The sequence below is a fragment of the Gluconacetobacter johannae genome, from assembly GCF_014174305.1.
Classification (GTDB): domain Bacteria; phylum Pseudomonadota; class Alphaproteobacteria; order Acetobacterales; family Acetobacteraceae; genus Gluconacetobacter; species Gluconacetobacter johannae.
On sequence record NZ_JABEQH010000012.1, the window covers coordinates 1 to 112,230 of the forward strand.

The 112,230-nt window shown below is 68.7% G+C and carries 105 protein-coding genes, 1 tRNA gene and 1 other RNA gene (1 of these 107 only partly in view); 46 read left to right on the forward strand and 61 right to left on the reverse strand.

Annotated features, from left to right (window positions below; translation table 11 throughout):
- A partial coding sequence (locus HLH21_RS09765; protein WP_182943577.1) for an AAA family ATPase occupies window positions 1–1,691 on the reverse strand: 1,691 nt, incomplete at its 3' end.
- Between the two features lie 664 nt (window positions 1,692–2,355).
- Window positions 2,356–4,407: an NAD(+) synthase gene (locus HLH21_RS09770; protein ID WP_182943578.1), complete on the reverse strand. Its 2,052-nt coding sequence runs from the start codon at window positions 4,405–4,407 to the stop codon at window positions 2,356–2,358.
- Between the two features lie 171 nt (window positions 4,408–4,578).
- Between HLH21_RS09770 and HLH21_RS09775 the strand changes: the two genes are divergently transcribed.
- Window positions 4,579–4,755: a DUF1328 domain-containing protein gene (locus HLH21_RS09775; RefSeq protein WP_182943579.1), complete on the forward strand. Its 177-nt coding sequence runs from the start codon at window positions 4,579–4,581 to the stop codon at window positions 4,753–4,755.
- Here HLH21_RS09775 and HLH21_RS09780 read toward each other — a convergent pair.
- Genes HLH21_RS09780 through HLH21_RS09810 form a run of 7 tightly spaced genes read right to left on the reverse strand, consistent with a single transcriptional unit; the run spans window position 4,709 to window position 9,455 of the window.
- Complete coding sequence (locus HLH21_RS09780) at window positions 4,709–5,197, reverse strand: disulfide bond formation protein B (protein WP_373319715.1); 489 nt, start codon at window positions 5,195–5,197, stop codon at window positions 4,709–4,711. The two genes, HLH21_RS09775 and HLH21_RS09780, sit on opposite strands and share 47 nt — an antisense overlap.
- A 35-nt stretch (window positions 5,198–5,232) precedes the next feature.
- Window positions 5,233–6,591 (reverse strand): alpha,alpha-trehalose-phosphate synthase (UDP-forming), encoded by a 1,359-nt coding sequence (locus tag HLH21_RS09785; protein ID WP_182943580.1) that lies wholly within the window; start codon window positions 6,589–6,591, stop codon window positions 5,233–5,235.
- Window positions 6,579–7,343 (reverse strand): trehalose-phosphatase, encoded by a 765-nt coding sequence (gene otsB, locus HLH21_RS09790; protein ID WP_182943581.1) that lies wholly within the window; start codon window positions 7,341–7,343, stop codon window positions 6,579–6,581. Before otsB ends, HLH21_RS09785 begins: the two co-directional genes overlap by 13 nt.
- Window positions 7,344–7,400: 57 nt before the next feature.
- Window positions 7,401–8,276 (reverse strand): DUF2155 domain-containing protein, encoded by an 876-nt coding sequence (locus HLH21_RS09795; protein ID WP_264811996.1) that lies wholly within the window; start codon window positions 8,274–8,276, stop codon window positions 7,401–7,403.
- On the reverse strand, window positions 8,273–8,494 hold the full coding sequence (locus HLH21_RS09800; protein WP_182943582.1) for a hypothetical protein: 222 nt from the start codon (window positions 8,492–8,494) through the stop codon (window positions 8,273–8,275). Before HLH21_RS09800 ends, HLH21_RS09795 begins: the two co-directional genes overlap by 4 nt.
- The gene (mlaD, locus tag HLH21_RS09805; protein WP_182943583.1) at window positions 8,491–9,030 is read right to left on the reverse strand and encodes an outer membrane lipid asymmetry maintenance protein MlaD; all 540 of its coding nucleotides are present in this window, start codon (window positions 9,028–9,030) and stop codon (window positions 8,491–8,493) included. Before mlaD ends, HLH21_RS09800 begins: the two co-directional genes overlap by 4 nt.
- Window positions 9,031–9,086: 56 nt before the next feature.
- The gene (locus HLH21_RS09810) at window positions 9,087–9,455 is read right to left on the reverse strand and encodes an NADH-ubiquinone oxidoreductase subunit NDUFA12 family protein (RefSeq protein ID WP_182943584.1); all 369 of its coding nucleotides are present in this window, start codon (window positions 9,453–9,455) and stop codon (window positions 9,087–9,089) included.
- A gap of 231 nt (window positions 9,456–9,686) precedes the next feature.
- Here HLH21_RS09810 and HLH21_RS09815 point away from each other — a divergent pair, with 231 nt between their 5' ends.
- The 3 genes from HLH21_RS09815 to HLH21_RS09825 all read left to right on the forward strand — a co-directional run bounded on the left by HLH21_RS09815 (window position 9,687) and on the right by HLH21_RS09825 (window position 12,966).
- Window positions 9,687–11,219 (forward strand): TSCPD domain-containing protein, encoded by a 1,533-nt coding sequence (locus HLH21_RS09815; protein WP_246379548.1) that lies wholly within the window; start codon window positions 9,687–9,689, stop codon window positions 11,217–11,219.
- 45 nt (window positions 11,220–11,264) lie between these two features.
- A complete protein-coding gene (locus HLH21_RS09820) occupies window positions 11,265–11,732 on the forward strand; it encodes a RidA family protein (protein WP_182943586.1) in 468 nt (155 codons plus the stop codon).
- A gap of 70 nt (window positions 11,733–11,802) precedes the next feature.
- Entirely contained in the window at window positions 11,803–12,966 is a 1,164-nt protein-coding gene (locus HLH21_RS09825; RefSeq protein WP_182943587.1) for a GNAT family N-acetyltransferase, read from the forward strand.
- A gap of 121 nt (window positions 12,967–13,087) precedes the next feature.
- Here the strand turns inward: HLH21_RS09825 and HLH21_RS09830 are convergent, their stop codons facing one another.
- Window positions 13,088–14,311, reverse strand: coding sequence for an NADP-dependent isocitrate dehydrogenase (locus HLH21_RS09830; protein WP_182943588.1), 1,224 nt, complete (start codon window positions 14,309–14,311; stop codon window positions 13,088–13,090).
- Window positions 14,312–14,527: 216 nt separating this feature from the next.
- Between HLH21_RS09830 and HLH21_RS09835 the strand changes: the two genes are divergently transcribed.
- The 3 genes from HLH21_RS09835 to HLH21_RS09845 all read left to right on the forward strand — a co-directional run bounded on the left by HLH21_RS09835 (window position 14,528) and on the right by HLH21_RS09845 (window position 17,751).
- Window positions 14,528–14,761: a hypothetical protein gene (locus HLH21_RS09835; protein ID WP_182943589.1), complete on the forward strand. Its 234-nt coding sequence runs from the start codon at window positions 14,528–14,530 to the stop codon at window positions 14,759–14,761.
- A gap of 68 nt (window positions 14,762–14,829) precedes the next feature.
- On the forward strand, window positions 14,830–15,816 hold the full coding sequence (locus tag HLH21_RS09840) for a zinc-dependent alcohol dehydrogenase family protein (RefSeq protein ID WP_182943590.1): 987 nt from the start codon (window positions 14,830–14,832) through the stop codon (window positions 15,814–15,816).
- Between the two features lie 138 nt (window positions 15,817–15,954).
- The gene (locus HLH21_RS09845; RefSeq protein WP_182943591.1) at window positions 15,955–17,751 is read left to right on the forward strand and encodes a DEAD/DEAH box helicase; all 1,797 of its coding nucleotides are present in this window, start codon (window positions 15,955–15,957) and stop codon (window positions 17,749–17,751) included.
- Window positions 17,752–17,899: 148 nt separating this feature from the next.
- Here the strand turns inward: HLH21_RS09845 and HLH21_RS09850 are convergent, their stop codons facing one another.
- Window positions 17,900–18,304, reverse strand: a complete 405-nt coding sequence (locus tag HLH21_RS09850; protein ID WP_182943592.1) for a hypothetical protein — start codon at window positions 18,302–18,304, stop codon at window positions 17,900–17,902.
- A 259-nt stretch (window positions 18,305–18,563) separates the two neighbouring features.
- The gene (locus HLH21_RS09855) at window positions 18,564–19,295 is read right to left on the reverse strand and encodes an SDR family NAD(P)-dependent oxidoreductase (RefSeq protein WP_182943593.1); all 732 of its coding nucleotides are present in this window, start codon (window positions 19,293–19,295) and stop codon (window positions 18,564–18,566) included.
- Window positions 19,296–19,484: 189 nt separating this feature from the next.
- On the opposite strand from HLH21_RS09855, the gene HLH21_RS09860 reads away from it, so the two are divergent.
- Window positions 19,485–20,696 (forward strand): cation:proton antiporter, encoded by a 1,212-nt coding sequence (locus HLH21_RS09860; RefSeq protein ID WP_182943594.1) that lies wholly within the window; start codon window positions 19,485–19,487, stop codon window positions 20,694–20,696.
- A 130-nt stretch (window positions 20,697–20,826) separates the two neighbouring features.
- Window positions 20,827–21,309 carry a YbaK/EbsC family protein gene (locus HLH21_RS09865; protein WP_182943595.1) on the forward strand — a complete coding sequence of 161 codons (483 nt, stop codon included), beginning with the start codon at window positions 20,827–20,829 and terminating at the stop codon, window positions 21,307–21,309.
- A gap of 1 nt (window position 21,310) precedes the next feature.
- Here HLH21_RS09865 and HLH21_RS09870 read toward each other — a convergent pair whose 3' ends face one another.
- Window positions 21,311–21,586 carry a hypothetical protein gene (locus HLH21_RS09870; protein WP_246379549.1) on the reverse strand — a complete coding sequence of 92 codons (276 nt, stop codon included), beginning with the start codon at window positions 21,584–21,586 and terminating at the stop codon, window positions 21,311–21,313.
- A 109-nt stretch (window positions 21,587–21,695) separates the two neighbouring features.
- On the opposite strand from HLH21_RS09870, the gene HLH21_RS09875 reads away from it, so the two are divergent.
- Window positions 21,696–22,199 carry an Ivy family c-type lysozyme inhibitor gene (locus tag HLH21_RS09875; RefSeq protein WP_182943596.1) on the forward strand — a complete coding sequence of 168 codons (504 nt, stop codon included), beginning with the start codon at window positions 21,696–21,698 and terminating at the stop codon, window positions 22,197–22,199.
- 125 nt (window positions 22,200–22,324) lie between these two features.
- Window positions 22,325–22,828 (forward strand): hypothetical protein, encoded by a 504-nt coding sequence (locus HLH21_RS09880; RefSeq protein ID WP_182943597.1) that lies wholly within the window; start codon window positions 22,325–22,327, stop codon window positions 22,826–22,828.
- A 126-nt stretch (window positions 22,829–22,954) separates the two neighbouring features.
- On the opposite strand, the gene mdoH is transcribed toward HLH21_RS09880, so the two are convergent.
- The 3 genes from mdoH to HLH21_RS09895 all read right to left on the reverse strand — a co-directional run bounded on the left by mdoH (window position 22,955) and on the right by HLH21_RS09895 (window position 27,159).
- Window positions 22,955–25,120, reverse strand: coding sequence for a glucans biosynthesis glucosyltransferase MdoH (gene mdoH / locus HLH21_RS09885; RefSeq protein WP_182943598.1), 2,166 nt, complete (start codon window positions 25,118–25,120; stop codon window positions 22,955–22,957).
- Window positions 25,108–26,655 (reverse strand): glucan biosynthesis protein, encoded by a 1,548-nt coding sequence (locus tag HLH21_RS09890; RefSeq protein ID WP_182943599.1) that lies wholly within the window; start codon window positions 26,653–26,655, stop codon window positions 25,108–25,110. The genes mdoH and HLH21_RS09890 overlap by 13 nt, the downstream gene beginning before the upstream one ends.
- A 120-nt stretch (window positions 26,656–26,775) precedes the next feature.
- Window positions 26,776–27,159 carry a winged helix-turn-helix domain-containing protein gene (locus HLH21_RS09895; protein ID WP_182943600.1) on the reverse strand — a complete coding sequence of 128 codons (384 nt, stop codon included), beginning with the start codon at window positions 27,157–27,159 and terminating at the stop codon, window positions 26,776–26,778.
- 93 nt (window positions 27,160–27,252) lie between these two features.
- Between HLH21_RS09895 and HLH21_RS09900 the strand changes: the two genes are divergently transcribed.
- Complete coding sequence (locus HLH21_RS09900; protein ID WP_182943601.1) at window positions 27,253–27,774, forward strand: GNAT family N-acetyltransferase; 522 nt, start codon at window positions 27,253–27,255, stop codon at window positions 27,772–27,774.
- 107 nt (window positions 27,775–27,881) lie between these two features.
- On the opposite strand, the gene HLH21_RS09905 is transcribed toward HLH21_RS09900, so the two are convergent.
- The 5 genes from HLH21_RS09905 to HLH21_RS09925 all read right to left on the reverse strand — a co-directional run bounded on the left by HLH21_RS09905 (window position 27,882) and on the right by HLH21_RS09925 (window position 34,198).
- Entirely contained in the window at window positions 27,882–29,345 is a 1,464-nt protein-coding gene (locus HLH21_RS09905) for a mannitol dehydrogenase family protein (protein ID WP_182943602.1), read from the reverse strand.
- Between the two features lie 101 nt (window positions 29,346–29,446).
- Window positions 29,447–30,625, reverse strand: a complete 1,179-nt coding sequence (locus tag HLH21_RS09910; protein WP_182943603.1) for an FUSC family protein — start codon at window positions 30,623–30,625, stop codon at window positions 29,447–29,449.
- A 4-nt stretch (window positions 30,626–30,629) separates the two neighbouring features.
- On the reverse strand, window positions 30,630–32,207 hold the full coding sequence (locus HLH21_RS09915) for a DegQ family serine endoprotease (protein WP_182943604.1): 1,578 nt from the start codon (window positions 32,205–32,207) through the stop codon (window positions 30,630–30,632).
- 114 nt (window positions 32,208–32,321) lie between these two features.
- A complete protein-coding gene (locus tag HLH21_RS09920) occupies window positions 32,322–32,987 on the reverse strand; it encodes an SGNH/GDSL hydrolase family protein (protein WP_182943605.1) in 666 nt (221 codons plus the stop codon).
- Entirely contained in the window at window positions 32,984–34,198 is a 1,215-nt protein-coding gene (locus HLH21_RS09925; RefSeq protein ID WP_246379551.1) for an OpgC family protein, read from the reverse strand. The genes HLH21_RS09920 and HLH21_RS09925 overlap by 4 nt, the downstream gene beginning before the upstream one ends.
- A gap of 229 nt (window positions 34,199–34,427) precedes the next feature.
- Here HLH21_RS09925 and HLH21_RS09930 point away from each other — a divergent pair, with 229 nt between their 5' ends.
- Window positions 34,428–35,525 carry an Mrp/NBP35 family ATP-binding protein gene (locus HLH21_RS09930; protein WP_182943607.1) on the forward strand — a complete coding sequence of 366 codons (1,098 nt, stop codon included), beginning with the start codon at window positions 34,428–34,430 and terminating at the stop codon, window positions 35,523–35,525.
- A gap of 3 nt (window positions 35,526–35,528) precedes the next feature.
- Here HLH21_RS09930 and HLH21_RS09935 read toward each other — a convergent pair whose 3' ends face one another.
- From HLH21_RS09935 to HLH21_RS09955, 5 genes are all read right to left on the reverse strand, one after another.
- Window positions 35,529–36,344 carry a TIGR00282 family metallophosphoesterase gene (locus HLH21_RS09935; RefSeq protein ID WP_182943608.1) on the reverse strand — a complete coding sequence of 272 codons (816 nt, stop codon included), beginning with the start codon at window positions 36,342–36,344 and terminating at the stop codon, window positions 35,529–35,531.
- Window positions 36,345–36,382: 38 nt separating this feature from the next.
- A complete protein-coding gene (locus tag HLH21_RS09940) occupies window positions 36,383–36,982 on the reverse strand; it encodes a 5-formyltetrahydrofolate cyclo-ligase (RefSeq protein ID WP_182943609.1) in 600 nt (199 codons plus the stop codon).
- A non-coding RNA gene (gene ssrS / locus HLH21_RS09945) (6S RNA) lies at window positions 36,969–37,125 on the reverse strand. The genes HLH21_RS09940 and ssrS overlap by 14 nt, the downstream gene beginning before the upstream one ends.
- 9 nt (window positions 37,126–37,134) lie before the next feature.
- On the reverse strand, window positions 37,135–37,476 hold the full coding sequence (locus HLH21_RS09950) for a cell division protein ZapA (RefSeq protein WP_182943610.1): 342 nt from the start codon (window positions 37,474–37,476) through the stop codon (window positions 37,135–37,137).
- Window positions 37,477–37,479: 3 nt separating this feature from the next.
- A complete protein-coding gene (locus HLH21_RS09955; RefSeq protein ID WP_182943611.1) occupies window positions 37,480–37,704 on the reverse strand; it encodes a hypothetical protein in 225 nt (74 codons plus the stop codon).
- A 66-nt stretch (window positions 37,705–37,770) separates the two neighbouring features.
- On the opposite strand from HLH21_RS09955, the gene HLH21_RS09960 reads away from it, so the two are divergent.
- Window positions 37,771–38,244, forward strand: a complete 474-nt coding sequence (locus HLH21_RS09960) for a hypothetical protein (protein ID WP_246379553.1) — start codon at window positions 37,771–37,773, stop codon at window positions 38,242–38,244.
- A 10-nt stretch (window positions 38,245–38,254) separates the two neighbouring features.
- Window positions 38,255–38,881 (forward strand): thiamine phosphate synthase, encoded by a 627-nt coding sequence (gene thiE / locus HLH21_RS09965; protein WP_182943612.1) that lies wholly within the window; start codon window positions 38,255–38,257, stop codon window positions 38,879–38,881.
- A 21-nt stretch (window positions 38,882–38,902) separates the two neighbouring features.
- On the opposite strand, the gene HLH21_RS09970 is transcribed toward thiE, so the two are convergent.
- The 3 genes from HLH21_RS09970 to epmA form a co-directional block, all read right to left on the reverse strand.
- Window positions 38,903–39,535: a fasciclin domain-containing protein gene (locus HLH21_RS09970; RefSeq protein ID WP_182943613.1), complete on the reverse strand. Its 633-nt coding sequence runs from the start codon at window positions 39,533–39,535 to the stop codon at window positions 38,903–38,905.
- A gap of 141 nt (window positions 39,536–39,676) precedes the next feature.
- Window positions 39,677–40,090 carry a hypothetical protein gene (locus tag HLH21_RS09975; protein WP_182943614.1) on the reverse strand — a complete coding sequence of 138 codons (414 nt, stop codon included), beginning with the start codon at window positions 40,088–40,090 and terminating at the stop codon, window positions 39,677–39,679.
- Window positions 40,091–40,185: 95 nt separating this feature from the next.
- Window positions 40,186–41,214 (reverse strand): EF-P lysine aminoacylase EpmA, encoded by a 1,029-nt coding sequence (epmA, locus tag HLH21_RS09980; protein ID WP_182943615.1) that lies wholly within the window; start codon window positions 41,212–41,214, stop codon window positions 40,186–40,188.
- 47 nt (window positions 41,215–41,261) lie between these two features.
- Between epmA and HLH21_RS09985 the strand changes: the two genes are divergently transcribed.
- The 7 genes from HLH21_RS09985 (at window position 41,262) to HLH21_RS10015 (ending at window position 48,733) form a co-directional block, all read left to right on the forward strand.
- The gene (locus tag HLH21_RS09985) at window positions 41,262–42,368 is read left to right on the forward strand and encodes a lysine-2,3-aminomutase-like protein (RefSeq protein ID WP_182943616.1); all 1,107 of its coding nucleotides are present in this window, start codon (window positions 41,262–41,264) and stop codon (window positions 42,366–42,368) included.
- A gap of 39 nt (window positions 42,369–42,407) precedes the next feature.
- Window positions 42,408–42,974: an elongation factor P gene (efp, locus tag HLH21_RS09990; protein ID WP_182943617.1), complete on the forward strand. Its 567-nt coding sequence runs from the start codon at window positions 42,408–42,410 to the stop codon at window positions 42,972–42,974.
- Between the two features lie 150 nt (window positions 42,975–43,124).
- Entirely contained in the window at window positions 43,125–43,949 is an 825-nt protein-coding gene (locus HLH21_RS09995; protein ID WP_182943618.1) for an inositol monophosphatase family protein, read from the forward strand.
- 98 nt (window positions 43,950–44,047) lie between these two features.
- Complete coding sequence (locus HLH21_RS10000) at window positions 44,048–44,848, forward strand: OmpA family protein (RefSeq protein WP_182943619.1); 801 nt, start codon at window positions 44,048–44,050, stop codon at window positions 44,846–44,848.
- Window positions 44,845–45,930, forward strand: coding sequence for a flagellar motor protein MotA (locus HLH21_RS10005; RefSeq protein ID WP_182943620.1), 1,086 nt, complete (start codon window positions 44,845–44,847; stop codon window positions 45,928–45,930). The genes HLH21_RS10000 and HLH21_RS10005 overlap by 4 nt, the downstream gene beginning before the upstream one ends.
- 121 nt (window positions 45,931–46,051) lie before the next feature.
- Complete coding sequence (locus HLH21_RS10010; RefSeq protein WP_182943621.1) at window positions 46,052–47,032, forward strand: peptidoglycan -binding protein; 981 nt, start codon at window positions 46,052–46,054, stop codon at window positions 47,030–47,032.
- Between the two features lie 534 nt (window positions 47,033–47,566).
- Window positions 47,567–48,733: an OmpA family protein gene (locus tag HLH21_RS10015; RefSeq protein ID WP_182943622.1), complete on the forward strand. Its 1,167-nt coding sequence runs from the start codon at window positions 47,567–47,569 to the stop codon at window positions 48,731–48,733.
- 69 nt (window positions 48,734–48,802) lie between these two features.
- Here HLH21_RS10015 and HLH21_RS10020 read toward each other — a convergent pair whose 3' ends face one another.
- From HLH21_RS10020 to HLH21_RS10040, 5 genes are all read right to left on the reverse strand, one after another.
- Window positions 48,803–49,105: an addiction module antidote protein gene (locus tag HLH21_RS10020; protein ID WP_182943623.1), complete on the reverse strand. Its 303-nt coding sequence runs from the start codon at window positions 49,103–49,105 to the stop codon at window positions 48,803–48,805.
- Window positions 49,102–49,401 (reverse strand): type II toxin-antitoxin system RelE/ParE family toxin, encoded by a 300-nt coding sequence (locus HLH21_RS10025; protein WP_182943624.1) that lies wholly within the window; start codon window positions 49,399–49,401, stop codon window positions 49,102–49,104. Before HLH21_RS10025 ends, HLH21_RS10020 begins: the two co-directional genes overlap by 4 nt.
- A 150-nt stretch (window positions 49,402–49,551) precedes the next feature.
- Window positions 49,552–50,139, reverse strand: coding sequence for a tetratricopeptide repeat protein (locus tag HLH21_RS10030; protein ID WP_182943625.1), 588 nt, complete (start codon window positions 50,137–50,139; stop codon window positions 49,552–49,554).
- A 95-nt stretch (window positions 50,140–50,234) separates the two neighbouring features.
- The gene (ykgO, locus tag HLH21_RS10035; RefSeq protein ID WP_012223099.1) at window positions 50,235–50,360 is read right to left on the reverse strand and encodes a type B 50S ribosomal protein L36; all 126 of its coding nucleotides are present in this window, start codon (window positions 50,358–50,360) and stop codon (window positions 50,235–50,237) included.
- 121 nt (window positions 50,361–50,481) lie between these two features.
- Window positions 50,482–51,414 (reverse strand): hydrogen peroxide-inducible genes activator, encoded by a 933-nt coding sequence (locus tag HLH21_RS10040; protein ID WP_182943626.1) that lies wholly within the window; start codon window positions 51,412–51,414, stop codon window positions 50,482–50,484.
- Window positions 51,415–51,546: 132 nt separating this feature from the next.
- Between HLH21_RS10040 and HLH21_RS10045 the strand changes: the two genes are divergently transcribed.
- From HLH21_RS10045 to HLH21_RS10055, 3 genes are all read left to right on the forward strand, one after another.
- Window positions 51,547–52,089 carry a peroxiredoxin gene (locus HLH21_RS10045; protein WP_182943627.1) on the forward strand — a complete coding sequence of 181 codons (543 nt, stop codon included), beginning with the start codon at window positions 51,547–51,549 and terminating at the stop codon, window positions 52,087–52,089.
- Window positions 52,090–52,192: 103 nt separating this feature from the next.
- On the forward strand, window positions 52,193–52,735 hold the full coding sequence (locus tag HLH21_RS10050; RefSeq protein WP_182943628.1) for a carboxymuconolactone decarboxylase family protein: 543 nt from the start codon (window positions 52,193–52,195) through the stop codon (window positions 52,733–52,735).
- A 158-nt stretch (window positions 52,736–52,893) separates the two neighbouring features.
- Window positions 52,894–52,970: transfer RNA gene (locus tag HLH21_RS10055), tRNA-Asp, on the forward strand.
- Window positions 52,971–53,242: 272 nt separating this feature from the next.
- On the opposite strand, the gene HLH21_RS10060 is transcribed toward HLH21_RS10055, so the two are convergent.
- Together HLH21_RS10060 and HLH21_RS10065 are read right to left on the reverse strand one after the other, a co-directional pair.
- Window positions 53,243–53,998 carry an ABC transporter ATP-binding protein gene (locus tag HLH21_RS10060; protein WP_182943629.1) on the reverse strand — a complete coding sequence of 252 codons (756 nt, stop codon included), beginning with the start codon at window positions 53,996–53,998 and terminating at the stop codon, window positions 53,243–53,245.
- Window positions 53,999–54,002: 4 nt separating this feature from the next.
- A complete protein-coding gene (locus HLH21_RS10065; protein WP_182943630.1) occupies window positions 54,003–54,851 on the reverse strand; it encodes an ABC transporter permease in 849 nt (282 codons plus the stop codon).
- Between the two features lie 176 nt (window positions 54,852–55,027).
- On the opposite strand from HLH21_RS10065, the gene HLH21_RS10070 reads away from it, so the two are divergent.
- Window positions 55,028–56,125, forward strand: coding sequence for an NADH:flavin oxidoreductase/NADH oxidase (locus tag HLH21_RS10070; protein ID WP_182943631.1), 1,098 nt, complete (start codon window positions 55,028–55,030; stop codon window positions 56,123–56,125).
- 15 nt (window positions 56,126–56,140) lie between these two features.
- On the opposite strand, the gene HLH21_RS10075 is transcribed toward HLH21_RS10070, so the two are convergent.
- Complete coding sequence (locus HLH21_RS10075; protein ID WP_343065126.1) at window positions 56,141–57,262, reverse strand: PQQ-dependent sugar dehydrogenase; 1,122 nt, start codon at window positions 57,260–57,262, stop codon at window positions 56,141–56,143.
- Between the two features lie 15 nt (window positions 57,263–57,277).
- Complete coding sequence (locus HLH21_RS10080; protein WP_182943633.1) at window positions 57,278–57,763, reverse strand: low molecular weight protein-tyrosine-phosphatase; 486 nt, start codon at window positions 57,761–57,763, stop codon at window positions 57,278–57,280.
- 210 nt (window positions 57,764–57,973) lie between these two features.
- Here HLH21_RS10080 and HLH21_RS10085 point away from each other — a divergent pair, with 210 nt between their 5' ends.
- The 5 genes from HLH21_RS10085 (at window position 57,974) to purU (ending at window position 62,104) form a co-directional block, all read left to right on the forward strand.
- On the forward strand, window positions 57,974–58,639 hold the full coding sequence (locus HLH21_RS10085; RefSeq protein WP_306414191.1) for a GNAT family N-acetyltransferase: 666 nt from the start codon (window positions 57,974–57,976) through the stop codon (window positions 58,637–58,639).
- On the forward strand, window positions 58,636–59,514 hold the full coding sequence (locus tag HLH21_RS10090; protein WP_182943634.1) for a carbon-nitrogen hydrolase family protein: 879 nt from the start codon (window positions 58,636–58,638) through the stop codon (window positions 59,512–59,514). The genes HLH21_RS10085 and HLH21_RS10090 overlap by 4 nt, the downstream gene beginning before the upstream one ends.
- A gap of 32 nt (window positions 59,515–59,546) precedes the next feature.
- Window positions 59,547–59,963: a ketosteroid isomerase-related protein gene (locus HLH21_RS10095; protein ID WP_220789760.1), complete on the forward strand. Its 417-nt coding sequence runs from the start codon at window positions 59,547–59,549 to the stop codon at window positions 59,961–59,963.
- 185 nt (window positions 59,964–60,148) lie between these two features.
- The gene (locus HLH21_RS10100) at window positions 60,149–61,234 is read left to right on the forward strand and encodes a GlxA family transcriptional regulator (protein ID WP_220789761.1); all 1,086 of its coding nucleotides are present in this window, start codon (window positions 60,149–60,151) and stop codon (window positions 61,232–61,234) included.
- Between the two features lie 3 nt (window positions 61,235–61,237).
- Window positions 61,238–62,104 (forward strand): formyltetrahydrofolate deformylase, encoded by an 867-nt coding sequence (purU, locus tag HLH21_RS10105; protein WP_182943635.1) that lies wholly within the window; start codon window positions 61,238–61,240, stop codon window positions 62,102–62,104.
- A gap of 24 nt (window positions 62,105–62,128) precedes the next feature.
- Here the strand turns inward: purU and HLH21_RS10110 are convergent, their stop codons facing one another.
- From HLH21_RS10110 to HLH21_RS10120, 3 genes are all read right to left on the reverse strand, one after another.
- Window positions 62,129–62,515, reverse strand: coding sequence for a type II toxin-antitoxin system VapC family toxin (locus HLH21_RS10110; RefSeq protein WP_246379556.1), 387 nt, complete (start codon window positions 62,513–62,515; stop codon window positions 62,129–62,131).
- A 23-nt stretch (window positions 62,516–62,538) separates the two neighbouring features.
- Window positions 62,539–63,063, reverse strand: coding sequence for an antitoxin (locus HLH21_RS17270; RefSeq protein WP_246379560.1), 525 nt, complete (start codon window positions 63,061–63,063; stop codon window positions 62,539–62,541).
- Window positions 63,064–63,182: 119 nt separating this feature from the next.
- On the reverse strand, window positions 63,183–65,621 hold the full coding sequence (locus tag HLH21_RS10120) for a TonB-dependent receptor (protein WP_246379562.1): 2,439 nt from the start codon (window positions 65,619–65,621) through the stop codon (window positions 63,183–63,185).
- Window positions 65,622–66,146: 525 nt separating this feature from the next.
- On the opposite strand from HLH21_RS10120, the gene HLH21_RS10125 reads away from it, so the two are divergent.
- The 4 genes from HLH21_RS10125 (at window position 66,147) to HLH21_RS10140 (ending at window position 69,188) form a co-directional block, all read left to right on the forward strand.
- Window positions 66,147–66,929 (forward strand): ABC transporter ATP-binding protein, encoded by a 783-nt coding sequence (locus HLH21_RS10125; protein ID WP_182943638.1) that lies wholly within the window; start codon window positions 66,147–66,149, stop codon window positions 66,927–66,929.
- Window positions 66,916–67,758 (forward strand): ABC transporter permease, encoded by an 843-nt coding sequence (locus HLH21_RS10130; RefSeq protein ID WP_220789762.1) that lies wholly within the window; start codon window positions 66,916–66,918, stop codon window positions 67,756–67,758. Before HLH21_RS10125 ends, HLH21_RS10130 begins: the two co-directional genes overlap by 14 nt.
- Complete coding sequence (locus HLH21_RS10135; protein ID WP_182943639.1) at window positions 67,755–68,771, forward strand: ABC transporter substrate-binding protein; 1,017 nt, start codon at window positions 67,755–67,757, stop codon at window positions 68,769–68,771. The genes HLH21_RS10130 and HLH21_RS10135 overlap by 4 nt, the downstream gene beginning before the upstream one ends.
- A 126-nt stretch (window positions 68,772–68,897) precedes the next feature.
- Window positions 68,898–69,188, forward strand: a complete 291-nt coding sequence (locus HLH21_RS10140; RefSeq protein ID WP_182943640.1) for a hypothetical protein — start codon at window positions 68,898–68,900, stop codon at window positions 69,186–69,188.
- A 378-nt stretch (window positions 69,189–69,566) separates the two neighbouring features.
- Here HLH21_RS10140 and HLH21_RS10145 read toward each other — a convergent pair whose 3' ends face one another.
- The 14 genes from HLH21_RS10145 to betB all read right to left on the reverse strand — a co-directional run bounded on the left by HLH21_RS10145 (window position 69,567) and on the right by betB (window position 89,976).
- Window positions 69,567–70,343: an adenine nucleotide alpha hydrolase family protein gene (locus HLH21_RS10145; RefSeq protein WP_246379564.1), complete on the reverse strand. Its 777-nt coding sequence runs from the start codon at window positions 70,341–70,343 to the stop codon at window positions 69,567–69,569.
- Window positions 70,343–71,554: an FAD-binding protein gene (locus HLH21_RS10150; protein ID WP_182943641.1), complete on the reverse strand. Its 1,212-nt coding sequence runs from the start codon at window positions 71,552–71,554 to the stop codon at window positions 70,343–70,345. The genes HLH21_RS10145 and HLH21_RS10150 overlap by 1 nt, the downstream gene beginning before the upstream one ends.
- On the reverse strand, window positions 71,551–73,434 hold the full coding sequence (locus tag HLH21_RS10155) for a (Fe-S)-binding protein (protein ID WP_264811981.1): 1,884 nt from the start codon (window positions 73,432–73,434) through the stop codon (window positions 71,551–71,553). Before HLH21_RS10155 ends, HLH21_RS10150 begins: the two co-directional genes overlap by 4 nt.
- 5 nt (window positions 73,435–73,439) lie before the next feature.
- On the reverse strand, window positions 73,440–75,488 hold the full coding sequence (locus HLH21_RS10160) for an NADH:flavin oxidoreductase (protein WP_182943642.1): 2,049 nt from the start codon (window positions 75,486–75,488) through the stop codon (window positions 73,440–73,442).
- 22 nt (window positions 75,489–75,510) lie between these two features.
- Entirely contained in the window at window positions 75,511–76,509 is a 999-nt protein-coding gene (locus HLH21_RS10165) for a GlxA family transcriptional regulator (RefSeq protein WP_182943643.1), read from the reverse strand.
- A gap of 2 nt (window positions 76,510–76,511) precedes the next feature.
- The gene (locus HLH21_RS10170; protein ID WP_264811977.1) at window positions 76,512–77,618 is read right to left on the reverse strand and encodes a hybrid-cluster NAD(P)-dependent oxidoreductase; all 1,107 of its coding nucleotides are present in this window, start codon (window positions 77,616–77,618) and stop codon (window positions 76,512–76,514) included.
- The gene (locus tag HLH21_RS10175) at window positions 77,615–78,871 is read right to left on the reverse strand and encodes an aromatic ring-hydroxylating oxygenase subunit alpha (RefSeq protein ID WP_182943644.1); all 1,257 of its coding nucleotides are present in this window, start codon (window positions 78,869–78,871) and stop codon (window positions 77,615–77,617) included. The genes HLH21_RS10170 and HLH21_RS10175 overlap by 4 nt, the downstream gene beginning before the upstream one ends.
- 125 nt (window positions 78,872–78,996) lie before the next feature.
- Window positions 78,997–80,367 carry an L-serine ammonia-lyase gene (locus HLH21_RS10180; RefSeq protein ID WP_182943645.1) on the reverse strand — a complete coding sequence of 457 codons (1,371 nt, stop codon included), beginning with the start codon at window positions 80,365–80,367 and terminating at the stop codon, window positions 78,997–78,999.
- A 32-nt stretch (window positions 80,368–80,399) separates the two neighbouring features.
- The gene (locus tag HLH21_RS10185; protein ID WP_220789763.1) at window positions 80,400–80,921 is read right to left on the reverse strand and encodes a sarcosine oxidase subunit gamma; all 522 of its coding nucleotides are present in this window, start codon (window positions 80,919–80,921) and stop codon (window positions 80,400–80,402) included.
- Between the two features lie 169 nt (window positions 80,922–81,090).
- On the reverse strand, window positions 81,091–84,096 hold the full coding sequence (locus HLH21_RS10190) for a sarcosine oxidase subunit alpha family protein (RefSeq protein WP_182943646.1): 3,006 nt from the start codon (window positions 84,094–84,096) through the stop codon (window positions 81,091–81,093).
- Complete coding sequence (locus tag HLH21_RS10195) at window positions 84,093–84,398, reverse strand: sarcosine oxidase subunit delta (protein WP_182943647.1); 306 nt, start codon at window positions 84,396–84,398, stop codon at window positions 84,093–84,095. The genes HLH21_RS10190 and HLH21_RS10195 overlap by 4 nt, the downstream gene beginning before the upstream one ends.
- Window positions 84,399–84,408: 10 nt before the next feature.
- Window positions 84,409–85,662, reverse strand: coding sequence for a sarcosine oxidase subunit beta family protein (locus tag HLH21_RS10200; protein ID WP_182943648.1), 1,254 nt, complete (start codon window positions 85,660–85,662; stop codon window positions 84,409–84,411).
- A 444-nt stretch (window positions 85,663–86,106) separates the two neighbouring features.
- Complete coding sequence (gene betA / locus HLH21_RS10205; protein ID WP_220789764.1) at window positions 86,107–87,762, reverse strand: choline dehydrogenase; 1,656 nt, start codon at window positions 87,760–87,762, stop codon at window positions 86,107–86,109.
- Between the two features lie 117 nt (window positions 87,763–87,879).
- Window positions 87,880–89,976 carry a betaine-aldehyde dehydrogenase gene (betB, locus tag HLH21_RS10210; RefSeq protein WP_182943649.1) on the reverse strand — a complete coding sequence of 699 codons (2,097 nt, stop codon included), beginning with the start codon at window positions 89,974–89,976 and terminating at the stop codon, window positions 87,880–87,882.
- A 256-nt stretch (window positions 89,977–90,232) separates the two neighbouring features.
- Here betB and HLH21_RS10215 point away from each other — a divergent pair, with 256 nt between their 5' ends.
- The 5 genes from HLH21_RS10215 to eutC all read left to right on the forward strand — a co-directional run bounded on the left by HLH21_RS10215 (window position 90,233) and on the right by eutC (window position 95,516).
- On the forward strand, window positions 90,233–91,177 hold the full coding sequence (locus HLH21_RS10215) for a glycine betaine ABC transporter substrate-binding protein (protein ID WP_182943650.1): 945 nt from the start codon (window positions 90,233–90,235) through the stop codon (window positions 91,175–91,177).
- 13 nt (window positions 91,178–91,190) lie between these two features.
- The gene (gene choW, locus HLH21_RS10220; protein WP_182943651.1) at window positions 91,191–92,042 is read left to right on the forward strand and encodes a choline ABC transporter permease subunit; all 852 of its coding nucleotides are present in this window, start codon (window positions 91,191–91,193) and stop codon (window positions 92,040–92,042) included.
- The gene (choV, locus tag HLH21_RS10225; RefSeq protein ID WP_182943652.1) at window positions 92,039–93,244 is read left to right on the forward strand and encodes a choline ABC transporter ATP-binding protein; all 1,206 of its coding nucleotides are present in this window, start codon (window positions 92,039–92,041) and stop codon (window positions 93,242–93,244) included. Before choW ends, choV begins: the two co-directional genes overlap by 4 nt.
- A 72-nt stretch (window positions 93,245–93,316) precedes the next feature.
- Entirely contained in the window at window positions 93,317–94,699 is a 1,383-nt protein-coding gene (locus tag HLH21_RS10230) for an ethanolamine ammonia-lyase subunit EutB (RefSeq protein WP_182943653.1), read from the forward strand.
- A 4-nt stretch (window positions 94,700–94,703) separates the two neighbouring features.
- On the forward strand, window positions 94,704–95,516 hold the full coding sequence (eutC, locus tag HLH21_RS10235) for an ethanolamine ammonia-lyase subunit EutC (RefSeq protein WP_182943654.1): 813 nt from the start codon (window positions 94,704–94,706) through the stop codon (window positions 95,514–95,516).
- A 106-nt stretch (window positions 95,517–95,622) separates the two neighbouring features.
- On the opposite strand, the gene HLH21_RS10240 is transcribed toward eutC, so the two are convergent.
- From HLH21_RS10240 to HLH21_RS10255, 4 genes are all read right to left on the reverse strand, one after another.
- Window positions 95,623–96,201, reverse strand: coding sequence for an NnrU family protein (locus HLH21_RS10240; protein WP_182943655.1), 579 nt, complete (start codon window positions 96,199–96,201; stop codon window positions 95,623–95,625).
- Between the two features lie 166 nt (window positions 96,202–96,367).
- Entirely contained in the window at window positions 96,368–97,324 is a 957-nt protein-coding gene (locus tag HLH21_RS10245) for a helix-turn-helix domain-containing protein (RefSeq protein ID WP_182943656.1), read from the reverse strand.
- 125 nt (window positions 97,325–97,449) lie between these two features.
- On the reverse strand, window positions 97,450–98,340 hold the full coding sequence (locus HLH21_RS10250) for a transporter (RefSeq protein WP_182943657.1): 891 nt from the start codon (window positions 98,338–98,340) through the stop codon (window positions 97,450–97,452).
- Window positions 98,341–98,485: 145 nt separating this feature from the next.
- Window positions 98,486–100,942 carry a membrane-bound PQQ-dependent dehydrogenase, glucose/quinate/shikimate family gene (locus tag HLH21_RS10255; protein ID WP_182943658.1) on the reverse strand — a complete coding sequence of 819 codons (2,457 nt, stop codon included), beginning with the start codon at window positions 100,940–100,942 and terminating at the stop codon, window positions 98,486–98,488.
- 261 nt (window positions 100,943–101,203) lie between these two features.
- Between HLH21_RS10255 and HLH21_RS10260 the strand changes: the two genes are divergently transcribed.
- From HLH21_RS10260 to HLH21_RS10280, 5 genes are all read left to right on the forward strand, one after another.
- Entirely contained in the window at window positions 101,204–101,827 is a 624-nt protein-coding gene (locus HLH21_RS10260) for an FMN-binding negative transcriptional regulator (RefSeq protein WP_182943659.1), read from the forward strand.
- 84 nt (window positions 101,828–101,911) lie between these two features.
- A complete protein-coding gene (locus HLH21_RS10265; RefSeq protein WP_182943660.1) occupies window positions 101,912–102,289 on the forward strand; it encodes a PRC-barrel domain-containing protein in 378 nt (125 codons plus the stop codon).
- Between the two features lie 484 nt (window positions 102,290–102,773).
- Window positions 102,774–105,590, forward strand: coding sequence for a bifunctional diguanylate cyclase/phosphodiesterase (locus HLH21_RS10270; protein WP_182943661.1), 2,817 nt, complete (start codon window positions 102,774–102,776; stop codon window positions 105,588–105,590).
- A gap of 426 nt (window positions 105,591–106,016) precedes the next feature.
- Window positions 106,017–107,894, forward strand: a complete 1,878-nt coding sequence (locus HLH21_RS10275) for a dynamin family protein (RefSeq protein WP_182943662.1) — start codon at window positions 106,017–106,019, stop codon at window positions 107,892–107,894.
- The gene (locus HLH21_RS10280) at window positions 107,881–109,524 is read left to right on the forward strand and encodes a dynamin family protein (protein WP_182943663.1); all 1,644 of its coding nucleotides are present in this window, start codon (window positions 107,881–107,883) and stop codon (window positions 109,522–109,524) included. Before HLH21_RS10275 ends, HLH21_RS10280 begins: the two co-directional genes overlap by 14 nt.
- A gap of 276 nt (window positions 109,525–109,800) precedes the next feature.
- Here HLH21_RS10280 and HLH21_RS10285 read toward each other — a convergent pair whose 3' ends face one another.
- A complete protein-coding gene (locus HLH21_RS10285) occupies window positions 109,801–110,445 on the reverse strand; it encodes a TetR/AcrR family transcriptional regulator (RefSeq protein ID WP_246379567.1) in 645 nt (214 codons plus the stop codon).
- A gap of 146 nt (window positions 110,446–110,591) precedes the next feature.
- Between HLH21_RS10285 and HLH21_RS10290 the strand changes: the two genes are divergently transcribed.
- Window positions 110,592–111,338, forward strand: coding sequence for a glucose 1-dehydrogenase (locus HLH21_RS10290; protein WP_182943664.1), 747 nt, complete (start codon window positions 110,592–110,594; stop codon window positions 111,336–111,338).
- A gap of 166 nt (window positions 111,339–111,504) precedes the next feature.
- Here the strand turns inward: HLH21_RS10290 and HLH21_RS10295 are convergent, their stop codons facing one another.
- A protein-coding gene (locus HLH21_RS10295; protein WP_246379570.1) for a hypothetical protein crosses the window boundary here: on the reverse strand, window positions 111,505–112,230 show its 3' portion. It continues 105 nt past the right edge of the window; the window shows 726 of its 831 coding nt (coding positions 106–831); its start codon lies off the right edge, out of view — the gene reads right to left on this strand; it ends in the stop codon at window positions 111,505–111,507.

Here is a 112,230-nt window from a genome sequence, read left to right on the forward strand (position 1 = left end):
TTCTTGGTTGGCGGAACCGCCTTGATCCCCTCGCGCAGCAGGATGACGGCTTCATCGGGCTTGCCGTCACGGGCGAGGATCTCCGCCGCCGCCTGGTAAAGAGAGACCAGGTTCTTGGTTGGCGGAACCAGCGCGATTCCTTCACGAGCCACCTTCACGGCCACCTCCGCGCCGAAAAGGACTGCTTCTACTTGAATTCTTTTGACCCACGCAGCCGCCGGGGACTCTGGTCCGGTTGATCGTCGGATATGCGGCAATGCGAGGCGCTTATCGTTATCTCTTCCACGTGCAAGCAGGCAACGCGCGAGGTGGTATTCCATCCCGTGGGGGCCGCGATCTTTCAACAATGCTGAAAGAAGGGCAATTTGTTCATCAAGTTCTTCTGGAGCCTTTGGGATCCCAGACACAAAACTGAATAGGTTGCGGAGATGGCACTCGAAGCGCTCTCCGATCTCACGCAAGTCCTTTTCAGATTCGGCTTGCGTGAAGTGATATCGAGCCTCGACGAAACGAGCCCCAAGTGCTTCCGCCTTGCCGACCAACTGTTGGGCACGGAAGGCTCTTGCAAAATAGTCGCCGGCCATTTGGTGGGCGCTGTGCTTCTGACTATTTCCCAATTTAGATAATAAAGTATCGCGCACGATTGAGTGTACGTGGTAGCGGCCCTGCCGTAGTTCGATGATATACCGCGAAATTAGATCGTCGCGGGAGGCTACCATGTTGATTTCTGTTGTTGCTACTGCGTCGAGCGCCGTACGCGGGAGTGATTGACGAAAGACGGCAAGGCGGCGAAGAAACAGTTTCGTCGGCTCGTTGAGTTGCGAGATAGCCCGAGTCAGCACCCGCCTCTCGAATGCCTCCAAGAGCTGCCGCGAGACGTTGCGATCTCGCGCTTCCCATGTCTCCGGCGCAAGTCCGATTAGACAGTCGAGAGTGTCACATCGAAGGGAAGCTACAAGCAGACGGATCGCGCGTGGGTTTCCACCGAGCCATGAAGCCACGTCGGCGATCCGGTCTGTGGGAACTGCATCAGTCCGGTTCTCCTTTTCCAATAACGCCCGCAGGTATTCCTGAGCGTTTCGCGGTTTGAACGGTATTAATGTAGAGATATCTGCACGCTCTTCCCAGCGCGCATCGCCGAATGCGCGGCTCGAAAGAAGCAACAGCCGGCCCGGAGAGTCGCTCGCCTGTGAAAGATTTTCGAGAATGCGACCTATCTGAGCACTTTTCGGAGCGGCGTCGGTTTCATTCAGGAGTCTCTGGGCTTCGTCGAGCACGATCAACCGGGGGCGTTTGAGAAGTTTCCGAAACACTTCATTCGCATCGGCGCCATTATTCAGATCTTCGACGACTCCTTCATCGCCTTTAGCATGCAGTTCCTCGGCGAGTTTCAGAACTAAGTCGTCCACGAGTGTCGTAGTCACGTCCGGACAATCGAAATGAACTATCGTGATCTCGTTAGAGTATCCTGCAATCTCCGCAACGACTCGTTCCGCAATTGCCGTCTTGCCTAGCCCGGGAAACCCCTGAATGGCCGCGATCGGAGGACCATCTTTCAACCATTTCCCAGTCAACCACTCGACCAGAGCCTGGTGCTGCTCCCCGAAAAGCCTGTCCGACAAAACATACCCTCCAAGCAAAAAATACTCATTAGATTCCGGCTTGTAGCCAAGAGTGGACGAAAACATCATCCTTCTCAAGACTGAGGGTTTTATACCGCGATACGAGAGTGTTTAAGGTGAGTAAATTTTTGGGATAATCTCAATTTTCTTGTAATAATTACAAATAACGGAATTTGCACTTCTATTTATAAACACATTAAATTAAAGATAATAAACCTCTTTTTATATTTTTAATACGATTTTTATATATAATACTAAAAAATATCTATTTTTGTTAGATATTTACTTTTCCGCCAGCAACCACATTGCGTCCATCTTGTATTTTGGCTCGTGCCACAGCGAACGTTCGCCTCTTGATGATCTGCCCCGTCTGAGTGAACCACGCCAGGATTGGCGTAGACCACTGTCCTTATCTTTTGTCGGCAGGTCCGCTTTCAGGAAACCAAGCAGACGCACCGACGTCTGCAAAGAGGCGGTAGCTGCCAGCAGGCCCCTGACGCCAATGTCCGCTATTGAGCGTTTCATGCCCGATAGCGAACCGGCAGCCCCACCCCAATCAGCCGTGCAAACGGTATAATCGTCAACGCAACAACATCCCCGTCGCACAGGGAACATCACCCCTGCCCCACCAAAGGGCATATCCCCCTTGGAAACCCAGGCTTTCACAAAACAAACGGGATGCAAGGGCCAAGGCCCTTGCCGAGTTCGGGCAGCGCCCGACCTTCCCTTGCCCCTATGCCCGCGGCACGTTGCGTTCCAACTCCGTCAGCCAGATCCGCGCATTGCCGTCCGACGGCGCGCGCCAGTCGCCGCGGGGCGACAGCGCGCCGCCGGCCACCACCTTCGGCCCGTTCGGCATCGCCGAGCGCTTGAACTGGCTGAAGCCGAAGAAGCGCGCCAGGAACACCCCCAGCCAGTAACGGATGGTCGGCAGATCGTAGGCAACCCGCCGGTCTTCGGGGAAGCCCGGCGGCCAGGCGCCGACGGCCGCATCCTTCCAGGCGATTTCGGCCATGAAGGCGATGCGCGACGGGCGAAAGCCGTAACGCAGCACATAGAACAGCGTGAAATCCTGCAAGGCGTAGGGGCCGATCCGGGCCTCGGTGCTCTGCAACGCCTGCCCTTCGCCCGCCGGCACCAGCTCGGGCGAAATCTCGGTCTCCAGGATCGCGGTCAGGATATCGCAGGCCGCCTCGTCCACCCGCCGCGCGGAAATGACCCAGCGGATCAGATGCTGGATCAGTGTCTTGGGCAGGCCGGCATTGACGTTATAGTGCGACATCTGGTCGCCGACACCATAGGTGCACCAGCCCAGCGCCAGTTCCGACAGGTCGCCGGTGCCGATCACCAGCCCGCCATGCTGGTTGGCCAACCGGAACAGGAAATCGGTCCGCAACCCGGCCTGCACATTCTCGAACGTCACGTCGTACTGTGCGGCGCCGCTGGCGAAGGGGTGGCCCATTTCCTGCAACATCAGCCGCGCGGTGGGGCGGATGTCCAGTTCCGCCGCCGACACGCCCAGCGCGCGCATCAGGGCCATGGCGTTCGACTGCGTGCCGGCGCTGGTGCCGAATCCCGGCATGGTGTAGCCCAGCACGGCATCGCGCCCCAGGCCCAGCTCGTCGGCCGCGCGGACCGCCACCAGCAGCGCCTGCGTCGAATCCAGCCCGCCGGACACGCCGATCACCATCCGGCGCGCGCCCGTCTCGGCCAGCCGCTGCTTGAGCGCCGAAACCTGGATCGTCCATGCCTCGTAGCAATCCTGTTCCAGCCGCGCGGGGTCGGCGGGCACGAAGGGAAAGCGTTCGATGCGCCGCCGCAGGCCCAGGTCGCCCGGCGGCGGCGACAGCGCGAAGCCGATCCGCCGCCACCCCCCGTCCGCATCCTTCGACCGGGCGGCCCGGTTGTCGGCGAAGGTGCCCATCCGCGTGCGCTCCTGCCGCAGCAGGTCGAGGTCGATATCCGCCACCGCCCGGTGGGGCCCGTGGGGAAAGCGCACGGTCTCGGCCAGCAGCGCGCCGTTCTCGAAGATCGACACCTGCCCGTCCCACGCCAGGTCGGTCGTCGATTCGCCCTCGCCGGCGGCGGCATAGACATAGGCGCACAGGCAGCGCGCCGATTGCGACCGGCAGAGCAGGTGCCGGGTCTCGGCCTTGCCCACCGTGATGTCGCTGGCCGACAGGTTGGCGACGACCGTCGCCCCCGCCAGGGCCGCGTCGGTGCTGGGGGGGGCGGGCACCCACAGATCCTCGCAGATCTCCACCCCGATCACCAGGCCGGGCACGTCCTCGGCCTCGAACAGCAGGTCGGTGCCGAACGGGGCGGTCTGGCCGGCGACATGGATCATCCCGCCCCGCTGCCCGACGCCCGAGGTGAAATGACGCGCCTCATAGAATTCACGATAGTTGGGCAGGTAGCTCTTGGGCACCACGCCCAGCACCGCGCCGCGATGCAGCACCACGGCGCAATTGTACAGCGCATCGCCATGGCGCAGCGGCGCGCCCGCCACCACCACCGGCGTCAGCTCCGCCGTGATCTCGGCCAGGCGGGCCAGCGCGCGCCCCACCTCGTCCAGCAGCACGTCCTGCTGGCGCAGATCCTCGATGGCGTATCCGGACACGCCCAGTTCGGGAAACACCGCCAGCGCCACCCCGTCGGTATGGCAGGCATGCACCATGTCGCCCATCCGCGCGACATTGGTCTGCGGGTCGGCCAGCGCCACCGGCAGGGTGCAGCCCGCGACCCGCGCGAAGCCATGACGGTAGAGGGACCGGAAATCCGACACGATGCGCCACTCGCCTGTTGTTTCTGGGGACGGGACCCTTCGGATGACATGACCCGCCCGGACAGCGGAAGCAACCCTGCGGGCCGCCGCGCATTGAAACTGTGATCGCCGGGCGCCCCCTGTCGCGGCGACGCGGCCGCGCGCGCGGTACGCAATCGGAGGGACAATCCCATGGACCTGTTACGCTGGACGCTGATCTTCCTCGTCCTGGCGCTGGTCGCGGCCGTATTCGGCTTCGGCGGCGTCGCCGCGGACTTTGCCTATGTCGGCAAGATCCTGTTCTTCATCTTCCTGGTGCTGTTCATCGTGAGCCTGTTCTTCGGTCGCGGCCGAGGACGAACATTGTGATCGCCAGCAGCATCAGCGCGTAAATCCCGCCCAGCGCGGTCATGGACAGCGGCAGCGCGTCGAACAGATAGGCCGGCGCGTCGCAGGGCTTGGCCGGGCGGGCGGGCATGGCGGCCAGGCGCTCGGCGAAGGTGCCGCCATGGAAGACCGGGGCCTGGCATTCCGCCAGCGGGCTGGCCCACCATCCCTGCTCCACCCCCACATGCACGCCCGACAGCACGCACGCCGCCAGCAGCACCGGTACGCACAGGCGCAGCGGCCAGCGCCGCGCCGGCGGAAACGCCGCCGCCAGCAGGCCCAGCACCAGCAGCAGGCGGTAGGGCCAGCGCTCCCACAGGCACAGGCCGCAGGGCACCATCCCCAGCACATGTTCGGCCCATTCGGCCACGCCCAGCGCCAGCGCGCCGCCACTGGCCAGGACCAGCCCCGGCCCGGCCCCCATGGTCGTCCGGCCGCGCATCCCGAATCTGCGACGCCTCATGCCGCGGGCGTCGCCGGGGCCGGCTGGGCCTCGTCCAGCGCCTGGAGGAAATCGCGGGCCCAGCTTCCGGCCGTGGTCCGGCGCACCTCGGCATCCAGCTTGCGCCACCGGGCCAGGCGTTCGTCCAGCCCCATCGTCAGCGCCTGGTGCAGGGCGTCCGCGATCTCGTCCGCGTCATAGGGGTTGACCAGCACGGCCTCGTCCAGTTCGGGGGCGGCGCCCGCGAAATGCGACAGCACCAGCACCCCCGGCGATTCGGCGTCCTGCGCCGCGATATATTCCTTCGCCACCAGGTTCATGCCGTCGCGCAGGGGCGTAATCAGCGCGACATCGGCCATGCGGTAGAACCCGGCCAGGATGTCGCGGGCGATCGGCCGGGTGATGTAGCGGATGGGCGTCCAGTCGAATTCGGCATAGGCCCCGTTGATCCGCCCCGTCAGCTCGTCAAGCTGCCGGCGCAGCACGCGATATTCCTCGACATCGCCGCGCGACACCGGGGCGACCTGCAGGAAGGTGACCTTGCCGCGATGTTCGGGATAGCGCGCGATCAGCGCCTCGTACCCCCGGAACCGCTCCGGCAGCCCCTTGGAATAATCCAGGCGGTCCACCCCCAGCACCAGGGCCGCGCCCCGCAGGCTGGCGCGCAGGCGCTCGGCCTCGCCACTGCCGGCGCCGGTTTCGGCCTGGGCGCGGAATTCGTGCGGGTCGATGCCGATCGGGAAGGCCCGCGCCCGTTCCGTCAGCCCATTCACGCGAAAGGACTGGTTCAGGTTGTCCGCGTCCTCCTCGGTCTGCACGCCGATCAGGTCGTAGGCCTGCAGATCCTCCAGCAGCAGTTCCGCGCCCGGCAGCGACCGCACCAGGCTCCAGGGCGGGACGGGAATGTGCAGGAAGAAGCCGATGCGCGTCGTCACCCCCAGGTCGCGCAGCGCCTGCCCCAGCGGGAACAGATGATAATCATGGACCCACACCACGTCGTCCGGCTTCAGCAGCGGTAGCAGCGTGCGCGCGAACAGGGCGTTGACCTCCAGATAGGTCTGCCAGTCGCGGCGGGAATAGTTCATCAGCCCCACGCGGTAGTGGAACAGCGGCCAGAGGATGCCGTTGGAAAAATTCTGGTAGAATCCCTCGTGCTGGCTCTCGGTCAGGTCGATGGTGGCATAGGTCACGCCATCGACGGTGTCGAAGCTGGGCTGGGGGTCGCCGTCGCCCTCGGCCTGGTTGCCCGACCAGCCGAACCACATCGACGACCCGCCCCGCACGGCGTCCCGCAGCCCCACGGCCAGGCCGCCGGCCGGCTGCGTGCGTTCGCGCGGCGAGGGTACGCGGTTGGATACGATGACTAGACGCCCCATACGCCGTCTCCCCCTGCCGCGAGAGTCGCCAGCCACGCCCGGAAGGCGGCCGCGTCCGGAAAATCCATCGGAATGCGGAAACCCGCCCCCCCCAGCGCCACTGCGGCGCGGATCCCGTCCTCGTCCGTGGCGTCGTCGCCGACGAAGATGGGGTGCCGCCCGGCGAAAGGCGGCGACTGCATCAGGGCCGCCACCGCATGGCCCTTGTCCACCCCGTCGGGGCGGATTTCCCAGGCCATCTTCGCCGCCTGGATGTGAAAGACGCCCCCGCTGGCCTCGACCCAGCCCTGCGCCGCGTCCAGCAGCGCGTCGGCCGCCTCGGGCGCCGCACGATAATGCAGCACGAAGCCCCCCACCTTGCGTTCGATCCGCACGCCGGGATAGCCGGCCACCAGGGTCTCGGCCCGCTGCAGCCATTCGGGCGGGACCACGGGCAGGTCGGCGCGCACGATCGGCCCGTCCGGCCGGTGCCGCACGGCAATCCCGTGCTCGCCCGCCACCGCGAAGGGCACGTCGCCCAGGAAATGGTCAATCTGCTCGACTCCCCGGCCCGAAATCACGGCCAGCGCGTCGCCGCACTTGGCGCGCAGCCGCCGCAGCACCTCCAGCAGGCCGGGCGACACCACCACCGATTCCGGGGTGGGGGCGATATCCACCAGCGTCCCGTCGAAATCCAGCAGCAGCGCCGCTTCGCCCGGCGGCGGCATGAACCGTCCGGCCGGGCCGGCATATTCTGTCGGGGTCGTGGCCATTCTCACCTCCTTGAAGTCGGTTGGCGCATGGGGCCCGCGCCGGGCGAGCCCACCCCCTCAAGGGGGCAAAAGCGACTGGGGCTGTCCCGGTTGCGCCTGGTCCGGCCGGGAAGATCCGGGCGCGGCCTGTCCGGCCGGCGGCAGGGGCGCCGGCAGCAGCGACAGCGGCGCCGCCCCGCCCCCGTCCGTCATGGTCGGCACGGGCGGCGGCAGAGGCACATGCTGGCCCGCAACGCCTCCGGATGCAACCGGCGCCAGCGGCATGGGCGCCGAAGATGCGGGGACCGGGGCGGCCGGAGCCGGGGCTGCGGGGGCCGGGGACACGGGGACCGGGGACACGGGCGGCGGGGCGGATGACTCCGGCGGCAGTTGCAGGGGCGAAGACGGTACGGCCGATACCGGCGGCGGCGTCCCCGGCGCCGAGCCCGCCGGAACCACCCCCCCGGACGTCGCATCGGTCGGCGCGCCCGCCTCGGGCACGGTCAGCGGCGGCGGCACCGGGGCGACCATGTCGCCCGCACAGCCCACCATCCGCACGTCATACAGGGGGTTTTCAAATACCCCCATGAACGGTTCGCCCGACAGCATCCAGCCGTCGAATCCCGGCACCCCCGGATGGGTGTCGCGCACCGACAGCCATCCCGCCGAATCCGGGACCAGGCCGGGCGGCCGGTCGCGGCACGCGCCGACATGGATCGACAGCGCCTTGAACGTCACATCCTGCCCCACCGGAACCGTCAGGATCTGGACGCGGGAATCCAGCCGGTCCAGCACGCGCAGCGTCGCGACCGACCGCCCCTGCCAGGTCTCGGCCGGATAGACCAGCGGCGGCGTCACGATCTCGGCGGCGCGGGCCGGGGGCAGCGAAAGACCGGCGGCGGACAGAAGCGCGGGCAGGGTCAGGGCCGCGCGCCGCATCGCGCGGCGCGTCACGATTTCGGGCTTCGCAATGCGGCCGCGACCTCCAGGATGATGCGCCTCATTTCCGCCTCGTCCACGCCGATCAGCACCGCGTCCTCGAACGTATCGCGCATGACGTCGCACAATTCGGCGTAATTCTCGGCCAGGACGCGGATCTTGTCCTGGCAGGACACCGGGCTGCCGTCCGCCTGCCGCCAGACCGCGGGCGCGGCCGGAAGGGCGCCGCTCACGGCTGGTCGCCCGCAGGCGCGGCCGGGGCCTGGCCCTGGTTGGCGCGCTGCTGGTTCGCCCGGGTCATCGAATCCGTGACCGAGAAGATGAAGCGGCTGAGCAACTGTTCCAGGCTGATCGACCCCTGGGTGTCGGTAAGCGTCGCCCCCGGATGCAGCATCGCATCGTTCCCGCCCGGCGACAGGGCGACATATTTGCCCCCCAGCAGGCTGTCGCTGGTGATGATCGCGGCGCTGTCGGTCGGCAGGCGGATGTCCGGCCGCACGGTGAAGGTCACATGGGCCTTGAAGCTGGCCGGATCGACCTGCTCGTCCACCACCTGCCCCACCGTGACGCCCGCCAGGCGCACGTCCGACCCCACCGACAAGCCGTCGATATGCGCGAAGGAGGCCGCCAGCCGATATCCGCTTTCCTGCCGGTGGCCCTTGTCGATCACGGCAAAAGCCAGCAATCCGCCCAGCACCGCCAGAACCGCGCACCCCGCGGCGAGCTCGGCCGGGTTCCGGCCCCTTCTGACTGGAACCGCAGTTACCATGATATATCGCTTCCCCTGTGACGGCTGGCGCACCCTAACAGGTTACGCCCACCGTTTCACCCTTCGGGAAACCAGGCATCGTAATCGCTGGTCGAGGGCGCGCGCCGGCCGCCCCGATAGTCGCTGCCGGGGGGGCGGTAGGCCTCGGCCGTGCCGGTCCGATTCGGCTGGTAGGGCGTCTGCCACGGCTGGCGGGCGCTTTCGGGCAGCGGGGCGGCATCGACGTGATGCAGCCAGCCCCACCATTCGGGCGGCACCGCCGATGCGTCCTCGCCCTTGTGGTAGATCACCCAGCGTTCGTGCCGGGTCAGCCCGCCGCCGGTGCGGTTGGCGGTCCGCGATTCATAATAGCAACGGCCGTCGGCATCCTTGCCGACCAGACGGCCCTTGAATTTGGTGTAGATCCGGGTGCCGAGATTTGCCATGGCCCGAGACTAGCCCCGTTCTCCGCCGCCGGTCCATCCCGCGCGGGCGGGCCGCCCCCTCACATATCCGGGATCGCGCAGGCCCCGCCCGCATGGGCCAGTTATCCCCCATATCCACAATATACAGTGGTCTGTATAGACGCCGACCTACCATATCCGGCTTTCGTCCCGTAACGAAGCGCGCCTAGACTGGCGGCCATGACAGCCCGAAGCCATTGGAACGGCGTACGCATGCGTACCACGCAGGCCGCCGCGGACCCGGACGACGCCCCGCGCGCCGTCACCCTGCCCGTCGACTGGGACGACGAGGCCGCGGCCGCCCTGGCGCGCATGACGCCGGGCCACGGCCCGGTGCGCCTGGCGACCGAGGCCGCGCGCTGGGTCGACGATATCGCGACCGGCCCCCACGCGGCGCAGGCGCGGTCGCTGTCGTGCCTGCTGATGCTGCGCCAGGCCGCGCCGGCCGAGTCGCTGTGGAGCGGCCATCACGACCGCCGTCCGGGCTTCATCGTGAACCTGGCCGGCTTCGTGCAGCCGGGGGCGGGCTTCGTCGCCGACGATTTCGTGGCCGCGCTGCGGCTGGTGTGCACCATGCTGCGCGACGCGGCCGACCGGAAGGCCGCGTGGCGCAACGGCGAACTGCCCTTCCCCGAGCCCGCCCCCCGCAAGGGGCGCAAGGTCCGGCCGGTCGAGGACGACGCCCCGCTGCTGCGGCAGGTGACGGTGGCGGGCGACCTGCTGCTGACCAACCTCGACGCCTGCCTGGCGGCGATGGGGCTGGAGTACGACAGCGACACCGCCCGCGACGCCGCGTGCGACCTGGCGTCGCTGGCCACCCTGGTGGCCCATGCCGGCGGCGGGCCGGACGCACTGCTGCTGCCGCCGGCGCGCAGCGTGGTGCCCGGCCTGGCCGAGGCCGCCCGCGCCGTCTGGCGCGAGGCGGCGGTGGAAACCGACGCGCCGCTGCCACGAATCGACACCGGCTTTTCCACCCCCGGCCCCATCGACGCCCTGCTGGGGGTCGAGGCCTGCGGTCTGGCCCCGATCTTCTCGCCCCTGCGGCCCGACGGGCGGCTGGCCGCCAGCACCCTGGCCCGTCTGGCGCACCGCGGCCTGTCGCCCGAGGCCGCCTTCGCCGCCGCCCTGTCGGGCGAGACCGTGCTGTCGCTGCCCGACGCGCGGGCGCATCAGGCCATGCACCGGGCGCTGGCCGGCTTCGTCGACCGGATGCCCGCCCGCCCCGACCCGGCGGGCGTGCCGCTGCGTTCGCGCCTGGCGTGGGAACGCGGGGTGCGGCGGCACCTGCCGGCCCGCCATGGCGGCTTCACCCAGAAGGCCAGCGTCGGCGGCCACCGGCTGTTCCTGCGGACCGGCGAGTACGAGGACGGAACGCTGGGCGAGGTCGCGCTGACCCCGGCGCGCGAAAGCCCGATGACCCGCGGCCTGATGGACATGCTGGGCCAGGCCGTCAGCATCGGCCTGCAGTACGGCGCGCCGCTCGAAGCCTATGTCGATGCCTTCGCCTATACCCGTTTCGGCCCCGCCGGCACGGTCGAGGGCGATCCGGTGGCCGCCTATGCCACATCCCTGCTGGACTATGCGTTCCGGGCGTTGTCCGATGCGTACCTGGGCCGCAGGCTGCCCGACGCACCGCACCAGGACGACATGGAAGACGCCCCGTCGCCCATGCTGCCGCTCGATTTCCCCGACGCATCCGCCGGGGCGCCCCCCCGACGGGCGGGCCGGCTGCGGCTGGTCGGCTGAGACCACCCGGCTGAGACCACCCGATTTGACACAGGAGCACCCCCGATGACCGACAGCACCCCCGAAGCCCGCCTCGCCCAGCACGGCATCGTCCTGCCCACCCCGGCGGCGCCGGTCGCCAATTACGTCGCCACCGTCCTGACCGGCTCCACGCTGGTCGTCTCCGGCCAGTTGCCGCTGGTCGACGGCAAGCTGTTCGCCAGCGGCAAGCTGGGCGCGGACGTCGCCGTGGAAATCGGCGTCGAGGCCGCGCGCTACAGCATGATTAACGTCATCGCCCAGGTCCGCGCCGCGATCGGCGACCTGTCGCGGGTCAGGCGCGTGGTGCGGCTGGGCGGGTTCATCTCCTGCGTGCCCACCTTCACCCAGCATGCCACGGTCATGAACGGCGCGTCCGACTTCGCGGTCCTGGTGTTCGGCGAGGCCGGGCGGCACGCGCGCTCAACCATCGGCGTCCCGTCCCTGCCGCTGGACGCGGCGGTCGAGGTCGAAGGCCTGTTCGAGATCGCCTGACCGGGGGAGGCCCGCGCATGCACGCCCCTTCCCCCTGGCATGGGGCCGCCCACGCCCCCATGTCCGGATCATGAGCGCCCTGACACTGAGCCTGCATCGCGCCATCGCCGAGATCCCGGCGGCGGCGTGGGACGCCTGCGCGGGGCCGGACAACCCGTTCGTCGGACACGCCTTCCTGTCGGCGCTGGAAGACAGCGGCTCAGCGGGGCCGCGCACCGGCTGGCTGCCGCAGCACGCCGCCATCCGCGACGCCGAAGGGCGCGTCGTCGCGGTGGCGCCCGCCTATGCCAAGGCGCATTCCTACGGCGAATATGTCTTCGACCAGAGCTGGGCGCGCGCGCTGGAACAGGCCGGGGGCGAGTACTATCCCAAACTGCAGGTCGCGGTGCCGTTTTCCCCGGTGCCGGGGCCACGCCTGCTGGTCCACCCCGACGCCGAGGACCCCGCCGCCCTGCGCCGCACCCTGATCGGCGCGCTGCGCCAGGCGTGCGGCGAGCTGGGCCTGTCCTCGGTCCACGCCACCTTCTGCACCGAGGACGAATATGAGGCGTTCGGCGCCGCCGGGTGGCAGCAGCGCCTGGGCGTGCAGTTCCACTGGGACAATCGCGGCTATGCCGGCTTCGACGATTTCCTGGCCGCCCTGTCGTCACGCAAGCGCAAGATCATCAGGCGCGAACGCCGGGACGCCAACCAGTGCGGCCTGACCTTCCGCACCGTGCGCGGCGCCGACATCACGCCCGACCTGTGGGGCCATTTCTACCGGTTCTACAGCTCGACCGTGGACCGCAAATGGGGCAGCGCCTATCTGACGCCCGATTTCTTCCCCCTGCTGTCCGACCGGCTGGGCCGGCGGGTGGTGCTGATGCTGGCCGAACGCGACGGCACACCGGTGGCGGGCGCGCTGAACCTGATGGGCGCCGACACGCTGTACGGCCGCAACTGGGGCTGCGACGGCGAATGGCCGTTCCTGCATTTCGAACTGTGCTATTACCGCGCCATCGACTTCGCCATCGCCCACGGGCTGAAACGCGTCGAGGCCGGGGCGCAGGGCCACCACAAGATCCAGCGCGGCTATCGCCCCTGCCCCACCTATTCCGCCCACTGGATCCAGCATCCCGGCCTGCGCCGCGCGGTCGCCGATTTCGTGGCCGAGGAACGCCCCCACATGCTGGCGGAAATCGCCGAGCTGGACACGCAATCGCCCTATCGCGAGGACGATGCCACGCCCGGCTGACGGCACGCCTGAGAGCCGCCAAAGGGCTTAGCCCTTTGGAAACCCCAGACTTTATGAAGTAACGGGATGCAAGGGCCGAGGCCCTTGCCGGGTTCGGGCAGCGCCCGACCTTCCCCTTGGGTCAGGCCTGCGCCGCGATGGCCTTACGCAGGTTGGTGTCCAGCACCGCCAGGAAGTCCTGCGTCGTCAGCCATTTGGCGTCCGGGCCGATCAGCGCCGCAAGGTCCTTGGTCATCTGGCCGGATTCGACCGTCTGGACACACACCTTCTCCAGCGTCTCGGCAAAATGCGTGACGTCGGGCGTGTTGTCGAAGCGGCCGCGATAGGCCAGTCCGCGCGTCCAGGCGAAGATCGAGGCGATCGGGTTGGTGCTGGTCGCCCGGCCCTTCTGGTGCTCGCGATAATGGCGGGTCACCGTGCCATGCGCGGCCTCCGATTCCACCACGTCGCCGGTCGGGTTCAGCAGCACCGACGTCATCAGCCCCAGGCTGCCGAAGCCCTGCGCCACGATGTCGCTTTCCACGTCGCCGTCATAGTTCTTGCACGCCCAGACATAGCCGCCGCTCCACTTCAGCGCCGAGGCCACCATGTCGTCGATCAGGCGATGTTCGTAGGTCAGGCCCAGCTGGTCGAAATCGGCCTTGAACTCGGCCTCGTAGACCTCCTGGAACACGTCCTTGAACATGCCGTCATAGGCCTTGAGGATGGTGTTCTTGGTGGACAGGTAGACCGGCAGCCTGCGGTCGCGCCCATAGGTCAGCGACGCGCGGGCAAAGCCTTCGATCGACGCGCGGGTGTTGTGCATGCCCAGCGCCACGCCCGGCCCCTTGAAGTCATGCACCTCCAGTTCTAGCGGCGCGCCGCCATCGGCGGGGGTGTACAGCAGGGACACCTTGCCGGGGCCGGGGATCCTGGTTTCCGCCGCGCGGTAGATGTCGCCATAGGCATGGCGGCCGATCACGATCGGCTGGGTCCAGTGCGGCACCAGGCGCGGCACGTTGGCGCACACGATGGGCTCGCGGAAGATGGTGCCGTCGAGGATGTTGCGGATGGTGCCGTTGGGCGAGCGCCACATCTTCTTCAGGCCGAATTCCGCCACCCGGGCCTCGTCGGGGGTGATGGTCGCGCATTTGACGCCCACCCGGTAGGTCTTGATGGCCTCGGCGGCCTCGACCGTCACGCGGTCGTCGGTCGCGTCGCGGTGCTCGATCCCCAGGTCGTAATATTTCAGGTCGATGTCCAGGTACGGAAGGATCAGCTTCTCCTTGATGAAGCTCCAGATGATCCGGGTCATCTCGTCGCCGTCGAGTTCGACCACCGGCTCCTTGACCTTGATTTTCGCCATTGTCCAATTCCCTGCTGTTTGTTCTCGCCGGCACGATGAATGCCGGACGCTTGTTGGCCCCACCTGGTCGCAGCGTTCCGGGGCAAGCCACCCGACGTGATTAGCCGCGCGAAACGGCGCTGCCTAGCGGCCTCGCAGCCCCGTTATGACATTTTACTTGCGAATGATTATCATTACCGTAAACTCCCCGACATGGTCCTTCCGATGGAGTCCCGGATGCAGCGTCATCTTTCGACCGGCCCCGCCCTGATCGCCGCCTTGCTGGCCCTTCACCGCCATTCCCCGGCCCCCGTCACGCCCCCCGGACCCGACGCCGCTGGCCCCGATGGGGACAGCGTGCGCGCGGCCCTGTCGTTCCCCCTGCTGCCCTTCCCGAAACGCGCCGCTCGGCGCGCCGATCACGATTCCGTCAGGGCCGCCCCCGGCACGCACGACGCCCGGCCGTCCTGATCCATATCATGGCGCGGAAGGCGGCCCGCATGGTGCCGCTGTCCCATCGGCCCCCTGGAGATCCCACGATGCACGCGATGAGACTGACCGCCCCGCACACGCCGCTGGAATGGGTGGAACTGCCCGATCGCGTTCCCGGCCCCGGCGAAATCCGGGTCCGGGTCGGCGCCTGCGGGGTCTGCCGCACCGACCTGCATGTCGTGGACGGCGACCTGCCGTTCCCCGGCCACCCGGTCATTCCGGGGCACGAGATCGTGGGCCGCATCGACATGCTGGGCCAGGGGGTCGAAGGGCTGGCGCTGGGCCAGCGGGTGGGCGTGCCATGGCTGGGCCATACCTGCGGGGCCTGCCGCTATTGCCATGCGGGGCGCGAGAACCTGTGCGACCATCCGCTGTTCACCGGCTACACCCGCGACGGCGGCTACGCCACCGCCGCCATCGCCGATGCGCGCTATGCGTTCCCGCTGGGCGAGGAAGGCGACGACGTGTCCCTGGCCCCGCTGCTGTGCGCCGGGCTGATCGGCTGGCGGTCGCTGGTGATGGCGGGCGACGACGCGCGGTCCGTCGGGCTGTACGGCTTCGGGGCCGCGGCGCACATCATCGCCCAGGTCGCGATCTGGCAGGGGCGCTCGGTCTACGGCTTCACCCGGCCGGGCGATGGCCCGACGCAGGATTTCGCCCGGTCGCTGGGCGCGGCCTGGGCCGGCGGGTCGGACGAGCCCCCGCCCCAGCCGCTGGACGCCGCCATCATCTTCGCCCCCGTGGGCGCGCTGGTCCCCGCCGCGCTGCGCGCGGTACGCAAGGGCGGCCGCGTCGTCTGCGCCGGCATCCACATGAGCGACATCCCCTCATTCCCCTACGACCTGCTGTGGGAGGAACGGCAACTGGTGTCGGTCGCCAACCTGACGCGCCAGGACGGGATCGACTTCCTGTCGCTGGCGCCGAAGGCGGGCATCCGCACGCAGACCACGCGCTATGCGCTGCGCGACGCCAACCAGGCGCTGGCCGACCTGCGCGCCGGCCGGTTCGAGGGGGCGGCGGTCCTGGTGCCCTGAAACCGCCCCCACCCATGCGATCCGCTTTATTGCTGGCCTTTTCGGCCGCGTTTCTATAAGGAGCGCCCTCCCCCGCGTTGCGCGGATGCCATGCCCCGCGGGCCGCTGTCCCGCGCGCCCTGCCGGATGACCTGATCTATGCCGTTTCCCGAGACCCACCCCGCCCTTCGGCGCGCCCTTGACGCGCGCGGCTACGACGAGCCCACCCCCGTCCAGAAAGCCGTCCTGGACGTCGCGGCCGACGGGCGGGACCTGCTGGTGTCGGCCCAGACCGGATCGGGCAAGACGGTGGCCTTCGGCCTGGCGCTGGCCGACACGCTGCTGGGCGGGGCCGAACGGATGGGCCCCGCCGGGGCGCCGCTGGCGGTCATCATCGCCCCCACGCGCGAACTGGCGATGCAGGTCCAGCGCGAACTGACATGGCTGTACGCCCCCGCCGGCGCGCGCATCGTGTCCTGCATCGGCGGCATGGACGCCCGGCGCGAGGCCCGCGCGCTACAGATCGGCGCGCATATCGTCGTCGGCACGCCCGGCCGCCTGTGCGACCACCAGTCGCGCGGACGCCTGGATATGTCCGACCTGCGCGCCGTCGTGCTGGACGAAGCGGACGAAATGCTCGACCTCGGCTTCCGCGACGAGCTGGAACAGCTTCTGGACGCCATGCCCGACACCCGGCGCACGCTGCTGTTCTCGGCCACCATCGCCAAGGAGATCGCGACCCTGGCCCGCCGCTACCAGCGCGACGCGCTGCGGATCGACACGGTGACGGGCGCGCGCCAGCATGCCGACATCACCTACCGCGCCATGGTGACCGACCCGCGCGAGATCGTGCCCGCCGTCGTCAACGTGCTGCGCTATTCCGACAGCCCCACCGCCATGGTGTTCTGCGCCACGCGCGAACTGGTGCGCCACATGCAGGGCGCGCTGCTGGAACGCGGCTTCTCCTCGGTCGCCCTGTCGGGCGAACTGGGCCAGAACGAGCGCACCCGCGCCATCGACAGCCTGCGGACCGGGCAGGCGCGCGTCTGCGTCGCCACCGACGTGGCCGCCCGCGGCATCGACATCCCGGCCCTCAGCCTGGTGATCCACGCCAGCCTGCCCACCGACAGCGCCACCCTGCTGCATCGTTCGGGCCGCACGGGCCGCGCCGGGCGCAAGGGCGTGTGCGCCCTGATCGTGCCGGTGTCGATGCGCCGCCGGGCCGAACGGCTGCTGACGATGGCCAAGGTGTCGGCCGAATGGACCGGCGTGCCCACCGCCGACGCCATCCGCGCCCAGGACGCCGAACGCCTGCTGACCGACCCCGCCCTGACCGAGGGCGCCGCCCCCGGCGACGAGGAGATGGTCGCCCGCCTGGCCGAAGGCCGCAGCGCCGAACAGCTTGCCGCCGCCCTGCTGCAGATGTACCGCGCCCGCCTGCCCGACCCGGAAGACATCCGCCCGCTCCGCGTCGAGGCCCCGCGCGCGCCGCGCGCCGAAGGCGATTACGCCGCCCGCCGCGAACGCCCCGCGCGCGAGGACCACACCCCGCGCGGCGGCCCCGGCTCCTGGTTCTCGCTGAGCGTCGGACGGCAGGACAAGGCCGATCCGAAATGGCTGGTGCCGCTGATCTGCCGCCTGGGCGGCGTCCGCAAGACCGATATCGGCGCCATCCGCATCGCCGACGACCACACGCTGTTCGAAATTTCGGAAGGCATGGCCGAGCGCTTTACCGCCTGCGTCGCCGCGACCGACGCGGACGAGGTGCAGGTCAGCCCGGCGCAGGCCCCGGCCGGCGGCGGTGGCGAACGCACCGGTGAACGCGGTCGCGGCGGCTTCCGCGACCGCAAGCCCGGTGGCGGCAAGGGCGGCTATGCGCCGGGGCCGCGCACCGGCCGCCCGCCGGCCCGCAGCACCCCCTCGTCGCGCAAGCGCGCGCCCTCGCGCGCGTCCTGACCCCCGACCGGGGCAGGTCGGGCTCTGCCCGAACCCGGCAAGGGCCTAGGCCCTTGCATCCCATTCGTTCATAAAACCCTGGGTTTCCAAAGGGCTACGCCCTTTGGTGGGTCAAGGGCAAAGCCCTTGCCTTCCCATCACCCAGACGTCAGAGACCGCCCGTCAGCATGTTGGCGACATTGGCCCGGCTGGTCTGGCCCAGCGCGTTCAACTGGCTGCGCCCGGCGGTCCCGGCGTCACGCAGGCGGTTCATCTGCTGGCCCGGCAGGGCGCGGGCGCCGTTGACCGCGTCGCGGCCATTCTGCACCTGCTGCTGCACACCCTGGACCCGCTGCTGCACGCCCTGGGTCGCCCCGTCGCGATAGGCCTGCGCCCGGCTGTTCAGGCAGTTCTCGCGCTGCGACAGGCGGCCAGCGACGTCCCAGCTTGGCGTCGCGCTGTTCCCCGCGCAGGCCGCGTCCGCCGATGCGGCGCGCGCACCGGTGGCCGCGAAGGGCGCGCCGGCGACAAGGCCGGCCAGGGTCAGGGCAAGGAAAGAGGTCCGGGACATCATCGAATAAGGCTTCCGTTCAGTGTCGATACCGGATCGGACCATGCCGCCGTGGCGACAATAGGTCCACGGTATGGCAGAACCGGGCCAGCCGCATGGGTCGGCAAAACCGCCCGAAACGCGGTTTGCCGAGCGAGAGTGCCGCAAAGCGGCACGCCCGGCGTGTGTTTCCGAGCATCGGAGCGGAGCGGCCTTGATGGCCGTGAGCACCGAAGCGCAGGAAACGCGCGTCGGATCGCCGGCAAAATGCGTTTCAACGCACTCAGGCGGTCAGGCCGCCATCGATGGTCAGCGCCGTTCCGGTGATGAAGCCGGCCTTCTCGCTGGCCAGGTACGACACGAAATCCGCGATGTCGCCGGTCGTCCCGTAATGCGGCAGGGCCATGAAGCCACGGATCAGCTCCGCGCCCGCGCTGTCCGCCGGGTTCAGCTCGGTGTCGATGGGGCCGGGATGGACCACGTTCACGGTAATCCCACGAGGCCCGAGGTCCCGCGCCAGCCCACGGGCGAACCCGGCCAGCGCGGCCTTGGTGGCGGCATAGAGCGAGATATTGGCAAAGGGCGCCCGCTCGGCGAAGGCCGAGCCGATGAAGATCATCCGCCCGCCGGCGCCCATATGCCGCGCGGCCTCGATCGCTTCCAGCATCACCCCGCGCACGTTCAGGTCCAGCGTGCGGGACACCTGCTCCGCCGTCATCGCCTCGACGCCCGCATAAGGGTAGGCGCCGGCGTTGCACACCAGCACGTCGACCCGCCCGAATGCCGCCACCGCCCGCGCGATCAGGGCGCAATTGTCCTCGACCCGCCCGCTGTCGGCCTGCACCGCCATGCCCCGCCGGCCCAGGGCCGCGATATCGGCGACGACCTTCTCCGCCGCGTCGGCATTGCGGGCATAGCTGATGACGACGTCGAACCCGTCCGCCGCCAGTTTGACGGCGATTCCCGCCCCGATGCCCCGGCTGCCCCCGGTCACGATGGCCACGCGCTGCGTCATGCTGTTCTCTCCCCTGGATTGCGGACGACGCCGACGGCGCCGTTCCAGTTCCAAGAGTGATACTACTGATAAAAAAAGAAGATAGTAAAATCAGTCCATTATGTTTTTACCCTCGTTAAAAATTTCATATATCCAGAATATGCATATATTAAACCTGCCCAACGACAGAACAGAAGGACAGTGAACGGCATGGGATTGATCGCGGATGTGGGTTTGTTCGTTCTGGTGCCATGGCTGGCGTGGCGTCTGCTTGGACGGGTCATCCCGATCGCGGTTCTGCCCATCATCGTCGGCATCCTGCTGGCCGTCACGCAATGGCCGATCGCGCGGCTGGGCATTCCCTCGGCCTCGGGCGACGCCATCGGCTGGGTCGCGGTCCTGATCCTGGCCTTCACCGCCGGGCTGGAAATGTGGCAGCACCCCGGCGAGGACCCGAACGAGGTCCCCGTCCTCCCCGCCACCTCGCTGCCGCGCCTGCTGGGCAGCGCGCTGGTGGCGCTGGCCATCCCGTTCGCGGTCGGCAGCCTTCTGGTGCATGCCGTGCTGATGCCGCTGCCCCAATGGCGGGCGCCCAACGGCCACGACTGGATCGGGGCCATGTCGGTGGGGCTGTGCATCGCGGTCAGCGCCCTGCCGGTGCTGATCGGCATCGTGCGCGAACTGGCCCCCGCCGACCGGCCCATCGGGCAACTGGCGCTGCGGCTGGCGGTGGTGGACGACATGGCGCTGTGGACCGGGCTTGCGACATTGCAGTTCGCCGCCGACGGCGCCGCCGCCCTGCACGGCTGGCAGCGCGCGCAGTTCCTGGCCGTCCTGCTGCTGGGGGGCATGGTGGCGGTCAGCGGCTGGGCCACGCGGCGGGTGCGCCACCCGCCGCTGTGGCTGGTCTGGATGGTCCTGCCGGCCTGGCTGGCGGCGGGGTCGTGGGCCAGCATGCAACTGGGCCTGCATGAGCTGATCGGCGCCTATCTCGCCGGCGCGCTGATGCCGCCGCGCTGGGTACGCCGCCTGCCGGTGGAACAGGTGGGCACCTTCTCGCTGATCTGGCTGGCGCCGCTGTTCTTCGGCCACAGCGGCATGCACATCAACGGCCATGCCCTGACCTTCCCGTCGGTCCTGGCGTCGCTGCTGCTGGTGGTGGTGTCGATCGCGACCAAGCTGGCGGCCGTGGCGCTGTATCCGCCCGCGCCCGCGCTGTCGGGGCGGCAGAGGCTGGCGGTGGGCACGCTGCTGCAATGCAAGGGGCTGATGGAAATCGTCGCGGCGACCATCCTGCACCAGCGGGGCATGATCTCGGACTTCGCCTATGCGTCGCTGATGCTGCTGGCGGTCATCTCCACCCTGCTGACCGGACCGATGTTCCGCCTGTTCGAGGGCAGGCCGGCCCCGCGCGCGGGGTGACACCGGCCGCCGGGGCGCTCATGATGCCCCGGCCGGGCACGCCGCCCGGATCGTCCCCCAAGGTCCAGGAAGCCGCCATGCCCGCCCGTTCGCCCGCCCGTCCGTCCGCCCTCCGGCCCGCCGCCGGCCGATGAGCCTGGAGTCGGTCCGCGCCTTCCTGGGCGCCCACGCGCCCGACCTCGCCATCGTCGAGCTGCCGGTGTCCACCGCCACGGTGGCCGAAGCCGCCGCCGCCCACGGCGCCGCGCCGGAGCAGATCGCCAAGACCATTTCCCTGCGCCTGGGCGAACAGGTGGTGCTGGTCGTCGCGGCGGGCACCGCCCGGCTGGACAACCGCAAGGGCAAGGCGGTGTTCGGGCAGAAGCCCCGCATGCTGGACCGCGCGGACGTCGAGGAGCTGACCGGCCACCCGGTCGGCGGGGTCTGCCCGTTCGGGCTGAAGCAGGCCCTGCCCGTCTATTGCGACATGTCGCTGCGCGCCTTCGACGAGGTGATCCCCGCCGCCGGCGCGATCAACAGCGCCGTCCGCCTGTCGCCCGAGCGCCTGGCCACCCTGACCGGCGCCCAATGGGTGGACGTCTGCCAGACGCCCGACGGACAAAGCGCGGGCTGACCTACCGCACGACCAGCGTGGGCGGCGGAATCTCCACCGGCTGGGGCGCGGCCAGCGGAACCACGATGGGCGGGGCCGGCGGCGTCCGCCGCGCGGTCTTCACCACAGCCACGGGGATGGCCGTGAACCCCGATGCATGATGCACGGGCGCGCGCCGCGTCAGCCCCCAGAACAGGGCGACGTACAGGACGGCGAGGCCGGCGAGGACGCCGATCTTCAGCGACCGTGGCTTCGGCAGTTCGGGCATGCCCGACCGCGCGTGGGGACGAAACTGCATGTTAATCATTCTAAACCAGATGGGTGTCATGTCGAGGCGCCGATTCATCCATCATCCGCGTCCGCCCGCCGGACACGCCAGAGGAAACGCCAGAGGAAACGCCAACGCCATGATCCATCCGCCGTCCCGTCGCCCATCCGCCGTCACGCTGCTGCTTCCGGCGCTGCTGCTCCTGGCGGCGGCCCTGCCGGCGGCGACCCGCGCCGCCGCACCGCCGCAGACGGCCGACCTGCTGCTGTCCGCGCCCTACCGGCAGGCCTATGCCGCCATGGTGCGCTATCCGGACTGGGTCCGCAGCGGACACGCCACCTCGTCGCCCAGCACGCAGGTGACGCTGGACGGGCAGACCTACACGCTGGGCCACCTGTGCAAGCCGCATGACTGCGGCAACAACCAGCTCGACATCGTCTTCGCGCCGGGGGCCGCATCGGCATGGGGCCTGCTGCACACCCGCGCCGACGAACGGCAGCCCTTCCTGCAAAGCTGGCTGGGCGCGCCCGATGCCCGGATCCAGGGCCTGCTGAACCGGGCCTACGCGGCCAACAACCCCGACACAGCCCCTGACCCCGGTCGCGGCGGCCACCCTTTCCCGGCCGGCCGGTTCCTGCCATAGTCCGGCCCGATCCCGCGGCGTCGCCTCCTTGGCCTGACGCCTCCCCACGAAGGGTCCGGGATCGTCGTCGATCCGCCCCCTCGGGGGCGTTCGCGCCAGTGGAACAGCCAGGTGGAATAGCCAGAGTGCCGATTACACATCCCGTCCGTCTCGCCGCCCTGCTCCTGTCATGCTGCCTGCTCCCGGCCGCGGCGATGGCGCAGGACGACGGCGGGGACGGCCAGAGCGGCAGCCGCGCCGCCAGCGTCCAGTTGCAGAAGGATGTCGCGGTCCTGCAAGCCAATCCCGACGCCGCCAGCTCCGCCTGCCTCGATGCCCTGAAGGAACTGCACAAGACGCAGGACATGGTCGCCGCCGAGGAATCCCGTACCAAGGACCCCGACCTGGAGGTCGCGCGGGACGTGCTGGAAACCGATTTCGAAAGCGCCGCGCAGGCCTGCGCCCCCGATGCGGCCGCCCTGTGCGACAAGGGCGGCACGTCGCCCGCCCCCGCCATGGCCAAAGCCTGCGCCGCCCTGCAAACCGCCTCCCGCACCCCCGGCGGCGACGACGAAGACGACGAGGCAGGCAGCGGGGGCGGGGGCGGCCATCATCGCCGTCATCATGGCGACGCGGACGACGGGTCCTGAGGAAGGTCGGGCTCCGCCCGAACCCGGCAAGGGCCTCGGCCCTTGCATCCCATTCGATTCTAAAGTCCTGGGTTTCCAAAGGGCTACGCCCTTTGGTGGGTCAAGGGCAAAGCCCTTGCCTTGCCGTCAGGCCAGCCCCCGCAGGCGGTCCAGCCCCTCGCGGCTGGCCAGGATCGCCGCCTTCTCGCCACGGGTCAGCGACCGGATCGCGGCGTCGCGCGCCGTGCCTTCCTCCAGCTTCACCAGCCCGACCAGCAGATCCGGGTTGATCGGGTCGCCGCGCCGGCGGGGCGGCGGCAGCATGGCGCGATGCGCCGCCATCAGCACCGGGTCGGCCAGCAGCAGATGCGCCCCGTCGCCCGCCGGCGGCGCCGGCGGCAGGGCGGCGACGGCCGCGGCCGCCCGGCGCAGGATGTCGGGGGGCGCGGTCTCCTCGGGGATCAGCAGCAGCCCGGCGCGGCGGAAGGCCTGGCCCACCGCACGGCTGCCGGTCAGCGCCGCCAGCGGAATGGCGAAGGCCAGCCCCAGCAGCACCGGCGTCATCCACAGGAACAGCGGGATCGAGACGGTCCACGCGCAGCCGCCCAGCACCAGGCCGAACAGCGTATAGCGCCAGTACGACCGCACGATGTCGCCGAACGGCGTCCCGCCGTCGTCGCGCCGCTGCGCGTTCCATCCGGAATCCTGCCCCATCAGGATGGACAGCACGCCCGAGGTCTGGATCAGCATCGCCACCGGGGCGACCAGCCCGCCGATCAGCGTTTCCACCACGATCGACGCCGCCGCCCGCGCCGCCCCGCCGCAGCCCTGCCGCGACGCACGGTCGAACAGCAGGGCCACATAGGCCATCAGCTTGGGCGCCAGCAAAATCGCCATCGTGCCGATGAACACGTATTTCGCCTGCTCGGGATCGACATGCGGCCAGTGGGGATAAAGCGACTTGGTGTCGCCGAAATATTCCGGCTTCTCGAAGCGCGACTGCAGCGAGATCAGGATGCCCGCCAGCAGGAACACCAGCCACATCGGCGAGGTCACGTACGACCCGATCCCCATCAGCATGTGCATGCGGCTGACCCAGTGCAGGCCGCGCGCCGACACCACCTTGGCATGCTGCAGGTTGCCCTGGCACCAGCGCCGGTCACGAATCGCGATATCGGTCAGCGACGGCGGGCTTTCCTCGTACGATCCCGCCAGCCCCGGCACCATATGGATCGCCCAGCCGCCGCGCCGCATCAGGGCGGCCTCGACGAAATCGTGGCTCAGGATGTGGCCGCCGAACGGCTTGCGCCCCGGCAGATGCGGCAGGCCGGCCTGCTCGGCAAAGGCGCGGGTGCGGATGATGGCATTATGGCCCCAGTAATTGCCCTCCGCCCCATGCCACCAGGCGATGCCATGCGCGATCAGCGGGCCATAGACCCGGCCGGCGAACTGCTGCATCCGCGCGAACAGGGTGGTGCCGTTGACGATTTCCGGCAGGGTCTGGATCAGCGCCACGCCGGGGTGGCGCTCCATGGCGGCGGCGATCCGCACCACGGCCTCGCCCGCCATCAGGCTGTCGGCGTCCAGCGTCACCATCTGCGGATAGGCGCCGCCGAAGCGCCGCACCCATTCGGCGATGTTGCCGGCCTTGCGCTCGGTATTGACCGGGCGGCGGCGGTAGAAGATCCGGCCATGCCCGCCCGTCGCATCGCGCAGCGCCAGGAACGCGGCTTCCTCCTCGACCCAGATGTCCGGATTGGTGGTGTCCGACAGGATGAAGAAATCGAACGCCTCCAGCCGCCCGGTCGCCGCCAGGCTGTCATACATCGCCCGCAACCCGGCCATCACGCGGCCGGGGCTTTCGTTATAAGTCGGCATCAGCAGGGCGGTGCGGGTGGACAGCGCCGGCAGCGGCCCCTCGCGCGACACCCCCAGCCCCATGCCCCCCTGCCGCAGCAGCGAGACGAACCCGCCCACCGCCGAGGTGAAGGCCAGCGCGATCCACTGGAACAGCAGCACGAACAGCACCAGCAGGACCACGCCCAGGGTCGAGACCCCCATCGAGTTCAGCACGCGGTTCATCTCGTACGCGCCATAGCCGGTCAGCAGGCACGCCGACCCGATGACCGCCAGCCGCCGCAGCGCGATCATCGCCGGTTCGGTCAGCGGAACGCGGCCGCGCCCGTGCGTGTCCGGCGCGGCGGACAGCGACTGCACCGCCATGTCCATCGGCGATTCGTCCGGCAGGGCGCGGAAACCGCCCGGTCGGGCGGCGCGCAGGCTGTCCGGCAGGGCGGGCTCTAGGGCGTCCATCGGTAGGTCCATTGTTCGGAAACCGGTCCGGCGTCATTGGCCAGCACGCAGGTCAGCTCCGCGATCCTGGCATCGCCGGGGGCGAATTCAAACGTCGTGCGCCAGCCGTGGATGTTGGGGTTGGGTTCGACCACGACGTTGCGGATCGTTCCCGCCGAACTGCTGGGCACCAGATGGAACTTGGCGTCGGCGGGCAAATTGTCGAACGGCGCGCCGGTGAAGTCGATGTCGAAGAACCGCGCGGCAGGGTCGTCGGTCACCGCGCCCACGCGGGTGGCCGCCACACGGGCCAGCTTGGTCGGCCACGGCGTATCCCATCCCCAGTACATGCGATAGGTGAAGGCATATTCCCGCCCCGCCGCCAGCCCGCCCTTGGGCCGCCAGAACGACACGATATTGTCGTTGACCTCGTTCGGCGTCGGAATTTCCACCAGGTCCACCGAACCCGCGCCCCAGTCGCCCACCGGCTCGATCCACAGCGACGGCCGCTTTTCGTAGTTCAGCGCCAGGTCCTGGAAATCGGCGAAGGCGCGCTTGCGCTGCATCAGGCCGAACCCGCGCACCGAAATATCGGCAAAGGCCGAGAACTGCAGGTCCTGCGGGTTACGCAGCGGCCGCCACAACTGCTGGTCGCTGCCGGTCCAGATCGACAGGGCCTCGCTGTCGTGGGCGGCCGGACGCCAGTCATCGACATGGTTGCGGTCGTTGGCGTCGAAATAGAACATGCCCGTCAGCGGCGCGATGCCCGGCTCGGCGATCGCGGTGCGCGGATACAGGTAGGACTGCACGTCGAAGGTGGTCATGTCCCCCGGACGGATGGTGAAGCGGAAGGCCCCGGCCACCGACGGGCTGTCCAGCAGCGCATGCAGCACCACGGAATCGACGCCCGGCTGGGGCTTTTCCAGCCAGTAGGCGCGGAACAGCGCGAATTCCTCGCCCTTCGGGTTGCCGGTGCCGTCGGCGAAGCCGCGCGCCGACAGGCCGTAGTTCTGGCCCTTCGCCACCGCCCGGAAATAGGATGCGCCCAGGAAGACGCAGAACTCCTCCATCACGCCGGGGGTGTTGATGGCGTAGCGCAGGCGCAGCCCGGCAAAGCCCAGGTCGTCCGTCACCCGCAGCCTGGGGTCGCCGTAGCTGAACAGGTCGGGGGTATAGGCCACCGCCGCCGACTTGCCGTCCACCACCTCGTAGATTTCGATGCGCGGGCGATAGAGGAAGCCGCGCGGAAAGAACTCGACGTCGAATTCCAGGTTCTGCCCATGCCACAGCGCCTGCTCCGGCCGGTAGGCGATCGCGCGGTACTGGTCGAAATTCAAATTGTCGATCGCCGCCGGCAGGGTCTGGTCGGGCGCGCGATAAGGGCGCTGGGACAAATGTTCGGCGATCTGCCGCACCGTGCTGTCATCGAACGCGCCCACCGCCGACGACGCGACCGGCGCCTCCGCCGCGCGGGCCGCCCCCGTCCGCGCGGCGCTCCCCAGCAGCGACAGCAGGGATACGCCCGCACCGGCTTTCACGAGATCGCGTCTGAACATCCTTGCTCCCCGGTCGCCGCATAATCCGGCCCGTCCTGTCGTTTCATCGTCTTGTCATGACAATAGGCCCATCCCGACGGACGGACAATCACGCCACATACAGCGCGCCCTGTGGCCTTTTTACGGCGGGGACGGCGCATCGACCGGCAGCGCATCCACTGGTGGCGCATCGACCGCCAGGGCCGCCAGGGCCGCCAGCGCCGGGGACGCAGCCTCGGCCGCGCGGCGCTCGATCTCGCGGTACAGGCGCAGGACCTCGGCCCCGTCCTCGGACAACACGGCCCCGCCGCCCCCGCCCGGACGCGCCGCCACCAGCGGGCGGACGAAGCCGCCGTTCAGGGCCTCGACCAGCAGCCAGGCCCGCCGGTAGGACATGCCCATCGCCCGGGCGGCGGCCGAGATCGACCCGGTTTCCCCGATCGCCTCCAGCAGCCGGATCTTGCCGTGGCCCAGCAACGGCTGGTCGTTCGCGTCGATCCGCACGGTCAGGCGCAGGTCCGCCATCGTCTCCCCCCGATCTCTGCGCCTCTGCCCTCGTGGCGCCGGCAATGCTATGCTCGACGGCCCGACCGCCTGTCGAGAGCGTTTTTTTCCGTCATGCCCCCTGCCCCACGCCCCGCGACCGCCGCCCGCTGGCGCGCCATGGCCCCGCGCGACCTGCCCGACATCATCGACATCGCCGCACAGGTGCACCCCGCCTACCCCGAGGGCGAAGCGGTCTTCGCCGAGCGCCTGGCCCTGTGCCCGGCCGGCTGCCTGGTGCTGGAGGGGGCGGACGACGGCCTGCACGGCTATGTCCTGAGCCACCCGTGGCGCAGCGCCGCCCCCCCGGCGCTGGACATGGCGCTGGGGGCGCTGCCCGTCCGCCCCGATTGCTGGTACCTGCACGATATCGCGCTGCTGCCCAGGGCACGCGGACGCGGGGCGGCCGGGGCCGCGCTGGCCCATCTCGCCACGCTGGCCGCCCGGTCGGGGCTGGACCGCGTGGTGCTGGTGGCCACCGGCTCCGCCGCCACCTACTGGGTCCGGGCAGGCTTCACGGTCCTGGACGAACCGGCGGCAGCCGGGATCCTGGCCACCTACGACCCGGCCGCGCGCCTGATGACGCGCGGGATCTGACCCACCAAAGGCCACAGACCCTTGGGAACCAATCCGTTATCCATGATCGGGGTCCAGGGCCTCAGGCCCTGGTGGGTTCGGGCAAAGCCCGACCTGCCCCCTTCCCATCACACCGGCAAGGCGGCGCGCACCCCCTTGTCCCGGATGGCCCGGCGCGCGGCGACGATGGCGTCGGTCAGCGCCGGCGTCTGGACGTCGCGCCAGCCGTCGAAGGCCGGCAGCGCCAGCGCCGCCGCCAGGTCGTCGTCGCGCACCAGCGCGAGATGCGCCGCATCCAGCGTCGGCTCGAACGGCGTGTAGCTGTCGCCGGCCTCGTCCACGCCGCGCAGCATCTCCAGATAGGCGGCGATGCCGAACGCGATCCGCGACAGGTCGCCGTCCGCCGCGATGGCCCGGCGCACCGTCTCGGTCCAGTAGACCTGCACCTTGGACGACCCGTCGCCGCCGATCCGCAGCAACTGGTCCGCCATCGCCGGGTTCGAGAAGCGGCTGAGCACGCTGCGCCGGTACGCCTCGGGGTCCAGCCCGGCGGGCGCGGTCAGGCGCGGGATCACGTCCTGTTCCAGATAGGCGTTGACGAACCGCGACAGGTCGGCATCGGCCAGCGTGTCGTGGACCAGGCGATAGCCCAGCAGGATGCCCGAGAACGCCAGCATGATGTGCGAGGCGTTGAGCATCCGCACCTTCACCTGTTCGTAGCCGGTCACATCGTCCACGAACTGCACGCCCACCTTCTCCAGCGCCGGGCGGCCGGCGCAGAATTTGTCCTCCAGCACCCACTGGGTGAAATCCTCGGCCACCAGCGGCAGGTCGTCGTCCAGCCCGCTGGCCGCGTTCAGGGCCGTGGCGATCGCCTGGTCCACCGTAGGCGTGATGCGATCGACCATGCCGTTGGGGAAGGTGACGTTTTCCGCCATCCACGCCGCAAGCCCGGCGTCGCGCGCCCGGGCGTAGCCCAGGAATGCGGTGCGGGCGACATCGCCGTTATGGCGCAGGTTGTCGCACGACACGATGGTGAACGGCCCCGCCCCCGACGCCCGCCGACGCGCCAGGGCCTCGACCACGAAGCCGAAGATGGTGGTGGGCAGGCCGTCGCCGGCCAGGTCGGCGCGCACGGCCGGCGTGTCCAGGCGGAACGTCCCGCTGGTCTCGTCGATATTGTACCCACCCTCGGTAATCGTCATGGTGACGATCCGGGTCGCGGGGTCCGACAGCCGGTCCAGCACGGCGGCGGGGTCGGCCGGGGCCAGCAGGTAGTCGCGCAGCGCCCCGATCACCCGCACCGCGCGGCTGCCGTCCGGCGCGGCCTCGGTCAGGGAATAGAGGCAGTCCTGCGCGCGGAAGCTCTCGGCCTTGGCCGCCGAACGTGCGCCATCGGTCAGGCCGACGCCCACGATGCCCCACCCCTGCTGGCCCGGCAGGGCCAGGCAGCGATCGACATAGAACGCCTCATGCGCGCGAAAGAAATTGCCGACGCCGAAATGCACGATTCCGGTCCCGATCGCGGTCGGGTCGTAGCCCGGTGCGGAAACGCCGGCAGGCAGATCGTCCAGAATTGTCCGGTTCATCATGTCGCCTCATTCTCCTTCTGGGTGCTGTTCTCATAGCGGGGGAACGCGCGTCGCTCCCCCGCTGCCGGGGCGGCCGGGCCGCCCCGCCGTGCCGCGCGCGATCAGGCGCGCGGATGGCTACCCGCCGCCCGGCCGGCCTGGGCCGGAGGGGCGGGCAATGCGGATGACGCCGGCGACGCAGCCGGCGGCATGATCGGTGTCCGGCCGGTCTCGCCGGCCTCCAGCACGGCGCCGTCGGACCACACCGCCCGGACCGCGCGGGCCATGTCGGCATGCAGGACCCCCAGCGTAAACTGCATGACCGGACTCCAGTCCGAACCGGGATCGTGCAGCACGCCCAGGATCGCCTCGGCCCCTTCGCCGGTCGGGGGGCGCCTGCGCCGGCGGGTCCGGGCCTCGCGCTCGCACCGGCGGGCCAGTTGAGCCAGAACGCGGCCCAGCGCGCGCCGTTCCCCATCCAGCGCGGCGCCGGTGGCCAGTGTCTCGCCCTCGCTGGCCGCGCGGGCGGCGAACACCGCGTTGCCGCGCAGCCGGCGCAGCAGGCCGGGCAACTGGTCCAGCAACGGGTCGCGACGGCGATGCAGGATGTCCAGCCGCTCGACCTGCGCCTCGGCCACGGCGGAATAGATGTCCTGGATATGCGCGCGGCAGGCCTCGTCGGCCGCCTCGATCGCCTCATGGTCCAGCTTGCCGCCCAGGGCGCGGTCCAGCAGGTCGGCGATGTCGCCCACCAGCCGGGCGGCGGTCCGCAGGACGTCACGCCGCGCCTCGTCATGCAGCACGAAGAACGAGACCGCCAGCGACGTCAGCACCCCGATCATGATCGAGGCGATGCGGTCCAGCGGCCGCAGGAACGGGTCGCCCCCCTGCGCCGGAAACAGCAGCACGATCATCAGCGTGATGGCCGCGAAGCGCATGTTGGGCCGCGCCGCCGCCAGCAGCGCCAGCGGGGTCAGCAGCATCCAGAACACCAGCCAGGTCGGCAACGGCGTCGTCAGCAGCAGGATGATGGCCGACACCCCGGCCCCGGCCCCGATCAGGGTGCCGACGACCTGGTCCCGGCCGGTGGTCAGGGTCTGGGTAATCCGGCTCTGCGTCACGATGACCGAGGTAATCAGCGACCAGACCGGCTCATGCAGATGCACGGCCCTGGCCACCACGCCCGACAGCAGCACCGACACCAGCAGGCGCACGGCCTGCCGGATGTCCGGCCCGCGCGGCAGGATCGCACGCAGGGCCGCCCACCACCGGCCGGCATGCAGCGGGACGGGCGCCGTCATCGCGCTATTTTCCGCTGTCCCCGCCCAGCGGGAACGGCACCCACCGCAGGCCGTCGGCATTCTGCACCAGGAACAGCACCGAGCGGCGATGCTGCGCCCGCGCCGCCTCGACCAGGCGGCGCACGTCGGCGGGCGACGCGACATCGGACTGCTGCACCTCGGTGATGACGTCGCCGGGGCGCAGGCCCCGGTCGGCGGCCGGGCCGTCATCGGCCGTGGCGGTGACGACCACGCCCTTCTGCCCTTCGGCCAGATTGTATTTCTGGCGGGCGACGTCGTCGATCGCCCCCACGGTGAAGCCCAGTCCCTTGAGCGCCATGCTGCCCTGCGGCTTCGCCTCGGCCTTGGGCGCCGGCTGCTCGGGCGCATCCTCGGGCAGGGCGCCCACCGTCACCGGCACCGTCAGGCTCCGGCCATGCCGCCAGATGCCCAGTTGCACCACCTGCCCGGCCGGCACGTCGGCCATCAGGCGCGGCAGGGCGCGGCCGTCGATATCCTTGCCGCCCAGGGTCTGGATCACGTCGCCGGTCTGCAGCTTCGCGGTGGCGGCCGGCCCCTTGGGCTCCACGCCGGCGATCAGCGCACCGTGCGCGGCCTTCAGGCCCAGCCCGTCCGCGATCTCCTGCGTCACATCCTGGATCCGCACGCCGATCCACCCGCGCGACACCTTTCCGGTGTGGCGCAACTGCTCGATGATGCCCCGCGCCTCGGCCGAGGGGATGGAGAAGCCGATGCCGATCGACCCGCCGGACGGCGAGAAGATGGCGGTATTGATGCCGATGACCTGGCCCTGCATGTCGAACAGCGGGCCGCCCGAATTGCCCTTGTTGATCGGGGCGTCGGTCTGGATGAAATCGTCGTACGGCCCCTGCTCGATATTGCGGCCGCGCGACGACACGATGCCCGCCGTCACCGTGCCGGACAGGCCGAACGGATTGCCGATCGCCAGCACCCAGTCGCCCACCCGCGCATGGTCGCTGTCGCCGAACGTCACCGCCGGCAGGGGGTGCGGGCTGTCGACCTTCAGCACCGCCAGGTCCGTGCGGTCGTCATGGCCCAGCAGCCGCGCCTTGAGCACCGTGTTGTCCTGCAACGTCACCGTGATCTGGTCGGCATGGCGGATGACATGGTTGTTGGTGACGATGATGCCCGACGGATCGACGATGAAGCCCGACCCCAGCGCCTGCATCTTGCGCGGGGCGGCGTCGGGGCCGTTCTGGCGGTTCATGAAATCGTGGAAGAATTTCTCGAAGGGCGACCCCTGCGGGAAATTCGGGACCTGCGGCGCGTCCTCGCCGCCGTCATCGTCGCCGCCGTCGGCATCGCCGGCCTTCACCGTCTCGGTGGTCGAGACGTTGACCACCGCCGGCAGCAGCCGGGCCGCCAGGTCGGCGAAGCTGTCGGGCGCGCCCCGCCCCGGCGCGGGCAGACGGGCCGGCGCGGACGCCTCGGGCACGGATGGTACGGCGTGCGGCGCCACCGCCGGTTCCGCCCGGACGGCGCCCCCCGCGACCAGGGACAGGACCGACGCCAGCCCGGCGACGGCGAACGGACGGGAAAAAACCGGAACGGACAGGGGCATCGGGCAGGCAGCTTCCTCAAACGGGGGAACGTCGCGAGGCGCGCATCCTAGACCATCCCCCGCGACCGCCCAATCCCGTTTTCCCCGCTTTATGGCAGCGCGCCGGGCCGCGCCTCAGGTGTGGGCGAACGCGCCGGCCGGCGCGCCGGTCAGTTCCACCAGCCACGCCGCGACCGCCTGGCCCAGCAGGCGATATCCCATGTCCCCCATATGCAGCCCGTCGGGCGACAGGTCCTCGCGCGACAGGCCCAGTTCGGCGCACCACGATTTCATCCGCGCATAGCGGGCGAACACCGGAATGCCCAGTTCGGCGCCGATCCGGTGCACTTCCTCGACGAAGGGCGGAAAGGCCGCGCACTCCTCCAGCATCCGGCAATATTGCGGGTCGATCAGCGCCAGGTCGGCCCCGGCGGCGCGCGTCGCCAGCAGGTCCTGCCGCGTCAGCGCCCCGTAGGTCGCCAGCGGCACGCCCTGCCAGGCGTCGTTGCTGCCGGTCTGCCACAGCACCAGGTCGGCCCCGTCGGCCAGCACGTCGGGCAGGCGGTCGTGCATTTCCCGCGCCCCGTTGCCGCCGATGCCGCGGTTGACCACCGTCAGGCCGCCCGCGACGAAGGGCGCCAGGCCGCGTTCGAACTGGGGGCCGAACCCGTGCTCGGGGCTGCTGGCGCCGATCCCCTCGATGGTGGAGGACCCGAACAGGGTCACCCGCACGGGTTGCCCGCGCCGCAGCCGCCCGGTCAGGCGGGGCAGGATGGAGGAGGCAAGGTGGTCGGTCGTCAATGCATGTTCTCCAGGACGGCGCTCGTCGCCGGCAGGGGCGAATCGCCGCGCTGCGGGTTGGCGCGCAGGCGGTCGGCGGCCGCCTGCTTCGCCCGGGCCGCCGCCTCTTTCTGCCGTACCCGGCGACGGTCGAGAACCGTCGCCAGCCCCCACAGGATCGCGAAACCGATCACATTTACCGCGATCTGCAATCCCCACCCGTCGCCGAAGGTGGTGAAGACCAGCCGCGCATACAGGTCGATGACCGTGCCGACCGAAAAGACCTCCAGCGAATGGCGGCCGAACAACGCCATCACCTGCCCCAGCCGGCCTTCCGCCCCGCGCCGGGCCACCACCGACGACTGCACCAGGTAGAAGATCGACATCACGTCCAGCAGCCGCAGCGGCGCCAGCACGCTCTTGTCCGGGGCGGCGACGGCGAAGGGCCGCAGGTCGGGCAGGCCCCACAGCGACCAGGGAAACGCCTCCAGCGCCGAGACCGCCAGATAGGCGCAGCACAGCAGGCGCAGCCAGCGCACGCGCGGCAGGCTGCCGCCGTGCCGGCCCGCCAGCACGGCGGCGCAGGCCCCCAGCGTGAACAGGAACTGCCAGGCCAGGGGGTCGAAATACCACCCGTCCGGGTCCAGCCAGTTCGGGAAATTGATCGTCGGGTCCAGGTTTATCAGCACCCACAGCCCGCCGCTGAGGGCCAGCGTCAGCACCAGCCCGCGCCGGATCAGCAGGTAGATCAGCGGAAAGGCCAGCAGCAGGACGATATAGAGCGGCAGGATATTGAGGTTGCTGGGCAGGGCGTCGAGGAACATGACCCGCCAGAACGAACTCAGCCCGTGCGCCAGCTCGGGTTCGAGGAAATCGACCGGCACCGGCCAGAAATGCCGCCACTGGCGGATGGTCGCCGTGGTGACCACCACCATGACGGCCTGGAACACATACAGGCGCGCGCAGCGGCGCAGCACCCGGCCGACGCCCGCGCGCAGCCCCACCCGGTCGAAATTCCGCCCGTAGGCCAGCCACGAGGCATAGCCCGCCAGCAGCACGAAGATCTCGGCCGCATCGGCGAAGCCGACATTGCGCAACGTGAAGCGGTTCAGGACGTTCTGGGGGATATGGTCCACGAACATCATCAGCAGGGCCACGCCGCGCAGCGCGTCCACGCGGTGGTCGCGCGTTCCCCCACCGGGCCTGGCGCGCGCGAACGCGGATGACGTCATCGAAACCGGCTCCTTTCCGGGGACACCGCATCCCCACCTTGTGACACACATGGGCCAGAACGCCGCGCGACTCCAGCCCCGTTGCGATTCCTTACATGGGCGCGGGCCATGCCGGGGCCGCCGATTTGCAGCACCGGCTTTTTAGCCTATCTCCCTGTCGGACAGCCCCCTTTGCAGACCCGCAACGGCCGCCCCGCACCGGAACGGCCCACAGGAGAGGATACCCACCATGGCTGAACCCGCACGCGCCGCGATCGAGCACGCCCTGCGGCAGGTCCGCGACCCGGCGACGGGCGCCGGCCTGCTGGACGCCGCGACCCTGGACGGCACGACCCTGCGCGACGGCGCGCTGCATGTCGCCCTGGCGATCGACCGCGCGGACGCCGCCCGGATCCAGCCCCTGCTGCCCCAGGCCGAGCACGCCCTGCGCGCCCTGCCCGGCATCGCCGCCGCCACCGTCATCCTCACGGCCCACCGCCCCGCCGCCCCGCCCGCGCAGGCCCCCGGCCACCGGCCGCTGAACCTGGGCGCCGCCCCGGCCCGCGCGCCCGGCGCCCCGCTGCTGCCCGGCGTGGGGGTGGTCATCGCCGTGGCCTCGGGCAAGGGCGGCGTCGGCAAATCGACCACCGCCGTCAACCTGGCGGTGGGGCTGGGGCTGGAAGGGCTGCGCGTCGGCCTGCTGGACGCCGACATCCACGGCCCCTCGCTGCCCCGGATGATGGGCATCGACCGCCCGCCCGAGGTCCACGGCGGACGCATGACGCCGCTCGAGGCCTGGGGCATCCGCGCCATGTCCATCGGCCTGCTGGTGGACGAGAAGCAGGCCATGATCTGGCGCGGCCCGATGGTGATGGGCGCGCTGGGCCAGTTGCTGGGCGAGGTCGAGTGGGGCACGCTGGACGTGCTGGTGGTGGACATGCCCCCCGGCACCGGCGACGCGCAGTTGACGCTGGCGCAGAAAGTGTCGCTGGCCGGGGCGGTCGTCGTCTCCACCCCGCAGGACATCGCCCTGCTGGACGCGCGGCGCGGGGTGACGATGTTCGAGAAGATGAACGTCCCCGTCCTGGGGATCGTCGAGAACATGTCCTATTTCTGCTGCCCGAACTGCGGCCACCGGACCGAACTGTTCGGCCACGGCGGCGCCCGGGCCGAAGCCCAGGCGATGGGCGTGCCCTTCCTGGGCGAAATCCCGCTGCTGGCCGACATCCGCGCCAGCGCCGACAGCGGCGCGCCCATCGTCGTCAGCGCCCCCGACAGCCCCGGCGGCCAGGCCTACCGCGCCCTGGCCCACACCATCGCCGCCACCGTGCGCCGCCTGACGAAATAGGCCCTAGAAATCCGGCGTGGTGGGGGCCAGCTTCCCCCCCACGCGCAGCGGCGCCATCCGGCGGGCCAGCCCGGTCGCGTCGTCGGTTTCCACCATCATGCCGGCCAGGCTGGCCTCGCCCTCGGCCGGCTGAAGGCGCTCGCCGGGCATGCGGCGCAGGAACCGCGCGATCGCGGCCTCCTTGCCCATGCCGATCACGCTGTCATAGTCGCCGCACATCCCCGCGTCGGTCTGGAAGGCGGTGCCGCCCGACAGGATGCGGTGATCGGCGGTGGGTGTATGGGTGTGGGTGCCGATGACCAGCGAGACCCGCCCGTCCAGCACATGGCCCATCGCCCATTTCTCGCTCGACGCCTCGGCGTGGATATCCACCACGGCGGCCTGCACCGTCACCCCCAGCCGATGGCGCGACAGGATGTCGGCCACCGCGCGGAACGGATCGTCCAGCGCCTCCATGAACTGGCGGCCCATGACGTTGACCACCAGCGCGCGCCGCCCGTCCACCAGCGTCACCACCACGCTGCCCTGGCCCGGCGTGCCGGGGGGGTAGTTGGCCGGCCGGATGATCCGGGGTTCCTGGTCGATATGGCCGATCAGGTCCTTGCGGTCCCAGCTATGGTTGCCCAGGGTGATGACGTCGGCCCCGGCCTCCAGCAGGTCGCGGGCGATGGACGGCGACAGGCCGAAGCCGTGGCTGGCGTTCTCGCCGTTCACCACCACCAGGTCGAGGCGCAGCGTACGGCGCAGTTCGGGCAGATGCGCGATGACGGCATCGCGCCCCGTGCGCCCCACGATGTCGCCCAGAAACAGAATCCGCAAAAACCCGGCCTTTCCTTATCCTGATGCCCGCGTGGGCATCAGGCGCCGCAGCGGATCGTTTCCCGCTCGGTCACCACGACCGGCAGCGGGATGTCATGGCGCCCCGTCGGCACCTCGGGCACTTCCTGCGCCGCCAGCCCGTACCCCATCGCCGGCACCGGCGCCAGGCCGGCCAGCGTGCGGTCGTAATACCCGCCCCCGTATCCCAGCCGGAACCCCCGCCTGTCAAAGGCCAGCAGGGGCACGAACACGAAATCGGGCCGGCCGGCCGGCCCGTCGGGATGGGCGGTGCCGAACCGGCCCGGCACCATCCGGGCGCCGGGCCGCCACAGGCGGAAGCGCAGGGCCTGCCCGCGCGGCGGCGTCTCCGGCAGCAGGACGCGATAGCCGTCGTCATGCAGGTGCGCGCACAGCGCCCGCAGGTCGATCTCGCCGGGCAGCGGCCAGACGGCGGCGACGGCCGCCCCGGCCGGCACGGCGTCGCGCACGCAGCCCAGCATCCGCCGGCACAGCGCCTCGCGCGCATGCGCCGCCGCCGGCGGGGCGCGGCCGGCCATCAGCCGCCGGCGCAGGTCGGCCTTGGCCGCCGCCAGAACGGGGGGATCGGAATCAGGGGAGGAAACGTGCGGAGCCACCATGACCGTTGGTCTTTCAGCCCTCCCGGACCTGCAAGTGCAGGTGGGCGCCAGGTAACATGACCAGGATCACGTCAGAGCCAGCTCCCTAAGGAAGTGCTTATCGGCCCAGGGGTTGAGTTGCCTGACAAGTCCGGCAGCCCCGCCCCTGTAATCTAGTCACGTTCCAGCGCCGTCGCAATGCTTTCGGCACGTTCGACCAGAAGCGCAAGCTGTTCGCGGCGGCGGTCGTTCTCGACGCGGACCTGACGGGCCTCCGTCAGTTGCCGCGACGTGTCTTCGGGCATCTTCTCGGCCGACAGGTCATGGATCTCGTCCGCCATCAGCAGGGCGGCCAGCGCCAGGATGCGGGACTCGCCGCTCTGCCCGCCGATGGCGCGGATGCGCTCGATCCGGCGCTCGACCTCCTGCGCCATGGCCTGCAGATGGCGCTCCTGCCCGTCCTTGCAGCCGACGACGTAGGAATAGCCGTTGATGCGAACCGTCACCTGCGCCATGCGTCACCGCTCCTCGTCATGCGGAAGAACATCGTCGCCGATCACGTCGCGGATCCGGGCGATCAGGATGTCGATGTTGGCCGCCAGGGCCTGCAGGTCAACCGCCTGCCCCTCGGCTGCCACCCCGGCCCCGGGGCCGGGCCTCCGGCGATCCAGCGCGAAGGCAATGCGGTTCAGCGCCTGTTCCAGCCGATCGGCGGGCTCGACGGCCCCCTCAGATTGCGCCACGTACGTGCTTCCCGCCCATCATGATCCTCTTGAAGAAATCGCGCGCGCGCGGTTCAACGTCAAGCGATGATCCACGCGATATCCGCGCCGCGCGCCGTGACCGTCGGTTCCGCGCTCCAGCTCCGCGCCGTGCTGGACGCCCTGGCCGGGGGAAACGCGCGGGGCTGGGTGCTGCTGTCGCCGCCCGACGCCGGCTGCGCCATGGGGCCGGCCTGGTGGCGGGCGCTGGTCGCGGACACCGGGGCGCACCTGCGGGCCGACCTGCCCGCCTTCCTCGACTGCGGGCCGGCGGCGGGCCGCGCGGCCGAGGCCCTGCGCCTGGGGCTGCGCCACATCGTGCTGTCTCCCGCCTGTCCCCAACTGGCGACGGTGCGCCTGCTGGCCGACACGCTGGGCGCCACCTGCCTGATCGGCCGGCCGGACAGCCTGACGCTGGACCCCTTCCCGCCGCCCGACCGGCTGCGGGACCTGCTGGGCGTCGCCCCGCCCGACCCTGCCCCGGCGAATGCACCTGTCGCATCGCCGCGTCCCGCCCTATGATGGGCGCACGATGACCGACTGCCAGCTCTACCTCGTCACCCCGCCCGCCTTCGACCCGGCCACGCTCGCGCCCGAACTGGCCCGCGCGCTGGACGCCGGCCCCGTCGCCGCCGTCCAGCTTCGGCTGAAGGACGCGTCGGACGACGCCATCCGGCGCGCCATTGACATCCTGCGCCCGGTGGCGCAGGGCCGCGACGTCGCCTTCCTCCTGAACGACCGCCCCGACCTGGCGCGCAACAGCGGATGCGATGGCGCGCATGTCGGCATGGACGACATGGCCGCCGCCCAGGCCCGCGCCCTGCTGGGCGACGACCTGCAACTGGGGGTGTCGTGCTACGACAGCCGCGACATGGCGATGCGCGCGGGCGAGGCCGGGGCCGATTATGTCGCCTTCGGGGCGTTCTTCCCGTCCGCCTCGAAGGACACCGACGTGCGGGCCGATATCGACCTGCTGAGCTGGTGGACGACGATGATGGAACTGCCGGTGGTCGCCATCGGCGGCATCACCGCCAACAACTGCGCCCCGCTGGTCCGGGCGGGCGCGGATTTCCTGGCGGTGATCGGCGCCGTCTGGTCGCATCCCGAAGGCCCGGCGGCCGGCGTGCGCGCCATGAACGCCGCCATCGCGGCCGGCTGATCGGGCGCAGCCCTCCAGACGTCATGAAGGCGGCGACAGGACCGATTGCGTCAGGTACAGCACGCCGTTGGATTGCGGCACGCCCCTCACCCACAGCCGGTTGACCTGCCCCCCGCCGTTCCCCAGCAGCACCTGCCCGGTCCCGGCCTCGGCCCAGACCAGCAGGACCGCGCCATCGACCGTCCGCAGCCCCACCCGGTGGCCCGGCGCCGCCGCGATCATGGCGCGCAGCACCGGCTCGGGGTACGCGCCCCGCACCAGGGTATAGCCCAGCGTCCGGCGCAGGGTGTCCACCGGCAGGGCCGGCACGCCGCCCGACCGGCCCGGCGCCAGGTCCTCCATCGGGTCGTTGGGCACGGCGAAGACGGTGAACGGCCCCGCCTCCCGCAGCAGCGGCAGCAGGCCGGCGCGGTCCAGGCCCCGGACGTAATCGGCCAGCTCCACGCTGCCACGCAGATTCTCGTCCAGCGGGCGGTCGCGATAGACCGGGGTGTCCGGCGCGCCATAGGCCACGATGCTGTCGGGAAGGCCGTAGGCCCGTGCCGGGGCGTAGGTCCGTTCCACCGAAACCGTGGGAATGGCCGCCGCCTCGGTGCTGCCGCGCACCAGCAACGGGTCCTGGACCCGATTGCCGCCGCAGCCTCCCAAACCCATCAGCAGCGGCCCCGCCAGGATCAGGCCGAAAACCCGACCCCTTCCCCGCGCCCCGCCAGCCCTACCCGTTCGCCCGGCGCCGCAGCCGCCCATGCCCGTCTCCCCTTATGGCGGGCGGCCGTCGTCGCCGGCGCCCCGGTGTCAGCAGCCGTCGCCGCGCATCGTCCAGCCCGACACCTTGCTGGCGACGACCTCGAAGGTCGTCTGGCAGGTGCTGGTGTAATAGCTGGGCGGGAACCCGCCGCCCCAGCCCCAGCCGGGGCCACCCCAGCCACCCCAGCCGGGGCCGCCCCAGCCGGCGCCACCCCAGCCGCCGCCCCAGCCCCAGCCCCAGCCGACGCTGCCGGGCGAATAGCTGGTCTGGCTGTCGATATAAGCGAGGAAGACATGGCCCTGCGCCTCGTAGGCGCGGGTCGGCACGCCGAACGTGCGGATCACGTCCACCTCGTCACGTCCGACCATCGAGTTGAGCAGTTGCCTCTGCTGAGGCGACGGAACCTCGCACGCCGTCAGGGCGAGCAAGGCGGCCAATGGCAAGATCGACGCGTATTTCATGACTGCGATACCGACATACGAGAAAGAGATTGAAAACCGATTAATCTGAACATACTCCGCCTTGAGTAAGCCCAAGCGGGAACATTACAAAAAATTCACCCCATCCATAAGACGTCACCTATCCGTAACGTACCTGCGGCCAGCATGACCAGACGGTCGAAGCCCAGCGCGATGCCCGCGCAGGCCGGCAGGTCGTCCAGCGCCGCCAGCAGCGCCTCGTCCATCGGCCATGTCCGATCGGGGTCGTCGCCATACAGTTCGGCGCGCCGGGCGCGGTCGGCCACGAACCGCCGCCGCTGCTCCAGCGGGTCGGTCAGTTCCTCGAACGCGTTCGCCAGCTCCATGCCCCCGGCATAGAGTTCGAACCGCAGGGCCACGCGCGGATCGGACGGATCGCGCCGCGCCAGGGCCGCCTGGCTGGCGGGCCAGTGGGTCAAAAAGGTCGGCCGGTCGCGGGCGATCGCGGGTTCCACGCGCTCCATCAGCAGGCGGAAGAACAGGTCTTCCCAACTCTCGCCCTCGCGCAGCGCGCAGCCGGCGGCGCGGGCCAGGGCCCCGGCGTCGCCTTCGGTGGGCAGCAGGTCCAGGCCGGCGTGGCGGGCGAACGCCTCGGCCATCGTCAGGCGCGCGAACGGTTCGCCGATCCGGATGTCCTGCCCCGCGCGGCGCAGGGCCGGCGGCAGCACGGCCCGCAGCAGCGCCTCGGTCTCGTCCATCAGCGCGGCCAGGTCGGCGCCGGGACGGTACCATTCCAGCATGGTGAATTCCGGGGCATGCAGATTGCTACCCTCGGCATTGCGCCAGACGCGGGCCAGCTGGAACACCGGCAGGCCGGTCGCCGCGACGATGCGCTTCATCGCGAATTCGGGGCTGGTCTGCAGGAACAGGGGCTGGCGCGTCCCGTCGGGATGCTCGCGCTCGGTCCGGAAGACCTGCAGATGCACCTCCTCGCCCGGCGTCGGCACGGCGCAGGGGGTCTCGACCTCCAGATAGCCGCGCGCGTCGAAGAACGCCCGCACCCCCCGCGCCACCAGCGCCCGCCGCCGCAGCAGCGCCAGGCGCTCGGCGATCCGGTCGGGATCGCGGGGGCGGTGGGGCCGGCCAGGGGTGATCCCGTCGGTCATGCGCGACTCCTGTTGCAGGACGAAAACCGGCAGAGTAGAGCCAGCCGATGACACGATCGGTCAACCTTCCCGACAGCATGTCCACCCCGGCGCGGCGGACGCTGCGCCGCGTCCCCGACCTGCTCGACGCCGGGCTTGTCCCGCCCGAGGCCGCCCCGGTGCTGGAAGACGTGGCCCGGCGCTACGCCACCGCCATCCCGCCGGCCTTTTACGACCTGATCCAGGCCCCAGACGACCCGATCGGCCGGCAGGTCATCCCCGACGCGGCCGAACTGCTGACCGCCCCGCACGAACGCGCCGACCCGATCGGCGACGACGCGCTGTCGCCCGTGCCGGGCATCGTGCATCGCTATGCCGACCGCGCCTTGCTCAAGCCCCTGCTGGTCTGCCCGCTGTACTGCCGCTTCTGCTTCCGGCGCGAACATGTCGGCCCCGACGGCGGGGTGCTGGACGACGACGCCCTGGCCCGCGCGCTGGACTGGCTGCGCGCCCACCCCGCCATCCGCGAGGTCATCCTGACCGGCGGCGACCCGCTGATGCTGTCGCCCCGGCGGCTGGGCGCCATCGTGCGGGCGCTGGGCGACATGGCCCATGTCACCACCATCCGCGTGCACAGCCGCGTGCCCGTCGCCGACCCCGGCCGGATCACCGGCGAACTGGCCGACGCGCTGGAAACCGACCGGGCGATGTGGCTGGTCGTCCACGCCAACCACGCGCGCGAATTCACGCCCGCCGCCCGCGCCGCCCTGCGCCGCATCCAGGCCCGGGCCATCCCGGTGCTGGGCCAGTCCGTCCTGCTGCGCGGCGTCAACGACAGCACTGCGGCGCTGGAAGGCCTGTTCCGCGCCATGGTCGAGGCCCGGATCAAGCCCTACTACCTGCACCAGCTCGACCCCGCGCCCGGCACCGCGCATTTCCATGTCCCCATCGCCGAGGGCCGGCGCCTGCTGGCGGGCCTGCGCGGCCGCGTCACCGGGCTGGCATGGCCCACCTACACGCTGGACATCCCCGGCGGCCACGGCAAGGTGCCCCTCGGCCCGGACTATCTGGAACCCGCCGCCGACGGCCTGGCGGTCCGCGATCCGGCGGGGGGGCTGCACAAACTCGACGCGGAATCCGCCCCCAACCTTGCCCTCGGCGCGCGAGAGGGCTAGAAGCCCGCCTTTCATCCCACACGTCAGACAGGGCCCCCCATGAAACAGCAGGCGAACCTGATCCGTGCCGGACAGGTCATCGAGCACGACGGCCGTCGCTGGACAGTCCTGAAGCAGCAGATCATCACCCCGGGCAAAGGCGGCGCCTTCATCCAGGTGGAGATGCGCGACCTGAAGACCGGCAACAAGACGAACGAACGGTGGCGCACCGCCGACACCGTCGAGCGCCTGCTGACCGAGGAACGGGAATATACCTATTCCTACATGGACGGCGACAACATCGTCCTGATGGACCCCGAGACGTTCGAGCAGACGCTGCTGCCGCTGGAACTGCTGGGCGACCAGGCCCCCTTCCTTCAGGACAACATGACGCTGGTCATCAACCTGGTCGAAGGCGACCCGGTCGGCGTGCAGCTTCCCGCCCAGGTCACGCTGGAAGTGGTCGAGGCCGATCCGGTCGTGAAGGGCCAGACGGCCAGCTCGTCCTACAAGCCGGCCAAGCTGTCCAACGGCGTCAAGACCATGGTGCCCCCGTTCATCGAGGCGGGCGAGCGCATCGTGGTCCGCACCGAGGATTCCACCTACGTGGAACGCGCCAAGGGCTGAGACCGCGCGCGGCAGGCGGCGGGATCGTTCCAACCGCCCGCCCGATGCTTTAGACCTTTCCATGCGGCGCGGCGGGAGCACCCGTCCGCGCCGCCGATTTCTCCGCCCCCTTCCTCACCGACGAACCAGACAGGACCGACCGACGTGGCCATGCGACTCTCTCCCCACATGACGGTGATGCAGAACGCGGCCCACAAGGCCGCGCGTCGCCTGCTGCGCGATTTCAGCGAGGTCGAGCAGCTTCAGGTCAGCATCAAGGGGCCGGGCGATTTCGTGTCGCAGGCGGACCTGCGGGCCGAGGCGGCGATCCGCGAGGAACTGCTCCGCGCCCGCCCCGGTTATGCCTTCCTGATGGAGGAAAGCGGCGAGTCGGGCAGCGACAACTGGACCTGGCGCTGGATCGTCGACCCGCTGGACGGCACCACCAACTTCCTGCACGGCATCCCCCACTGGGCCATTTCCATCGGCCTGCAACGCCGCCTGCCCGACGGCACCGTCGAAATGGTGGCCGGCCTGGTCTACAACCCCGCCGCCAACGAGATGTTCTGGGCCGAGAAGGGCGTGGGCGCCTTCCTCAACGAACGCCGCATCCGCGTGTCCGCCCGGCGCGACATGCTCGAAGCCCTGTTCGCCACCGGCATTCCCTTCGCCAAGGTCCCGGCGCAGCGCCGCCTGCCCTTCGCGCGGACCCTGGGGACGCTGATGCCGCAGGTCGCGGGCATCCGCCGCTTCGGCGCGGCGGCGCTCGACCTGGCCTGGGTGGCCGCCGGGCGCTACGAAGGGTTCTGGGAACTGGGGCTGAAGCCCTGGGACTGCGCGGCGGGCCTGCTGCTGGTGCGCGAGGCCGGCGGCTACGCCACCGACCCCGACGGCGCGGACCTCGACGACCTGGGCGACGTGGTCAATGTCGTGGCCGGCAACAGCCACCTGCACGCCCCGCTGCGCGAACTGGTCGCCGACAGCCTCGCCCGCTGAGAGGGCGGCCTGACCCGACATCGGGCGGATATTTTAAGGGTTTCCCCCCGCGTTCGGGTCTTCGACCCGGAGGCGATCTGCTCTAGGCTGCCCCGGTCATGCCCGATCCCTTCCCTTCCGCACGCCCCCGCGCCGCGCGCCTCGTCCCGGCCTGCCTGCTGGTCGCCCTGACCGGAACACTGGCCGGGGCGCTGGCCGGACATCCGGCCCTGGCGCAGGTCGTCACCAACGAGAGCGCCCTGTCCGGCCTGGGGCCGGCCCCGGCCGCCCATACGGCGCATCCGGCCCCGGCGCACCCCAGGACCGGCCCCGCACCGCACGGACCGCACGCCGCGCGCCCCTCCAGCGGCACGCCGGCCCCGGCCGTGGCGAAGACCACGGCCGCGCATCCGCCGCCCACGCCCACCATCCCGGCCGCCCCGCCGCCGCCGCCGATCATCCGGCCGCCCGAGATCAGCGTCCCCCTGCACCCGTCGCCGCCGCCGCCCGAAACGCCGGTCGTCCCCACCGCCCAGGGCACGGTGCGGGACCTGCGCGGCGGCACGCGCCTGACCTTCGCCCCCGGCAGCGCCGACATGAACGCGGCGATGATCGACCGGGTGAAAACCTTCGCCGCCGCCCTGCTGGCCGCGCCCGAGGCGCGGGGGCAGGTCGACGCCTACGCCTCGGGCACCCCCGATGACGCCTCGACGCCACGCCGGGTCTCGCTGTCGCGCGGGCTGGCCATCCGCTCGATCCTGATCCACGCCGGCGTCGCCTCGACCCGCATCTACGTCCGCGCCATCGGCCTGTCGGGGCCGCCGCCGGACGATGCGGCGCCGGATCATGTTGACGTGACCCTCTCGAATGTGATCGCCTCTGCCCCTCCCGCCCCTACGGAGCTCCGGCCCAACCCGTGACCCACCCCACGACCTACATCCTGCGTATCGCCCTGTTCATGGCCGCCGTGCTGCTGGTGGCCGCCACGCTGTGGCGCACGCTGTATTCCGCCTTCTTCAACAACCCGGTCCTCGACGGGCTGATCCTCGGCATCCTGGCGTTCGGGATCGCCTGGAACGTCCGGATGGTCCTGCGCCTGATCCCCGAGGTCCGGTGGGTCGAGACGCTGCGCCAGCCCCGCGCCGGCCTGGCCCAGCCCACCCCGCCGAAGCTGCTGGCGCCCATGGCCTCGATGCTGGCCACGCGCAACCGCACCGACCGGCTGGTGCTGTCCACCCCGGCGATGCAGTCCATGCTGGACAGCCTGTCGTCGCGCCTGGACGAAGGGCGCGAACTGTCCCGCTACATGACCGGGCTGCTGATCTTCCTGGGCCTGCTGGGCACGTTCTACGGCCTGCTGCTGACCGTGGGGTCGATCGCCGACGTGATCGGCGGCCTGTCCGTCGGCGCGGCCGACCTCAACGTCATGTTCGACCAGCTCAAGACCGGCCTGGCGCAGCCGCTGCACGGCATGGGCACCGCCTTCTCGGGCTCGATGTTCGGCCTGGCCGGGGCGCTGGTGCTGGGCTTCCTGGACCTGACGGCCGGCCAGGCGCAGAACCGCTTCTTCAACGAGCTTGAGGAATGGCTGGCCGGCCTGACCCGCATTTCGCCCGCCCTGGCCAACGCCGACGGCAGCGAGGCCGGCGTGCCGGCCTACGTCCAGGCCCTGCTGGAGCAGACCGCCGAGAACCTGGAAAAGCTGCAGAACCTCATCGCCCGCGGCGAGGACGGCCGCATCCAGCAGCAGGCCCTGCTGGGCAGCCTGAACGAGCGGATCGGCACGATGACCGACACGATGCGCGCCAGCCATGCCCTGATGCAGCGCATGGCCGACGACTCCGCCCAGGGCCACCTGCGCGGCATCGAGATGCTGCTGACCCGCATGCTGTCGGACATGGAACAGGGCCGCAACCAGGTCTCGACCGACATCCGCAACGACCTGCGGCTGCTGGCGCGGACCGTGGCCGCGGCCGCCCCCGCCGGGGCGCGCGCGCCCTGACGGCAGCGCCCCCACCGCCCCGCCGCCGCAGGGGCTTCCGACGACTGTTTTGACGATCATCCTCGTCCGGCGGGGCCCCCAGCCCCGCCGGATGACGATTTAACGGACGGGACCGACACCCATGGCACGCCGCCGCCGCCAGACCCATGCCGGGCTCGATGCCTGGCCGGGATATGTGGACGCCCTGTCCACCCTGCTGATGGTCATCATCTTCGTGCTGCTGGTTTTCGTGCTGGGGCAGGCCTTCCTGTCCGTGGCCCTGAACAAGCGGCAGCGCGCGATGGAACAGCTCGCCCAGCAGGTCGCCCATCTGAACGACATGCTGTCGCTGGAACGCGGCCACGCCCACGCGCTGGAACTCTCGGTCGCCTCGCTGCGCGCCGCGCACGAAAAGGACGAGGCGATGGAGACATCGCTGACCGCCCAGGTGGCGCAGAGCACGTCGGAACGCGACAACCAGGCCCGGCTGGCCCAGGCCAGCCAGCAGCAGGTCGCCGACCTGGGGTCGCAGCTCGAACAGATCCGCCAGCAGCTTTCGACCGCGATGGCGGCGCTGGAGATCTCGCAGACCGAAATCCAGGACCGGCAGCGCAGGATCGACGACCTGGGCCTGAAGCTGAACGTGGCGCTGGCCGACAAGGTCGAGCAGCTTCAACGCTACCGTTCGGAATTCTTCGGCCGCCTGCGCGATATTTTGAAGAACCAGGAGGGCGTGCAGGTCGTCGGCGACCGCTTCGTGTTCCAAAGCGAAGTCCTGTTCCCGCCCGGCAGCGCCGAACTGTCGCCCAAGGGCGTGGCCGAGATCCGCACCCTGGCCCGCACCTTCCACCAGGTCTCGGCGCAGATCCCGGCGTCGATTCCCTGGATCATGCGCGTGGACGGCCACGCCGACCGCCAGCCGATCCACAGCGCCTTCGCCAGCAACTGGGAACTGTCGTCCGCCCGCGCCATCACCGTGGTCAAGCTGCTGATCGCCGAAGGCATCAGCCCGCATCATCTGGCCGCCACCGGCTTCGCCGACTTCCAGCCGCTGGACGGCGGCAACAGCCAGAGCGCCTTCGCCCGCAACCGCCGGATCGAATTCCGCCTGACCGACCGGTAGCCACGCCTCAGGGCGCTGCCCTGAAGCCCGCCAAAGGGCATCGCCCTCTGGAAACCCCAGACTTCATGCAACGAACGGGATGCAAGGCCGCGGCCCTTGCCGCCCGTGCGCCGGGGCACCCGTTCCACCACCGCCACGAACATGACGTCCAAGAGCCTGTTTGAAAATGTGGGCCCTTGCGCGAGAGCGGAACGTAGTGAAGCGCCCGGCGTGTGTTTTCGAGCACCGAAGCGGAGCGGCCTTGTCGGCCGTGAGCATCGGAGCACAGAAAACCCGCGTCGGATCGCCGCCAGCCCGCATTTCCGATCAGGCTCCAAGAGCAATAGTATGGCATATGTAATGTATGCATATTCATGCTGCGTAATGAGCCATTGTCACGAAATCCCTTCTATGCCCCATATCCGATGCGAGCATAAACCGCTCATTTTCCCGAATTCACGGGAAAGACTCGCCTTGTATTTTTCGAGGCATCCGGCGATCTGCCTCGTTGAACGATCGACGAATAGATCTCGGATGACATATTGAGGGCTAAAGATGCGTCTCCGCACAATGTTACTTGCAACCACCCTGATGGCAGCGGCTCCGGCGATCGCGTCCGCCACGACGATCACCGGTCCGTATGTCGACATCGGCGGCGGTTACGACCTGACCCAGACCCAGACCTTCAAGGACAAATACCCCGCCGACCAGTACGGGCCGGCCCAGTCTTACGGCTATAAAGTCGGTCACAAGAATGGCTGGACCGGCTACGGCTCCTTCGGCTGGGGTTTCGGCAACGGCCTGCGCGCTGAAATCGAAGGCACCTACCTTCGCTCCAACCTGGGCGGCACCGCCGGTTTCGGGTCCAACGATCCCCTTCACGGCAAGGATTCGTCCTACGGTGGCTTCGTCAATGTGCTGTACGACTTCGACCTGAAGAAGCTGTTCAACATCGATGTCCCGGTCACCCCGTTCCTCGGGGCCGGCGCAGGCTACCTGTGGACGGAGGAACATGCTCACTATAGCAACGCCAGCTATGGTGGCTGGACGTCCTCCAATGGTTTCAGCGGCACGCGCGGCGGGTTTGCCTATCAGGCGATCGTCGGCGCCGCGTTCGATACGGGCGTCCCCGGCCTCCAGGTGACCGCCCAGTACCGCATGATCGGCCAGCCGGGGTCCTTCCGGAATGGTCAGTTCCCGTCGTATTACAACATCAGCGGCTATGGTCAGAGCTATTACTACCCTAACTCCGATACCAGCTCCGACCATCGCTTCAACCACCTGTTCATGATCGGTCTGCGCTACGCGTTCAACACCGCTCCGCCGCCCCCGCCGCCGGCCGCTCCGGTCGTGACGGCGCCGGCGCCGCTGCCGTCGCGCTCCTACCTCGTGTTCTTCGATTGGGATCAGTCCGCCCTGACCGCGCGGGCACGCCAGATCGTGGCCGAAGCCGCCCAGGCCTCCACCCACGTCCAGACGACCCGCATCGAAGTGAACGGCTACACCGACAACTCCGCCGCGCACCCCGGCCCGCGCGGCGAAAAGTACAATCTCGGCCTGTCCCTGCGTCGTGCCGAAAGCGTAAAGGCCGAACTGATCCATGACGGCGTCCCGGCCGCCGCCATCGACATCCATGGCTACGGCGAAACCCGCCCGCTGGTTCCGACCGGTCCGAACACCCGCGAGCCGCAGAACCGCCGCGTGGAAATCATTCTCCGCTAATCCGGCCTGCTCCGGGCACACGGAACGAAAAACAGGGAGGTGCCTTCGGGCGCCTCCCTTCTTTAACGGCTATCCGGCATATGAGGTTGATGTGTGAAACGTCGCCTTTATGTCGAGTGCCTTCATGATACCGAGAAGGCTGGACAGGCTTGGATTCCCCTTGTCGGATAAGGCTTTGTAGAGTGCCGGACGGGTAATTCCGGCTTTATTCGCAGTTTCTGCCATTCCCCGTGCCTTGGCAATAACGGCCAGTGCATGAGTCAGGGCAGGAATGTCACCATCTTCCCACGCCATGTTCAACAGTTCTTCTTGAACAACGGGGTCTTTCGCAGCCTCGGTGCTATCGAATGCTTCCAATTCTGAAATCTTCATTGGTCATCCTCCAACTCACACACGATCCTCTTGGCAGCCTTGATATCCCTGCCTTGGGTTCTCTTCGTTCCGCCGCCCAAGACCACGATCAGAACCACCCCCCGCTGAACGAAATAGAGCCGATAGCCCGGCCCGTAGTGTATCCGGCTTTCCGAAACACCCTCACCACAGGGCTTCACATCGCCAAATGAACCACCTTCCATTTGAACCAGACGAGCTTTGACCTTCGCAGCGGCTCGACTGTCCGTGAGATTGGCAAGCCAATCTCGGAATTGAAGTGTGGTTTTCACTTCCATGTGTAAACTATAGAAGACAATCGGCCCGTTGTCAATCTCAACCGCCGGATAGCCTTTTAAACCCGGATGTTCGCGATAGGCGCCGACAAGCCCGATCCGTGCTTTCGGCGGCTGGCATCGACCCCGGCAAGCCGCGCCTTCAGGCCGGCTTCAGGTGGGTTGCCCGAAGGCTTTCAGCCTCAGCCGTTCGCTCTGCCGCTGCCCGTCGGCGGCCATCGGGTTCAGCGCCAGGAGCTGCTGCCAGGCCTGGTAGGCGGCCTTCCAGTCGCCGCGCTGCTCCTCGACGTTCGATAAAATCTGCCAGGCGACCGCGTCGCCGCCGTCATGGTGCAGGGCCACGCCCAGGTCGGCCACCGCGCCGTCCAGGTCCCGCGCCGCAAGCCGCGCCTGCGCCCGGTCGCGCCACAGGATGCCGATGTCGGGTTGCAGCACCAGCGCGTCATCCAGGTCGGCCACGGCGTCCAGGGGCTTGCGGTCGGCCAGGTCGGCCTGCGCCCGGCGCAACAGCAGCCGCGTGGTGGGCGACAGGGGCTGCTGGCGCATCTGCTCGATCTGCGCTTCCAGTTCGGCGGCGGCGGCGCGCGAGGACGCATGCGCCAGCCGGGCGGTCAGGGTCGCGATGTCGGGCACCGCCGGGGGCGCGGCGGGCCGGGCCGGCGTGCCGGCCGGCGGCGGGGCCGGTGCCCCGAAGGCCGGAACGCCCAGGCCCAGCGACAGGGCCGCCGCCAGGGCGCACAAACACGAAAACCCGCATTTCCGTCCGAAAATCCGGACGGGAACGCGGGCACGTGCGTCATGCATGGAAGACCGTACGGCCAAAGCCGTCCGGACGATCAGCCCTGGCGGGCCTTCATCCGGGGGTTCTTCTTGTTGATGACATAGACCTTGCCGTGACGACGGACCACACGGCAGTCCTTGTCACGAACCTTGGCCGACTTCAGGCTGTTTCTGATCTTCATGATCCGACCCTCATCTGGCGGCAGGACACCGCAAAGACGGGCCGAATACCGGCCCCACGGGGCAGAGTCAACCGCACACGGCGCGAAGGGGGCGGTTTTAGTGGGATAAAGGCCCCGTTTTTCAGTCCGCTGGCGGCGCCACGATCGCCGGCGGGCGGATATGCGGGGCCAGCAGCCGGAAATCGGCGGCCCGGGGCGCGTGCGGACGCCAGGCCAGGCCGATGGTACGCCACGCCCGGCAGCCCGTCACCGGCCGGACCACCAGCGGCAGGTCGCGCAGGATTCCCGATTCGACCGCCAGGCGCGGCAGCAGCGCCAGCCCCAGCCCGTCCGCCACCATGTCCACCAGGGTATAGAGCGAGGTCACCACGAACTCCTCCTCGCCGTCGGCGGTGCTCCAGCCGCGTTCCTGCCGGCACAGCGCCAGCGTCTGGTCGCGCAGGCAATGCCCGTCTTCCAGCAAAATCATCCGCTCGGTGCCGATCTGCTCGACGGGGACGGCGTTCAGGGCCGCCAGCGGGTGGCGGGCCGGCAGCACCAGCATGAACTCATCCCGCCACAGCGGCAGCGTCTCGGTCCCCTCGCAGGGGCAGGGCATGGCCAGCAGCACCAGGTCCAGCCGGCCCAGCACCAGCTTGTCCATCACGTTGCCGGTCAAATCCTCGTTCACCGACAGCCGGATCTGGGGAAACTGCCGGCGCAGGCGCGCCACCAGGCCCGGCGCCACGAACGGGCCGATGGTGGGAATGACGCCGATCCGCAGCAGCCCCGTCATCGGCGCGCGCGACGCGTCGGCGACGTCCTGCACCGCCTGCAGCGACTCCAGCGCGTGGCGGGCGCGCGCCGCGACCTCGTCCCCGATCGGGGTGAAGACCACGCGCTTGCCGACCTTGCGGTCCAGAAGCTGGATGTCCAGTTGCCGTTCCAGCGCCAGGATCCCGGCCGAAAGGGTCGATTGCGTAACCGCGCAGGCCTGTGCGGCCCGGCCGAAATGGCGCAGGTCGGCCAGGGCGATCAGATAGCGAAGCTGCTGCGCGGATGGCAGGGGCGTCATCGATTCCTTCGATCATCCGGATATAAATTATTCATTGGCATGATATCGGCATCAGCGCCATAGAATATGCGCCGAGGCCGGAGCGCATCCGCGGCGCCGCGCCATGGACAACACATGCAAGGGAGCAAGCCGATGCTGACAGTCGGTGACACATTTCCGAGTTTCGACCTGACCTCCGTTCCCGGCGGCCCCGAGGGGCTGAAGGGCGATTTCGTCCAGATCACGGACAAGACCGACGCGGGCAAGTGGAAGCTCGTGTTCTTCTGGCCGAAGGACTTCACCTTCGTCTGCCCGACCGAGATCGTGGCGTTCGGCAAGCTGGCCGGCGAATTCAAGGATCGTGACACCGTCGTCTACGGCGTGTCGATCGACAGCGAGTTCGTGCACCTGAACTGGCGCCTGCACCACGACGACCTGAAGGGCCTGCAGATCCCGATGCTGGCCGACATCAAGCGCGAGCTGTCCGAGTCCTGCGGCGTGCTGTCGCCGTCGGCCGGCGTGGCCTTCCGCGCGACCTTCCTGGTCGACCCCGAGGGCATCATCCGCCATGTCAGCGTCAACGACCTGTCGGTGGGCCGCAATCCGCAGGAAATCCTGCGTATCCTCGACGCGCTGCAGAGCGACGAGCTGTGCCCGTGCAACTGGAAGCAGGGCGAAGCCTTCCTGAAGCCCTGATCGGGCGGGTCCGGCCCCGCCGGACCCTCTGTCACGAACCGCCGGCCGGCCGCCCCCCAGGCCCGCCGGCCGGCGGCCCCATTCCACAGCAGGTACACCCATCATGTCGATCGAATCGCTCAAGGAGCGCCTTCCGGATTATGCGAAGGACCTGAGGCTCAACCTGAGCTCCCTTGCGAACGATATCACCCTGTCGCCGCAGCAGCTTGCCGGCACGTTCGTCGCCAGCGCCATCGCATCGCGCAATGCCGACGTGACCCGCGCCATCGTGGCCGAATACGAGGCCGTCCTGTCGCCCGAGGCCCTGGCCGCCGCCAAGTCCGCCGCCGCGATCATGGGGATGAACAACATCTATTACCGCTTCGTGCACATGATCGGCGGCGACTACGCCCAGATGCCCGCCCGGCTCCGCATGAACGTCATCGGCCGCCCCGGGGTGGAAAAGCTGGATTTCGAGCTGTGGTCGCTGGCGGTATCCGCCGTCAACGGCTGCGGCATGTGCGTCGAAAGCCACGAGAAGGTGGTGCGCGAGGGCGGCCTGTCGACCGAGCAGGTCCAGACCGCCGTCCGGATCGCGGCCACCGTCCACGCCGTCGCCGCGACCCTCGAGGCCGCGTTCGCCCTGGGCGATTCCCCGGCGACCTGACCGCCCGACGCCGGAGCGCAAAAGGCCGTTCCGGCGTCCCGATCGCGGCTTTTGATCGGGCAATGCTTTTTTTTCGCGCGAACCCGGTTGCCAGAGCCGCCCACGTTTGTTAATTCGCCCTCCACGAACGGACGGGAGGTCTTCCTCCCCAAGCCGAAGCGGGTGTAGCTCAGTTGGTTAGAGCGCCGGCCTGTCACGCCGGAGGTCGCGGGTTCGAGCCCCGTCACTCGCGCCATCCCTTTCCCATCCCCACACATACCGATTCGCCGCCCGGCCACGCCGAACACATCGGCGCGCACGCGCGTCGGATCGCCGCCAGCGCGCAGTGTCGAACAGCCGGGCCTCAGAGCCCGACCGGAAATGTGGGCTGGCGAGCGAGAGCGGAACGCAGTGAAGCGCCCGGCGTGTGTTGCCGAGCACCGAAGCGGAGCGGCCTTTGGGCCGTGAGCATCGGAGCACAGGAAACGCGCGTCGGATCGCCGCCAGCGCGCAGTTCCGGTCGGGCTCTCAGGTGCCTGCTTTTTCCAGGCCCAGATAGGCCGGCAACACCACGTCGGGCGGGCCGTCCATGCGGATATGGCCCTGGTCCATCCACAGCACGCGCGTGCACCATGTCGCCAGGATATCGGGCTGGTGGGTCGAGATCACCAGGATCTCGGCCCCCGACACCAGCCCCTCCAGCCGCGCCCTGGCCCGGCCCATGAAGGCGGCGTCGCCCGCCATGAACCATTCATCCATCAGCAGGATCTGCGGCCGGGTGGCCGTCGCCAGCCCGAAGGCCAGCCGCACCTGCATGCCCGAACTGTAGGTGCGGATCGGCAGGTCGAGGAACGCCCCCAGCTCGGCGAACGCCTGCACGTCGCGTTCCACCTGCGCGATGGCGTCGGCCGCCATGCCGGTGAACAGGCAGCGCAGGCGGATGTTCTCCCGCCCCGTCAGCTCGCCGATCATGCCCAGGTTGGTGTCCAGCAATGCCCCGACCCGCCCCCGGATGGTCACCCGCCCCTCCACCGGTTCGTAGATCCCGGCCAGCGCGCGCAGCAGCGTGGTCTTGCCCGCGCCGTTCCGGCCGATCAGCCCCAGCCGCTCGCCCGGACGCAGCGAGAAGGACACGCCGTTGAGCGCGCGCACCACCACGCGGTCGCGCGCGTCATGCTCCAGCCGGCCCGAGATCGCGCGGCCCAGCCGCTTCTTCAGGCTGCGCGCATTGCCGTGATAGAGGGGAAAGGCGATCCGCAGGTCGCGAACGTCGATTCCAGCCATCGTCTCAGACCCAGTATGCCAGCCGCGACCGCAGGCGCGAGAACAGAAGAAGCGTGACGACCCACAGCACCACGCTGTAGCCCCCCGCCGCGATCCAGACGGACAGGCGCGGCACCTCGCCCATCACCGGCCCGCGCAGGATCTCGAACAGCGGGTAGAACGGGTTGAGCAGCATATACTGCCGCCCGGCGACGATCAGGCCCGGCTCCCACATGATCGGCGTGACGAAGAAGGCGATCTGCAGCAGGCTGCCGATGATGGGGGGGATATCGCGAAACCGCGTGCCCAGCACCCCCAGGGCCAGCGACAGCGCCAGGCTGTCGATCGCCCACAGCGCCAGGACCGGTATTTCCGCCAGCAGATGCGCGGGCATCAGGCGAAAGACCGCGAAGACGACGATGATGACCGCCAGGTTGTGCAGCAGCACCAGGACATTGCGTACCACCGAACGGATGGCGTGCACCGTGAAGGGCAGACGCGCCGCCTGGATCAGCCCGGCGGCGCGGGTGAAGACCTGGCACCCGTCGCTGGTGATGCCGCTGACATAACCCCACAGGACCAGCGAGATCGACAGGAACGGCAGGTAGTGACGCAGCTCCATGTGAAACAGCGCGCCGTAGACCGAGCCGATGGCCGCCACCATCACCGCCGTCGACACCGTCAGCCACAGCGGCCCCAGGATCGACCCGCGATAGCGCAGCTTGATGTCCAGCCAGCCCAGCGTACAGCCCAGCCGCCACATGCGGCACCCCCCGGCGACGTCCGCCAGCGCGCGCCACAGGTGGCGCAGCCCGGTTTCGGGCGTCAGGTCCAGCACGGGCTCGGCCGCCAGGGTCCCGTCGATGTCCGCCATGATCGCTCCTTCACGCGCCGCCCCGGCCGGCATCGGGCGGCGCGCGGCGGCGGCAGGCAAACCAGCCTCTTAGGCAAGGCGTCCGGATGGCGCAAGGCGGCCCCCCGGCGCGCGCCCCTTCCCGCCGCGCGCCGTCTGGCCGAACATGCATTTCCCTCGCAGCAACGGAGCGTCCGATGCCCGATATCTTCACCCCCTTCACCCTGAAGGGCCGCACCCTGCGTAATCGCATCGCGGTGTCGCCGATGTGCCAGTACGTCGCCACCGACGGCGTGCCGGGCGACTGGCACGCCGTGCATTACGCAGGCCTGGCGCGCGGCGGCGCGGGGCTGGTGACGATCGAGGCCACCGCCGTCTCGCCCGAGGGGCGGATCACGCCCGGTTGCGCCGGCCTGTGGAACGACGCGCAGGCCGACGCCTTCGCCGCCATCGCCCGGTCGATCGCGGACGCGGGGGCCGTGCCCGGCATCCAGATCGGCCATGCCGGGCGCAAGGCCAGCGCCAACCGCCCGTGGGAGGGAGACGACCATATCGCCCCGGACGATCCGCGCGGATGGCCGACGATCGCCCCCTCGGCCGTCGCCTTCGGCGCCAACCTGCCGAAGGTCCCGCACGCCATGACCCAGGACGACATCGTGCGGGTCCGCGCGGATTTCGTGGCCGCCGCCCGCCGCGCCCGCGACGCCGGGTTCGGCTGGCTGATGCTGCATTTCGCCCACGGCTACCTGGCGCAGAATTTCCTGTCGCCCCATTCCAACCATCGCGCCGATTCCTACGGCGGCAGCTTCGACAACCGCGCCCGCTTCCTGCTGGAAACGCTGGCGGCGGTGCGCGAGGTCTGGCCCGAGGACCGGCCGCTGAGCGCGCGGCTGGGCGTCATCGAATATGACGGACGCGACGACCAGACACTGGACGAGGCCATCGAACTGGTGCGCCGCTTCCGCACGGCCGGGCTGGATTTCATTGACGTCAGCATCGGCTTCTCGACCCCGGCCGCACATATTCCATGGGGGCCGGCCTTCCTGGCCCCCGTGGCGCGCCGCGTCCGCGCCGAAGGCGGCCTGCCGGCCAGCACCAGCTGGTATATCGACCGGCCCGACCAGGCCGACGCGCTGATCCGCGACGACGCGCTGGACCTGGTGACGCTGGGCCGGCCGCTGCTGGAAAACCCGCACTGGCCCTATGCGGCGGCCCGCACGCTGGGGCGGACGGACGCCGCCTGGACCCTGCCGGCCCCCTACGCGCACTGGCTGGCGCGCTATCGCCCCACCTGAAGGGCGTGCGCCGCCCTAGGCCGGTCCCTCATAGGTCAGGCGATAGATCGCCCCGGCCTCGTCGTCGCTCACCAGCACGCTGCCGTCGGCCAGCGGCTGCACGTCCGCCGGGCGGCCCCACGGGGTCTCGTCGTCCTGGAAGCCATCGACCAGCGGCGTATAGGACGCCACCGCCCCGTCCGGGCCGAACCGCACGGCCATGACCCGATAGCCCGACAGGCGGCTGCGGTTCCACGACCCGTGCTCGGCGATCAGCAGCCCGCCCTTGTAGGACGCGGGGAACCTGTCGCCCTCATAGAACCGCAACCCCAGGGCCGCGACATGCGCCCCCAGCTTCAGCACCGGCGGGGTGAAGTCCGAACAGGGATGCCCGCGCCCGAACACCGGGTCGGGCACATCCCCCTGATGGCAATAGGGATAGCCGAACGATTGCCCCACATGGTCCAGCCGGTTCAGCTCGTCGCCGGGCACGTCGTCGCCCAGCAGGTCGCGGCCGTTGTCGGTGAACCACAGCGCCCCGGTGCCGGGCTGCCAGGTGAACCCCACCGTGTTGCGGATGCCGAACGCCACGTCCTGCCGCCCGGTGCCGTCCGGGTTCATCCGCATCAGGCGGCCGAACTGATGTCCGATATCGCAGATGTTGCACGGCGCGCCGATCGGCACATACAGCTTGCCGTCGGGGCCGAAGGCGATGAATTTCCAGCCATGGTCCCCCACCCGCCAGGGCAGGTCGGCGACGATGGTCTGCGCCGCCGGCGGATTGTCCAGCCGGTCCTCGATGCCGCGCAGCACCACGATGCTGCGGGTGTTGGACACATACAGGTCGCCATCGCGGAACGCGACGCCCACCGGCATCGTCAGCCCCCGCGCCACCACCCGCACCCTGTCGGCCCGGCCGTCGCCGTCGCTGTCGGTCAGGGCATAGACCACGCCGGCCGTCATCGACCCCACGAAGACGGTGCCCCGCGCGCCCACTGCCATTTCCCGCGCCGAGGGCACCCGGTCGGTATAAAGCGCGATATGGAACCCCGGCGGCAGGCGCAGCCGGTCGATCGGCGGCGCGGCCCGCGCGGCGGTGGCCCCCGCCAGCAGCGCCAGCAAAAATCCCGCGCCCGCCCGGGTCCTGAATGACGGCATCCGCGACATCCGGGTCTATTCCATGGACTGGGTATTCATGGCCAGCGCCCGCGCCAGGGCCTCGGCCCCCGCCGAGACGTCGGCCCAGGTGGTGTCGAAATCCTTGACATGCCCGAAATAGGGGTCGGCGATCCCCTGCCCCTGCCGGCCGGGAACGTGATCCAGCAGCAGCGACAGCCGCGCCGTCGCGTCGGGCGGGCGGCGGGTCCGCAGATGCGTCAGGTTGGTGTGGTCCAGCGCCACGATATGGCTGAAGGTCCGGAAATCCTCGGCCGTCACCATCCGGGCGCGATATCCGGCGATGTCGATCCCGTGCCGCCGGGCGACCTCCTGCGCCCTGCGGTCGGGGGGCTCGCCGGCATGCCAGTCGCCGGTGCCCGCCGATTCGACGGCGACATCCAGCCCGTGCCGGGCGGCGGCGGCGCGGAAGGCCGCCTCGGCCAGGGGCGAGCGGCAGATATTGCCCATGCAGACGAACAGGATGGCGGGGCGGCCGGACATGACGATTTCTTTCCCTCCGGAACGACGCGGTACGGCAGCGATGATGGCGGGAGACGGACAGGTCTGTCGAGCCGTCGCAAATTCACAAGACCATGCCGCCCGCCGATTTGCCGTGTGGTGCCCGGCGGGCAGGATCGTTACGATCCGCTCCGATTTCCGATCGCTGCCTTGCGTGTCCCCGACAAACGCCGCCGGCCGCACCCTCGTTGCATGGAGATGACGCCCACGATGCCCGTCGTGATCGAAACCCGGACCGGCGCGGGCATCGCCGCGATCCTGCCCGACCTGGCGCGCCTGCGCGTCACGGTGTTTCGCGAATGGCCCTACCTCTACGACGGCGGCGACCCGGCGTACGAGGAACGCTATCTGGACGTCTATGTCCGCAGCCCGGCCGCCGCCATCGTCACCGCCGGCGACGGGGGGCGGATCGTCGGCGCGTCGTCCTGCCTGCCCCTGCGCGACGAGATGGCGTGCATCCGCGCGCCGTTCGCGGCACGGGGGCTCGATCTCGACCGCTTCTTCTATTTCGGCGAATCGGTCCTGCTGCCGGCCTGGCGGGGCCAGGGGCTGGGCGTGCGCTTCTTCGCCGAACGCGAACGCCATGCCCGCGCCGGCAGGGCGGACTTCGCGGTGTTCTGCGCCGTGCGCCGCCCCGACACCCACCCTGCCCGCCCGGCGGACGCGCCCTCGCTGCACGGGTTCTGGCGCCGCCGGGGCTTTCGCCCGCTGCCCGGCGTGTCCTGCGAACTGGACTGGCGCGAACCGGGCGATACGGCCGAACGCGCGCACACGCTGGATTTCTGGATCAAGCCCTTGCAGGACACACCGGTGCCACCCAGCCTGCTGCCCCCCGACCCGGAAGGATTCCCCTCATGACCCGCCCCCTGCGCCTGGGCGCGCTGGCCTGGCAGGTCGAGCGCATCGCCTCGCTCGACGCCTATGCCGCCCATCTCGACCGGCTGGTGGCCGAGGGCGCGGCCGGGGCCGACCTGCTGCTGATGCCCGAATACGCCTGCATGGAGGCCGCCGGCGCCCTGACGACGCAGCCCGACCCGACGGCGGAGTTGCAGGCGTTCTGCCGCCACAGCGACGACGTGCTGGCCATCATGCGCGACGCCGCCCGCCGCCACGGCGTCTGGCTGATGCCCGGCACCCTGCCCCGGCCCGAAGCCGGCCGCATCCGCAACCGCGCGCCGCTGATCGCGCCCGATGGGCGCATCGCCTTCCAGGACAAGCACGTCATGACCCGGTTCGAGACCGAATCCTGGGGCGTGCAGGCCGGCGATCCGCCCGGCGTCTTCGAAACCCCATGGGGGCGGATCGGGGCGGCGGTCTGCTACGATTCCGAATTTCCGGCCCTGACCCGCGCGCAGATCGAGGCCGGGGCCTGGCTGATCCTGGTGCCGACCTGCACCGACACCCCGCACGGCTTCAACCGCGTGCGGATCTCGGCCCGCGCGCGGGCGCTGGAAAACCAGTGCTTCGTCGCGGTGTCGCCCACCGTCGGCGCAGCGCCGTGGCTGGCGACGCTGGACGACAACCACGGCGCGGCCGGCATCTACGGCCCGATGGATCGCGGCTTCGCCGCCGACGGCATCGTGGCCGAAGGCCCGAACGATACGGGGGGCTGGGTCTTCGCCACCCTCGACCCCACGACGCTGGAGGCGGTGCGCCAGGACGGGGCGGTCCGCAACTGCCGCGACTGGCCTCGCCATGTGCCCCCCGCCGCCCTCCACGGCTTTTCCGCCTGATCCCCCTTTCCCCCCGACCCCACGAGGCCCCCATGTCGATTGACGCCACCCGCGCCCTGATCGAAACCTATTACGCCACCTTCAACGCCGGCGACCGCGACGCCTTCCTGGCCCTGCTGGACGACGAGGTGGCGCACGACATCAACCAGGGCGGGCGCGAGGTGGGGCGGGACCTGTTCCGCGCCTTCCTGGCCCGGATGGACCGCTGCTATCGCGAGACCATCACCGACGTGGTGGTGATGGTGAACGCCGACGGCACCCGCGCCGCCGCCGAATTCGTGGTGCACGGCACCTACCTGGCCACCGACGACGGCCTGCCCCCGGCATCGGGCCAGACCTACGTGCTGCCGGCGGGCGCATTCTTCACCGTCCGCAACGGCAAGGTCGCGCGGATCTCCAATTTCTACAATCTGCCGGACTGGACACGGCAGGTGACCGGCGACGCCTGATCGCGCAGGCAGGTCGGGCGCTGCCCGGACCCGGCAAGGGCCCCGGCCCTTGCATCCCGTTCGTTTCAAAGTCCTGATGCCGTTCCTGGACCAGAATATGTCGTCTGGGCATAAGTATGGATCCGACACGCTCCCTAGGCTCGATCCTGCCTCGCAACGAGGTGCCGGCTGCACGGGAACATGACATGATGCGTTTCAGACCCGCCGAAGCCGCCGGACGCCCCTGCCTGCGGGTGGGCGTGATCCTGGCGGAAAATTTCACGCTCTCGGCCTTTTCGCTGTTCATCGACCATCTGCGCCTGGCCGCCGACAAGAACGACAACAGCCGCCCCATCCTGTGCCGCTGGCAGATCATGAGCAGCCGGCCCGATCCGGTACGCTCCAGTTGCGGGGTCGCGGTGGCGCGCAATTCCGATTTCTGCGACCCGACCGAATTCGACTACATCGCCGTCGTCGGCGGCCTGCTGCACGGCCGGCGGCAGGTGGACGACGCCACCATCCGCTACCTGCGCCGGGCGGCGGACGCCGGCGTGTCGCTGATCGGCATCTGCACCGGCGTCTTCGTGCTGTGCCGCGCCGGCGTGATGGCCGACCGCTCGTCCTGCGTCAGCTGGTATCACCGCCAGGATTTCGCCGAGGAATTTCCCGACCATCACGTGGTCAGCGACCATATGTTCCTCGTCGATGGCGACCGCATCACCTGTTCGGGCGGCGGCGGGGCCGCCGACCTGGCGCTGCATCTGATCGAACGGCACCTGGGCCGGCCGGTGGCCAAGAAGGCCAGCCACGTGCTGCTGCTGGACCGCCCCGCCCGCAGCAGCCGCGCGCCGTTGCAGCCCCATCCCCCGGTCATCGACGAAATCAGCCACATCGCCGACCCGCGCGTCCGCCGCGCGGTGCTGGAGATGGAGCAGAACATGGCCGAACCCGTCCCCATCGCCGACCTCGCCGGCCGGCTGGGCATTTCATCGCGCCAGCTGGAACGGCTGTTTCATACGGTGCTGGGCGTCAAGCCCGCCAATTTCTACCGGCTGATCCGCCTGCGCTATGCCCGCGCGCTGCTGCAACAGGGCGAACTGTCGGTGACCGAGGTCGCGGTCGAGACCGGGTTTTCCGACTGCGCCCATTTCTCGCGCCAGTTCAAGTCGATGTTCGGCCACAGCCCCAGCGACCTGCGTACCAGCCGGGGCCGCCCGGCCGGAGGGGCCCCGATCCTGCTGCCCGAACGCCCCAGCGAACGCGCGGGCGTGCGCCTGTTCGAGGAACGCTGAACCATGTCCGCACCCGGCAGGCTGGTCCTGATCGTCACCTGCGTCAGCCAGACCGGCATCGTCGCGGCCTATTCCCGCTATCTGTTCGAAATCGGCGGCAACATCCTGGAAATCAACCAGCACAACGACCTGGCCAGCGGCCGCTTCTTCATGCGGATCGCCTTCAGCCTGCCCGACGGCGACCACGACCCCGCCCGCCATCACACGGCCCTGTCGGCGCTGGCCGGGCAGTTCGACGCCGACTGGTCCCTGCGCGACCAGGCGACGCGCCGCCGGGTGCTGATAATGGTCTCGCGCTTCGATCACTGCCTGGCCGACCTGCTCTACCGCTGGCGCATCGGCGAACTGGCGATGGAGCCGGTCGCCATCGTCTCGAACCACCCGCGCGCGGCCAATGCCTCGGTGGACACGGGCGACATCCCCTTCCACCACCTGCCGATCACCCCGGCCACCAAACCCGCGCAGGAAGCGCGCCTGTGGTCGCTGATCCAGGACACAGGGGCCGAACTGGTGGTGCTGGCGCGCTACATGCAGGTCCTGTCCGACGAGATGTCGGCACGCCTGGCCGGGCGCTGCATCAACATCCACCATTCCTTCCTGCCCAGCTTCAAGGGCGCACGCCCCTACCACCAGGCCCACACCCGCGGGGTGAAGCTGATCGGCGCCACGGCGCATTACGTCACCACCGACCTCGACGAAGGCCCCATCATCGAACAGGACGCCGAACGGATCAGCCATTCCGACACCGCCGAAGACCTGATCCGCAAAGGACGCGACGTCGAACGCCGCGTCCTGTCCCGCGCCGTCCATTACCACCTGGAAGACCGGGTCATCCGCAACGGCCTCAGGACCGTCGTCTTCCCCGACTGACATGCCTCAGGGCTTTACCAGCGATCATGCCGTCCAGTCCTCGGTCTTCAGCTGGGCAATCTTCCCGAAACCCGCGTCATTGGTGACGAGCGTGGCGTTATGGTCCAGGGCATGGGCGGCAATCAGAAGATCGAGGGCGCCCACCACCTTACCAGAGGCCTCCAGCGAGGCGCGCAGGCTGCCGTATGCATCGGCCGTCGATGAGTCCCACGGCTCGACAGCCACGCGCTGAAGAAACTCGCTCACGATCCGGTGGAGGCGGGTCGCCTGCGGGCGCCTGGCGATGCCGAAACGCAATTCGCCTTCCGTGATGACGGAGATGCACACGTTCGCCATGGGGGCATGAGACAGGCGCTCCAGGGCGCGGGGATGCCCCTTGAGAATGTGGCTGACGGTGTTCGTGTCGAGCATCCAGGACATTGCTAAGTCGGCGCTCATTTCGCCCCGTCGGCGAACGGATCGCGATAGTCCTGGTCCTGGGCGCGTTCGGAAGTGTCGAGGAAGTCATCCGGCACGCCGCCTTGCTTGATGGCAGCAAGCAGGCCGTCCCAGTTCTCCGGTCGGCGCGACAGGATGACATCTCCGGTAGCCTCGTCCCGGCGAATGAAGACTTCCGTGCCTTCGAAGCGGAAGGCGGCCGGCAGGCGAACCGCCTGGCTGCGGCCATTATTGAAGATCTTTGCGACCTGGGTCATCACGCCCTCTGCGATAGGTGACATGGTATATATCACTATGGCATACGGCATGGTATATATCAAGAGTCTCGTGTGCCGGTCGTATTGTTGCCAGGCATGCTTCGGCTCCTGTCCGGGTGGTTTTATCATGTCATGCGGGTCGATAATCTCAGCCTTATGAGCTTCCACCCATTGCCACCACTCGGAGATTTCAATTGCTGTGCGCGACCGGGCGATCGGTGGTCCAGGTGGCGCTCGCAAGGTAAAGACCACTTTTCCGATCATGGACAGCCGGATCGGTTTCCAAAGGCCGGTGGCCTTTGGCGGGTTTCAGGGCAGCGCCCTGAGGCAGGCCATGCCGAAAACCCCCGGCATGGCCCACATATTTTCCATTCGCCGCAAGGTCAATAATGGGCTTTCAGGATGAAGCCGAAATTCAGGGGTTGCGTGACGTAGGCCAGCATCGTTCCCGCACTGGCGCCATTTTGGAAAATGAGGCTTGTGCGCCGGACGTCCGTTGCGTTGTTGATGAAGCCGTCCAGTTCCCACCGGGTGTTCGTCGGGCGGAAACCGACATTCAGGTTCAGGATGCCGTAGCCCTGCACCCAGCCATAGGCCGAATTGTTCGCCGTGGTGTTGATGTCGGTACGGTAGGTGTAGCTTCCGCCCACGACGCCCTCGAACTTCGGCAGCCCGATCAGGCCCAGCGCGTGATGATATTGCACGGACGCCGCGATGGCCCAGCGGGGGTCGAAGGGCACCCGCGTTCCGGTCAGGCTATAGGCCTGGCCATGGGCGTTGACCTCGGGCGGGGCGCCCGCGTTATCGAACGAGGCATATTCCGCATCGTTGTAGGCAACCGAAAGCGACGTCGCCAGATTTGCCACCGGATGGTAATGGACGTCCAGCTCCGCACCGCGCACACGCACCTCCTTCGCATTGCCCAGGTACGAGACCAGCGTGCCGTTATACGGCGCCAACTGCGTGACCTGATAATTATGGTCGTTCGTCTGGTACAGCGCGCCACTCACCAGCAGGCGATCGTTCAGGAAATTGCTTTTCGCGCCGACCTCGAACGCGTCGTCGGTCTCCTTGCCCACATTGGGGGACGCGCCGGCGGGCAGGCTGACCAGGTTCAACCCGCCTGATTTCGCGCCGCGCGCGTAGCGGCCGTAGACCAGCAGATGGTCGTTGACATGATAGTTCAGGACGAACTGTCCCGTGACGAATCCATTGTCCTGATGCGCGCCATAGCTGCGGGTCTTGCCAAACCCGTTCCAGGCCGTCTGCGCGGCGCCCGGCGGCAGCAATGCGCTGTCATAGCCTGACGGCGGCGTCTGCCACTGGCTGAAACTTCCTGTCTTGGTCTCGTAAGTGTAGCGGATGCCGGTCACGACATCCAGGCGCGACGTGGCGTGCCAGGTGCTGTTGGCGAACAGGGCATAGGCGTTCGTCGTCGGCTGGGCGTACGAGCTGACACGATAGCCGGTCAGCGCATTCGCATAGGCAGGTCCGTATCCGTACCAGTCCGCGGCGGTCGTGCCCAGGACCGTCGTCGAGGGCACACCGACTTCCTGCCACATGTAGAAACCGCCGAGCGTGTAATCCGCGCGCCGGCCCCACGATCCGCTGGCGCGGATTTCCTGCGTGAACTGCCGTTCGTTCTGCTTGTTGTTGTTGAGCGCCCCCGCGTTGGTGCCCATCGCGTCGGTATCGTTATGCGGCCACCAGTTCAGGACGCGATAGGCCGTGATCGACGTCAGGTTCACCCCGCGATGGCGCCAGTTGACCTCGGCCGACAGGCCCATGTCTTCCTGGTTGGCGTCCGACAACGTGTCGGAATCCAGCCGGTAGGGCGCATTCGATGGCGCCAGGGGCGTGTACCCCACCAGGGCCGAGCGCGCATACAGGTTGTTCGCCACCACCGACCCGTCGGTGCGATGCGTGATGACATGATAGAGACCGCCGATGCAGCAGTTCTCCCGCCAGTGATTGTAATCGCCGATCAGGCGCACCGACAGGTCGTCGGTCGGGCGAAACAGAAGCTGCGCGCGCACCGTCCGGTTGGTCTGGCCGTTTATGTCGCCGTTGCCATGAATGTTCTGGACCCAGCCGCTGTTGCTCAGCCCCGTACCGCTGACACGCAGGGCCAGCTTGTCCTTGATGAGCGGCGTGTTCAGGCCGATGCGCCAGCGGGCATAGTCGAAATTCCCGACGCCGGCCTCGCCGTACACTTCGCGGGTGAATGTGGGGGCGGCGGTCGTCAGACTGATCGAACCGGCGGTGGTGCTGATGCCGCTTTCCGTGCCGGTGGGGCCGCGCATGACCGTAATGCCGTCCAGATCGGCGGTATCGACCAGCGCGGTCGCGGGGCGCGGGCGATACACGCCGTCCACATACACGCCCACACCGCCCTCCAGCCCGTCGGTCGGCGCGGTGCCGGCCGCGCCCAGGCCGCGAATATTGATGGTCAGGCCGTGAGGATTCGAAATATTCAGCTGAACCGTCGGCAACAGGCGCGCCGCCTGCGGCAACGACGTGATATGCTCGGCGGCCAGCAGCTTCGAATCAAGTCGCGTCGCCGCCTGCGGCACTTTCTGCAAATCGCGTGTCTCGCGATCGATCGACTGCGCGGCGCGATCCTGCTGCGTTCTGGTCACTTCCACCAGTTCGGCCTGCGCGGCGGCGGGCCGCCGGGTGACCTGGGCGACAGGTGCGGGGCGCTTGCCCGCCGCGACATGGCCCGGGGTTGCGCGATCGGCATTCGTTTGGGCGTACGCCCCATGTTCCGCGACTCCAAGTACTCCTGCAATGAAGATCGAGCCCAAATATAGTCTTTTCATTCCTGCACTCCACATGCGCTTCGGGCGGCAAAGAGTTCGCTCGGCCCCATCGCATTCGACGACCTGTCCAACGCGCATATGTCCATCACATGGCGTATAATTAACTTTTCACGGTACATATTAAATTTTGTCAACAGATTCGGATTATAAATGATTGATTTTTTAATTCACTAAATTATCAGTGTTTAATGATCGGCCCGTGTGACCGCGCGCAGGCTGCGTGAACCGTCGCACTCCCCGTCACACCGCACACGCAACGAACGGCTGCCAAGCATCTTTCGTGCCACCACCGCCCTCGACGTTCATTCCATTTCGATATCGGATTATTTTGTTCGATAAATACCATTCTGAAATCAAGTGCATAGAACGTTTTTTGAAGGTCAGACCAAATTCCGCAAGGCCTGCGCTATTTCACCTTAAATTACGGTTTAATAAGATTAATAGAAAATATGATCTAGTGTAATGGTGTGAAATTTCATATGACGATTTTCCATCGACTTTTGGAACCGGCAGGCCGAACGTTACATGTCCAGCATCACCCTTCAGAACGTCACCCAGACCTACACCCGGCGGGACGACGCGCAGGTTGTGCTGCGCGACGTCTCCCTGAGCGTGGAAACGGGTGAATTCCTGTGCGTGATCGGCCCCAGCGGATGCGGCAAATCGACCTTGCTGGAGCTGATGGCCGGGCTCGAGCGTCCTTCACGGGGGCAGGTGCTTGTCGACGGCCGCGTCATCGAAGGCCCGGGGCGCGGGCGTGGCGTCGTGTTCCAGCAATATGCGCTGATGCCGTGGCTGACCGCGCTGGGCAATGTGGAATTCGGCCTTGCCGCCGCGGGTTATTCCCGCCGGGTGCGCCGCCAACGCGCGCTTGAATTTCTGGACCTGGTCGGCCTTGCGGAATACGCGTCCCGCCACCCCGACGAATTGTCCGGCGGCATGAAGCAGCGGGTCGCCATTGCCCGCAGCCTGGCCATCAGTCCCGATATCCTGCTGATGGACGAACCCTTCGGCGCCCTGGACCCCGAAACGCGCGAGACCCTGCAGGACGAGTTATTGCGATTATGGCGCGCCACCGGACATACTGTCGTGTTCATTACACATGATATCGACGAAGCCCTGTACCTGGGCCGCCGCGTGATGGTCATGGCGCGCGGACCCGGCCGGGTCGCGGCGGTGATCGACGTTCCGTTCGCCGATCGTCCCGCCGGGGCCGACGTCCGCACCCTTCCGCGCTTCATCGAACTGCGCCAGCAGTTGCGCGGAATGCTGCACGACCGTGGTGGCGATGCCCATGGCCACCTCTGAAAGCGTCCGGACGATGGCGCGCCCTGCGGGCCGCATCGCCTCCCCCCGTGCCGCCCGCGGGGCGGCCTACCCGGCGGTCGTCGCCCTGAAATACGGCACGATGCCGGCCCTGCTGATCCTGATATGGGAAATCGCCCCCAGGCTGAACCTTGTCAGCCCGGTGTTCTTTCCGCCGTTCTCGGTCGTGGCGCACACCGCATGGTCGCTGCTGCTGTCGGGGGTGCTGCCGCGTCATGCCATGGCCAGCGTCGGACGCGCGGGTGCGGGCCTGATGCTGGCGACGGCGCTGGCCGTCCCCCTGGGTGTCGGCATCAGCGCCAGCCGGCTGCTGTCGGACATGCTGTCGCCGGTGCTCGAAGCCTTTCGCAACACGTCGCCGCTGGCCTTGCTTCCGGCTTTTACTCTTGTCCTGGGTATCGGCGAAGTTTCAAAAGTCACCATGGTCGTCTACGCCACCTTCTGGCCGATCCTTCTCAACACCATCGCGGGGGTGCGCGGTGTCGATCGGGTTCTGGTGAAGGCGGGGCGAGCCATGGGCCTGTCGCGCGTGCAGCTGGTGACGCGCATCGTGCTGCCCGCCGCGATGCCGACCATTTTCACCGGAATCCGCCTGGCGATGTCGGCCGCGTTCCTGGTCCTGATCGCGGCGGAAATGAACGGCGCCCGCGCGGGCCTGGGGTTTTTCGTCAACAGCGCCCAGGCCAATTTCCAGATTCCGGAAATGTACTCCGGAATCCTGGCATTATCGGCGGTCGGGCTGTTTTTCAACGGCGCCCTGGTCCTGCTCGGCCGGCGCATCGGCGTTCTTCGCAAGAGCGTCGCGCCGTGATCTCGCGTCGCGCCCTGTGCGGCGGGCTGGCCGCGCTGGCGTTACCCAGGCCCGCCCTGGCGGGGTCCGCACCCGAAATCACGCGCCTGCGCTACCAGGGCGGGGCGGGGCGCGTGATGTTTCCGGAACTGGCCGAGGATCTTGGCTACCTGGCGCCGATCCGGCTGGAATGGGTGGGCAACACCATCAGCGGTCCGCAGGACATCCAGGCCCTCGTCACCGACGATGTCGATATCGGCGGAGCCTTCAACGGGTCCATCCTGAAAATGATCGCCTATGGCGCGCCGGCCGTGGCCGTGATCGGCACCGGCGGGTCGGATGCGCTGTCGTCATCGAAACTCTGCGTCATGTCGAACCATCCGGTGCGGACGGCGGCGGACCTGCGCGGCCGTACGATCGGCCTCAACGCCCTTGGCGCCCAGTCGGAATTCAGCCTGAACCGCTACCTGCATAACGGCGGACAGGGCGATGTCGACACGGCCGGGATAACGCTGGTGCCGTTGCCGCCTGTGGCCCTTGAAGGCGCGTTGCGTATGGGGCGGATCGACGCGGCGATGTTTCCCGCCCCCTTGCAGGATATCGCCATGGCGCGCGGCGGGTTGCAGGAGGTGTTTTCGGAGTACGATCTGTTCGGCGACCTGATGATGAACGCCCTCGCCATGCGCCGGTCGTTCGTGGCGCAACACCCCGCGACCGCGCGGCTGTTCGTCGGCGCCATGGCCCGGGCCATCGAATGGGCGCGCGTCACCCCGCGCGCCACCGTCATCGCGCGTTTCAAATCCATCGTGCGCCGGCGCGGGCGGAACGAAAACCTCATGCCGCTGGACTACTGGAAGTCCACGTCGGTCGGGCAGCCCGGCGGGGTTCTGCAACCCACCGATTTTTCCATCTTCCGGGACTGGTTCGTGCGGAACGGCGAACCCCGACTGGCCGAGGTGAACCTCACCCAGATCTACTCCAACAGTTTCAATCCCTACGCGGCACGTACCCCCCTGCCCTCCGATCCCGAATAAAACGGCTATCCGGCATACGAGGTTGATGGATTCTTAATGCGCCGGATCAAGCGTCAGATTTGGTTGTTCGCTTTTATGCGAACAAGTAGGTTATAATATTCTTAGACGCTAAAGCAGGAGGAAATTATGGAATTGAATCCAAATATAAAAACGGCATGGGCAGTCCTTATCTTAGTATGGCAATGGAAATGGTTTTCTGTAATCATTGCGTTATTTTTTGGCATTTTGGGTGTTTTTTTGCTCGCGAAAAAATCACCAAACAATGTTTCCCACCTTTGGAAAGGAGAGTTTATTCGTTGGGCCATAGCGTCTTTTGTAGCGATCTCGCTTATAATAGGCATTTACGGCTTCTTGGCTTACGACCCACAGAAACAAAAAGAACCTGTAAAGGAAGAAGAAAACTTCAATTTCAACTAAATACGAAAATTGTTACGTTGGGTTAAATTGCAATTAAGATCGCCAAAAAATAAGGCTATCCGGCATTTGGGGTTGATAGATGACACGGTTACACTCGTCGAGCCCGATGTAATTCATTCATCGTGGAGGCAGAGAGTAGAGATAGTAGATATGAGTAGGAATTTAACTCAGGCTGAACTAACTACCGCAGCAGCACTGGGTCGGCAGTGGCCGCAGCATCTGCCAAAGCTCAAGCAACAGCGCAGGCATTAACAACCGCAGTTGTAAGCGCTGGCGGTGGTCCAATTGACTGCATGAAGCCCGCCTGGCAGCAAACGGGTTTCCAAAGGGCGCTGCCCTTTGGCGGGTTTCAGGGCAGCGCCCTGAGGCATGCCACCGTCAGGACCCTGCGGGCGGGGGCAGCACGCCCAGCGCCCGCAGATGGTCGATGATGGCCCGCGCGGCGTCCTGCGGCGCGGGGTCGACCAGCACCCGGCCGCCCGTCCCCTGCGCCGCCGCCGCGATCAGGCGCGGCCGGCGGCGATAGGCGCGCTCCTCCGCCGCCTCGGCCACGGGCGGCGGCCCGTCGAGGCCGCACGGCAGCGCGCGCAGACATGCCGCGCGGGCCTGCGCGAAGACGAAATCCGGCACGCACGCCGCGACGTCGTGCACGCCCACCACGCAGGGCAGGGCGACCCGCGCCGCACGCCGCGCGCCACGCGGGCGCGCCTGTTCCAGGTCCAGGTCCGGCGACGCCCCCGCCTGTTGCGCCCCCGCCCGCTGCGCCTGGGCGACGTCCGCCACCATCGGCCAGCCCAGCCGCTCCGCCACCGCATAGGGCAGCAGGCCGCTGTCCGCGCCGCCCGAGGCGCGCCGGCCCGCCAGCACCAGCTCCACCGGCCCCTCCGCGAACAGCGCCCCCGACAGGATGGCCCCCGCCAGCGCGGCGACCGGATCGGCCTCCCCCCCGTCCAGGCAGACGATGTCCGCCAGGCCGTAGCCGGCGTACTCCCGCAGCACCGGGGCGGGCGGGCCGGCATGCAGCCCGACCATCCGCGCGCCCAGCGCCCGCGCCAGGCCGATGGCGCGGATTTCGGTCCCCACCGGGGCCGGCCGGCCCGACACCGGGTCGATCCCCGCCGACAGAAGCACCACCGCCCGCATGGCCGTCGCCATCACCCGCCCTCCGCCGCCAGCGCATCGCGAATGGCCGGCATCACGCGCTGCGCGTCCGCGATGACCGACAGGCCGGCGCGCGCCACCATGGCGGCGTGCAGGTCGGTGTTGACGGCCACCACATGCTCCACCCGTCCCAGCCCCTGCAGATGCTGCGGCGCGCCCGCGATGCCGAAGGCCAGATAGCACACGGCGTCCAGCACGGTGCCCGACGCCCCCACCTGGGCCGCGCGCGGCATGGACCCGGCGTCACAGACCACGCGGCTGGCCCCCGGCGTGGCGTGCAGGCCGGCCACCACCGACCGGAACAGGGCGAAATCGGTCACGCCATTGCCCGCCGCCACCACGAACGGGGCCTCGGCCAGCGTCATCGTCGCCGGATCGGCCGCACGGGGCGCCGAGGCGCGAATGCGCCCCGCCATCGGCGGGGCCGGGGGCGGATCGACCGCCAGCGGCCGGGCCTCCCGCACCGCGCCCGCATAGGGCGCGACCCGGTCGGCCGCCAGCGTCAGCAGCGCCGGCGGGGCCGAAACCTGCTCGCACCGGCCGGCCCGGCACGGGCGGATGGCCTGCCGGGCCGTCAGGACCTCCACCCCCGTCATCAGTCCCCGCCCGGTGCGCGCGGCGACGCGGCGCGCCAGGTCCGCCCCGTCGTCGCTGTCGGGAAACAGCACATGCCGGGGCGACAGCGCGGCCAGCGCGGCGCAGACGATGGCCGCCCGAGCGTCCGGGTCGTCGGCGGCCAGATCCACCAGCGCCAGACGGTCGGCCCCCGCCGGCCCGGCATCCCCCAAGTCGGGCATACCCGCGCCGCCCAGCAGCACCACCGCACCGGACGCCGCGTCGGCCAGCACGCGCGCCGCCCCCAGCACCTGCCGGTCCAGCCGGTCCAGCCGCCCATCCGGCAGGTCGGGGACCGCCACCACCAGGCAGGCCGGATCGTCCACGCGCACCACCCGCACGGCCGGGGCCGGCGCGGCCGCGCGCGCCGCACCGATGCCCGCCCCGCCGCCACGCGCCAGACGCGGCCGGTCCCCGCCGGGCACCAGCAGCCGGGCGTGTTCGGCACGCGGATCGCGCCGAAGCCGGCCCGACGACCCGATACCCGCCCCGCCCGGCGGCTGCGCCAGGTCGAAGCGCGGCCGCGCGCCCGCCCCGACCTGCCGCGCCGCCCGTTCGGCGCGCGGATCGCGGCGCGGGCGGCCGGTCATGCCGTCACCACGGCGTCGAGCACCAGTTCCGCAATGTCGCGCACCTCGGGCCGGGGGGCAGGCACGCCTTCCAGCATGGCGGTGCAGCCCGGACAGCCCACGGCCACGATCGCCGCCCCCACAGCACCGGCCTGCGCCATCCGCAGGTCCGGGATCCGCGCCGCCCCGTCCACGTCGCTGATCGGGTTGCCGCCGCCCCCGCCGCAGCACATCGACCGCAGGCCGTGGCGCGCCATTTCCACCCGCGTGCCGCAGGCGGCGTCCAGCAGGCGGCGCGGGGCCGCGACCTCGCCATTGTAGCGGCCCAGGTAGCAGGGGTCGTGATAGGCGACCGGCGGCAGGTCGCGCGGCGCAAGGCGCAGGGCCCCGCCGGTCACCAGCTCGTCCAGCAGCGCCGTGTGGTGCTGCACCGTCCAGTGCCCGCCCAGCGCCGGATATTCGTTCCGCAACACATGCAGCGCATGCGGGTCGGCGGTGACGATCCGTTGGAAGCGCCGCGCGTTCAGCGTCGCAATGGCCTCGTCGGCCAGCAGGCGGAAGGTCGCCTCGTCCCCCAGGCGGCGGGCCAGGTCGCCGCAATCGGGCTCGGCCGCGCCCAGGATGGCGAAGCGCAGGCCGGCCAGCCGCATCAGCCGCACCAGCGCCTGCAAGGTGCGGCCATGGCGCAGGTCGAACGCGCCCTCGCCCAGCCACAGCAGGATGTCGGTCTCGCCCCCCTCGGGCAGCACCGGCACGTCCAGCGCCGCCAGCGCGTCGGCGCGGGCGGCCAGCGGGCGGCCGCCGGGCTCGGCGCTGTCGCGCATCCGGCGCAGCGCCTGTGCCGCCCCCGGCCGCACCTGCCCCAGCATCAGCGTCTGCCCCCGCCGCAGATCGACGATGGCGTCCACATGCTCGATCATCATCGGGCATTCCTCGACGCAGGCGCGGCAGGTGGTGCAGGCCCACAGCGTGTCGGGATGGATCATCGCCCCGGCGCCGATGATCGGCGCATCCATGCCGCCCCGGCACGCCACCGGCGGCGCGTTGGGGGCCGGGCTGCCGCTATAGGAAGCGCCGCCCCCGCGCGTGGCCGCGACCAGATCCTGGACCAGCGCCTTGGGGTTCAGCCGCTGCCCGGCGGCGAAGGCCGGGCAGGCCTGCTCGCACCGGCCGCACTGGATGCAGGCGTCGAAGCTGGCCAAAGCGGTCCAGGCGAAATCGGACGGCGCCAGCGCGCCCAGACGCGCGGCATCCAGGTCCAGCGGCCGCAAGGCGGTGTCCCGCCCGCCGCCGAACCGCCCCGGCCGCGCATGGGCGGCCAGCCAGACCGTGCCGGCAAAGGCATGGCGCATCGGCCCACGCGCGAACTGCACCAGCAGGCCCACCGCCCCGCCCACTGTCAGCACCAGCGGCGCCAGCAGCAGGGGCGATCCACCATCCGGCGCGGCCAGCAGGCCCAGCGCCAGCAGCAGCGCCCCGCCCGCATAGGCCCCCAGCGCGCCGGGCAGCCACAGGAACATCCCCCCCGACAGGAAGGAGGGCACCGCCGGCCGCCGCCGCCGCCGCACCAGCACCGCCCCCCACAGCGCGGCGGCGAACAGCACCGCCACCACCGCCCACCAGGCCCGGCTGCCACGCAGCGCCGGCAGGGCCGCCAGCATCAGCGCCACGCTGCCCCCCAGCAGCCCGCCGGCCGCGGGCACATGCATCCGCGCGGCCTCGGGCCGGCGTTCGACGACATGATGGACATCGACCAGATAGCGGCGCGGCACGGCGGCCAGGCCCGCGACCCAATCCACCCGGACCGGCCGCCCCCGCCGCCAGCGCCGCGCAAGGCCCAGCGCCGCCAGCAGCACGCACGCCACCAGCCCCCAGGCCAGACAGGCCACAATCAGCGCCACGGGGCTCAGAAATCCTTGCACAGGCGCAGCGCGTCATACAGCGCGGCGTGGATGTTGCGGCCGGCCACCGCGTCGCCGATGCGAAACAGCGCGTACTCCCCCACACCACAGGCCGCCAGCGCCGGCTGCGCCCGCCCCTCCAGCAGCGCCGGCAGGTCGGTCTGGCCGCGATTGACCGACCCGTCCTTGAGCGCGAAATACAGCGCATCGCGCGGCAGGGTGCCGCATTCGACCACCACATGGTCCACCACGCGCTCCTCCTCGGCCCCGGTCATGGTGTTCCGCAGCACGGCGACCAGGCGATTGCCCTCGCGGTAGGTCTCGACCAGTTCGGCATTGGGGGTCAGCACCACGCCCAGCCGGTACAGTTCGCGCAGGTGCACCGGCTGGTTGGTGGTGCCGACCTCCTGCGCGATCATCCGGTCGTGGGTCGCCAGCTCCACCAGGCAGCCGCGCGTCGCCAGCACCTCGGCCACCGAGGCCGCGTTGTGCTGCCCCATCTCGTCATACAGCAGCACGCTGCCGGTCGGGCTGGCCGTGCCGTCCAGCACGGCGTGGGTGGACGACGCCAGCTCCGCCCCCGGCCATTCGCCCGGCGACGGCGCGCCCCCGGTCGCCACGATCACGACGTCGGGCCGTTCCGCCGCCACCAGCGCCGCCGTCGCCTCGGCCCCGGTGCGGACCTCGACGCCCAGCTTGCGAACCTGCGCGTCCAGCCAGCGGACGACGCCCGACAGGGCCTCGCGCCAGCCGGCCCGGGCCGCCACATTCACCTGCCCGCCGGTCGCGCCCTCGCGCTCGAACAGCACGACGTCATGCCCGCGCAGCGCGCACACCCGCGCGGCCTCCAGCCCGGCGACCCCGCCGCCCACCACGACCACCCGCCGCCGGACGTCGCCGGGGCGGATATCGTGCGGCATCGTCGCCTCGCGCCCGGTGGCCGCGTTCTGCAGGCACAGCGCGTCGCCGCCGACATAGATGCGGTCGATGCAATAGCCCGCACCGACGCATTGCCGGATGTCGTCTTCCCGGCCCTCGGCCAGCTTGTTCACCAGATGCGGGTCGGCGATGTGCGCGCGGGTCATCGCCACCATGTCGACATGCCCCTCGGCCACCGCCCGCGCGGCCGAGGCCAGGTCGGTGATCCGCTGGGCATGGAACACCGGCACGTCCACCGCGCGCTTGATGGCGCTGGCCAGATGCAGGAACGGGGCGACGGGAAAGGACATGTTCGGCAGGCTGACGGCATGGGCCATGTCGTCGCGCGCCTGGCCGCCGACGATATTGACGAAATCCACCAGCCCGCGCCCGGCATATTCGGCGGCGATGGCGACGCATTCGTCCTGCGTCAGCCCGCCATTGAGCAGTTCGTCGCCCGACATCCGCATGCCCACGACATAATCGTCGCCCACGGCCTCGCGGATCGCGCCCAGCACCTCGATGCCGAAGCGCATGCGATGCTCCAGCGACCCGCCGTAGGCATCGCGCCGCGTGTTGGCCGAGGGGCTCCAGAACTGGTCCACCAGATGCCCGTGCGCGGCCGAGATCTCCAGCCCGTCCAGCCCGCCGTCGCGGCAGCGCCGCGCCGCGTCGGCGAAGGCGCGGACGACGCGGGCGATATCCTCGGGCTCCATCTCCTTGGGGATCGAACGCGACGCAGGCTCGCGCCGCACCGACGGCGCGATCACCGGCAGCCACGCATCGGTGTCCCAGCGGGTGCGCCGCCCCATGTGCGTCAGCTGGATCATCAGCCGCGCGCCGTGCTGGTGCACCCGGTCGGCGAACTGGCGGAAATAGGGCACGATGCTGTCGTCGGACACCGCGATCTGGTTCCACGGCGTGGCCGGGCTGTCGCATTCGACCGAGGACGAGCCGCCGAACATGGTCAGGCCGATCCCGCCCTTCGCCTTTTCGGCATGATAGAGCTGGTAGCGCTCCTGCGGCTTGCCGTCGCGGCCGTAGCCGGGGGCGTGACTGGTGCTCATCACCCGGTTGCGGATGACCAGGTTCCTGATCCGCAGGGGTTTGAAAAGCGCCTCGGCGTTGGTCATCATGCGGAAGTGTCCATGGGCACCGTCAGCCAGGCGACGGATGGGGGTGAAGGGACGGCGCGGGCGCGGCCCGCACCTTGCGTTCCTCGCGCGGGGCGCAGCCGAAGCGGCTGCGATAGGCGGTGCTGAAATGCGCGGCCGAGACGAAGCCGCAGGCGATGCCGATATCGGTGACCGGCATCACCGTCTGCCGCAGCAGCCGCCGCGCGCGGTCCAGCCGCGCCGCCACCAGATAGGCGGCGGGGGTGGCGCCGGTATGGCGGCGGAACAGCCGTTCCAGCTGGCGGACCGACAGGCGCGCCGCCGCCGCGATGTCGGCGATACGCAGCGGCCGGTCGATGTCCTTCTCGATCAGCCGCAGCGCCCGCGCCAGGGCCGGCGGGGCGTCGGCCAGGGCCGGCACCGGCTGCACCTCGTCGCCGGTGCGGCTGCGGTCCAGGATGAACTGCGCCGACACCGCGCGGGCACGGGCCGGCCCGAAGCGGGCCGCGATGATCCGCAGCATCATGTCCAGCGGCACCGATCCGCCGGTGCAGGTCAGCCGGTCGCGGTCGATCACGAACAGGTCGTCCGAAATGTCGATCTCGGGAAATTCCTCGCGGATCGACGACAGGTTCTCCCAATGGATCGCGCAGCGATAGCCGCGCAGCAGCCCGGCCTCGGCCAGGGCGAAGGTGCCGGTGCACAGCGCGCCCAGCGCCACGCCTTCGCGCGCCTGCCGCCGCAGCCACGCCAGCAGCGCCCGCCCGGTGGCCGCGCGCACATCGACGCCCCCGCAGACGAACAGCACGTCGAACGGCCGCGCATCGGCCGCCACTACGACGGGATGCAGCGCCAGCCCGTTGCTGGCCGGCACGCCCGCGCCGTCCATCGTCACGATCTCCCATTCATACACCGGCGCGTCGCCCACCCGGTTGGCCATCCGCAGGGCCTCGATGGCGTTGCTGACGGCGATCATCGAATAGCCGGCCAGGGTCAGGAACCCGAAGCGACGCAACCCGGCAAGGTCGAGCGCCCGCGACATCGTCAGCGTTCAACCACCAGGTCGCTGGTCGGCCGGGCGCAGCACAGCAGGATCATGCCCTGGTCGATCTCGCGCTGGCGGATGCCGCCGTCATGCTTCATCTCCACGGTCCCTGACACCAGACGGCATTTGCACGTTCCGCACATGCCCCTGGCGCACGAGGCCGGCAGGCGCAGGCCCGCCGCGCGCGCCGCCGACAGGATGGTGGTGTCGGCCCCGCAGTCGATCGCACGGCGGCTTCGGGTGAAGGTCACGGCGTGGCGCGCGGCCTCCAGTTCCGCGATCGCCCCGCCCACCTCGGGCTCGGCCGCCGACAGGGTGGCGAAATCGAAACTTTCCTCATGGTGCCGGGCCATGTCGAAACCCGCATCGCGCAGCATGTCGCGCACCGCCGCCATATAGGGGGCCGGCCCGCAGACGAAGATTTCGCGCGCGCGGAAGTCGGGGGCGATCATCGCCAGCATCGCCGGCGTCAGGCGTCCGCGATGGCCGTTCCACCGCGCCGCGGGGCTGTCGTGCTCGCACACCGCAACGGCGCGGAAGGCCGGCCAGTTCTGCTCCATCAGCGCCAGTTCGCGCGCGAACACCACGTCGCCGGGGCTGCGCGCGCTGTGCAGGAACACCACGTCCTGCGGCCCGCCCAGGTCGTGGAACGTCCGCGCCATCGACATCATCGGCGTGACGCCGCTGCCGCCCGACAGCAACAGGTATTTGCCCGCCGCCAGCCCGTCGCAGGTGAAATCGCCCATCGGGCCCAGCGCGCGGACCTCCATCCCCGGACGCAGCGCATCGTGCAGCCAGTTGGACACCACCCCGCCCGGCACGCGCTTGACCGTAATCGCCAGCGTATCGGGCCGCGTCGGCGACGACGAAAGCGTGTAGCAGCGGTTGATGTCCGCCCCACCGTCGCCCAGCGGCAGCGTCAGGGTCATGAACTGGCCGGGACGATAGGCGAAACGACGGGGCTCCGGCGCGGTGAAGACGAAGGTCCTGACGTCGGGCGTCTCGTCGCGCACCTGCCGGCAGACCAGCACCTCGTCCACCTCGGGGTCCCAGTACGGCACGGGGTGGCGCGGCGGCCGCGCCACCATGTCCGGACCGCCGCTCACGGCAGGGACGCGGCCAGGCGGTCGATGTACCAGGCGGCGAATTTCTCGACCAGTCCTTCGGTATAGGGGGAATAGGGGCCGGCCTCGTACGCCGGGTCGGTCGCCCCCTGCTGGCCGATGGCGACCAGGTCGGCATCCTGGCGGTTGGTCGCCTCCCACACTTCGGTCAGGCGTTGCAGGTCGTAATCCACGCCCTCGACCGCATCCTTGTGCACCAGCCATTTGGTGCGGACCAGCGTATGGCCCTCGTCGATCGGGATCGCCGAGAAGCTGACGATATGATCGCCCATGAAATGATGCCACGAATTGGGCTGCGTCCAGAACGACAGCCCGCCGATCGCCTTGTCGGTCAGCCCGCCCAGCGCCACGCGGCAGGCCGCGCGGGTGTCCATGGTCTGGCTTTCGCCCGACTGGTCGATGGGCAGGCGCTCGGTCCTGAAACCCGTCGCCCGGTCGGCCAGATGCTCGATTTCGCGCGACGGCAGGCCCTCGGCCTCCCACCGCGCATGCGCCGCGCGCATCAGCTTGGCATAGCGGTCGGCCTCGCGCCGGCCTTCCTCGTCCAGCGCATCGGGCGCGAAGCCGAACCCGTAGGCGAACAGCGGGATGGTCAGTTCCGGATGGTTGGGCGCGCAGTGATAGCACTCGCGATTGTTTTCCATCGTCAGCTTCCAGTTCCCGTCCTCGATCAGGTCCGACTGGAAGGCGACGCGGGTATTGCGGATGTCGTGCGGCGCCAGGTACGGCGCCATCGCCGCCGCCATCTCGTCGATGTCGGCCGGCGGGTCGTCGGACAGGCAGATGAACAGCAGCCCGGACACCGACCGCAGGGCGACGGGCTTCAGCCCGTGGCATGTGGGGTCGAACCCCGGCCCCATGTGCTCGGCGAACTTCAGCCCGCCCTCCAGCCCGTAGGTCCAGGAATGGTAAGGGCAGACGACATTGCCGATGATCGCCTTGCCCTCGGGCAGGATGCGCGCGCCGCGATGGCGGCAGACATTGTGGAAGGCGCGGACCTCCTCGTCGTCGCCGCGCACGATGATGACCGAGGACGGGCCGATATTGACCACCATCGCATCGCCGGCCTCGGGCACGTCGGGGTCGAGGCCGACGAAGATCCAGTGCCGGCCGAAGATCACGTCCATATCGACGCGAAAGATCTCCGCACTGGTATAGAACGGGGCCTCCAGCGCGTAGCCGGCCTTGCGCCGCGCCACCAGCTCCTTCACCGATATCCTGCTCTGTTCCGACATCCCGACCGCCCTTCCCTGCTGAGCACACCGCCCGCGCGGATGCCTCACTGTGCCGCGTTGACGAAGGTTTAATTGCCGCAGAACGACATATTTTTAATACGCAACGACTTTCAATGACAGGCTTTTCAACACTCGGGGAATCCCACCGCCAGTCCCCCCAGCGACGTTTCCTTGTAGCGGCTGCTCATGTCCGCGCCGGTCTCGCGCATCGTCACGATCACCTGGTCCAGCGAGACATGGTGCGCGCCGTCGCCGCGCATCGCCAGCGAGGCCGCGTTGATCGCCTTCACCGCGCCGAAGGCGTTGCGTTCGATGCACGGGATCTGCACCAGCCCGCCCACCGGGTCGCAGGTCATGCCCAGGTGATGTTCCATCCCGATCTCGGCCGCGTTCTCGACCTGCGCCGCATCGGCGCCCAGCGCCGCCGCCAGCCCCGCCGCCGCCATCGAGCACGCCACCCCGACCTCGCCCTGGCAGCCGACCTCGGCCCCGGAAATCGAGGCATTGCGCTTGAACAGCCCGCCCACCGCCGAGGCCGTCAGCAGGAAATCGCGCAGGCCCGCCTGCGACGCGCCGGGGCAGAAATCGCGATAATAGCGCAGCACGGCGGGCACCACGCCCGCCGCCCCGTTGGTCGGCGCGGTCACGATGCGGCCGCCGGCGGCGTTTTCCTCGTTCACCGCGATGGCGAACAGGCTGACCCAGTCCATCACCTCGTGCGCCGCGCGGACGTTGCGGAAGCGGTCGGCCTCCAGCCGCGCGCGGATGGCCGGCGCGCGCCGGCGCACGGCCAGGCGGCCGGGCAGCACGCCCTCCCGCGCCATGCCGCGCGCCACGCTGGCCATCATCGCGTCCACGATCCGGTCCAGACAGGCCGTGACCTCGGCCATCGGGCGCAGCGCGGCCTCGTTCGCCAGCACGATCTCCGCGATGGTCAGGCCCGTGCGCCGGGCGTGCTCCAGCAGGTCGCGGCCCGACACGAAATCGAACGGCACGGGCTCGGACAGCGCCGCCACGGTCGCGGGCTGGTCCTCGGGCGTCACGAAGCCCCCGCCGATGGAACAGAAACGCCCGACCCGCAGCACCGCGCCCGCCGCGTCCAGGGCCTCGAACTGCAAGGTGTTGGGGTGGACGGGCGGCACGCTGTCGCGGTCGAAGACGATGTCGGTCGCGGGGTCGAACGCCACCGGCGCCCCGCGCACGTCCAGCATGCGCGCGGCGCGCACCGTGTCCGCCAGCCGGTCGGCGGCGTCGGGGTCCACCGCGTCGGGCAGCAGCCCGGCCAGGCCCAGGATCACCGCCTTGTCCGTCGCATGCCCCACGCCGGTCCAGGCCAGCGACCCGTACAGCGTCACCCGCAGCCGCGCGACGTCGGCCGGCGCATGGCCCGGCCCCGGCAGCGCCGCCGCGAAATCGTGGGCGGCGCGCATCGGCCCCACCGTGTGCGACGAGGACGGGCCGATCCCGATTTTGAACAGGTCGAACAGACTTATCATCCTGCCGCCTCCCGGCCCGACCGGTCCCGCCGTCAGAATACGGCGTCGCGCGCCGCCTCATCCAGCAGGCCCGACAGATAGGGCGCGAACGACCGCCAGACTTCCAGCCGGAACCGGTCCGGCGCGGTGCGCCACAGCACGCCGTCGGCCTTGCCCAGCAGGGTCCGCGTGGCCATGCCGACCGGAAAGGCCGCAACCGCCACGTCGATCGACGTCAGGGACGCCAGCGCCGCCTCGACCAGCGCGCCGGACAGGTCCAGCCCCACCTGCCGGTCGCTGACCTCCACCAGGCTGTGCGCCACGCCCGCCAGCCCCGCGCGCAGCGCCGACAGGCCGTCGTCCGCCCCCGCCGGGTCCAGCAGCAGCAGCACCTCCTGCGGCCCCAGGCGCAGGGCCGTCACGGCCCCGGCCGCGGCGGCCGCCAGCATGGCGAACGTGTCGCCCAGCCCCAGCGCGCGGGCCGCAACGTCCAGGGTTGCGGGCCGGGCCTGCAATACGAACCGCCGCCGCTCGGCGGCCGGGGCCAGGGCGAACTCGCTGTGGGAAAGCTGCATGGTGTCAGAGCCTGATCGGAAATGTGGGCTGGCGAGCGAGAGCGGAACGCAGTGAAGCGCCCGGCGTGTGTTTTCGAGCACCGAAGCGGAGCGGCCTTGATGGCCGTGAGCATCGGAGCGCAGGAAACGCGCGTCGGATCGCCGCCAACGCGCATTTCCGGTCAGGCTCTCAGACATTCAGACGTGCCCCTTCGACGTCGTAGAACACCGGTTTCGTCACCGTCACCGCGATGGTGCGGCCTTCCATGGGCACGTACAGCGTCTCGCCCACCCGCGCGCGGCCGCCCGACACCATCGCCAGCGCGATCGAGCGCCCCAGCGTCGCCGAGAAATAGGACGAGGTCACATGGCCCAGCACCCGCATCGGGATCGCCTCGTCGGGGCGGGCCACCAGTTGCGCGCCTTCCTCCAGCACCTCCCACGCCGCCTCGGTCAGCAGGCCGACAAGCTGCTTGCGGTCCGGGGCCTGCATCGCCGGCAGCGCCAGCGAGCGCTTGCCCACGAAATCGGCCTTCGCCTTGCTGACCGCCCAGCCGCAGCCCGCGTCGTCGGGCGTCGCGGTGCCGTCGGTTTCCTGGCCGACGATGATGTAGCCTTTCTCCGCCCGCAGCACATGCATCGTCTCGGTGCCGTAGGGGGTGATGCCCACCCCCTGCCCGGCATCCCAGATCGCCTGCCACACCGCGCGGCCATGGCGGGCGGGCACGTTGATCTCGAAGCCCAGCTCGCCGGTGAAGCTGACGCGGAACAGGCGCATCGGCACGCCGCCGATGGTGCCCTCGGCCAGGCTCATGTGCGGCAGGGCCTCGGCCGAGATGTCCAGCCCGTCCACCAGCGGCGCCAGCACCGCGCGCGCCGAAGGGCCCTGCAGGGCGATCACCGCCCATTCCTCGGTGGTCGAGGTCAGCCAGACGTCCAGCTCGGGCCATTCGGTCTGGAGGTAGTCTTCCATCAGCGCCAGCACGCCCGGCGCGCCGCCGGTCGTGGTGGTGACATGGAAGCGGTCCTGGGCAATCCGCCCGACCACGCCGTCATCGTAGACGAAGCCGTTTTCCCGGCACATCAGGCCATAGCGGCACCTGCCGACGCCCAGCTTGGTCCAGGCGTTGACGTACATGCGGTTCATGAAGGTCGCGGCGTCGGGGCCGACCACCTCGATCTTGCCCAGGGTCGAGGCGTCGAAAATGCCCACGCCGCCCCGCACCGCCAGGCATTCGCGCCGGACGGCGGCCTCCATGTCCTCGCTGCCGCGCGGGAAATAGCGCGCCCGCCGCCACAGGCCCACGTCCTCGAACACCGCGCCCTGCGCGCGCGCCCAGGGGTCGATCGGGGTCCGACGGTCCGGGTCGAACAGGTCGCCGCGCGCATGGCTGGCGAAGGCGCCGAACGTTACCGGGGTGAAGGGCGGGCGGAAGGTGGTCAGCCCCACCTTTTCCACCGGCCGGCCCAGCGCGTCGGCCGCGATGCCCAGCGCGTTGACGTTGGACATCTTGCCCTGGTCGGTCGCCATGCCGGTGGTGGTGTAGCGCTTGATATGCTCGATGGACTGGAAGCCCTCGCGCACCGCCAGCTTCACGTCCTTGGCCGTCACGTCGTTCTGGAAATCGACGAAGGCCATGGCCAGCAGCCCCTTGCCGCGACGCGGCAGCGCGCCGGCATAACCGCCCCGCCCCGGTTCGTCCGCCGCATCGACCGTCCACGCCGGCGCATCGGCCGCAAAGCCCGCCGCACCGGCGGCCGCGACCCCGGCGGCCGCGCCGTCGGCCAGCACGCATGCCAGGGCGTAGACCCCCCGGCACGCACCCGCCGAACGCGTGCGCTCGGCCGGTTCGCCGGGCACATAGACGCCCAGTTCGGCATCGAACACCAGCTTGCCCCGCGATTGCGAGAACAGATGCACGCTGGGCGTATAGCCGCCCGACATCAGCACCAGGTCGGCCCGCCAGTGCCGGCCCTTCCCCACCGAACCATCGGGCAGCAGCCGCGCCAGTTCCACACCGTGGACGCGCGTGCCGCCATGCGCGCGCTGGACGGTGGTGCCCGGCAGCACCGTCAGCCCCGCCTCCTGCGCCGCGCGCACCAGCGCCGAATCCGGGGCCGGGCGCAGGTCGGCGATGGCCGCCACCGTCACCCCGGCCGCATGCAGGTCCAGCGCCACGCGATAGGCGGAATCGTCCGCCGTCACGATCACCGCCCGCCTGCCGCACGCCACGCCGTAACGGTTCAGATAGGTCCGCGCGGCGCTGGCCAGCATCACGCCGGGGCGGTCGTTGCCCTCGAACACCAGCGGGCGTTCCAGCGCGCCGGCCGCCAGCACGACCTCCTGCGCGCGGACCTGCCACAGGCGTTCGCGCGGCATGTCGGGCGCGGGGTCGGCCAGGTGGTCGCTCAGGCGCTGGTTCAGCGCCACCATGTTGTGCGGCCCGTAATTGAACGCGGTGCAGCGCGTCAGCACCCGCACGTTCGGCAGGCCCGCCAGTTCGGCCAGGATGTCGGCCACCCACAGCGCCGCCGGCCGGCCGTCGATCCGCGACGTGCGGTCGGACAGCAGCGACCCGCCCGCCTCGGCGGTCTCCTCGGCCAGAATCACCCGCGCGCCGGCCCGCCCGGCCGCCAGCGCCGCCGCCAGGCCCGCCGGGCCGGCGCCGGCCACCAGCACGTCGCAATGGGCGTACTGGAAGGCGTAATGGTCCGGGTCGGGCGCGGTCGGGGCCACGCCCAGCCCCGCGGCGCGGCGGATGACGGGTTCGTACACCCGGTCCCAGAAGCTGCGCGGCCACATGAACGTCTTGTAGTAGAACCCCGCCGGCAGCAGCGGCGCGGCCAGCGTGTTGACCGCGCCCAGGTCGAATTTCAGGGACGGGAAGCGGTTCTGGCTGACGGCCGTCAGCCCCTCGTACAGCTCCACCTGCGTCGCGCGCAGGTTGGGCGTCTGCAAGGCGGGGCCGCTGCCGACGGCGACCAGCGCGTTCGGCTCGTCCGACCCGGCCGACACCGCGCCGCGCGGGCGGTGATATTTGAACGACCGGCCCATCAGGTGATGGCCGTTCGCCAGCAGGGCGGACGCCAGCGTGTCGCCGGCCTGGCCCTGGAAGCGGCGGCCGTCGAAGGTGAAGCTCACGGTCCGGGCCGGATCGACCCGGCCATGGCCGGGCACGCGGAACGCCTGGCTCATCGCGCGGCCTCCGCCGCCGTCGCGGCGTCGATCTCGGGCCGGGGCCGGCCCATTTCATAGGTCATGACGAAGCGGTCGGTCCGGGTGTCGCGCAGGGCGTTGAAAAACCGGTTGCAGCCATGGGCATGGCGCCAGCGCTCGGCGATCAGCCCCTTGGGGTTGTCGCGCATGTACAGATACTGCGCCCATTCCTCGTCGGTCCGGCTCATCGGGTCGGCCGGGCGGGCGATATGCGCCTCGCCGCCGTTCGCGAACTCGATTTCCGAACGTTCGCCGCAATAGGGACAACGGATCAGAAGCATGATGCCCTCCTTAATGGGCGACGGCCGCGGCGGCGGCCTCGTCGATCATCACCCCGTCGCGGAACCGTTCGATGGTGAAAGGCGCGTTGATCGGATGCGGCTCGTCGCGGGCGATGGTCCAGGCGAACAGGTTGGCCGCCCCCGGCGTGGCCTTGAACCCGCCGGTGCCCCAGCCGCAATTGACGTACAGGCCCGGCACCGGCGTCTTCGCCGTGATCGGCGACCGGTCGGGGGTGTTGTCGGTGATCCCGCCCCACGAGCGCAGCATACGCAGGCGGCGGAACATCGGGAACAGTTCGCAGATCGCCTCCAGCGTATGGGCGGGAATGTGCAGCCCGCCGCGCTGGGTGTACGACACATAGGAATCCGTGCCCGCGCCGATCACCATCTCGCCCTTGTCGGACTGGCTGATGTAGGCATGGATGGTGTTGGACATGACGATGGTGGGAAAGGCCGGCTTGACCGGTTCCGACACCAGGGCCTGCAGCGGGTTGCTCTGCAACGGCAGGCGGATGCCCGCCATGCCCATCACCACCGAACTGTGCCCCGCCGCCGACACCCCGACCTTGCCGGCGCGAATGGTGCCGCGCGTGGTCTCCACGCCCCGGACCTCGCCGCCCGGCCCGCGCAGGATGCCGGTGACCTCGCAATTCTCGATGATATCCACGCCCATGTCGCTGGCCGCCCGGGCGAAGCCCCACGCCACGGCGTCATGCCGCGCGGTGCCGGCCCGGCGCTGCAACGACGCGCCCAGCACCGGATAGCGGATGTTGGGCGAAATATTCAGCGGCGGGCAGAATGCCTTCGCCTCCTCGGCCGACAGCCATTCGTTGTCGATTCCGTTCAGGCGGTTGGCGTGCACGTGGCGCTTGAACACCTGCACGTCATGGACCGTATGCGCCACCATCAGGCAGCCGCGCTGGCTGAACATGACGTTGTAGTTCAGCTCCTGCGAGAGGTTTTCCCATAATTTCAGGGAATGCTCGTAATAGGACGAACTTTCGTTGAACAGGTAGTTCGACCGGATGATCGTGGTGTTGCGCGCGGTGTTGCCGCCGGCCAGCCAGCCGCGTTCGATCACCGCGATGTTCCGCAGCCCGTGCTGCCTGGCCAGATAGTACGCGGTGCCCAGGCCGTGGCCGCCCCCGCCGACGATCACGATGTCATAAGCGGGCTTCGGCGCCACCGACCGCCACTGCGGCGTCCAGCCGAGATGACCGCCCAGTGCCTTTTGCGCCAGAGAAAGCGCTGAAAATTTCTGCATGTTCATCCCGCGTGCTGCAAGACCAGTCGGGCGACAATGCGCCGCCCCCACCCCGTCCGCTCGCACGGATCGGACGCGCGGCTTGAATAAAAACGACATGCCGTTTTTTTCTAAAAACGTCATGCGATTTGCCTCAGGGCGCTGCCCTGAAACCCGCCAAAGGCCACCGGCCTTTGGAAGCCAATCCGTTGAATGATCGGGGTCCAGGGCCTCAGAGCCTGTTTGAAAATGTGGGCTGGCGAGCGAGAGCGAAACGTCGTGAAGCGCCCGGCGTGTGTTTTCGGGCACCGAAGCGGAGCGGCCTTGTCGGCCGTGAGCATCGGAGCGCAGAAAACGCGCGTCGGATCGCCGCCAGCGCGCATTTTCAAACAGGCTCTCAGGCCCTGGTGGGTGCGGGCAACGCCCGACCTGTTGCCGGAACAAACCGCGTCGTCCGGCCGGGTTTCAGCGTTGACGGTCTTGCCAGTGCGACTCCTCGTACCAGGGTGCGTTGGAGGCCGGCAGCAGCGGGCGGCCCATGATGTGGTCCGCCGCCTTTTCGCCCATCATCACCGTGGGGCCGTTGAGGTTGCCGTTGGTGATGCGCGGCATGATCGAGGAATCGACCACGCGCAGCCCCTCGACCCCGATCACCCGCGTTTCGGGATCGACGACGGCCATCGGGTCGTCCGCCCGGCCCATCTTGCAGGTGCATGACGGGTGCAGCGCGCTTTCGACCTTGTCGCGGATGAAGGCGTCGATCTGCGCGTCGGTCACGCACGCGGCGCCGGGCTGGATTTCGCGGCCACGGAACGGATCGAACGCGGCCTGGGCAAAGATCTCGCGCGTCAGACGCACGCAGGCGCGCATGTCCACCCAGTCTTCCGCGTGGCTCATGTAGTTGAAGGCGATGCGCGGCTTGTCCTCGGGGTCGGCCGAGCGCAGCCGCACCCAGCCCCGGCTTTTCGAGCGCATCGGCCCGACATGCGCCTGATAGCCATGGCCCGACGCCAGCCCCCTGCCGTCATAGGTCACGGCCAGCGGCAGGAAATGGAACTGGATGTCGGGATAGCGGATGCCGGCGCGGCTGCGGATGAAGGCGCAGCTTTCGAAATGGTTGGTCGCCCCCAGCCCGTCCTTGCACAGCAGCCAGCGCAGGCCGATCCGCGCCTTGGCCAGCGGGCTCATTGCCGAATAGAGCGTGACCGGCCGGCTGCACGCCACCTGGAAGTAAAACTCCAGATGGTCCTGCAAATTCTCGCCCACGCCGGGGCGGTCGGCCAGCACCGCAATCCCGTGGTCGCGCAGTTCGGCCGCCGGCCCGATGCCCGACAGTTTCAGAAGCTGCGGCGAATTGATCGGCCCGCCGGACAGGATCACCTCCCGCCGGGCGCGGGCCACATGCTCCACCCCATGGCGGCGATAGGCCACCCCCACGGCGCGCCGCCCCTCGAAGATAATGCGCGTCACGCGGGCATGCGTGTGCAGCGCCAGGTTCTTGCGCGCCAGGGCGGGACGCAGGTAGGCGTTCGCGGTGCTCCAGCGCCGGCCGTCCTTCACGGTCATGCTCATCTTGTCGAAGCCGTATTGCTGGAAGCCGTTATAGTCCGACGTCATGGGGTAGCCCGCCTGCCGCCCGGCCGCCAGCCACGCATGATGCAGCGGGTTTTCCACGGTGCCATACCGGGTATGCAGCGGCCCGCCGCGCCCGCGATACCAATCCTCGCCCTCGGCACAGGATTCGGCGCGGCGGAAATAGGGCAGCACATGGCGATAGCCCCAGCCGGCCGCCCCGTCGGCCTCCCATTGCTGGAAATCGAGGGCGTTGCCCCGGACATAGACCATGCCGTTGATCGAGGACGACCCGCCCAGCCCCTTTCCGCGCGGCGTGTGCATGCGCCGCCCGCCCAGATGGGGTTCGGGCTCGCTGTCATAGAACCAGTTGAAGCGTTTGCTGTGCATCGGCATCGCCAGCGCGCTGGGCATCTGGACGATGATCGACTTGTCGCTGCCGCCGAATTCCAGCAGCAGCACGCTGTCCGCGCCCGATTCCGTCAGCCGGCTGGCCAGCACGCAGCCGGCCGAGCCGGCGCCGACGACGATGTAGTCGAATTGGGTCATGATACCATTCCGGGTGATGCGCCCCAGGCGCCAGGCCCTCTGGAAACCCAGGACGTCATGAAACGAATGGGATGCAAGGGCCGAGGCCCTTGCCGGGTTCGGGCAGCGCCCGAGCAATCAATAGGGCGACGCGACATCGCCCAGCGCCACGTAGACGCTCTTGACCTGGGTGTAATGGTCCAGCGCGGCACGGCTGTTTTCGCGCCCCAGGCCGGATTGCTTGTAGCCGCCGAACGGCATTTCGATCGGCGTGACATTGTACTGGTTGATCCAGCACGACCCGGCCTCCAGCGCCGCCACCACCCGATGCGCGCGGGCCAGGTCGCGGGTGAACACCCCGGCGGCCAGGCCGAATTCGGTGGCGTTGGCGCGGGCCACCACCTCGTCCTCGGTCTCGAACCCCAGCACCGCCATGACCGGCCCGAAGATTTCCTCGCGCACGATCCGCATGTCGTCGTGGCAATCGACGAAGACGGTGGGGGCCACGAACGCGCCCCGCGCCAGCGCGCCCTCGGTCACCCGATGGCCGCCGACCAGCACCCGCGCGCCCTCCTGCCGCCCCAGTTCGATATAGGACAGCACCTTTTCCATATGCGCCCGGCCAATCAGGGCGCCGACATGGGTGTCGGGCGACAGCGGGTCGCCGACCGTCATCCGGCCCACCCGCCCGGCCAGGGCGGCCAGGAAGCGGTCGCGGATGCCCGCCTGCACGAACACGCGCGTGCCGTTGGAACAGATTTCCCCGCCCGAATAGAAATTGGCCAGCAGCGCCGCCGACACCGCATTGTCCAGGTCGGCATCGTCGAAGACGATCAGCGGCGATTTGCCGCCCAGTTCCAGCGTCACGTATTTCAGCGTCCGCGCCGCGTCGGCCATCACCGCGCGGCCGGTCCCGACCTCGCCGGTCAGGGAAATCTTGCGGATCTGCGGGGCCGCCGTCAGCAGCCGGCCGGTGTCGCGCGCGCCCTGCACCACGTTGAACACGCCGTCGGGCACCCCGGCCTCGCGGTAGATCTCGGCCAGCTTCACCGCCGTCAGCGGCGTCAGTTCGGCAGGCTTGAAGATCATCGCATTGCCGCAGGCCAGCGCGGGGGCCGACTTCCAGCACGCGATCTGGATGGGGTAGTTCCACGCCCCGATGCCGGCGGTCAGGCCCAGCGGCTCGCGGCGGGTATAGCCGAACGCGGCCTCGCCCAGGTCCACGGCCTCGCCATTGATGGCGACGGCCAGCGCGCCGAAATATTCCAGCGCGTCGGCGCCCGACAGGATGTCCACCGCCGCCGTCTCGGCGATCGGCTTGCCGGTGTCCAGCGTTTCCAGCCGGGCCAGCACGTCGTTGTCGCGGCGCAGCAGGTCCGCCGCCCGGCGCAGGATGCGCCCGCGCTCGGCCCCCGTCATCCGCGCCCAGACCTTCTGCCCGCGCGCGGCGCTGTCGATCGCCAGCGCGATTTCGGCCTCGCCCGCGCTTTCCACCTCGGCCAGGACCGCGCCGGTGGCGGGGTTCACACTCTCGAACCGCGCGCCGTCCGAGGCCACGTACCGCCCGTCGATCCAGCTCCGGCACACCGCGCGGGCGCCCGTCACGATGGCCGGCGCCGCCGGGGCCTGCCGGCGGAAGCGGTCCACCTGGCTGTCGAGGAAAGCGGTGACCTGGCCCCGCGCGGCGGCGCTGTCGGCCTCCTGCCAGCCGGACAGGACGGCGCGCAGCCAGGTCCCGTCGATCAGCGCCGCGACGGCCGAGGCCAGGGGGCGGGCCTCGGGTTCCGGCACCAGGCAGGCCAGGTCGTGGCGCAGGTTGGACAGCATGCGCCCCTGGTAGGCGCGCTGCACCCGGCCCAGGGTCGCATTGTGCGGCACCTGCCCCCAGAAGGCCAGCCAGGCCGCCCCCGGCCGGGGCTGGAACTGCGGCGCGCCCAGGCAGCCGTCGACGACCGCCTGCAGGCGCGCGCGCGGGCCGCGGGCCTGGGCGAGGCGGCGCACGACATCCTGGCGCAGCGCGTCCGACAACTGGCGAAAGGCCGCGCCCATCAGCGCATCCTTGTCCCCGAAGTAATGAAGCAGCAGGCCGGGCGAGACCTCCGCCCGCCCGGCGATCCGGGCCAGCGTGGCGCCGACATAGCCATGGTCGGCCAGCACCGCGATGGTCGCGGCGACGAAACGCCGGCAGCGCTCGTCATCGGGGCGGGGGGCGGAAGGAAGGCTGGACGAAGACATGCCGGATATCCTGCATACTCTTGAACGGTTGTTCAACGACAAATCCAGCCTTGCATGAAAGCGCGAAACCGACCGATTTCCTTGTATTATTCCGACATAATCATGCATTTTAAAGTAAAAAACCCGGGTTGGCAGGCCGGTTTCCTTCGGTGTAGCCTTGTCGCGGAAACGCCTCCGCCCCGATTATTTGCACGACCATTCAATCTCCTGCCAGAATGATTTCCCGTTCCTCCGCCGAAAGGATATGCTGCCCGCGATGCGCCGTGCGATCATCCTTCTGTCCGCCCTGCTGACATGCGTCGCCTGCCCGGCCGCCCGCGCCGAGGACCCCGCCGCCTGCCGGACGGTGCGCCTGGCCGATGCCGGATGGACCGACGCGTCGGCGGTGACCGCCGTCGGCGCCACCCTGTTCGACGCGCTGGGCTACCAGACGCGCACGCCCCTGCTGGCGCTGACCGTCACCTACCTGACCATGGGCGCCGGGCAGGTGGACGGGTTCCTGAGCAACTGGGAACCCTCGGGCGACGCCGCCATCGCCCCGTTCCTGAAGAACGGCAGCGTGCGGCAGATCGCGACCAACCTGTCGGGCGCGCACTACACCCTGGCGGTGCCCGACGAGGTCTGGCAGGCCGGGCTGCACGATTTCGGCGACATCGCGCGCTGGGGGTCGAAGCTGGGCCACGTCATCTACGGGGTCGAGGCCGGCAACGACGGCAACGGGCTGGTGCTGGACATGATCCGCGACGACCGGTTCGGGCTGGGGCGGTTCCGCCTGGTCGAAAGCAGCGAACAGGGCATGCTCAGCCAGGTCGCGCGCTCGATCGAAAGCCACCGGCCCATCGTCTTCCTGGCGTGGGAGCCGCACCCGATGAACATGCGCCACCACCTGCGCTACCTGACCGGCGGGGACGCGCTCTTCGGCCCCGACGCCGGGGCCAGCGTGCATACCGTGATCCGGGCGGGGTACGACGCCGCCTGCCCCAACGCCACCCGCCTGCTGCGCCAGATCCGCTTTTCCATCGACGGCGAGAACGTGATGATGAAGGCCATCCAGGACGAACACCTGCCCCCGCGGGACGAGGCCCGCCGCTGGCTGCGCGCCCACCCCGACGTGCTGGCCCCCTGGCTGGACGGCGTGACCACCCTCGACGGCCGGCCCGGCCTGCCGGCCGTGCTGTCCGCCCTCCAGGCCCACAGATAGCGAAAAGACGGACATGGACGGTCTCGAACACTGGATTGCGGCCCACAAGATTCCCGTCGGCCGGGTCATGGCCGGAGGCGTGGAGCTGGTCCGCGCGCATTGCCTGGGCGTCTTCAACGCCATCAGCGACGCCGTGGGCTTCTGCGCCGACGGGCTGACCACCCTGCTGCTGGACATGCCGGCACTGCTGCTGGTGGCGCTGTGCGCGGCCGGCGCCTACGCCTGGCGGCGTTCGGCCGGCCTGGCGGCGCTGATCGCGCTGGGGCTGCTGTTCATCATCAACCAGGGCTACTGGCAGGAGACGATGGCGACCCTGTCGCTGATCCTGTTCTCGACCCTGACGTGCATGCTGGTCGGCGTGCCGGTGGGCATCGCCGCCGCCCATCGCCCGTGGCTGGGCCGGGCGCTGCACCCGGTGCTGGACCTGATGCAGACGCTGCCGACCTTCGTCTATCTGATCCCGACCCTGATCCTGTTCGGGCTGGGCACCGTGCCGGGCATGATCTCGACCATCGTCTTCGCCATTCCCGCCCCCATCCGCATGACGCAGATGGGCATCGCCTCGGTCCCGCGCGGGCTGGTCGAGGCCGGCGAATCCTTCGGCGCCACCCCGTCGCAACTGCTGTGGAAGGTCGAACTGCCCGCCGCCCTGCCCATGATCCAGGCGGGGCTGACGCAATGCATCATGCTCAGCCTGTCCATGGTGGTGATCGCCGCCCTGGTCGGCGCCGGCGGCCTGGGCGTGCCGGTGGTGCGCGCCCTGAACACGGTGCAGGTCGATATCGGCTTCGAATCCGGCTTCGCCATCGTCCTGCTGGCCATCATGCTGGACCGGCTGTGCCGGCCGAAAGGCGCCCCGCGATGACCACGGCACTTTCCTTCCACCATGTCGATATCCTGTTCCACCGCGCCAACGCCCCCGGCCCGCTGGCCGAGGCGTTGCGGCGGCTGGACGGCGGCGGCACGCGCGAGGACATCGCGCGCGACCTGGGGGTGACGGTCGGCGTCGCCGACGCCAGCCTGGACATCGAACGCGGCGAGATCAGCGTGCTGATGGGCCTGTCGGGGTCGGGCAAGTCCACGCTGCTGCGCGCCGCCAACGGGCTGAACAAGGTCGCGCGCGGCGAGGTGCGGATCGGCAACGGGCTGGCCCATGTCGATATCGCCCGTTGCGACCCCGATACCCTGCGCGAGCTTCGCAAGACCCGCATCGCCATGGTGTTCCAGCAGTTCGGCCTGCTGCCCTGGCGCACGGTGCGCGACAATGTGGGCTTCGGGCTGGAACTGCGCGGCATGGCCCCCACCCTCCGGCGCCAGGTGGTGGACGAGAAGCTGGAACTGGTCGGGCTGACCCGCTGGGCGGAGGCGCATGTCGGCGAACTGTCGGGCGGCATGCAGCAGCGCGTGGGCCTGGCGCGCGCCTTCGCCACCGACGCCGACATCCTGCTGATGGACGAACCGTTCTCGGCGCTCGACCCGCTGATCCGCCGCAAGCTGCAGGACGAACTGCTGGACCTGCAACGGCGGCTGAAGAAAACCATCCTGTTCGTCAGCCACGATATCGACGAGGCGCTGAAGATCGGCAACCGCATCACGATCATGCGCGAAGGCCGGATCGTGCAGACCGGCCGCCCCGACGACATCGTCATCCGCCCCGCCGACGAGTACGTCAGCGCCTTCGTGCGGCACATGAACCCGCTGCCGGTGCTCAACGCCGGCGCCGTCATGCGGCGGCTGGCGCACGTCGCGCGCCTGGCCGACGGGCGCGTGGCGCTGGACGCCGCCGGAACCTGCGGCCTGGACCCCGCGACGCAGCAGGTGACCCGGCCCGACGGCGCCCCGGTGCCGGTCGCGCGCTTCGCGGAGGGCGACGCGGCCACCGCGCCGATCCGGCCCGGCACCATCTATCGCGCGCCTCTCACCTGCACGTTGCAGACGATCGCCATCCTGCGCCAGCGCAGCGGCCTGCCGGTGCTGATCGACGACGGGGACACGCTGGCCGGGCTGTGCGACGACGCCGACATGATCGGCGCGATGATCGGCATCCCCCGCGCCCCCGTGCCCTGACCGAAACGGCTTGACGGCCCACCCCTTGCGCTTGCCATCATGCCCGCCTGGGCCGGAAGGATAGGCTGGACCGTGACATATCGCGCGACCCTGGACGGGGAAGTCCACCGGTTTTCCGACCTGCGACAGGTCCTAGCCCGCGCGTCGCCCCAGCGGTCGGGCGACGAACTGGCCGGCGTCGCCGCCGCCGACCCGGTCGCGCGCATCGCCGCGCGCTACGCCCTGGCCGACATCCCGCTGGCGGCATTCCTCGACGACCTGCCGGTCCCCTACGAAACCGACGAGGTCACGCGGCTGATCGTCGATACGCACGACGCCGCGTCCTTCGCCCCGGTGGCGCACATGACGGTGGGGCAGTTCCGCGACTGGCTGCTGTCGCACCAGGCCGACGCGGCGGCCATCGCCGCCCTGTCGCCCGGCCTGACGCCGGAAATGGTGGCGGCCGTCAGCAAGCTGATGCGGAACCAGGACCTGATCGCGGCGGCGCGCAAGATCGAGGTCCGCACCGCCTTTCGCAACACGCAGGGCCTGCCGGGCCGGCTGGGCAGCCGCCTTCAGCCCAACCACCCCACCGACGACCCCAGGGGCATCGCCGCGTCGCTGCTGGACGGGCTGCTGCTGGGGGCGGGCGACGCGGTGATCGGCATCAACCCGGCCACCGACAACGTCGCCCACGGCATCGTCCTGCTGGACATGCTGGAGGCCGTACGCACCCGCTACGCCATTCCCACGCAAGGCTGCGTGCTGACGCACATCACCAATTCCATCGCGATGATCGAACGCGGCGCGCCGGTCGACCTGGTGTTCCAGTCCATCGCCGGGACCCAGGCCGCCAATACCGGCTTCGGCGTGTCGCTGGCGCTGCTGGCCGAGGCGCGCGACGCCGCCCTGTCGCTGAATCGCGGCACGGTGGGCCGGGACGTGATGTATTTCGAGACCGGCCAGGGCGCGGCCCTGTCGGCCGACGCCCACCACGGCATGGACCAGCAGACCGCCGAAGTGCGCGCCTACGCCGTGGCGCGGGCCTTTTCACCCCTGCTGGTCAACACCGTGGTCGGCTTCATCGGGCCGGAATATCTGTACGACGGCAAGCAGATCATCCGCGCGGGGCTGGAGGACCATTTCTGCGGCAAGCTGATGGGCCTGCCGATGGGGTGCGACGTCTGCTACACCAACCATGCCGAGGCCGACCAGGACGACATGGACAACCTGATGATGCTGCTGACGGTGGCCGGGGTGAATTTCCTGATCGCCGTGCCCGGCGGCGACGACGTGATGCTCAGCTACCAGAGCCTGTCCTGCCACGACATGCTGACCCTGCGCGCCAGCTTCGGCGTCCGCGCCGCGCCGGAATTCGAGGCGTGGCTGGCGGGCATGGACCTGCTGGACACGCGTGGACGGCTGCGCCTGAACGCGCCGCAGGCCCTGGGCCGCATCATCGCCCCCGAGGGCTGACGCCATGACCCGATCCCCTCCCGACCGCACCGCCCCCCCGATCATCGACCCCCCGAGCACCGACCCGGAGACCGATCCATGGGCGCCGCTGCGGGGCCTGACCCGCGCCCGGGTGGGCCAGCCCCGCGCCGGCGACACCGTGGCGGGGGGCGAGGTCCTGGCCTTCCAGCTGGCCCACGCGCGGGCCCGCCGGGCGGTCATGGCCCCCCTGCGGCAGCAGGCCCTGGCGCTGGACGGCCCCGTCCTGCCGGTGTGCAGCCAGGCCGCCGACCGGGCGACGTTCATCCGCCGCCCCGACCTGGGCCGCCGCCTGTCGGCCGACAGCGCCGCGCGCCTGCCGCGCGGGCGGTATGACGTGGCGTTCGTGATCGCCGACGGCCTGTCGGCCCTGGCGGCGGAACGGCAGGCCCCGCCGGTGCTGGCCGCCTGCCGCGCGCTGCTGCCCGGCTGGCGGATCGCGCCGGTGGTGGTGGCGCACAATGCGCGCGTCGCCCTGGGCGACGACATCGCGCACCGCCTGGGGGCCGGATGCGTCGTCATGATGATCGGCGAACGGCCGGGCCTGAGCGTGTCGGACAGCCTGAGCCTGTACATGACCTGGGACCCGCGCCCCGGCCGGCTGGATAGCGAACGCAACTGCATTTCCAACATCCACGACCACGGCGGCCTGTCCGCCGAAGCCGCCGCCGCCCGGCTGGCCGGCCTGCTGGCGGGCGCGCGCCGCCTCGGGCGCAGCGGCATCGCGCTGAAGGACGAGACCCCGGCCTCGGAGCCTGACCGGAAATGGGGGCTGGCGCGCGAGAGCGGAACGCAGTGAAGCGCCCGGCGTGTGTTTTTGAGCACCGAAGCGGAGCGGCCTTATCGGCCGTGAGCATCGGAGCGCAGAAAACGCGCGTCGGATCGCCGCCAGCGCGCATTTCCCGTCAGGCCAGGGCGGGCACGCCGATCAGCATGCCATGCAGCCAGACCGCCACGGCGATCCAGGCAACGGCGCCGATGACCAGCGCCATCGCATCGCCCCGCGCCGATCCGGCCGGATAGACGGTGCCGGCCACCCGGTCGCGCCGGCGGGAGACCCGGAAATCGAGCACGGCCCACAGCAGGAACGGGCCGAACAGCACGACGTCATGCACCATGCCGGTGGCCAGCAGATGGCCGAACGCCCAGACCTTGACGCCGGCCAGCATCGGGTGGCCCAGACTGGCCTTGAGGTGGTTGCGCGGCACATAGGCCGCCGCGACCAGCACGAAAGCCGCCAGCGTGAACAGCGCGTTGACATGGCGCAGCCACGCCGGGGGGCCATACAGCAGGTGCGGCTGCATCCGCGCCGCGCCGAACCCCATCACGATCAGCACCAGCCCGGCCAGCGAGACCAGCGAGAAGACGCCCTTCCAGCGCATCAGGCCCAGCGCGGCGACCTGCCGGGCCCGCCAGTCGGGCGCGACCATATGGACCGAATGCATGCCGAGAAAGAGGGCAAGACCGCAGATCAGCAGCAGCATGACGCGACGCCCCTTCGATGCCGTGCGGTGATCGGGAAACGATCGTGACAGGACCGGGTTCCCCCGGGCGCGGCAAAAACGCGGCGCGCCGAAACGGCCTGGCGCACCTGCGTCTTCATGACGCGAAACCCCCGGGCCTCGACAGGCGATTTCCTGCCCCGCACGCCTAGCGGATGCCCATCGCCTTCATCTTGCGATACAGCGTCGCGCGGCCGATCCCCAGGTTGCGCGCCGTCACGCTGGCATTCCCCTGCGCCAGGGTCAGCGCCGCGCGGATGACATGTTCCTCCGCCCGCTGGAAGCTGATCTCGTCGCCCGCCTCCAGCCCGGTCAACAGGTTCGGATGCGTGCGGATCATGTCGTCCGTCCAGCCCGTCAGCGCCCGCGCCGCATGGGTCGCCCCGGTCACCTCGCCATCGGCGTTGATCGCGACCAGCGGGGCCGAACAGCCCGCCGCCACCCCCAGGCTCAGCACCTGCTGGCCCTCATGACGGGCGCGGAACAACTGCTCCTCGATGCGCCGCCCGGCCTGCAGCAGCGTGTCCAGCACCAGCGACGCCACCGCCCGCGTCGCGTTCCCGTGGAACGCCGCCAGGTTGATCGCCCCCGCCAGGCGGCCCCGCGCGTCGAAAATCGGCACGGCATAGCTGGCCAGAAGCGAAAAGCAGAACCGCCAGTGCTCGCCCTCGCCCAGGAACAGCGGGCAGCAATCCCGCACCGCCGTCCCGATGCCGTTGGTGCCCGCCAGCTGCTCGTTCCACAGCGCCCCTTCGCGCAACTGCAACCGCCGGCAGACCGGCAGATGCGTCTCGTCCACGCAGCGCGCCAGGATCATCGCATCCGGGTCGGCCAGCAGGACCATCAGGCCCAGCCCCTGCACCAGGCCGAACAGCCGCCCCATCTCGGGCAGCGCCGTTTTCAGGAAGGCCGCCGACGGGCCGCCGGCATGGCGGAATTCCGCCCCGGACAGCACATCGGCCGTCCACCCCTGCGCGGGGTCAAGCTGATAGGACCCCGAACACCGCTGCCACGACTTCGCAACCTCGCCCACGCCCGGCGCCTGTGGCCCAGGCACCTGCCCCAGGGGGCGGGGGGCCGCGTCCTTACCGCAAGCCGATTTCATCTTCGCCGACCGTCCGCGCATCCGTTGACACCGCCCCTCCGCTCCGGAGAAGGCCGCTTACTTATACAGCATAAGACATGCCGTCATACGCATTTCGTGTCACGTTCCGGCGCGAACGCCCGCCGTCACCACAGATAGACGAACTTTATGTAATACGCGTTGCTTTCGGGAATGTTACGGCCATCGACCGAGTGCGAATAGCGCGTGGTGAACGACACGTCCTTCGCGATGTTGAACATGGCGCCCGCGCCCAGCGCCACCTCGCGGCTGTTCGACTCCGCCACGTCCTGGCGGGCCGTCCGGTCATAGGTGCCCGTCACGTTCTGCCAGTCCAGCGCGAAGAAGGGCTCGACCAGCCGCGTGGCTTTCCAGCTGAACCGCAGGTTGCTGTAGAACACCACGCCGGGCGAATAGCTGTGTTCGCCCCTGACATGCTTCGTCGAGCCGACCACGGTGCCGACATCGCCGTCGAAGCTGAAATGCCGCCATTCGTAATCGAAAATCAGGCTCGAAATGTTCGACCAGTAGTTCGGCGACGTCGCGTCGCGCGTCCCCACCGGCGTCTGCATGAAGGTCTGGATGCCGAACGTGCTGTGGCTGTTCGGCTTGAACCACGCCGCCGGGCCGACGATGGTGGGGCCGAACCCGCCATAATTGGTGCCGTTGGCAAGGGTGTAGCTTTCGCTCTGGATCAGTTCGAAGGCGAAACCGACATGCGGAATCGCATCGAAGCTGCGGAAATGGACATATTTCGTCAGGCCCGACCAGGTGTGCCCGCCCCCGCCGGGCGTCCGCTGCCCCAGGGAGTTGTAGGAATGCCCCGCCGCATTGCCGTCGCCGTACTGCACCAGCACGTTGAAGGGTTTGAAATCGACAGGCAGGTCATATTCATGCGGACCGATGATGCCGAGCGTGACATCCGCCGCCCGCGCCGCCCGCGCGCCCAGCAGCGCGACCGAGGCGACGGTGAGACCGACCACGGCACGACGCCATTCCGATTTTTCCGTCCGATACATGGAGAAATTCCGTCGAGAGACGCGGGCATCCGGAGATGCCCGCGCAAAGTTTCCCGCCCAAGGGCCACCGGCCCCCGATCGGGGTCCAGGGCCTCAGGCCCTGGCGGGTTCGGGCAGCGCCCGACCTGTCCCGCCAGGGCTGGCCTTATTGCGCCGGAACGCCCTGCGCGCCATCCAGCGTATAGGCGATGATGTAATCGCCGCTGCGCGTCCCCAGGCCGCCATGGCCGCCGGCCGCGATCAGCACATACTGCTTGCCGCCGATCTCGTAGGACATCGGCGTGGCCTGTCCGCCCGCCGGCAGGCGGTCGTTCCAGATCACCTTGCCCGTCGCCAGGTCGAAGGCGCGCAGGTAATCGTCGGCCGTGGCGCCCATGAACACGACACCGCCCTTGGTCACGATGTTGCCGCCGATATTATACATGCCGGTCGGCAGGGGCAGGTTGTTGTGCGTGCGGAAGGGCCCGGTGTCGCGCGTCGTGCCCACCGGATGCTGCCAGACGATCTTCTTGGTCACGAGGTCGATCGCCGTCAGCGTGCCCCACACCGGCCCCTTGCAGGGAATCTGCAGCGGATTCAGCCAGGGATTGGTAAAGGCGATATACGGCGTGCCGTAATCCGGCGACACCGAAAGCGCATCGCCCTTCGCCGCCGGCTCCTCGCCCTGGCCGCTCCATTTCGGCAGCGTGCCCGACCCTTCCAGCGTCTGGCGCTTGTCCAGCTTGATGCGGAACGGCAGGTAGCTTGCATTGGCCAGCAGGATCTTGCGCTGCGGGTCGATGGTGATGCCCTGCCAGTCCACCACGCCATAGAACGCCGGATAGACGATCGTCGTCCTGCCGACATGCGGCGGCGTGAACTGCCCCTCATACGCCGACTGGCGATATTCGATGCGGCACATCATCTGGTCCAGCAGCGTGGCACCCCACATGTCGCTTTCCCGCAGGTTCGGGGGCGTCAGGCTGGGCATCGCCGCCGGATAGGGCTGCGTGGGCGAGACACGGTCGTCAGGCGCATGATCGGCCGTCGGAACGGGCCGTTCCTCGACAGGATAGCCCGGAACCGGCTGCCCGGTGCGGCGATCCAGCACGAAGAATTCGCCCCGCTTCGTGCTCTGCACCAGCGCCGGCACGCTCTCGCCGTTCGGGCCGGGCAGTTCGACCATGGACGGGCCGGAAGGAAGATCCATGTCCCACAGGTCATGATGCACGGTCTGGTACGTCCAGCGCCGCTCGCCCGTCACGATATCCAGCGCGATGGTGGCCGAGGACGTCGCATCGTCAAACGGACGGCGCGAGCCACCCCAGTTGTCGGGCGGCGAATTGCCCGTGGGGATATAGACCAGGCCCAGGGCCGGGTCGGCCGTATAGACGCCCCACGCGTTCGGCGTGTCGCGCGTCAGCACGTCGTCCGGGCCGGGCTTCCAGGTCTCGGGGGTATGGCCGGCATCCCACGCCCAGGCGATTTCGCCCGTCGTCGCGTCGAACGCCCGGATGGCGCCCGAGGGCTCGAAATTCGCCTGGTTGTCGAAGATCCACCCGCCGGTAATCAGGCGGTTCTTGGCCACCATCGGCGGCGAGGTGATGAAATGGAAGCCATGGGGCACATGGCCCAGGTACTGGCGCATGGAAATGAAGCCATGGTCGCCGAAATCGTCGCAGGGCTTGCCCGTCTCGGCATCCAGCGCCACCATCCGCACATCCGCCACCGGCGAATAGATGCGCGTGCGGCAGTTGGTCTGGATCTCGTCGGGGATGCGGTAATAGGTCACGCCACGGCAGGCCAGATAGACGTTCTTCGCCAGGTCGGCCGTCGCCGGATGCGGGTCGAACTTCCATTTCACCTTGCCGGTGGCGGCGTCCAGCGCCATCACCCAGCTATGCGGCGTGCACATGTACAGCGTGTTGCCCACCTTGATCGGCGTCAGTTCCAGGTTGAACTCGTGCCCCTGGTCCGGCCCCGCGACGCTGCCTTCGCCATCCTGCTGCACATCGCCCGTGCGCGTCAGCCAGGCCCGCTTCAGGGTGCCGATGTTCGCCGGCGTGATCTGGCCCAGCGGCGAATAGCGGTCGCCCCCCACCGTGCGGCCATAGGCCGACCAGTCGGCATCGGCCACGCCGTCCGACGCCGGGTCGGGCTGTCCCTGCGCCGCCATGCGCTCGGCGGGCACCGTCCCGTTGATCGAATAGCTGCTGAAACAGCTCGCCACCAGCGCCAGGCCGGAAATCGCGACCGCGCCCAGCACCTCGCGCTTGTCGCCAAGCCAGCCCGCGCCGGCCCGCCAGACCCACGGCAGCAACAGCCACGCGCCCAGGCCGACCAGCATCATCAGGCGGACTTCAAGGCCCCAGATGTCGAACCCGACCTCGACCAGCGCCCACAGCGTGGCCGCCAGCAGGAACGCCGCATAGATGCGGTTGGCCAGCTTCGGCATCCTGATCCCGCAGAACGCCACGCCCAGCATGACGGCGCCCGCCAGGATGTAGAACCACGAACCACCCAGAAAAAGCAGTTGCGCTCCACCGAAGAAAAGAAAAAGCCCGATCAGGGCGAACAAGGCCGAGGTTACGATAGACAATAACCTCCCGATACTCTCTCGCATACCGCGTTTCTCTCTGAAGTTTTCATGGCCACACATGCGCGGCAGTATCGGCGTACTGTCCCCGCTGGCCGGCGCCCCTGAACAGCATGGCCCCCGCACGGGGCGCCATGCTCGACAGGGATATGCTCACGCAGGAGTGTTCCACGATCGCGCACCTGTCTCATGGGTGAGACAGGTCGCGGCGGCAGCGCCCGCCCCACCTTCCCTTTCCCGCTCGCCTGGTGTCTATGGAACGGCCCCCCGACCAAGAGAACCGGCCCGATGTACACACCCCCCGCCTTTCGCACCGACGACCTGCCCACCGTGCACGCGATGATGCGCGCCACCCGGCTGGCGACGCTGGTGACCGCCACCGCCGAGGGTCCGCTGGTCACTCCCCTGCCCCTGCTGCTGGCCGAGGACGAAGGCGAATACGGCGTGCTGTACGGCCATGTCGCCCGCGCCAACCCCCAGTGGAGCACGCCCGCGACCGGCCCGGCGGTGGTCCTGTTCATGGGGCCGGACGCCTATGTCTCGCCCGGCTGGTACGCCGCCAAGCGCGAGCACGGCAAGGTGGTGCCGACCTGGAACTACACCGCCGTGCAGGCCACCGGCCCGGTCGAATTCTTCGACGACGCCGACCGGCTGCGCGACATCGTGACCCGCCTGACCGACCGGCACGAGGCCGGACGCCCCGCCCCCTGGGCGGTGTCCGACGCGCCGGACGCCTTCATCGCCGCCCAGTTGCGCGGCATCGTCGGCCTGCGGCTGCCCATCGCGCGGCTGGAGGGCAAGCGCAAGCTCAGCCAGAACCGCACGGCCGAAGACCGCGCCGGCGTGGCCCAGGGCCTGGCCGCCGGCCCCGACCCCGCCGACCGCGCCCTGGCGGCCCTGATCCCGCGCTGACGTTTTCGTGCGGTCGCGCCTGCCCCCTTGTCCGGCGTGTCGGCGTACCCACGCTTACTGGACCAGCCAAGAGGAGAGGGCCCCATGTCCGACTCTATCACCACCCACCAGACCGAGACGCATGACCTGATCGCCTCGGACAAGGTCGAAGGCACCGCCGTCTATTCCCGTGACGGCGAAAGGCTCGGGACCGTCAAGCATTTCATGGTCGACAAGCTGACCGGCCACGTCACCTACGCGGTCATGAGCTTCGGTGGCTTCCTGGGGATCGGCAACAGCTATCATCCCCTGCCGTGGAACACCCTGAGCTACGATCCGGCGCAAGGCGGATACGTCGTCAACCTGACCCGCGAGCAACTGCAATCGGCCCCGGTCTACACCGAAGACACGATGCCCAACTGGAGCGACGACATGTACAGCCGCGGGATCGACGATTACTATCGCCGGCCCCTGGACATGTAGCACCGGCCACCTGTAGCACCGATCGCCTTCAGGCTTCGCGATCCGGCGGAAGGCGACGCGATAGCGTGTTCCGGACATGCCGTCCGGATTCACAGGTCTTTTCAAATCCGCCGGAAAAATTCCAGGCCGGGGCGGCACGGTCCATTCGCCGTGATCGCGCCCCGGCCCCCGCGCCGCGCGGCGCGCGCCGGTCGTTCGGAACCGAAGCGCCATTCCGGCTGTCCCATCCCATATGCGGCGCGGCGGCGCCGCCGTCCCTGCCGGATTCGGGCCGCACCCGACCTTCCTTTTCCCATGCCTGCGGGCGGGGCTTGCCACGGCCCGCCCTGAGTGCGTACGCAGAGGCGATCCGCGCGGGCCGACCTTGACCCGTCGGTCAGGATCCTAAAAAAAGCGGACTCCCCGGTGCTCTCGGGGATATGAGACGTGCCGTCGTTCCGGCCGGAATAACGGGACGCGGCGAAGCGGCGAGGCGGAACATCGGATGCCGGGGATCGTGGGGTATGTCGTCCTGAAACATGGCGTTGTCGGAACGGGTCTGGCGGTTCTGCTCTGCCTGCTCAGCAGCTACGCAAGCATGGTCCTGCTGGACCGGGCGCGGCACAACGCGGAGGATGGCCGGGCGCTGTGGATCGGCGGGGCGGGCGCCGCCGGCGGGTTCGGGATCTGGGCCACCCATTTCATCGCCGTGCTGGCCTATCGGCCGGGCGTCGCCCTGTCGTTCCGGCCCGGGCCGACCCTGCTGTCGCTGCTGATCGCGATCCTGACCACCTCCGCCGCCATCAGCCTGGCCGCGGGCCACGGCATCGCGCGGCCCCCGCGCCGGGCCGCCAGCGCGGGCGCCGCGATGATATTCGGGCTGGGTGTCGCGGCAATGCATTTCATCGGCATGTCCGCGATGCGGATGCCGGGGAACATGATCTGGAACGGCACGCTGGTCGGCCTGTCGGTCGGGGCAGGCGTCGCGCTGTCCCTCGCGGCGTTTCTCTCGGCGCGGCGGCGCACCGACACACCGTTCCGGCGACTGATCCCGGCCCTGTTGCTGGGGCTGGCGATCGCCGGCCTGCATTTTACCGCCATGTCCGCCCTGACGATACAGCGTCTGCCCATGGCGATGGCGGCCGGGCGGATGCGTGGGCCGGCCCTGTCGTCGCTGGTACTGATCGCCCTGATCGGCATCGGGGCCGTCGCGCTGCTGTCCATCGGGCTGGCCGCGGCCTTCTTCGCCCGGCGCGCCGAACGCGCGGTCCGCACGAGCGACCTGAGCTTCCGCCTGCTGGTCGAAGGCGTGCGGGACTATGCGATCTACATGATCGACCCGCACGGACGCGTCAGCACCTGGAATGCCGGCGCGGAACGCCTGAAAGGCTACACGTCCGCCGAGGTGCTGGGCCGGGATTTCGGACAGTTCTACTCCGATGACGAGAGGCAGGCCGGCGAACCCCAGCGCGTTCTGGCCGACGCCCGCGCGGGCAGCGTGACGCGGCAGGGATGGCACCATCGCAAGGACGGCACGCCGTTCTGGGCGTCGGCCACGATCGAGCCGCTGCGCGACGCCGAGGGCGGCCTGATCGGCTACGCGCATATCACGCGCGACCGCACCAGGCAGAAGGAGGACGCCGACCGCCTCGCCCAGGTCACGCGCAACCTGGACATCGCGCTGGAAAACATGTCGCAGGGCCTGTGCCTGTTCGGGCCGGACGGCCGCGTGATCCTGGCGAACGGGCGCTGCGCCGAGCTGTTCAGCCTCAACGTCCATGACATCGCGCCGGGCATGGAATATCGCGCGTTCCTGACCCGCGTCTACGCCGCGCTGGGATGGGCCGGCGACCCGCTGCGGCGGCGCGTGGACGAGGTATGCGACCTGCAGATGGCCGTGATCCGGCAAGGCCGGGACGGACAGTTCCTGCTGCGCCTGCGCGACGACCGGGCGGTGCAGGCCACGGTGCGGACGACGGCCGACGGCGGGTGGGTCGAAACCTACGAGGACATCACCCAGCGGCTGGAGGCCGAGGCGCGCATCGCCTATCTGGCGCATCATGACGGGCTGACCGGCCTGCCCAACCGGGCGCAGTTCAACGACCTGCTGCGCCGCGACCTGACGATGGCCGGCCGGGCCGGGCAGCGCCTGGCGGTGATCTGCATCGACCTGGACAAGTTCAAGGCGATCAACGACCAGCACGGCCACGCGACGGGCGACAAGGTGCTGGGGGTCCTGGCCGGGCGCATCCGCGCCATCCAGGCCGAGGACGAACTGGTGGCGCGCCTGGGCGGCGACGAATTCGCCGCGGCCAAGCGGTTCCACGACATCGCCGAGTTGCATGCCTTCATCGGGCGGCTGGAGGCCTGCCTGTCGCAGCCGATCGTGCTGGAGGGCTTGGAACTGCGGCCCGACGCCAGCCTCGGCGTGTCGCTGTATCCGCAGGACGCCGGCACGGTCGACACGCTGATGGTCAACGCCGACCTTGCGATGTATCGCGCCAAGGCGGCGCTACGCGAACGGATCTGCTTCTACCAGGCCGAAATGGACGAGGCCGCGCGCGGCCGCCGCAGCCTGGCCGCCGCAGTGTGGGAGGCGCTGGACCGCAAGCAGTTCCACCTGAATTTCCAGGTGCAGAAGAAGGTTTCGACCGGCGAGATCACCGGCTTCGAGGTCCTGCTGCGCTGGCGCCACCCCGAATGGGGCCTGGTCCCGCCGATGGATTTCATCCCCCTGGCCGAGGAATGCGGGGCCATCCTTCCCATTGGCGAATGGGTGCTGCGCGCGGCATGCCGGGCCGCGGCGGGCTGGTCGCACCCCTACACGGTCGCGGTGAACCTGTCGGCGGTGCAACTGGGCGACGACGGCCTGGCCGACCAGGTGGCCGCCATCCTGGCCGAAACGGGCCTGGCGCCGCACCGGCTGGAACTGGAGATGACCGAAACCGCAATCGTGGTGGACAAGGCGCACTCGCTGCGTATCCTGCGGCGGATCAAGGCCATGGGCGTGTCGATCGCCATCGACGATTTCGGGGTGGGCTACTCCTCCCTCGAAACGCTGCGAACCTTTCCGTTCGACAAGATCAAGCTCGATCGCAGCTTCATGAACGAAATCGAGCACTCGCCGGAATCCAAGGCCATCCTGCGCGCCATCCTGGCCCTGGGCCGCAGCCTGAACATCCCCGTGCTGGCCGAAGGGGTGGAAACCCGCTCCCAACTGGATATCCTCGACGTCGAAGGCTGCACCGAAGCCCAAGGCTACTTCCTCGGCCGCCCCGGCCCCGTCGCCACGGACACCGTGGAGACCCCCGCCAACGCCTGAAAACCAGGGGCGGCAAGCCTCAGGGCGCTGCCCTGAAACCCGCCAAAGGGCATCGCCCTTTGGAAACCCAGCCGTTCAGGCAGGGCAGTCCATTTCCCCCCGGAGTTGACGGCGGCAGCGCAGCCCGTAGGTCCGGGTTGCGGGGAAAGCGGAATGTCGGCTTTTCGGCGAATGTCAGGAAAAGCAGATCACCGCGTTAGCAACGCCTTGCTCCAGATCACATGAATCGGAGCAGTGGCTGGATAAAGAGCGGATTAACGGCCGATTACTATTGTGCTGGACGATCTAAGTCGTCGGGCCTGTCATCATTCGGACGAACGCCCTGCTGCGTGGGAAACGAAGTTGGCTTCAATTGTGTGACCTTGCATAAAAAGGCAATATAATATATCATATTATGCGTTTTCAATAAATTAACGATATAGAATAATGATCTCGCTTAAATGCCAAAATTTTAAAAGCCGCAATGATTTTCTGGATTTTGTTTCAGCATTGGAGAGCGAGAGTGGCAATACAAACATTGCTGTAGCAGAACAGGCGCTTTGCCAGATGAAGAAAGACTTGGGTGAGGCTTTTGGACACATCGACCAAGCAACCCAGACGATGGAAAATCAGGTCCAGGCTGTTATCGCGGCCCGAAAGGCCAGGTTAGACGGCGAAGATAGTCTGGAAGAGATGGGCCTGCCCGCCCTGTACGATGAACGTAAAACATGGATTGCAGAGATTACTTCCTATCATAAAAAGATAGTCAGTAAAATTGAGGAATATCACCGCCGAAACCTTTTCTCGTTGAAATATGGCCAAGGCCGCATGGCTTGCGTCTTCGGCAAGGTCAAGGCTGGCAAGTCATCCCTAGGAAACTTTGTCGCCTATGGGGTCATCTCACCGGACGCCCACTCCATCAAAAGCGTTTCACCGCAGCCAACCTTCTTTTACGAGACAAGCAGCGGCCTGAATGAAAAGATGTCCCCTGAAATCATGGCGAGGCAAAGGGCATTTGGTATCGGCATTGCCGAGACCACGTCTTCCATTCAGGGTTTTAGCCTTCCGGGTTTCACTTGGGTAGATACACCAGGTGTTGATTCCGCGAACGCCTCCAATGGGGACTTGGCCTATCAGTATGTCGATGCTTCCGATCTCATCATTTATACGCTGAATTCCAGCAGCCCCCAACGTGAGTCGGACAGGACCAAAATTTTGTCATTCCTACGCAGTGGCAAGCCACTTTTATTGGTTATAACAGCCTCTGATACGATGGACGAAGATGAAGACGCTGACGGGAATATCATCCGTACCCTGACTATGAAATCCGATTCTGTGAGGCAGGAACAGTGTGAGGGTCTGCGTGCTTTCATCGAAAGTGCATTCGAACCCCAAGAGGTTGGTCTCTATGAATTCTCGGTAGTGTCCGTTTCTGCGCGGTTTGCGTGTGAAGGAAATGGCTCTCCGGAGACGTTATGGTGCCAGAGTGGCATGCAAAACTTCTTCACGACCATGGCTCAGATATTGGAGACCCAAGGTGAGTGCGCGCGCATGGTGACATCGCTGCGTGATATCAGCGACTGCATGAAAGAGGTGATGGCAACCTTTGCCAAAATTGATGCCGCGAGTGAGATCTTCTCGAACGATATCGCGTCATTCAAAAAGAAATTGGGGGAATACTGCCGGAATGCTGCTCACGAAATAGCTTCGATGAAAACGGATGAAATTTGCGCTAGCGCTGAAGAAATGGCTGCAGAGAAAAAAAACGAAGCCCTTCATACCATATTAAAAAAATATAGAACCTCTTCTACTAACTTTTTTTGTGCAATTGTGGCAAATAAATTTGGTCATGCAGCCCCAATTAAGCCAAAATTTATATGCTCAAGCATGAAAAGTATTCCTGAATACGAGAATATTTATTCTACGACCAAGCGTGAGAGTTCTATGGGCAAAGGCGTGGGTTCGACTGCTGGAACGGCAATTGGGGGAGTTATCGGTTTGGTAGGAGGGCCCGTCGGGGCGATGATAGGCGGCGCGGTTGGCTCCTTCGTCGGCGGTCTTGGGGGAAGTCTGTTTGATGGCGAGAGCGAAACGAAAGTCCTGACAGGAGATAACCGTGCCGTTGTTGCCGCTAATGCGAACAGCCTGTTCGAAGTCTGGATGACAGAAGTGTCTGGACCAATCGAAAAGTGGGTAAACGACTGGGTTTCACCAAATACTATTCAGTGCGTTAGTGAGCTTTCCGTCGTGACCGAAAAATACAAGAAGGCATTCAACACAATAATTGAGAGCCTTGAAGAGGAATTGAACCATGTTGCTGCCTGATTTCGCACCCATTAACGAGACATTCAACACGGTATCTCCGGCCATAGACCGCTGGCTTGGCCAAAATGCAAGTTCTGAAATGGCATCTGCCCTGCGAACCCGGGCTGAGACGGATCGACCGCGCATCATGGTCTATGGAGTCTATAACGCGGGCAAGAGCACATTGCTCAACGCGCTGCTTGGTTCGGAGCAGGCCGCCATGGCCGACAGGCCGGAGACGGCCGAGATTAAAGGGTATGACTGGCGAGGATATACGCTGCTCGATACGCCCGGCATCGACGCCCCTATCGAGCATGAGGCGGTTACCGAAAGCTCCCTCAACAGGAGCGATGTCATCCTTTTTGTCGTTGCCGCCGGTGGTGTCGCGGCAGAGGGGGAAACATGGAATGCTCTCATCGACATACTGCGTCGCGGCCGCCGTCTTCTGCTCGTCATTAACGACAAGATGTCCCTCGAGCGTGACGGCGAGGAGTATGTGGTCGTCATTGATAGTGCGCGGGCCCATCTCCAAAATTTCGCTGAGAAGGCGGGCATAAAAAATATTCTCGATAAGGTTGATCTCTGCGTTGTCAATGCACGTTCTGCTCTGAAGGGGCGAATGGAAAACAAGTCGGCCCTAGTCAGAAACAGTGGTCTTGATGAGTTGGAGCGCAAGCTCTTTCAGTTCCTTGAGGACTGCGATTATTCGGTTGTCTGCCGCTCCGCTGCAAGAGACGTTCTTGACCTGATCGATAAGGCCTCTGCGGTTCTGGAGGAAAGAGCGGGGAATGAGGAGAGCCGTTGCGTCGATGAGCTTGACCGGACAGTTCGCAAAAGCAGGGAAAGAGTGGTTTTGAAGGCGCGAGCACGTCTCGACACCATTATTGGCTCCACGCGCCCCAGAGTTTTGGCCTACTGCCGCAATAAGGTGAGTGACCCAAACGTGCCGGAAAGCGACCTGACGGAAATCGCGGATGGTATGGAACAGGATTTGTGGTCTCATATGGAGGCACAAATCGCGGAAGAATACCGTGGCCTTGACGCTGATGTCGAAAAACTGGCCGAACTCATCAAGTCGAAAATTTCCCGAACCGACATCAACCTTGAAGCAGGGGAGGAGCAGAAAAGCAGTGTGTTCGGGAAGCATTTCTCTGAACTCGGCCAAAACCTCAGTTCAGGTTTGTCGGCACTTCCTGCCGAGCAGTCGACGACTATTTTGAAATCTGTTCTCATGTTTGGCAAAGACGTGTCAAAAACAAATGTTGGGGCGGTTCTCAAGCCCCTTTATCATATGAAGGGCGCGGTCAGGCTTGGCGCAGTCGCGGCCAAATACGGCAAATTCCTTGGACCGGCATTGACTGCAATTTCCGCCGTTATCGGTTTTGGAGTGGCAATTCATAATGAACTGAAAGCGCGTCGGGAGGCAGAGCGCCAGGCGCGTGCCATAGCCGATGCCGCAGACAATTTCCTCTCAAAATACAGGCAGGATGCCATGCTCTGGATTTCCCAGCAGGCTCAGCAGGCATTTGAAGTGCTTGAGAATAATGTCCGTGTCCGTCTGAAGGAAATTAGTCAGGAGAATACCGCGCTCATGGAGGACCGCACGCTCTTCTTGACCGCCAAACAGACGCTTGAACAGTATAATTACTGACCAGGTTTTGAAGGCCCGCAAAGTTCCGGCATTGCAATCATGAAGCGTGCCGGGTTGTACCGTGCCCGGACTGTTGGTTACACAGTCCCCCTCACAAGAGGGGGCTGTACCACTATGATTTATATAGGCTCATACCAACCCAGATCGTCCACTTTCAGATGGATCGATTATGTCTGCTCCGGGTAACGCTGCTCAAAATACCTTATGTCCGCTACGAGGGCGCCTACAGACACGCCATTCCCGCAAGTCCACCCCCCGCCCAAACGGTCGTCCCCCTCATGAATCGTGCGGGTGCGGCTGCGCGGCAGGCCATGCCTGCATCCCGATCCGCGCGATTTCCAGCAGTCTCTCCCGCGACGCGCCGTCGCGGGCCTGCACCGCCATGCCGCGCAACAGCGAACCATAGAACGCCGCCAGCGCTTCGATGTCCGTATCGGCAGGCAGGTCGCCCGCCGCCATGCCGCGGCGCAGGCGGTCGGCCATCGCGTCCTCGGACTGGGTGCGTTGGCTGGCCAGAAGGTCGCGCAGGCGTGCCTGGGTCGGCGCACACTGGGTGGCCGCGACCGCGATCATGCACCCCGCCGGCAGGTCGTCGCGCGTGAACTCGGCCGCCGCTGCGGCCAGCAGATGCCCGAAGGTGGTCCGCGTGTCGGTCTCCTCGTTCAGGGCGGCAAAAAACCACCCTCCGGCGACCTTGATGTAGGCGTCGATCGCCTCCTGGTACAAAGCCTCCTTGCTGCCGAACGCATGGTAGAAGCTCGACGCACTGATCCCCATGGCCGCGATCAGGTCGTCGAAGCTGGTTCCGTCATACCCCCGGTCCCAGAACAGGCGCATGGCCGCGCACAGGGCCTGCCCCCGGTCGAAGGATGGCGGCCGGCCCCGGCCACGCCGCTCGCCACCGATTTTTTTTGGTGTCATCGCTCCATAAATCCTTGAACGCGAAATCACGCCCCTCATATGTCGCATATTGGAGCGGCCACTCCAAATTTTAAGCCATCCATCTACGCAACCCGGGCGCCAGGGCCGCGCTTCGCTCCCAGCCCCAGCAGACAGGGACATTACCAATGAGCAAGCTTTCCGGAAAAGTCGCAGTCGTCACCGGCGCCTCCAAGGGCATCGGCGCCGGCATAGCCAAGGCGCTGGCGGCGGAAGGGGCCGCAGTCGTCGTCAACTACGCCTCCAGCAAATCGGGGGCCGATGCAGTCGTCGCCGCGATCACAGACGCAGGCGGCAAGGCCGTGGCGGTTCAGGGCGACGTCTCGCGCAAGGCCGATGCCCAGGCCCTGGTCGATGCCGCGATCAATCAGTTCGGCCGGCTGGATATTCTGGTCAACAACTCCGGCGTCTATGAATTCGCCTCGATCGAAGAAATCACCGAGGAGCATTTCCACCGACAGTTCAACGTCAACGTGCTGGGCACGCTGCTGACGACGCAGGCCGCAGTCGGCCATCTGGGCGCGGGTGGCAGCATCATCAATATCAGCTCGGTCGTCTCGCGCATCACCCCGCCCAATTCGGCGGTCTATACCGGCACGAAGGGCGCGATCGACGCCATCACCGGGTCGCTGGCGCGTGAACTCGGACCGAAGCAGATCCGGGTGAACGCCATCAATCCCGGCCTGATCGAAACCGAAGGCACCCAGACCGCGCACGTCGTCGGCTCGGAGATGGAACAGGCCATCGTGGCGCAGACGCCGCTGGGCCGCACCGGTCAGGTGCAGGACATCGCGCCGCTGGCGGTTTTCCTGGCTTCCGATGACGCCCGCTGGCTGACCGGCGAAACGCTGATCGCCTCCGGCGGCCTGCGCTGACATCCGGGACCAGGCGTGACGGCGCCGGGCCGGGAATCCGCGGGGTCGGGCCCAAGGATCGGGGCAGCGTGGGCGGCGAAAACCCGCCGGCCTCCCCTCTTTGGGCTTGGTCGGCCTTCCCGGCCGTGCGTCGCCAAAGGCCATCGCCCTTCGGACGCCCAGGACGTCAGGAAACGAACGGGATGCAAGGGCCCCTGCCGGCTTCCGGCAGGGGCCGACCCGCGCGCACTCCGCCCTCCCCCGCCAGATAATCCGCATTCGCCGCCACCAGCGCGTCCCAGTCCCGTCCGTCCGGGGCCACGCCGCCGGCGGGCATCAACTGCCGCCAGGCCAGGCCGTGCACCTCCATCAGCCGCGACCGCAGCCAGCGCCAGGTGCAGCGTTGCGTCGTGCCCCAGGTCAGCAGCGTGACCAGCGAGTCATCCGCCACGCCGTCATAGGCCCAGGCCAGCAGGCAATGCCCGCCCCACGACCCCGGCGTCTGGTCGCCCGGCGTGGTCGTGTCCCACACCCCGTCCTGCTGGTCGGCGCGCGCCAGTCGCACGCCCAGGTATGCCGCCCCCATGCCGGCCATGATGTTCCGCATGCCGTTCAGGTCGTCCGCATCGGCGCTGCCCCAAACCGGAAACAGCGTCTGCCCGGCCAGCCGGTAGCCATCACGCGCGGCGTGGGTCAGCACGTCCACCTCGACCCCGCCCCGGTCGGTCGCCGGGTCGCCGGGCACATAGCCGGTCGAGGCCGCATAGAACGCCTCGGCCTGCGCCGTGCCCACCGCCACCTGAAACCCCGCCAGCGCCGCCGTCGCGCGGATATGGTTGCCGATGCCGGCCGACGTGCAGTCGCCCAGCACGTCATTGCCCAGCATCAGCGGCGCCGGGTCGATGCCCGCCCG

What these genes read in the sequence shown, in the direction of transcription:
- HLH21_RS10125 (WP_182943638.1), top strand. Translation starts at nt 66,147, where the DNA reads ATGTCCAGCATCACCCTTCAGAACGTCACCCAGACCTACACCCGGCGG.
- HLH21_RS09995 (WP_182943618.1), top strand. Translation starts at nt 43,125, where the DNA reads ATGCGACTCTCTCCCCACATGACGGTGATGCAGAACGCGGCCCACAAG.
- HLH21_RS10195 (WP_182943647.1), bottom strand. Translation starts at nt 84,398, where the DNA reads ATGCTTCTGATCCGTTGTCCCTATTGCGGCGAACGTTCGGAAATCGAG.
- HLH21_RS10045 (WP_182943627.1), top strand. Translation starts at nt 51,547, where the DNA reads ATGCTGACAGTCGGTGACACATTTCCGAGTTTCGACCTGACCTCCGTT.
- HLH21_RS10110 (WP_246379556.1), bottom strand. Translation starts at nt 62,515, where the DNA reads ATGCTCGACACGAACACCGTCAGCCACATTCTCAAGGGGCATCCCCGC.
- HLH21_RS10020 (WP_182943623.1), bottom strand. Translation starts at nt 49,105, where the DNA reads ATGAAGATTTCAGAATTGGAAGCATTCGATAGCACCGAGGCTGCGAAA.
- HLH21_RS09915 (WP_182943604.1), bottom strand. Translation starts at nt 32,207, where the DNA reads ATGCCCCTGTCCGTTCCGGTTTTTTCCCGTCCGTTCGCCGTCGCCGGG.
- HLH21_RS10120 (WP_246379562.1), bottom strand. Translation starts at nt 65,621, where the DNA reads ATGAAAAGACTATATTTGGGCTCGATCTTCATTGCAGGAGTACTTGGA.
- HLH21_RS10200 (WP_182943648.1), bottom strand. Translation starts at nt 85,662, where the DNA reads ATGCAGAAATTTTCAGCGCTTTCTCTGGCGCAAAAGGCACTGGGCGGT.
- HLH21_RS09810 (WP_182943584.1), bottom strand. Translation starts at nt 9,455, where the DNA reads ATGGCAAATCTCGGCACCCGGATCTACACCAAATTCAAGGGCCGTCTG.
- HLH21_RS10010 (WP_182943621.1), top strand. Translation starts at nt 46,052, where the DNA reads ATGGCACGCCGCCGCCGCCAGACCCATGCCGGGCTCGATGCCTGGCCG.
- HLH21_RS10140 (WP_182943640.1), top strand. Translation starts at nt 68,898, where the DNA reads ATGGAATTGAATCCAAATATAAAAACGGCATGGGCAGTCCTTATCTTA.
- HLH21_RS10085 (WP_306414191.1), top strand. Translation starts at nt 57,974, where the DNA reads ATGGAGATGACGCCCACGATGCCCGTCGTGATCGAAACCCGGACCGGC.
- HLH21_RS10015 (WP_182943622.1), top strand. Translation starts at nt 47,567, where the DNA reads ATGCGTCTCCGCACAATGTTACTTGCAACCACCCTGATGGCAGCGGCT.
- HLH21_RS10245 (WP_182943656.1), bottom strand. Translation starts at nt 97,324, where the DNA reads ATGAAATCGGCTTGCGGTAAGGACGCGGCCCCCCGCCCCCTGGGGCAG.
- HLH21_RS10180 (WP_182943645.1), bottom strand. Translation starts at nt 80,367, where the DNA reads ATGATAAGTCTGTTCGACCTGTTCAAAATCGGGATCGGCCCGTCCTCG.
- HLH21_RS10080 (WP_182943633.1), bottom strand. Translation starts at nt 57,763, where the DNA reads ATGTCCGGCCGCCCCGCCATCCTGTTCGTCTGCATGGGCAATATCTGC.
- HLH21_RS09835 (WP_182943589.1), top strand. Translation starts at nt 14,528, where the DNA reads ATGCAGCGTCATCTTTCGACCGGCCCCGCCCTGATCGCCGCCTTGCTG.
- HLH21_RS10290 (WP_182943664.1), top strand. Translation starts at nt 110,592, where the DNA reads ATGAGCAAGCTTTCCGGAAAAGTCGCAGTCGTCACCGGCGCCTCCAAG.
- HLH21_RS10160 (WP_182943642.1), bottom strand. Translation starts at nt 75,488, where the DNA reads ATGATGACCAACGCCGAGGCGCTTTTCAAACCCCTGCGGATCAGGAAC.
- HLH21_RS10185 (WP_220789763.1), bottom strand. Translation starts at nt 80,921, where the DNA reads ATGCAGCTTTCCCACAGCGAGTTCGCCCTGGCCCCGGCCGCCGAGCGG.
- HLH21_RS09855 (WP_182943593.1), bottom strand. Translation starts at nt 19,295, where the DNA reads ATGACGCAGCGCGTGGCCATCGTGACCGGGGGCAGCCGGGGCATCGGG.
- HLH21_RS09910 (WP_182943603.1), bottom strand. Translation starts at nt 30,625, where the DNA reads ATGACGGCGCCCGTCCCGCTGCATGCCGGCCGGTGGTGGGCGGCCCTG.
- HLH21_RS10280 (WP_182943663.1), top strand. Translation starts at nt 107,881, where the DNA reads ATGTTGCTGCCTGATTTCGCACCCATTAACGAGACATTCAACACGGTA.
- HLH21_RS10165 (WP_182943643.1), bottom strand. Translation starts at nt 76,509, where the DNA reads ATGTCGCGGGCGCTCGACCTTGCCGGGTTGCGTCGCTTCGGGTTCCTG.
- HLH21_RS09890 (WP_182943599.1), bottom strand. Translation starts at nt 26,655, where the DNA reads ATGTTCAGACGCGATCTCGTGAAAGCCGGTGCGGGCGTATCCCTGCTG.
- HLH21_RS09825 (WP_182943587.1), top strand. Translation starts at nt 11,803, where the DNA reads ATGAGCGCCCTGACACTGAGCCTGCATCGCGCCATCGCCGAGATCCCG.
- HLH21_RS09950 (WP_182943610.1), bottom strand. Translation starts at nt 37,476, where the DNA reads ATGGCGCAGGTGACGGTTCGCATCAACGGCTATTCCTACGTCGTCGGC.
- HLH21_RS09845 (WP_182943591.1), top strand. Translation starts at nt 15,955, where the DNA reads ATGCCGTTTCCCGAGACCCACCCCGCCCTTCGGCGCGCCCTTGACGCG.
- HLH21_RS10070 (WP_182943631.1), top strand. Translation starts at nt 55,028, where the DNA reads ATGCCCGATATCTTCACCCCCTTCACCCTGAAGGGCCGCACCCTGCGT.
- HLH21_RS10275 (WP_182943662.1), top strand. Translation starts at nt 106,017, where the DNA reads ATGATCTCGCTTAAATGCCAAAATTTTAAAAGCCGCAATGATTTTCTG.
- HLH21_RS09905 (WP_182943602.1), bottom strand. Translation starts at nt 29,345, where the DNA reads ATGATGAACCGGACAATTCTGGACGATCTGCCTGCCGGCGTTTCCGCA.
- HLH21_RS10065 (WP_182943630.1), bottom strand. Translation starts at nt 54,851, where the DNA reads ATGGCGGACATCGACGGGACCCTGGCGGCCGAGCCCGTGCTGGACCTG.
- HLH21_RS09985 (WP_182943616.1), top strand. Translation starts at nt 41,262, where the DNA reads ATGACACGATCGGTCAACCTTCCCGACAGCATGTCCACCCCGGCGCGG.
- HLH21_RS09865 (WP_182943595.1), top strand. Translation starts at nt 20,827, where the DNA reads ATGAGCCTGGAGTCGGTCCGCGCCTTCCTGGGCGCCCACGCGCCCGAC.
- HLH21_RS09975 (WP_182943614.1), bottom strand. Translation starts at nt 40,090, where the DNA reads ATGAAATACGCGTCGATCTTGCCATTGGCCGCCTTGCTCGCCCTGACG.
- HLH21_RS09940 (WP_182943609.1), bottom strand. Translation starts at nt 36,982, where the DNA reads ATGGTGGCTCCGCACGTTTCCTCCCCTGATTCCGATCCCCCCGTTCTG.
- HLH21_RS09820 (WP_182943586.1), top strand. Translation starts at nt 11,265, where the DNA reads ATGACCGACAGCACCCCCGAAGCCCGCCTCGCCCAGCACGGCATCGTC.
- HLH21_RS09875 (WP_182943596.1), top strand. Translation starts at nt 21,696, where the DNA reads ATGATCCATCCGCCGTCCCGTCGCCCATCCGCCGTCACGCTGCTGCTT.
- HLH21_RS10050 (WP_182943628.1), top strand. Translation starts at nt 52,193, where the DNA reads ATGTCGATCGAATCGCTCAAGGAGCGCCTTCCGGATTATGCGAAGGAC.
- betB (WP_182943649.1), bottom strand. Translation starts at nt 89,976, where the DNA reads ATGTCTTCGTCCAGCCTTCCTTCCGCCCCCCGCCCCGATGACGAGCGC.
- HLH21_RS09925 (WP_246379551.1), bottom strand. Translation starts at nt 34,198, where the DNA reads ATGACGTCATCCGCGTTCGCGCGCGCCAGGCCCGGTGGGGGAACGCGC.
- HLH21_RS10175 (WP_182943644.1), bottom strand. Translation starts at nt 78,871, where the DNA reads ATGTCGGAACAGAGCAGGATATCGGTGAAGGAGCTGGTGGCGCGGCGC.
- HLH21_RS17270 (WP_246379560.1), bottom strand. Translation starts at nt 63,063, where the DNA reads ATGATCGGAAAAGTGGTCTTTACCTTGCGAGCGCCACCTGGACCACCG.
- betA (WP_220789764.1), bottom strand. Translation starts at nt 87,762, where the DNA reads ATGACCCAATTCGACTACATCGTCGTCGGCGCCGGCTCGGCCGGCTGC.
- HLH21_RS09930 (WP_182943607.1), top strand. Translation starts at nt 34,428, where the DNA reads ATGGCTGAACCCGCACGCGCCGCGATCGAGCACGCCCTGCGGCAGGTC.
- HLH21_RS10215 (WP_182943650.1), top strand. Translation starts at nt 90,233, where the DNA reads ATGCGCCGTGCGATCATCCTTCTGTCCGCCCTGCTGACATGCGTCGCC.
- thiE (WP_182943612.1), top strand. Translation starts at nt 38,255, where the DNA reads ATGACCGACTGCCAGCTCTACCTCGTCACCCCGCCCGCCTTCGACCCG.
- HLH21_RS10270 (WP_182943661.1), top strand. Translation starts at nt 102,774, where the DNA reads ATGCCGGGGATCGTGGGGTATGTCGTCCTGAAACATGGCGTTGTCGGA.
- HLH21_RS09840 (WP_182943590.1), top strand. Translation starts at nt 14,830, where the DNA reads ATGCACGCGATGAGACTGACCGCCCCGCACACGCCGCTGGAATGGGTG.
- HLH21_RS10100 (WP_220789761.1), top strand. Translation starts at nt 60,149, where the DNA reads ATGATGCGTTTCAGACCCGCCGAAGCCGCCGGACGCCCCTGCCTGCGG.
- HLH21_RS09900 (WP_182943601.1), top strand. Translation starts at nt 27,253, where the DNA reads ATGCCCCCTGCCCCACGCCCCGCGACCGCCGCCCGCTGGCGCGCCATG.
- HLH21_RS10090 (WP_182943634.1), top strand. Translation starts at nt 58,636, where the DNA reads ATGACCCGCCCCCTGCGCCTGGGCGCGCTGGCCTGGCAGGTCGAGCGC.
- choV (WP_182943652.1), top strand. Translation starts at nt 92,039, where the DNA reads ATGACCACGGCACTTTCCTTCCACCATGTCGATATCCTGTTCCACCGC.
- otsB (WP_182943581.1), bottom strand. Translation starts at nt 7,343, where the DNA reads ATGGCCACGACCCCGACAGAATATGCCGGCCCGGCCGGACGGTTCATG.
- HLH21_RS10145 (WP_246379564.1), bottom strand. Translation starts at nt 70,343, where the DNA reads ATGGCGACGGCCATGCGGGCGGTGGTGCTTCTGTCGGCGGGGATCGAC.
- HLH21_RS09785 (WP_182943580.1), bottom strand. Translation starts at nt 6,591, where the DNA reads ATGGGGCGTCTAGTCATCGTATCCAACCGCGTACCCTCGCCGCGCGAA.
- HLH21_RS09815 (WP_246379548.1), top strand. Translation starts at nt 9,687, where the DNA reads ATGCGTACCACGCAGGCCGCCGCGGACCCGGACGACGCCCCGCGCGCC.
- HLH21_RS10095 (WP_220789760.1), top strand. Translation starts at nt 59,547, where the DNA reads ATGTCGATTGACGCCACCCGCGCCCTGATCGAAACCTATTACGCCACC.
- epmA (WP_182943615.1), bottom strand. Translation starts at nt 41,214, where the DNA reads ATGACCGACGGGATCACCCCTGGCCGGCCCCACCGCCCCCGCGATCCC.
- ykgO (WP_012223099.1), bottom strand. Translation starts at nt 50,360, where the DNA reads ATGAAGATCAGAAACAGCCTGAAGTCGGCCAAGGTTCGTGACAAGGAC.
- HLH21_RS09895 (WP_182943600.1), bottom strand. Translation starts at nt 27,159, where the DNA reads ATGGCGGACCTGCGCCTGACCGTGCGGATCGACGCGAACGACCAGCCG.
- HLH21_RS10265 (WP_182943660.1), top strand. Translation starts at nt 101,912, where the DNA reads ATGTCCGACTCTATCACCACCCACCAGACCGAGACGCATGACCTGATC.
- HLH21_RS10285 (WP_246379567.1), bottom strand. Translation starts at nt 110,445, where the DNA reads ATGACACCAAAAAAAATCGGTGGCGAGCGGCGTGGCCGGGGCCGGCCG.
- HLH21_RS10025 (WP_182943624.1), bottom strand. Translation starts at nt 49,401, where the DNA reads ATGGAAGTGAAAACCACACTTCAATTCCGAGATTGGCTTGCCAATCTC.
- HLH21_RS09860 (WP_182943594.1), top strand. Translation starts at nt 19,485, where the DNA reads ATGGGATTGATCGCGGATGTGGGTTTGTTCGTTCTGGTGCCATGGCTG.
- HLH21_RS10240 (WP_182943655.1), bottom strand. Translation starts at nt 96,201, where the DNA reads ATGCTGCTGCTGATCTGCGGTCTTGCCCTCTTTCTCGGCATGCATTCG.
- HLH21_RS09870 (WP_246379549.1), bottom strand. Translation starts at nt 21,586, where the DNA reads ATGCAGTTTCGTCCCCACGCGCGGTCGGGCATGCCCGAACTGCCGAAG.
- mdoH (WP_182943598.1), bottom strand. Translation starts at nt 25,120, where the DNA reads ATGGACGCCCTAGAGCCCGCCCTGCCGGACAGCCTGCGCGCCGCCCGA.
- HLH21_RS10130 (WP_220789762.1), top strand. Translation starts at nt 66,916, where the DNA reads ATGGCCACCTCTGAAAGCGTCCGGACGATGGCGCGCCCTGCGGGCCGC.
- HLH21_RS10190 (WP_182943646.1), bottom strand. Translation starts at nt 84,096, where the DNA reads ATGAGCCAGGCGTTCCGCGTGCCCGGCCATGGCCGGGTCGATCCGGCC.
- HLH21_RS10075 (WP_343065126.1), bottom strand. Translation starts at nt 57,262, where the DNA reads ATGCCGTCATTCAGGACCCGGGCGGGCGCGGGATTTTTGCTGGCGCTG.
- efp (WP_182943617.1), top strand. Translation starts at nt 42,408, where the DNA reads ATGAAACAGCAGGCGAACCTGATCCGTGCCGGACAGGTCATCGAGCAC.
- HLH21_RS09970 (WP_182943613.1), bottom strand. Translation starts at nt 39,535, where the DNA reads ATGGGTTTGGGAGGCTGCGGCGGCAATCGGGTCCAGGACCCGTTGCTG.
- HLH21_RS10250 (WP_182943657.1), bottom strand. Translation starts at nt 98,340, where the DNA reads ATGTATCGGACGGAAAAATCGGAATGGCGTCGTGCCGTGGTCGGTCTC.
- HLH21_RS09780 (WP_373319715.1), bottom strand. Translation starts at nt 5,197, where the DNA reads ATGGGGGCCGGGCCGGGGCTGGTCCTGGCCAGTGGCGGCGCGCTGGCG.
- HLH21_RS10255 (WP_182943658.1), bottom strand. Translation starts at nt 100,942, where the DNA reads ATGCGAGAGAGTATCGGGAGGTTATTGTCTATCGTAACCTCGGCCTTG.
- HLH21_RS09775 (WP_182943579.1), top strand. Translation starts at nt 4,579, where the DNA reads ATGGACCTGTTACGCTGGACGCTGATCTTCCTCGTCCTGGCGCTGGTC.
- eutC (WP_182943654.1), top strand. Translation starts at nt 94,704, where the DNA reads ATGACCCGATCCCCTCCCGACCGCACCGCCCCCCCGATCATCGACCCC.
- mlaD (WP_182943583.1), bottom strand. Translation starts at nt 9,030, where the DNA reads ATGGTAACTGCGGTTCCAGTCAGAAGGGGCCGGAACCCGGCCGAGCTC.
- HLH21_RS10000 (WP_182943619.1), top strand. Translation starts at nt 44,048, where the DNA reads ATGCCCGATCCCTTCCCTTCCGCACGCCCCCGCGCCGCGCGCCTCGTC.
- HLH21_RS09960 (WP_246379553.1), top strand. Translation starts at nt 37,771, where the DNA reads ATGATCCACGCGATATCCGCGCCGCGCGCCGTGACCGTCGGTTCCGCG.
- purU (WP_182943635.1), top strand. Translation starts at nt 61,238, where the DNA reads ATGTCCGCACCCGGCAGGCTGGTCCTGATCGTCACCTGCGTCAGCCAG.
- HLH21_RS09830 (WP_182943588.1), bottom strand. Translation starts at nt 14,311, where the DNA reads ATGGCGAAAATCAAGGTCAAGGAGCCGGTGGTCGAACTCGACGGCGAC.
- HLH21_RS10260 (WP_182943659.1), top strand. Translation starts at nt 101,204, where the DNA reads ATGTACACACCCCCCGCCTTTCGCACCGACGACCTGCCCACCGTGCAC.
- choW (WP_182943651.1), top strand. Translation starts at nt 91,191, where the DNA reads ATGGACGGTCTCGAACACTGGATTGCGGCCCACAAGATTCCCGTCGGC.
- HLH21_RS09850 (WP_182943592.1), bottom strand. Translation starts at nt 18,304, where the DNA reads ATGATGTCCCGGACCTCTTTCCTTGCCCTGACCCTGGCCGGCCTTGTC.
- HLH21_RS10150 (WP_182943641.1), bottom strand. Translation starts at nt 71,554, where the DNA reads ATGACCGGCCGCCCGCGCCGCGATCCGCGCGCCGAACGGGCGGCGCGG.
- HLH21_RS10040 (WP_182943626.1), bottom strand. Translation starts at nt 51,414, where the DNA reads ATGACGCCCCTGCCATCCGCGCAGCAGCTTCGCTATCTGATCGCCCTG.
- HLH21_RS10060 (WP_182943629.1), bottom strand. Translation starts at nt 53,998, where the DNA reads ATGGCTGGAATCGACGTTCGCGACCTGCGGATCGCCTTTCCCCTCTAT.